The following is a 115,343-nucleotide window of genomic DNA, read 5'->3' on the forward strand; positions in this document are numbered from 1 at the left end:
CGCGAGGTCTTCCAGCTCGGGGAGGGCGGCCTGGATCAACTCTTCCATCGGCTCGGCGATGTGCCGGACCTCGGTCTCGGTCAGCGTCTGCGGCGGCCCGCGCCGGGCCGGATCGAGCTTGTGGTTGACCAGGCAGCGCCGCCAGGATGCGGCAATCCGCGACTCCGTCTCGACGCCGGCCAAATGATTGGCCACCGACAACACACGGGCGACGTGATGAGAGGCCGCGAGATTGGCCATCCAGAGGTCTCCACCCTGTATTTTTGCCGAAGTCTGGCACCGTGCGCCCGAATGTCAATTGGCCGGCGGGGTCGCAGGAGGGGGACCTTTGGGTTGGGGAGTGGCTCTCCCCGTCATTCCGGGGCTCGCGAAGCGAGAACCCGGAATCCATTGATCCGCAGAGCCTGCGGTCCGATGGATTCCGGGCTCGTGCTTTGCACGCCCCGGAATGACGAGGGTAAGTGGCGGCGCTACTTCGCCTCGCCGGCCGTGAACAGCAGTAACGAGCGGCCAGTCACCTTGTAGGCACTACCGAAGTCGAACTGCCCGCCGGCCGGTTCCTCCGGCGCATTGGTATCCAGCAGCAGCGACCAGCGCGGGCCGGCCGTCGTCTGCGGCAGCTTAAAATCGACCTCGCCCTCATAGGAGTTGAGGACGACCAGGACGGTGTCGTCCTCGCCTTGGCGTGCAATGGCGGTCTTGCGGGCGCGGCCGTCCAGCAGCACGCCAAAACATTTGATCCAGCCGGTGGTCCAGTCGGACTGCGTCATCTCCACGCCTGAGGCGTTGATCCAGACCACATCGCGGATATCGAGCTGCGGGTCGCTGTTACCGCTGAGGAAGCGGCTGCGGCGCAGGATCGGATAGTCGCGCCGCAGCTTGATCATGCGCTTGGTGAAGGCGAGCTGCCTCTCGGCGTCTGCACGAAAATTCCAGTCGAACCAGGAGATGGCGTTGTCCTGGCAATAGGCGTTGTTGTTGCCAAGCTGGGTGCGGCCGAACTCGTCGCCGCCGAGCAGCATCGGCGTGCCTTGCGAGGCCAGCAATGTCGCCAGCATGTTGCGCTTCTGGCGTTCGCGCAACGCGACGATGTCGGGATTGTCGGTCGGGCCCTCGGCGCCGCAATTCCAGGAATGGTTGTCCGACGAGCCGTCGTTGTTGTTCTCGCCGTTGGCCTCGTTGTGCTTGGCGTTGTAGCTCGCCCAGTCGTTCAGCGTGAACCCGTCATGCGCGGTGATGAAGTTGACGCTGGCCCAGGTGCGGCGGCCTTCGCGGTTGAACACGTCGTGCGACCCGAGCAGCCGCGGCGCAATCGCCGCCGGCGCGGCCTCGCCGCGCCAGAAATTGCGCATCGTGTCGCGAAACTTGTCGTTCCACTCCGCCCAGCCCGGTGGAAAGCCGCCGACCTGGTAGCCGCCGGGCCCGCAATCCCAGGGCTCGGCGATCAGCTTGACGGTCGCGAGCAGCGGGTCCTGGTCCATCGCCTTCAGGAAGCCCGACTGCTCGTCGAAGCCATAGACCTCGCGCGCCAGGATGGTGCCGAGGTCGAACCGGAAGCCGTCGACATGCATGTGGCCAGTCCAGTAGCGCAGGCTGTCCATCACCATCTGGATGACGCGAGGATGCGACAGATTGACGGTGTTGCCGGTGCCGGTGTCGTTGATGTAGTAGCGCCGTTTGTCGGGCAGCAGCCGGTAGTAGCTCGCATTGTCGATGCCCTTGAACGATAGCGTCGGGCCGCGTTCATTGCCTTCGGCGGTGTGATTGTAGACCACGTCGAGGATCACTTCGAGGCCGGCGCCATGCAGCCGCGACACCATCTCCTTGAATTCGCGCAGGCTGTTGGCGACATCGGCGGCGTAGCGCGGATCCGGTGCGAAGAAGCCGATCGTGTTGTAGCCCCAGTAATTGACGAGGTGCTTGTCCAGCAAATTGCTGTCGTTGATGAAGGAATGCACCGGCAGCAGCTCGACCGAGGTGATGCCGAGCGCCTTCAGATAGTCGGTCGCCGCGTTCGACCCGAAGCCGGCATAGGTGCCGCGCAAATTCTCTGCGATGCCGGGGTGTTGTTTGGTAAAGCCCTTGACGTGGGTTTCGTAGACCACGGTCTCGTCCCAATGGACGTTCTGCCGCTGCGCCTCCTCCGCCCAGTCGAAGCCGGGATCGACCACCACGCATTTCGGCATGAATGGCGCGCTGTCGCGCTCGTCGAAGGTCAGATCGTCGCCGGTCTCCATCTTGTAGCCGAACACCGCCGGATTCCAGGTCAGGCTACCTGCATGGGCGCGGGCATAGGGATCGAGCAGTAGCTTGTTCGGGTTGAAGCGGTGGCCGCCGTCCGGCTGGTACGGCCCGTAGACGCGGTAGCCATAAAATGCGCCGGGCTGCACGCCTTTGATGAAGCCGTGAAACACCTGGTCGGTGTATTCCGGCAGCTCGATGCGATTGACCTCGCGATCGCCGTCGAACAGGCAGACCTCGACCTTGGTGGCGTTGGCGGAAAACACCGCGAAATTGGTGCCGTTGCCGCTCCAATGGGCACCCAGCGGGTAGGGCAGGCCCTCTTCAATGACGAAATCGGACATCACAACCCCCAAGCCATAAAGCAACCTGCAACAAACGCCGCAGCGCGGCAAACGTTGCATTGGTCAATTTAAGGGCATTGACGCGTGGCTCGTATGACGCGGAAGGCAGCGTGCTGCGCCACCTCCGTCGTCATTCCGGGGCGTGCGAAGCACGAGCCCGGAATCCATTAGGCCGCATAACTCGTGGTGAAATGGATTCTCAGATGCGCAATTGTGCATCATAGCCCTTGCTCCGCGAGCCCCGGAATGACGAGGGAGAGGGGGGGCGCCCACCCTGCGCCCTCTATTCAGAAAGAGGGCAAACGAAATGCAAAGCTCGGACAAATCATGTTGGGAGGATGCGGAAGTATGACTCACAAGCCGCGCCACAAACTCAGCGTCGTCCCCGGGCTTGACCCGGGACCCATAACCACAAATGGCAATTGTTGCGCGACGCTGGGACCACAGCTTACTTCAACGACACAATCCTGTGGTTATGGGTCCCTGCTTTCGCAGGGACGACAGCGGAGTCTCACATCAGCCGCATCCCCTTCAGACTGGCGTGTCCGTTCTTGCCGACGATGATGTGGTCATGCACGGCGATCCCGAGCGGCTTGGCGATCTCGACGATGGCCTTCGTCATCTGGATGTCGGCTTGCGACGGCGTCGGGTCGCCGGAGGGGTGATTGTGCACCAGGATCAGCGCGGTCGCCGACAGTTCCAGCGCACGCTTGATCACCTCGCGCGGGTAAACCGGGGTGTGATCGATGGTGCCGGTCTGCTGCACCTCGTCGGCGATCAGCTGGTTGCGCTTGTCGAGGAAGAGCAGGCGAAACTGCTCCTTGTCGGCGAAGGCCATGCTGGAGCGGCAATAGTCGATCACCTCGTTCCAGGACGACAGCGCGACGCTGCGTTTGATCTCGCCCTTGGCGATCCGGCCTGCGGCTGCGGCCAGCAGCTTGAGCTGGTTGATCGAGGCGTCCTTGATGCCGTCGACCTCGCGCAGCCGCGCCACCGGCGCATGCACGACCTCGGCGAACGAACCGAACTTCTTCAGCAGCGCCTTTGCCAACGGCTTGGTGTCGCGGCGCGGGATCGCGGCGAACAGCGCCATCTCCAGCAGCTCATAGTCGCTCAGCGCCTCGGGGCCGGCGGCGTAAAAGCGCTCGCGCAGCCGCTCGCGATGGCCGTGGTAATGCGGCGTCTCGTCGGGCTCGTCCTCGCTGTGACCGGGCTTGGCAGGCATCGGCCACAACCATGCCGTGCCCGCCGGGTTTTGCAAGGGCCGATGCTGCAGCGACGAGCCGGATCGGTTTACCGGGCAGCGCTTCGGCCATTCCACCGCACGCCGGAACGGTCCCCGTCCACCTCCATAACGCACCCCGTTCCTGTCTCAGCTCTCCTTGGCGCGATGAAGCGCAACACCGACAATCACGAGACCGATGCCGAAGAGTTCGGCGATCGTCGGGATCTGCCGCAGAACGAGGAAGCCGATGGCGGTGGCGGTCGCGGGCAAGATGCAAAGCAGGATGGCGAAGGTGGCGCGCGGAAGTCGCGCCATTGCAAGTTGGTCAGCGACATAGGGAATGACCGACGAGGAAACCCCGACGCCGATGCCGGCCGCGAGCAGGCGAATGTCGAAGAAGGCCGGCGCGGCTTCTCTGATCCCGATCGGGAACGCGGCAACCATGGCGATCAGCATGGAAAGGCCGAGCCGGTCGATGCCACCGCGGCCGGAGATGCGATGGCCAAGGACGATGTAAAGGGCGAACAGCGCGCAATTGGCGAAGGCGTAGACGTAGCCAAGGGGCGCGCCTTCAATGCGCACGTCGGTCAATACGGCGACGCCGCCGATGGCGACGGCGAGGGCGGCGAAATTTCGGATCGACCTGACGCCGGCGGCGGCAAGACCAATAGGCCCTAGGAATTCGATGGCGCCCACCGTGCCGAGGGGGAGTTGATGGATGGCGAGATAGAACAGCGAGTTCATGGCGGCCAGCACCACGCCAAGACCGACCACCGTCCATCGCTCCGCCAGGCTCAGCGTTCGAAAATAGCGCCATGGCCGTCGCCAGATCGCGAACACGATTGCGGCGCTCGCGATACGGAGCCACGCGACGCCGAGCGGCTCGATTTTTACGAACAGCATGACCGCAAAGGCCGGGCCCAAATAGTGGAAGACGGCGCTGACGAGGAAATAGGCGTGCGGCGGCACTCGATCCGCCAAGCCAGGCTTCGGGGTGGGAGGTGTCGTGCGGGCGCCGTGATCCATAAATTACTATCGGCGGGAATTGTTAGGTGGTCTATGTTGCTTTGAAGGGTAGGGGGCGTCCGTTCCTTCAAATGTAAGGAGATCTGTGTGACCAACCTTCAGCGGTCGCCTCTGCTTTCAGACCCGACCAATGTGCAGATTCTGAAAGCGCTGGCCGCTAACCCGCGTATGCCGAACGCGGAACTCGCGCGCGCGGTGGGTATGTCAGGCCCTGCCGTCCGCGAGCGTGTGCAACGCCTTGAGGATGTCGGGCTGATTCGCGGAATCAGGCTCGATCTCGATCCGGCGCTTCTCGGCTATCCAGTCGCGGTGCAGGTCCGGATCAGGCCCATGCCGGGTCAGATTCAAAAGATCATCGAACTGGCGCGGAACACGCCTCGTGTGGTCGAGTGCCATCGGGTTACGGGCGAGGATTGCTTTGTCATGCGCCTTCATCTGGAAAGCATTGATGTGCTCGATAGCGTGTTGGACACCTTCCTGTTCTACGGGCAGACCACCACCTCGATCATTCAGTCTTCGCCGGTTCCGCCAAGAGCGCTACCGCTTTCGGATGACGGATCGTGATCACTTCACCGGCGGCGAAAGGTGTCCGCGTGACCTCGTTCAAAGTAATCCGGGCCCGCGCCGAGAAGCGCAAGGGCGGGGCGAAGGCGCTGGAAAAAGTGTTGCGGCCGGTCGCGAGCGCAAAGGTTCTCGCAAAACTCGGCGACGACCGCGTGCTGGCCGAGATGACCAGGCGCGTGTTCTCCGCGGGCTTCGCATGGAGCGTGATCGAGGCGAAATGGGAGGGCTTCGAGGCGGCGTTCCTGGGATTTGCGCCGGCCAAGCTCGCATTCAAGCCCGACGAATATTGGGAGACGTTGACCAGCGACACCAGGATCGTGCGCAACGGCGCCAAGATCATGTCGGTGCGCGATAACGGCCGTTTCGTGCAGGAGATCGCGCGCGAGCACGGCGGCTTCGGCAAATTCCTCGCGACGTGGCCGTCGTCGGATCAGATCGGGTTGCTGGACTTGCTGGCCAGACGCGGCAGCCGGCTCGGCGGCCAGACCGGGCAGATGCTGCTGCGCTTTCTCGGCTGGGATGGCTTCGTCACCTCGCGCGACGTCGTCGCCTGCCTGCGCGACGCCGGCCTCGATATCGCCGAGGAGGTCAAATCCAAGCGCGATCTCGCCAGGGTTCAGGCGCAGTTCAATGCCTGGGCCGAGGAGACCGGTTTACCCTACGGGCACATCTCGCACATCTGCGCGATGTCGATCGGAGAGAACCGCACCGCGGAGGAGATCGTCGCACGCACCCGGAGCGACCACTGATTGCGCCGCACAAATTCGTGACTTGATTTCGGGATCGATTGTTTCCTAAATGAGCAAATGAAAGCGATGGCAAAGTCGACACAAGAGGCCGGACGCCCGCGCGGGCGGCCGCGCGAGTTCGACGTCGACGAGGCGCTCGACAAGGCCATCAGGGTATTTTGCGAACAGGGTTACAACGCCACCTCGATCGGTGACCTAGCCGAGGCCATGGGGCTGGCGTCGGGCAGCATCTACAAGGCCTTCAGGGACAAGCGGGCGGTATTCCTGGCGGCGCTCGATCGTTACAAGCTCCTGCGCAACGAGCAGCTTGCATCGGTTGCCCGCACAGGGTCGGCGCGCGATCGGCTGCGTGCGGTGCTCGGCTTCTATATCGATTCATCGAAGGGCGTCGAAGGTCGGCGCGGCTGTATGTTCGTCGGTAGCGCGGTGGAGCTTGCGATCGTCGATCGGGAGGTCGCGGCGCGCGTCGGCGCCAGCCTCTCGCGGAATGAGGCGTTTCTCGCGGATTTGATTCGGCAGGGACAGGTCGACGGATCGGTTTCCGGGAAAATCAACCCCGAGGACACGGCGCGCATCATGGTCTGCCTCACGCAAGGCCTGCGGGTGGTCGGAAAATCCGGGCGCGCCCCGTCTGACACGTCAGCCGCAGTCGATATCGCAATGAAACTGCTGGCCTGATCTTTTGGTTATTTAGGAAACAATCGTTCCCAAAATATGGAGACTCCATGACGACGATCGCATCCGACACCCGGCCGGAGCCGGACTCGGTGTCCACCTGGCTCACCTTCCTGCTGGCGCTGTCCTGCGGCCTGATTGCCGCCAACATCTACTATGCCCAGCCGCTCGCGGGGCCGATCGCGGCCGAGCTCGGCCTGCGGCCGCAATCCGCCGGCCTGATCGTGACCATGACCCAGATCGGTTACGGCGTAGGCCTGCTGCTGATCGTTCCGCTCGGCGATCTCATCGAGAACCGCCGGTTGATCACGTCCGTGATCGCGCTCGCCGCAGTCGCGCTGGTCGCTGCGGCGCTATCGACACATCCGCTGCCGTTCCTCGCCGCCGCGCTATCGGTTGGCTTCGGATCCGTCGCAGTGCAGATCCTGCTGCCCTATGCGGGTCATTTGGCACCCGAGCGTATCAGGGGCCAGGTCGTCGGCAACGTCGCGAGCGGCTTGCTACTCGGGATCATGCTGGCCCGCCCGGTGTCGAGCTTCGTCGCGTCGGTGTCGTCCTGGCATGCGGTCTACTGGATGTCGTCCGCGATCATGGCGGCACTGGCCATCCTGCTGCGCTGGACGTTGCCGCCACGGATTCCGCAGGGTCGTCTTGGCTATGGCGAGCTGATGCGCTCCATGGTGCATCTTGCCCGCACCACGCCAATCCTGTGGCGGCGCGCGCTCTATCAGGCCAGTCTGTTCGCGGGCTTCAGCCTGTTCTGGACCACCGTGCCGCTGGTGCTGGCCGGGCCCGCCTTCCGGCTGTCGCAGTCCGGAATCGCGGTGTTCGCGCTGCTCGGTGTTGCAGGTGCCATCTCTGCACCGATCGCGGGACGCCTCGCGGATCGGGGTTGGACGCGCCCCGCGACCGCCGCATCGATGGTGCTGACCAGTGCCGGATTTGCGCTCACACTTGTCGTCGCGCCGGGCTCGATGCTTTCACTGGTGCTGTTTGTCGTGGCCGCAATAGCGATCGATTTCGGCGTGCAGGCCAATGTCGTGCTCGGCTTCCGCACGCTGTTCGTGCTCGGCGCGGACTCGCGAAGCCGGCTCAACGGGCTCTACATGGCGACGTTCTTCCTGGCCGGCGCGCTCGGTTCGGCGGTCGGCGGCTGGGCCTACGTCTCAGGAGGCTGGCTGCTTGCGGCCGTCATCGGCGGCGTGCTGCCGCTGCTTGCGCTCGTCTATCTCGCGACGGAGAAAAAGTAGATGCGGGCCGACGCAGTCTTAGACTGTAACCCACGGCTTCTCGCCGTGGAGCTCCGACAGCGTGAAGATCTCGACGCCGTTGGCGGTGACGCCGACGGAGTGTTCGAACTGCGCCGAAAGCGAGCGATCGCGGGTCACCGCGGTCCAGCCGTCGGACAGGATCTTCACATGCGGCTTGCCGAGATTGATCATCGGCTCGATGGTGAAGAACATGCCGGGCCGCAGCGGCACGCCTTCGCCGGGCCGGCCGATATGGATGATGTTCGGCTCGTCGTGGAACAGGCGGCCGAGGCCGTGGCCGCAGAAATCGCGCACCACGCTCATGCCCTGCGGCTCGACGTAGCTCTGGATGGCGTGGCCGATATCGCCGGTGGTGGCGCCGGGCTTCACCGCGGCGATGCCGCGCATCATCGCTTCATAGGTCACTTCGATCAGCCGCTCGGCCTTGCGCGCGATCGGACCGATCGCATACATCCGGCTGGAATCGCCGTACCAGCCGTCGACGATGAAGGTGACGTCGACATTGACGATGTCGCCTTCCTTCAGCGGGCGGTCGCCGGGCATGCCGTGGCAGACCACGTGATTGATCGAGGTGCAGGTCGAGTAGCGATAGCCGCGATACATTAGCGTCGCCGGATAGGCGCCGTGGCTGAAAGCGAAGTCGCGGACGAACTCGTCGATGACCGAGGTCGCGACGCCCGGCTTGACGATGTCGGTGAGTGCGTCGAGGCATTTCGAGACCAGCGCGCCCGCCTTGCGCATGCCGGCGAAGCCGCTCTCGCCGTGCAGCTTGATCTGACCGGTCTTGCGGAGGGAGGTGGTGTCGGTGGTTTCGATATAGCTCATGGGCGGATCGCTTCAGGGGCAAAAGGGCTGATTTGAGGGTCTAATTTAATGATCGGGGCGGCAGGTGCAAGCCAAGGTTGGGCATGGGGACAATGCGCAAACGGCCCAATTCTAGAGCATGATCCGGACCCGAAGGGCCGCGTTAGCGCAAAGTGGAGGCCGGTTTTCCGAAATGATCATGCTCAAAAGCTAAGTGGAAACCTCCACCACGCTCTCCACCGGGAGCGCGCCACCGCGGACCCGGAGTTCCCGCACCGGATAGGGCACCTTGATGCCATTGCCCTTGAAGCCGTCCCACAGCGCCAGCATCACGTCGCTTTTCACCCTGTCCATGCCGTCGGGGTCGGCGATCCAGAAGGTCAGCGAGAACTTCATGCCGAACTCGGCGAATTCGGTCAGGACGCAGGATGGCGGCTTGCCCTTTGTTGCGCGCTCATGGGCGGCGGCGGTGTCGGTCGCGAGCTTGCAGACCAGCCGGGGATCGGCGTCGTAATTGGCGGCGAAGGCGATCTTCACCAGCGTGTTCTTGTCGGTATAGGTCCAATTGGTGACCTTCTGCGTCACCAGATCCTCGTTCGGGATCAGGAATTCGCGGCCGTCGCCGGCGGCGACCGAGATGTAGCGGGTCTTCATCGCGCTGATCTTGCCCTGGCTCTCGCCGATGGTGACGAGATCGCCGGGCTTCACCGATTTGTCGACCAGGAGGATCAGCCCGCTGATGAAATTGGCGACGATCTTCTGCAGACCAAGACCGATACCGACGCCGGCTGCACCTGTGAACACCGCCAGCGCGGAGAGGTTGATGCCGACCGCGTCGAGCGCGATCGCGATCGCCACCACCATCAAGCCGATCCGGATGATCTTGACCAGCAGCACCTGGATCGACGGCGTCAGGTCGGTGGCGCTGTTGATGCGGCTCTCGGCGAAATTGCTGGCGATGTTGGTCAGCCACAGCGCCACGATCAACAGCGCGCCGGCCTTGATCAGCAACAGCGGCGTCAGCCGCAGGCCCCCGACCAAGATCCCGAACGAATCCAGCGTGTCGGCGGCCCAGTCGAGCTGGCCGATGATGCTCAGCGCCGCGACCAGCCACGCCGCGATCGATACCAGCTTGACGATAAAGGCGTTGTCGATCACCGACGTCACGAGGCGGATCACCAGCCAGGCCAGCGCCAGCTTGGCGGAGACCGCAATCAGATAGCTGCGGCTCGGCCAGGTCATGTGCCACATGACGATGCGCGAGACGACCATCAGGACCGCGAACACGGCGGTTGAGGCGCTCTTCACCATCACGCGCGCGAAGTGCCGCAGCGGCAGCGGCCAGCGGATCGCCAGCGACGACATCTCGACCCGCGCGTGGATCGCGGTGTCGGCCGCGTACGCAAACCCCGCGGCCGCGAGGATGATGCCGAATTGCAGGTAGAACCACGGCGAGGTGATCTCGGCGCCGACCGAACTCGCCGCCATTTTGATCGATTCCAGGAGGTCGTCCAGGCCCATGTCCATCGGCTAAATCTCAATCTGCGCGCGGGTCAGGCGAATGTGATTCGAATGCCCGGTAGAATCCCACAAAGGCGCCTGTGCGACCATCGATACAACACGGTGCCGAGGCGACGTCGGGCTGCAAATGCGGGCACATTGCCGCTGATGTCATAAAATGGGTTGGCGTCCAAGTGTGGCGACGATAAGGATGCAATTGCAAGTATTTCACACATCTGAAGGCGCAAGCTCTAAAGGTTCATGGCTTCCCTCGACTCGGTCAGCATAGCGATCCTGCTCGGCGCGGCTCTGGTGATGGCCGGCATCCTGTCGAGCCTGCTGGCATTGCGGTTCGGCGCCCCCCTGCTGCTGGTGTTCTTGCTGGTCGGCATGCTGGCCGGCGATTCCGGGCCGGGCCGGCTGCAGTTCGACGACGTCCGCACCACCTATCTGGTCGGCTCGGTGGCGCTGGCGCTGATTCTGTTCGACGGCGGATTGAAGACGCGATTTACCAGCATTCGCACCGTGCTGGCGCCCTCGATGATGCTGGCAACCGTCGGCGTGCTCTTGACCGCGCTGATCACGGCGCCGGTCGCCCGTTATGTGCTCGATCTCAACTGGACCGAGTCGTTCCTGGTCGGCGCCGTCGTCGCCTCGACCGACGCCGCGGCGGTGTTCCTGCTGGTGCACACGCAGGGCCTGCGGCTGCGCCCGCGCGTCGGCGCGACGCTGGAGGCGGAATCCGGCACCAACGATCCGTTTGCGGTCTTCCTCACCCTGATGCTGGTCGAGTTCATCTCGGTCGGCCAAAGCTCGGCGTTGCACATCGCGATGGAGTTCATCCAGGAAGCGGTGCTCGGCGCCATCATCGGTGTGATCGGCGGGCGGCTGGTGGTGGTGGCGCTGAACCGTGTGGCACTGCCGCAGGGCCTGCACGCGCCGTTCGTCACGACCGCCGCGCTGGTGATCTTCGGCGGCTCGCAGATGGTGCATGCCTCGGGCTTTCTTGCCGTCTACCTCGCCGGCATCGTCATCGCCAACCGGCCGACCCGCGCGCACAATTCCGTGGTGACGTTCCTCGACGCCGCGACCTGGCTGGCGCAGATCGTGATGTTCGTGCTGCTCGGCCTCCTGGTGTCGCCGCATCGCCTGCTCTCGAGCGCCGGCGGCGCGGTGGCGGTGGCATTTGCGCTGATGCTGGTGGCGCGGCCGCTGGCGGTGCTGATTTGTCTCGCGCCGTTCAAGTTCAACTGGCGGGAGAAGATCTTCATCGCCTGGACCGGCCTGCGCGGCGCGGTCGCGATCTTCCTGGCGTCGATCCCGATGCTGGTCGGCCTGTCGAAGGCCTATCTGTATTTCGACGTCGCGTTCGTCGTCGTCATCATCTCGCTGTTGCTGCAGGGCTGGACGCTGGCGCCGGCGGCGCGGCGGCTGCATGTTGCGCTGCCGCGCGCCGAACGCGGCCCGCGCCGTGTCGAACTGGACCTGCCGGGCCAGCTCGAGCAGCAGCTGGTCGGCTATCCGGTGCGGCCGAAGAGCCTGTATTTCCGGCGCGGGCTGATCCCGTCCTGGTCGAAGCCGACCTTGGTGATCCGCAATCAGCAGATCCTGACCCCCGTAGAGGCCGACCCGGTCGCACCCGGCGACTATATCTATCTGCTGGCGCCGCCGGAGCGGGCCGACGCGCTCGACCGCTTCTTTGTCGACATGGCGCCATCGAGCACGCCCGATCCGCATCTGCTTGGCGACTTCATGGTGTCGGGCGAGCACACGCTGGGCGAGCTTGCCGAGATCTATGGCGTCAAGGTCGACGAACAGCAGGCCAAGCTGACGCTCGCGGACTATTTCGACGTCAACCTCGACCGCGCGCCGAAGCAAGGCGCCGAACTCGCGCTCGATTCGATCGTGCTGGTGGCGCGCAATATCGGTGGCGGTCGCGTCAATGTGGTCGGCCTCCGCCTGCCGGAGGAAGAGGAGGAGGCCGTGCCGCAGACGCGCATGCAGGCGGTCCGGCGCAAGCTCGCCGACATCTGGGCATCGGTGGCGGGCGTCTGAACCTTCAGGCCGCGGCTCACTGCTTGCGCAGGAAGCTCGAATCCGGCGCGAATTTCTTGATCATCTCCGACAGGTCATCGTCGACCGGCGCGCTCGGCAGATCCTTGGCCGGATCTTTGGCGGCAGAGGCGGGTGTGGCCGGATCGGCGGGGCCGGAGGCCTTCTCGCCGGAGATCTCGGCAAGCGCCGCGAGCAATGATTCATCCAGATCGTCGGCCGGCGTGCTTGCCGGCGGGACCGGCGGCGGAACGGGCTTCTGCTCCTTCGGCGCAGTGCGGACATCCGGCTCGGGCTTCGTCGGCAGAGGAGGGGGCTCCGGCGATGGAGCAGGCTTCGGCGGATCGATCCGCCTGGCGGAGGCTTCCGCGACGGCGGCGATCAGTGACGCTTCGAGGTCGGCAGGTGCGCTTGCCGGCAACGGCACCGGCGGCGGCGATTGGCCGAGCTTCGGATCGCTGGGCGCGCTGCGGAAAGCCGGCTCCCGCCGCGTCACCGGCGATGGCCGGACCTCTGCCGCCCTGGCTGGCGGTGGCGGATCTGGCCGCTCGGCGGGGGACTTGGCGGATGCCTCTTCGAAGGCCGCGATCAGGGACGCCTCGAGGTCTGCGGCCGGGTCGGCCGGTACGGGTGGCGGCCGCGGTCCCGGTGGCGGAGCTGCCGGCGGGGGCGGCCGGCTGCCGCGGGCGCGTGCGATGATCCCGTCAACGATCGCGCCGAGCCGGCTCTTGTCGGGCGCGGCGAGATAGCTGATCGCCAGCTCGTCGACATATTGCGGGCCGTAATCGGCGAGAACATTGGCCAGCTGCGCGATATCGGGATCGCGCTCGACCAGCTGGCGCCACGCCTCCTTGTCGTAGGGCGCGCCGTTGCTCTTGGACGGCCACGCGACCCGGCGGGGCTGACGTGGCGGCGCGGTGTCACGAGAGACGACAGGCTCGAATTTCGGTGGCTGCAGCCCGGGTCCCGTCAGGGCAAGGTTGAGGCCCGCCGGAACCGCCATCGCGACATCGGTCCGGCGCCGGCTCCGCTCGGCGACCTGGAGCGAGATCAGCCCGACGCCCATCAGCAGGAATCCAAGCGCAGCCCATGCGACCGTGGCGCACATGAGCATTCCGATCAGCAACGTTATCCAGCCAGCAAATCGCAAAACGTATCTTCTCCATGTGTCCGACCCGACGTTCCAACGTGGGCCTAACGGATAAGCTTGGCTATCTTATGCCGACTTTCGTGGAAACAGAATGCTACTGCGGGCCTGTCAGCACCTTGACACCGCCGAAGGCGGTCACCTGGCCGCGGCGCAGCATCACGATCTGGGTGGCCAGCTGGCGAAGCTCGGCTGCGTCGTGGCTGACATAGACCATGGGAATACCGGCCTCGTCGCGCAGCCGCGCCAGATAGGGCAGGATCTCCAGCTTGCGGCCCTCGTCGAGCGCGCCCAGGGGCTCGTCCAGCAGCAACAGCCGCGGTTTGGACAACAGCGCCCGGCCCAGCGCGACGCGCTGGCGCTCGCCGCCCGAAAGCTTCCCGGGGCGCCGGTCAAGCAGGGCGCCGATGTCGAGCAGCTCGACCACGCGCTTGCGCTGCACCGGATCGTCGGCGAGACCGTTCATGCGGCGGCCATAGTCGAGATTTTGCCTGATATCGAGATGCGGAAACAGCCGCGCATCCTGGAACACGTAGCCGATGCGGCGGCGATAGGCCGGGACGTGGATACCGGCGGCGGTATCGTCGACGGTTTCGCCGTCGATCACGATGGTGCCGCGGTCGGGGCGCAACAGCCCCGCAATGGTATTGATCAGCGAGGTCTTGCCGGAGCCGGAGGCTCCGAACAGGCCGATGACGCGGCCCTCGCTGGTGAACGAGGCCGCGAGCGTGAATTCTCCAAGCTGCTTGGTGATGTCGACGCGCAGCATCGTCATTGTCCGTGCAAGCGTGCGGTGGCGCGGCGTGCGAACCATTCCGCGGCAATCAGCGCACCCATCGCGATCGCGACCGAAATGATCACGAGCCGTCCTGCGGCGGCGTCGCCGTCCGGCGTCTGGATCAGCGAATAGATTGCCGACGAAATGGTCTGGGTTTCGCCGGGGATGTTGGAGACGAAGGTGATGGTCGCACCGAACTCGCCGATCGCCTTGGCGAAGCCGAGCACCATGCCGGCCAGCACCCCCGGCAAAGCGAGCGGCAGCGTCACCGTCGCGAACACCCACCATGGCGCCGCGCCGAGCGTTTCGGCCGCCTGCTCGAGCCGCCGGTCGACCGCCTCGATCGAGAGGCGGATCGGCCGCACCAGCAGCGGAAACGACATCACCCCGCAAGCCAGCGCCGCGCCGGTCCAGCGGAATGCGAAGACGATGCCGAGATGGTCGGCAAGCCACGCGCCGACCAGACCGCGCTTGCCGAATGTCAGCAGCAACAGATAGCCCGTGACGACGGGCGGCAGCACCAGCGGCAGATGCACGGCGGCGTCGAGGATGGATTTGCCCCAGAAATCGCGCCGCGCCAGCAGCCACGCGAGCGCGATCCCGAACGGGGTCGCGACCAGCGTTGCGATGACGGCGACCCGCAATGAAAGCAGGATCGCCGTCCATTCGGTCGGCGAGATCTCGAACACGTCGGTTACGTCGTCGGGCTGATCAGGAACTTGAAGCCGTATTTCTCGAGGATCGTCTTCGCCGCCGAGGAGCGCAGGAAGGCGAGATAGTCAGCGGTGTCCGGCTTCGCGGTCGTGGTCGCCGCGACCGGATAGATGATGGCGGGATGGGTGTCGGCCGGGAAGGTGCCGACGATCTTGACGCCTGGCTCGACCTTGGCGTCGGTCGAATAGACGATGCCGAGCACGGCTTCGCCGCGCGCCACCAGCGTCAACGCCGCGCGCACGCTTTCGGCCATCGCGAATTTAGGCTCCGCCGCCTGCCACGCGCCGAGCTTCTCCAGCGCCGCCTTGGCGTATTTGCCGACCGGCACCGCCTTGACGTCGCCGGTCGCGATCTTGCCGTCGCCGGCGAGCTTGGCGAGGTCGAAGCCAGGTCCGATATCGACAGTGTCGATCTTGGAGTCCTTCGGCGCGATCAGCACGATCGAGTTGCCGAGCAAATCGACTCGGGTCGGCTCGTTGATGGTCTTCTGCTTGATCGCGTAGTCCATCCAGTCGGTGTCGGCGGAAACGAACACGTCGGCCGGCGCGCCCTGCTCGATCTGCTTTGCCAATGCCGAACTCGCGGCATAGCTGGCATTGATCTTGACGCCGGTCTTGGCGGTATAGGCTGCGTCGATGTCGTCGAGCGCATTCTTCATCGAGGCCGCGGCAAAGACGGTGAGCGTCTTGTCGTCGGCGCTGGCGGGCGAATGCATCGCGCCGAGCAGGATGACGAAGGCAGTGAGAAGTCCGGCAATACGTGACATGGAAGGCGCTCCGTGCGAGCTCGCGCGCGAACGGGCACGCGCAATCAGGCGTTGGCTTGAGGTCTGGGCCGCGACGGGCGGAAGCGCTGTTCCGCTGATCCCGCAAGGACTTACGGTCCGAAAGGATGTCGCACTGCAACCATAGCAGGCTGCGGCTTAGGGTAAAGGCGACCCTTTGTCTAACCCCTACTCGGAGGGCAGGATCGTGATCGAGATCGCGTTCTCCCTGGCGCCGCTGACCTGCAGGACGAGGGGGCTCGCGGCGAGCTCAACCTTGATGGTCTTGCGGATCCCGTCGCAATCGGTCGCGCCGCTGAATGCCTTCGGCTTGAGCAAATGGCCGTCCTGCACCACGTCAACCCAGGCACCGGCCGACAGGCTGATGGTGTAGAGCCCGGCCTTCGGTGCCGTCTTGATGCTGGTGAAGCCGGCGAAGGTGCCGTCCTTCGGCGCGCGCTCCGGCGGGGAGGGAAGTTTGGCATCCGCCGGGGTGACCAGCGCCAGCGTGATGCCGGTCGACGGCAACGCCGCCTGCTCGCTCCCGGACGCAAGCTTGACGCGATCGGGTGCGGTGAGCGCAGCGCGCTCGCGGTCGATCGGCCATTTGAACTTGTCGCAGCCGCTCGGCTCCTCCGCTGCGAAAGCGGGGGTTGAGACGAGCAACAGCAATACGGCGAAGAGCGATTTGCGCATGTCCAGTCCACTGCAATGATGACGGATGGAATAGATCAGCGGCCCCGATCCATCGCTCGAACGCGCTTACGGCGCGACGACACAAGATCATAACGCATTTCGAGGCGGCCGGGATAGCGGCCTGACGAAGATGTTATTGCTTTGCATCCGGCGCGTTCAGCACAGTTTTACAGGCCGCCGGCAGCTGTGCCAGCGTCATGGGCGGGCGCGGTTTCGCCGGCTCCGGCGACGGCTTAGGATGCAGCACGGAATCCTTGAACCAGTAGGCGAGGTCGGATGGCTTGCAGCCCTCGTCCTCGGATTGCGACTTCTGTCCCTCGCATTCGGGACTGCCGGGCGGACATTTGATGCGGATGTGGAAGTGATAGTCGTGGCCCCACCACGGCCTGATCTTGGACAGCCAGCTGCGGTCGCCCTTGGCCTCGCGGCACAGCGCTTTCTTGATCGCGGGGTTGACGAAGATGCGTTGCACGGCCGGCTCCTGCGCCGCGTCGCGGATGACGAGCAGATGACCCGGCGTGAAGACGCGCGTGTCGACGTCGAGCCGGTCGTCGCGCACCATCATCACCGCGGACATGTCCTCGCGATCTTCGCGCGACAATTTACGATCCGGCATCGGCGTCAGCCAAATGTCGGCGTCGAGCCCGATCTGATGGCTGGCGTGCCCGCTCAGCGCGGGGCCGCCGCGCGGCTGGCCGATGTCTCCCACCAGGATCCCCGGCCAGCCGGCGTCCTTGTGGGCCTTGGCCGACAGCCGCTTCAACAGTGCGATCATGTCGGGATGACCCCAGTAGCGGTTGCGCGACAGCCGCATCACCTGCCAGGTGTCACCGTTGAGCGGCATCTGCTCGGCGCCGGCGAGACAGCCCTTCACGTAGGAGCCGATCGCCTGCGTCGGCATCGCAGCCGGCAGCACCTTGCGCGCGAACAATTCCCTGGCCCCGATCTTCGGATCGTTCGGGTTGGCGAGCGGCGGCAGCGGTTTTAGATTGACGGAGCCCTTGTCCTGCGCCCATGCGGAGATGGTGCAGGCAACGAGGGCGGATAGCAGGAGCGGGATCAGAAGCAGGCGGGGTGTCATCGGATCACTCTAGTCTGCGCGAAGCTAACATGGATTTGACGCTCGCGGATCGCGCTTTCATCCCAATTGCTTGATCGCCCACAGCCTCGATTAAGATTACCCGCGGCTTCTTCCGCCTGCGTGTGATGGTCGGACTTTACAACAGGCGGCAGCCGGCGACATCATGCGGTCAATTCATAAGCGGTCAAATTAATTCAGGGCGGGCGTTATTATGACAAGCGTATTTGGCGTACGGCTGGTCTTTGCAGCCGCGATTGCTGTTTTGACATCGGCGCTCTCTCCGGCGCATGCCGACGTCGTCGTCCACATCGACAAATCGTCGCAGCGCATGGCCGTCAGTGTTGATGGCGCGATGCGCTACGACTGGCCGGTGTCGACCGGGCGTAGCGGCTATGGCACGCCGAATGGCGTTTTCCATCCGCAATTGATGGCGCGCCGCTGGTATTCCCGGAAGTACTACAATTCGCCGATGCCGCATTCGATCTTCTTCCATGGCGGCTTTGCGATCCACGGCACCAACGATCTTGCCCGTCTCGGCGGGCCGGCCTCGCATGGTTGCATCCGGCTGCATCCGTCACATGCCGCGGTTCTCTATGGGCTCGTCGAGCGTACCGGCCGCGGCAGCACGCGCATCGAGATCGCGAACTAGTCGCGATCGAGATCACGAACTAGTCGCGATCGAGATCACGAACTAACCGTCCGCAGTGCGAAGGATGAGCTGAACCGCATGGCGTCTTAACCCCGCGATAACCCTGCTATTCGCTGACAAATATTGATGCGATCGGCAGGACTTCAGCGCGTTCATTGTGCAATCGCGTTTCCGTTTACGCATTCCTCACCATGGACAGGTGCTTCCGCCTGCGAATTTGATGTGCTTGCCGCTTTCACGGCGTCGCGCACTCGTGCTGCATGCAACCCGCCTCTAAAGCAGGCAGGCCGCGGGATTCCGTCCGGCACGGCTACCCGCCAATAGATACCAATTTTTCAGATACTTATCGCAGAAATACCGCCGAGCTGGACGACGCGTGGGGCGTGCGATACCGATGATGCGGCCGAAGAAAATCAAGAAACCGAAACAAGCCAGAGTGTCCCGTCTCCGGGGCCATCAGGCCAAAGCCTTGCCGAAACTGTCGGGCGGTTCGCGTCGCGCGGCCGCCGAAATCGGCGAGCTGGTGCGCCAGCGCGCGCAGGCCGAGGCGGCGATTGCGGATGCGCGCAAGTCGAACGAGCTGCTGCGCGAGGCGATCGATATCCTGCCGCAGGGCATCGTGTTTCTCGACCCCGAGGGCCGCTACACCCTCTGGAACAAAAAATATTCGGAAATCTACAAGCGCAGCTCGGATCTCTTCGAGTACGGCGCGCGGCTGGAAGATACCATTCGCATCGGCGTCGAACGCGGCGACTATCCCGAGTCCAAGGGCCGCGAGGAGGAGTGGATCGCCGAGCGGGTCAGCAGGATGTATCAGCCGGGCGAGCGGCACGAGCAGGTGCTGGCCGATGGCCGTGTCGTCCTGATCGAAGAGCGGCTGACCTCGGATGGCGGCATCGTCGGCCTGCGCGTCGACATCACCGAGTTGAAGCAGCGCGAGGCGTCATTCCGCCTGCTGTTCGATGGCAATCCGGTGCCGATGATCGTGTGCGCGCTCGATGGCGAGCGTATCCTCAGCGTCAACGACGCGGCGATCGCCCATTACGGCTACGCGCGCACCGAGTTCGAGAAGCTGACGATCAAGAGCCTGCAGGCGTTCGATACCGAATTGCCCTGGGCCGCCGGGCGCAGCAGCGACGAGCAGGCGGCGCGAACCTGGAAGCACGTGCGCGCCGACGGCACGCTGATCGATCTTGCGATCTATTCGCGCCAGCTGATGCACGGCGACCAGCCGGCGATGCTGCTCGCGCTGATGGACATCACCGAGCGCAAGCGCGCCGAGGCGCGGCTTGCCTTCATGGCGCAGCATGACGGCCTGACCGGCCTGCCGAACCGCAATTTGCTGCGCCAGAAGATGGACGAGATGCTGCTGCACACCCGCCGCAGCTCGGACAAGGTCGCGGTGCTGATGCTCGGGCTCGACAATTTCAAGGCGGTCAACGACACGCTCGGCCATGGCATCGGCGACAAGCTGCTGCGCGGTGTGGCCAAGCGGCTGCGCTCGACCTTGCGCGACGAGGACGCGCTGGCCCGTCTCAACTCCGATGAGTTCACCATCGTGCAGAACGGCGTGGTGCGGCCCGAGGACGCAGTGCTGCTCGCCAAGCGTATCCTGGATGCGATCGGCGAGCCCTATCTGCTCGAGGGACATTCGGTGGTGATCGGCGCCAGCATCGGCATCGCGATGTCACCCGGCGACGGCGAAGATTCGGAAAAGCTTTTGAAGAGCGCCGACATGGCGCTGTCGCGCGCCAAGAGCGAATTCCGCGGCACCTTCTCCTTCTTCGAGGCGGAGATGGATGCCCGCGCCCGGAGCCGTCGCAAGATCGAGACCGATCTGCGTGATGCGATCCAGAACGAAGGCCTGCGACCCTACTACCAGCCGCTGATCGATCTCGCGAGCGGGCGCATCACCGGCTTCGAGGCGCTGGTGCGCTGGCCGCATCCGGAGCGCGGCATGATCTCGCCCGGCGAGTTCATTCCGGTGGCCGAGGAGACCGGCCTGATCAATGCGCTGGGCGGGCTGATGCTGCATCGCGCCTGCATGGACGCGGCGCAGTGGCCGGATGACGTCCGCGTCGCGGTCAATTTGTCGCCGCTGCAATTCCGCACCGGCAACCTGTTGCCGCTGGTCACCGACGCGCTGAAGCGATCCGGTCTGCCGGCGCGGCGACTCGAGCTCGAGATCACCGAGACGCTGCTGCTCGAGAAGAGCAGCCAGGTGCTGGCCACGCTGCACGCGCTCCGCTCCCTCGGGGTGCGCATCTCGATGGATGATTTCGGCACCGGCTATTCGAGCCTGAGTTATTTGCGCAGCTTCCCGTTCGACAAGATCAAGATCGACCAGTCCTTCGTGCGTGATCTCGGCTCCAACCGCGACGCACAGGCGATCGTGCGTTCGATCATCAGCCTCGGCATGGGGCTCGGCGTTACCATCACGGCGGAGGGCGTCGAGACCGAATCGGAGCTGAGCTGCCTGCGCGCCGAAGGCTGCCACGAGGGCCAGGGCTTCCTGTTCAGCCGCGCCCGGCCGAATGCCGAGATCGTCAGCCTGCTGACGGCCCAGCGCGGCGCGGAGATGGAATCAGCGCTGGTGGCGTAGGGGAGGGACGCCTACGTCGCCTTCTTGTTCAGATGATAGGTCAGCGCGAGCGCCACGCAGTGGCGCAGCGCAGCCTCCGGCAGCTTGTCGGCGACGTCGAGCAGGATCGCGCGATTGCCGCTGTAGCTGAGTTCGGGATAGAGCTCGCGGAACGTCTCGACCAGATTGGTCTGGCAATGGAAGTAGATCGCGACCTGGTCCGCGGCCGGCTTCACCTGATCGATCCGGACGGTGCTGCCGCTTCCGGTTTCCGCCGTCAGGTAGCTCGGCTGTCCCCATTTCAGCGTCTCTTCGAGCGCGCCGACGCCCTTGGTCGCCTTGGCGGTATCGAAGATCAGGCGCCTGAGCGCCAGCAATCGGGTCTTGACCGGTGCGGGATACGCGCCGAACAGCGCGTCTGCGGAATCCGGGTTGCCCCGGCGCGGCTTCGTTGTCACATTGGCGGTCGATTTTTTCACCGGTCTGGTCATGGCGGCTCCGCAGGCATTCCGTCCCCGGAAACTAGGCCACCCAGCGATCCGGCGGAAGCCCATGGTTGAACCTCTGTCGTCGCCGTCTCGTCTTAAGCGTAAGCGGGACGCAAGAGCGGGATGAGCCCGATGAGTGTTGGTACCACCGTTCCACCGGTCGCGGCGTCGTCGCCGCTCTACGCGCGGTTCTCGCGCCGCTTTCGCGGCATCTTCATCGACTGGGCCATCACGCTCATTGTGATCTTCGGCGCGTTGCTGGTGGCCTCCACAGTGGCGACCGACACGCTGTCGCGTGCGCTCGGGATCGTGGTGATTGCGGTGCTGTTGCTTTACGAACCGATCCTGGTGTCGTTTACCGGAGGCACCGTTGGACATCATCTCACCAACCTCCGCGTCGTCGATGACGCGACCGGAGGCAATGTCGGGTTCCCAAAGGCGTGTGCCCGGCTTCTGCTCAAGAGCCTGCTCGGCTGGTATTCGTTCGTCATTCTCGCGGCGACGCGCCGCAATCAGGCCATCCACGATCTGGTGACGCGATCGACGGTGCAGATCCGCGATCCCGCCAAGGCGCGACCGGGCCAATTTGTTACCGAGCGAGCCGAGCCCGCGGCAGCGCGGATGCCGGCGCGCTGGGAGCGCGTATTGACGATCTGCGTCTATCTCGTGCTGCTGTTCCTCGCCTCTGCCGGCGCCGCCGTGATCCTGGAGTCGGGGCCGTGCCTCGACGGCAGCCATTGCTCCGGCGCGGACAGGATCTTCGAACTTGCCCTCGACACTGCAGTTCTGCTGCTGATGGCGGTGATCATCGCAGCGGGTTGGCGAGGCAAGTTGTTTGGCGCGCGGGCACGCCGGGCGTCACGATGAGAGCGCCTTGGCTGTCATATAGACCGCATCTAAGTCGCGATGACGGGGCAACTTGATCTCATCGCGCATTAGGCCGCGTTGCGCAGCCCGGCGAGGAACGTGTCGACACTGTGCGACAGCGCGGAGGCGTGATCGCCGAGCTGGCTCGAGGCGTCAAGCACGTTGCCCGTGAGGGCGCGGGACTGGCCGGCGGCCTTACTCGCGCCCGCGACGTTGGTGGAGACCTCACCGGTGCCGGCGGACGCCTGCTGCACGCTGCGGGCGATCTCCCGTGTGGCTGAGTCCTGTTGCTCGACGGCGGCCGCAATCGCGGTGGCGATGCCCGAGATCTCGCGGATGGTGCCGCTGATGTCGCCGATGGCGCTGACGCAGTTGCCGGTCGCCGATTGGATCGCGCTGACCTGGCCGGCGATCTCCTCGGTGGCCTTGGCGGTCTGGCTCGCCAGTCCCTTCACCTCGGCGGCGACCACGGCAAAGCCGCGGCCGGCCTCGCCGGCGCGCGCCGCCTCGATGGTGGCGTTGAGCGCCAGCAAATTGGTCTGGCTGGCAATCGCGCTGATCAGGCGCAGCACGTCGCCGATCTTCTCGGCGGATACAGCAAGGCTCGTCACCATGTCGGTGGTCTCCCTGGCCTTGACCACGGCATGTTCAGCGACGCGGCTGGAGTGGGTGACTTGACGGCCGATCTCGGTGATCGAGGACGCCAGCTCTTCGGTCGCCGCTGCGACCGCATTGACACTGGCCGAAGCCTCTTCCGAGGCGGCGGCTGCGGCCGAGGTCCGCTCGGAGGTGCCGCTGACGCTGGTCGTGATCTCGCGGGCGACACGCTGCATGTCGTCGGTCGCCCGGGCGACGGCGGCGACCACGCCCTTGACGTCGGATTCGAAGCGGTCGGCCATCTGACGCTGCAACGCCCGCTTCTCCAGTTCTCCCTTGGCCTTGTCGGCCTCCTGCGCCTCGCGCAGCGACGAGGTTTCGATCATGCCGCGGCGGAACACGTCGACCGCCTTCGCCATCGTGCCGAGCTCGTCGCGCCGGTCGCTGCCGGGAATCGTGACGCCGGTATCGCCGCTGGACAAGCGATTCATCACCGCCGTGATCGCAGTCAGCGGTCGTGACAGGCCGCGGCCGAGCAGGAAGGCGAGCAGCACGGCCGCGACCAGGATCGCGACGGTGCCAAGGATCAGACTGCGCTGTGCGCTCGCTGCAGCGGCTTCGTAGTCCGTGGTGTCCTTGACGATCTCGAGCACGGCGACCGGCTGACCGGCATAGTTCCTGATCTGCCCGAGGTACAGCTCGACCGCATGGCCGTCGAGCGTCGCGTCACGCAGCAACGCTGTCCCGTTCATCACGCCCCTGAGCTCGTCCTGGGTCGCGACCACGGTTTCGCCGAAGGTCGAGGACAGCCGCTTGAAGCTCCCTCCGTCGAAGGAATGCACGGCGAGGTCGATGCCAAAGCGCTTCTTGGCGCGGTCGACGAACTCCTTGCCGAAGGCAACGCCGACGTCGACATTGGCCAGCGTCTTGCCATCGCGCATGATCGGGGTCATGCCGAAGATCGAAAGCGCCTCGCGGCTGGGCTCGACGCCGACGATCGGATTGCCGGTCTTGATTGACTCCACCACCGTCGCGCGCCGCGCGGAGGCGTCGTCGCCGAAAAGCTTTGGCGTATGGACGCGGTAGAAGCTGACCGCCGGGGCCTGCCAGAACGAGATCAGCGGGATGCCTTGCGCCTTCAGCGCCACCCAGGGGTCGCCGAGCAGCTTTCCGAGGCCGTCGCGGTCGCCCTTGGCGATGGCGTCGCCGACCGGCGGCAATGCGGCGATGACTGCTGAGACCGCCAGCGCCGCGCGCCCCTCATAGTCGATCGCTGCAATCACGCTGTCATATTGCAGCTTGAGCTGCTGATCGAGCGCCAGCCGGGTCAGCGCGCGCTGCTGGCTGATCGAGAAGCCGCCGAGGATGGCGCAGGCGATCGCGACGGTCAGTGAGATCGCCAGGATCAGGCGGGCGGCAATCGATCGAAGCTTGAACATGGGACCGGCGGAACTCCAGGCATTAGCGCCGTCCGCAAACTCTCAGAAAAAGCTTAACAACTGCGCGTCGTCGCGGCCCGTATTTCGACCACGGCAACAGCAGCTAATGCTACTTTCGTACCGGCTAGCGGGTGGTCGGCGCCGCGGTCAAATTGCCGGAAAGAATCGCCTTGCCGGCGTCCTCATACTGGGTGTCGCGGGCCTGGATCTGCTGCGCGATCGCGTGCATGTCGCGGAAGCGCCGCTCGAACGGATTTTTCGCAAACACCGCCGTCGCGCCCGACATGTGATAGGCGGTGTCGACCACCGCGGCCGATTGGTGGATGGTCCAGGTCGAGGCGATGCGGATCGCGATGCGATGCGCTTCGCTGATCGGACCGCCCTGCGACAGGTCCTGCCAGACGTCGTTCGCCGTCGCATAGAGATAGGCGCGGGCCGCGCGCAGGCTCGCCTCGGTGCGGCCGATCAGGCCCTGCACGGCATTGTTGTCGCGCATCGCCTTCAATCCTTGCGGCGTCTTGCCGCGCGCCAGCTCGGTCGCCGCGTCCAGCATGGCGCGGGCGACGCCGAGCGAGGTGGCGGCAAAGCCCATGCTGAACACCATGTTGGTCGACAGCTTGTAGAGCGGTCCCTGCTCGCGCAGCGCGGTTGGATCGTCGCGCAGTGCTGCAAACTTTTCGGGGATGAAGAGATTGTCGACCGAATAGGAATCGGTGCCGGTGCCCTTCAGCCCGATCACGTCCCAGACGTCGTACATCGTGGCCGACGCCATCGGAAACAGGAGGGTGCGGATTTCGGGCGAGCCGTCCGGCTTCTTGCGCTGCGAGCCGTCGGCCTCGATGACGCGGACGTGGGCGCCGAGCCAGCTCGCCTGCCGCGAGCCGGAGGCGAAGTCCCAGCGCGCGCTGGCGCGGTAACCGCCCGGCTCGGCGCGAACCTCGTGGCCGATCGCGCCCCAGGCCAGGATGCCGGGCGCGGTGTTGAAGATCTCGTTGGCAGCGTCGGGCGCGAGATAGGCCGCGGTCATCGCGCAGACGCTGCACTGGCCGAGGCACCAGGCGGTCGACGCGTCGGCCTTGGCGATCTCCTCCTGCATCTGCATGAACACGTCGAGCGGCGCCTCGGCGCCACCAAGGCTACGCGGCAGCAGCGCGCGGTAGAGTCCATTCTCGACGAGAGCGGTGGTGACGGAAGGCGTCAGCCGCCGGGTCCGTTCGATCTCATCGGCTTCGCTTGAGATCAGCGGCGCCAGTGCGCGCGCCCGCTCGACGAGGTCGAATCCCTGCGGCCTGTTCATGCGTTCCTCTGCCTCTTTTCGCATTCTTGTTGGGCGGGTTACGCAATGGTGGCGCATTCGGCGGGAGACGGCAAGGTGGGATGACACCGTTGCAGATCAGCCATCTTGCGTCGACGTGGTCGCGCTTGTGCGTCTACCCGCAATTCCAGGCGCGGCCAATCGGCGTCCAGGTCCAGCACGGACCGTAGCTGCCGCCATTGTAGCGGCCTCCGCCGTGGAATCCGGGCCGGCCGAAATAATATTGATCGCCGCCATACCAGTAGCGCGGCGAATAGTCCGGGTAGCCACGGGCGGCGCCCCGCGGCCCGAGCACCGGAATGGTTTCGTTGGGCGGCTGGCGGTAGCCGGGCAGGAAGCCATAGCCATGCCAGCGGGCGGACTGGGGCTTCTGCGCGGGCGCGCCCCACGTTACGGCGGGCTGCAGTGACAGGAGAATGACGATTGAGAGGGACAAGATGCGCGACATGGATCGCAGCATAATCGGCTCGCCGTTCAATGGCGATTCAAATCAAAGTGCGTTTCACGTTGAGACACGAATAGACATCGAAGAGCGGCAGCAGCGTTCGCCTCAGCTATCCACCTTCAGCGCGGCAATGAAAGCTTCCTGCGGGATGTCGACCTTGCCGAACTGCCGCATCTTCTTCTTGCCTTCCTTCTGCTTCTCCAGAAGTTTGCGTTTGCGCGTGATGTCGCCGCCGTAGCATTTCGCGGTGACGTCCTTGCGCAGCGCGCGGACGGTTTCGCGCGCGATCACCTTGCCGCCGATCGCCGCCTGGATCGGGATCTGGAACATGTGCGGCGGGATCAGTTCCTTCATCTTCTCGACCATGGCGCGGCCGCGGCCTTCGGCGCGGGTCCGATGCACCAGCATCGACAGCGCATCGACCGGCTCGTTGTTGACCAGGATCTGCATCTTGACGAGATCGGCCACCTTGTAGTCAGTCAGATGATAGTCGAACGAGGCGTAGCCCTTGGAGACCGATTTCAGGCGGTCGTAGAAGTCGAACACGACTTCGTTGAGCGGCAGGTCGTATTTCACCATCGCGCGGGAGCCGACGTAAGTCAGCTCCTTCTGCGATCCGCGACGGTCCTGGCACAGCTTCAGCACGCTGCCGAGATATTCGTCGGGGGTCAGGATCGTGGCCTCGATCCACGGCTCCTCGATATCGGCGATCTTGACCACGTCGGGCATGTCGACCGGATTGTGGATCGAGATCTCCTGGCCGTCGGTCAGGTGCATCTTGTAGATCACGCTCGGCGCGGTCGCGATCAAATTGAGATCGAACTCGCGCGACAGCCGCTCCTGGATGATCTCCAGGTGCAACAGCCCGAGGAAGCCGCAGCGGAAGCCGAAGCCGAGCGCGGCCGAGGTTTCCATCTCGTAGGAGAAGCTCGCGTCGTTCAGCCGCAGCTTGCCCATCGCGGCGCGCAGCGTTTCGAAATCGTCGGCATCGGCCGGGAACAGGCCGCAGAACACCACGGGAATCGCCGGCTTGAAGCCCGGCAGCATTTCGGTCACGGGCTTGCGGTCGTCGGTGATGGTGTCACCGACGCGGGTGTCGGCGACTTCCTTGATCGCCGCGGTGATGAAACCGATTTCGCCGGGGCCGAGTTCGTCGACCTGCGTCATCTTCGGAGTGAAGAAGCCGACGCGCTCGACGTCATAGGCCGCATTGGTGCCCATCATGCGGATGCGGCCGCCCTTCTTCATCACGCCGTCGACCACCCGGATCAGCACGACGACGCCGAGATAGACGTCGTACCAGCTGTCGACCAGCAGCGCCTTCAGGGTCGCATCGCGGTCGCCTTTCGGCGGCGGCAGCCGGGTGACGATCGCCTCCAGCACGTCGGCGACGCCAAGGCCGGTCTTGGCCGAGATCATCACGGCGTTGGAGGCGTCGATGCCGATCACGTCCTCGATCTGTTGCTTGATCTGGTCGGGTTCGGCTGCCGGCAGATCGATCTTGTTGAGCACCGGCACGATCTCGTGACCGGCGTCGAGCGCGTGGTAGACATTGGCCAAGGTCTGCGCCTCGACGCCCTGGCTGGCGTCGACCACCAGCAGGGAACCCTCGCAAGCCGCCAGCGACCGCGAGACTTCGTAGGCGAAGTCGACATGGCCGGGCGTGTCCATCAGGTTGAAGATGTAATCCTTGCCGTCCTTGGCGTGGTAGTTGAGCCGGACGGTCTGTGCCTTGATGGTGATGCCGCGCTCGCGCTCGATGTCCATCGAATCGAGCACCTGCTCCTTGCCCGCCATTTCGCGATCCGTCAGCCCGCCCGTCATCTGGATCAGGCGGTCGGCCAGGGTCGATTTGCCATGGTCGATATGGGCGACGATGGAGAAGTTGCGGATGTTCGAAATCGGGGCAGTTGTCATGGGGCGCGGGATAGCATCCGCACCCCCGAGCGGCAACCATATTGCGGTATTTTGCAGCGATGTGACGGCGAATCACCGGGGTTTTGCCGCGAGCCTGCCGTGATCGATTTTCGGGCATGGTTCGGCATGGTCTGACGTTCACGCCAAGCTGATTCCACGGATGCGAAAAACGCGCTACGCACTGGCCATGTCGACTGCCTCATATCTCCCCACCGCATCACGCGCGAAGCGCAAATTGTCGCTCCGGCGGGCCGCCGCATGGCTCGTCTCGCGCGCGACCGATCCCAAGGCCGGCCTCTGGCTCGTGATCGGCTTCGCGCTGGTCCATGCGATGCTCTGGACGTTGATCCTGGTCAGGCTCAAGGCCGCGCAGGACGTCCATATGGACGTCGCGGAGGCCTATGCCTGGGGCCAGCGCTTCCTGCTCGGCTATGGCAAGCATCCGCCGCTGTCGGGCTGGATCGCGGGCGTCTGGTTCAGGATCTTTCCAGTCACCAACTGGTCGACTTACGCGCTCGCGATGGCGACCGTCAGCTTCGCGCTGGTGGTCTGCTGGCTGATCGCGCTACGCGTCGTCGACCGCCGCCGCGCGTTCTTCATGGTTGTGGTGCTCGCGCTCTACCCGATCTTCAATTTCAAGGGCTTCAAGTACAATGCCGACCTGGCGCAGCTGGTGCCGCTGCCATTGCTGGTGCTGGCCTATCTGAACGCGTTCGAGAAGCGCAGTGTGAAATCCGGCCTGTGGCTCGGCTTCGCCGCGGCGCTGGCACTGATGGCCAAATACTGGGTGCTGACGATGATCGGCGCCATCGGGCTTGCCGCGCTGATCCATCCGCAGCGAATGCAATTCCTGCGCTCGCCGGCGCCATGGGTCGCGATCGGCACGATGGTCGTGGCGATGATTCCGCATCTGGTGTGGCTGGAGGAGGTGGACTTCGCGCCGCTCACCTATGCCGGCGACGTCTATGCGCTGTCGAGCCGCGCGCTCAACGTCCAGCTCGTGATCGGCTATCTCGGGCACAATCTCGGGCTGCTTGCCGCGCCAGTTTTGCTCGGCCTGCTGGGGCTGTCACTGAGTTCGCTGTCGTGGCGGCCGGCGCGGATCTGGTGGCGTGGGCCAAATCCAGGCATCAATCTGCCGCAGGCGCTCAACATCTGGATCGTGCAGTCCATCGTCGCGATCGGGCCGCTACTCGGCGCGCTGGCGTTCACGGTCTATATCAAGACCGATTGGGGCATCCCGCTGTTCTTCCTGGTGCCGCTGGCGCTGATCGCGATTCCCTCGCTGCGGGTGCCGCGCATGGCGCTGTTCACGATCACGGCGATCTGGTTCGTGGTCACCATCGCCACGCTGGTCGGCGCGCCCTGGATCGCCAGACAGGAGATGGCGTCCAGCCACGCCGGTGCCTCGACCTATGCCGCGCGCTCCGAGCTGGCGCGCGAGCTGACCGAAACCTGGCAGGCCAGATTCCATTCGCGCTGGGCGGTCGTCGCCGCGCGCTCCGACATCAGCGAGCCGATCACGTTCTACAGCACGGATCATCCGGCAGCGATCACGCCGGGCGAAGTGTCGTCCGGACTGACCTCGCTCGATGAAGCCAGGCGTTACGGCTTCATCGGCATCTGCGACACGACAGATCCGGACTATTTGAAGCCGTGCGAGGCCTGGATGGCGGAGCACGCCAAGGATGCCGAGCCGCTGGTGATGACCACGCAGCGCTTCTTCCAGGGCCATCCCGGCCCCTCGACGATCTGGAAAGTCTATCTGGTGCCGCCGGCGAATTAATTTCTCTCTCCCCCCAAGTGCGGGGCGAGGGAGTGCACTGACGTCGCGAATAGATCGCGCGCGCTTACGTGCCTTCTTCGTTGAACTTGCCAGCGACGAGCTCGGCAATCGCGTCCAGCGCGGCCTGCGCTTCGGGGCCGGTCGCGGAGACCGTGACCGTGGTGCCGGGGCCGGCAGCGAGCATCATCAGGCCCATGATCGAGGTGCCGCCGACGGTCTCGCCGCCGCGGGTGACCCAGATCTCGGCGTTGAAGCGCTCGACCATCTGGACGAATTTGGCCGACGCCCGCGCGTGCAGGCCACGCTTGTTGACGATCAGGAGTTCGCGGGAGATGGCGCCGGAAGGCACGCTCGGGCCGACGTCGTTCGCGCCCGAGGCCTCGTCGCTCATTTGCCTGCGAGAACGCGGCTGGCGATGGTGACGTATTTGCGGCCGGCTTCCTGGGCCATCGAGATCGCGTCCGGTAGTGAGCGCTCCTCGCGAACCTTGGCGAGCTTGACCAGCATCGGAAGATTGATGCCTGCGAGCACTTCCACCTTCGGGCGGCTCATACAGGAGATCGCAAGGTTGGACGGCGTCCCACCGAACATGTCGGTGAGGATCGCAACCCCGTCGCCACTATCGACGCGATTCACCGCTTCGATGATGTCGCTTCGACAGAGATCGGAGTCGTCCTCGGCTCCGATCGTAATTGCTTCAATTTGTTTCTGCGGACCCATTACGTGTTCAAGCGCTGCCCTGAACTCGTCGGCAAGGCGCCCATGGGTCACCAGCACTAGACCAATCATCGGAAACTCCTCGCGGGCGCTTTTGGTGCACCGCACGAACGCGCCACTTTGACCATCCAGAGGCCCCGCGCAAGGGGGCATCTTGGCTAGTCTCCCTGTTCCTGGCGATAGAGAGGGGAGGCTGCGCCGACCAAATCGGACGCGATAGTGGAACTGATATGGTTACCAATTCCCTTCCCACAATCGGCGGCAAGGTTACGGGAACATGAACTTTCAGTTGTCGTCAGCGCGGCGACAACCAGCGGCAGGGGTTGGAAACTGGTTGCCACGGCAATTCTCGGTAATATAACACCATTAAGGCTGGTTTTGAGCGCTTCTGGCGGCGGCAGCCGTTCCGCGTCATCGGCGGCAAGGTCGACGACCAATCCCACCACAGCCTCCGCGACGAAGGCGCAATGGCGGATTCCGAGGCCGCGAATCTCGATCAAGCCGGCCAATTCGCGCGCCGGGCGAACCCACAATTGTTCGCCGGCTGTGTCGAGATGGACACGGTCGTCGCCGACCAAAATGGCCGGAGGGAGCTGTCCGGCGCGGCCGGCGAGAATCAGATCGAACGCCAGGCGCGACTTGCCGGCACCCGACGGCCCCCGGATCAGCACGGCATGGCTGCCGACCAGAACGGCTGACGCGTGCACGCTTGCCTTGCCGCTCATAGCGCCGGCAACCGGACCACGAAGCGCGCGCCGGCGACCGTGGGATTGCCGTCCTCGTCCGCCGGGCCCGGACGGTTTTCCGCCCATATCCGCCCGCCATGCGCCTCGATGATCTGCTTGGAGATCGACAGCCCGAGACCCGAATTCTGGCCAAAGCCCTGGTGCGGCCGGTCGGTGTAGAAGCGCTCGAAGATCCGTTCCAGCGCATCGACGCCGATGCCGGGTCCATCATCGTCGACGATGATCTCGATCTCGCCGCGGACGCGGCGGCAGATGATGCGGACCTTGTCGCCGGGCTTGGAAAACGACTGCGCGTTCGACAGCAAATTCGAGATCACCTGGCCGAGCCGTGAATCATGGCCGGGCAGCGAGAACGCGTCGTTCGGTCCGCGGCCCTCGAGGCGGATTTCAGCGGCGACGTCGTGACCGAGCCGCGTCTCGTTGGCAACGGTGGTCAGCGTCGTCAGCAGCCGCCGCAGATCGACCGGCGCCATGTCCTGCCGCTGCAACTCGGCGTCGAGGCGGCTGGCGTCCGAGATGTCGGAGATCAGCCGGTCGAGCCGCTTGACGTCGTGCTCGATCACGGCGAGCAGCCGCGCACGGCTGTTCTCGTTGCGCGCCAGCGGCAGGGTCTCGACCGCCGAGCGCAGCGAGGTCAGTGGATTCTTGAGCTCGTGCGCGACGTCGGCGGCGAACATCTCGATCGCCTCGATGCGGCTGTAAAGCGCGTTCGTCATGTCGCGCAGCGTTCCCGAGAGATGGCCGATCTCGTCGCGGCGTCCGGTGAAATCGGGGATTTCGACGCGGGTCTGGATGCGGCGGCGAACGCGCTCGGCGCCGTCGGCGAGCCGCCGCACCGGGCCTGCGATGGTGCTCGCAAGCAGCAGCGACAGCACGATCATGACGACGGAGGCGACGCCGCCGATCTTGAGGATGGCGAGGCGTTCGGACGTCACCATGTGGTCGATGTCGTCGCCCTGGGTGGTCAGCATCAGCGCGCCGCGTACGGCGCGGAAATGCTGCACCGGAACCGCGACCGAAACCACCACCGCACCGCGTTCGGTGACCCGCACCTTGCTGCCGTTCGTACCCTCGAGCGACTCCGCGACTTCGGGATAGCCCTTGCCGCCTTCCGGCCCGAGCTCGCGGTAGATCGGCAGGTCGCCGCGGTTGAACCAGGTCTTGATCGCGGTCTTGGTCTTCTCGAACAAAGACGGCTTTTCCGATGGCGGCGGCAGCTCGAAGCGCAGCACGTCGCCGCGCGCGAACAGATTGCGGCTGTCGAGGATCAGCCCGCCGTCGCGGTCGAAGATGCGGGCCCGCGTCTTGGTCGGTGCGATCAGGCGGCGCAGGATCGGCGCGACGCGCTCGGGATTGATCGGGAAGTCCGCCGATTCATCCGGCTGGCCAAAACTCTCGCCGGGCTTGAGGTCGAGCAGCCGGTCAGGATCGATGGTGACGGTATTGCCTTCGACGGTCGCCGAGGCCGCGATCGCCTCCGAGATGATCTCGGCATAGACCATCAGGCTCTGGGTCCGCGCCTCGATCAGTCCGGCGCGGAACTGCGAGAGATAGAGGATGCTCGCGACCAGCGCGACGAGGCCGGCGAGGTTGAGCGAGACGATGCGGCGCGTCAGGCTCGAGAACGACAGCGCGAAAAAAAACTGCCCGGCGCGGCGCAGCCAGCCGAGCGGACGGCGCCAGCCTCGGTCCCCCGGCTCATGTGCCACGACGTCCTGATCGATGGACTGCGACGTGTCCTCGCTGTTCAGGCCCTGGTGAGGCTGCGTTCGATCAAGCACAGGCAAAACTGCCGGTTGGTTTGGATGTCGTCCCGCGAAGCATATAATTGCCCGCGCGAGCTTACTGCAATCGCGCGGGCCGTGTCAGTCAGCAAACTGTCCGAAAAGCGCAGATCAGGCTTCCTTGAAACGATAGCCGACGCCGTACAGCGTCTCGATCATCTCGAAATCGTCGTCGACCACCTTGAACTTCTTGCGCAGCCGCTTGATGTGGCTGTCGATGGTGCGGTCGTCGACATAGACCTGGTCGTCATAGGCCGCGTCCATCAGCGCGTTGCGGCTCTTCACCACGCCGGGGCGGGTGGCCAGCGCCTGCAGGATCAGGAACTCGGTCACCGTCAGCGTCACCGGCTCGTTCTTCCAGGTGCAGGTATGGCGCTCCGGGTCCATCCGCAGCAGGCCGCGATCGAGCGCGCGGGCATCCGGCTCCTTCGCCGGCGCGGCCGGGTCCTTGGGCTGGCCGCGGCGGAGCACCGCCTTGACGCGTTCGACCAGGAGGCGCTGGGAGAACGGCTTGCGGATGAAATCGTCGGCGCCCATTTTCAGGCCGAACAATTCGTCGATCTCTTCATCCTTGGAGGTGAGGAAAATCACCGGCAGGTCGGACTTCTGGCGCAGCCGCCGCAACGTCTCCATGCCGTCCATGCGCGGCATCTTGATGTCGAGGATCGCGAGATCGGGCGGCGAGGTGCGAAACCCATCCAGCGCCGACGCTCCGTCCGTATAGGTCATGATCCGATAGCCTTCGGCTTCGAGCGCGATCGAGACGGAAGTGAGGATGTTGCGGTCGTCGTCGACCAAGGCGATTGTGGGCATGGGCTGCTTTCACAATGAGAGTGGTTTAAACGGCGGGCATTCCAGCAACGCGCCGTGTAAATGGGCTTCGAAGGCGGTCAACGAGCAATGCAAGCTGGGCTGAAGTGTGACCGAGTTCCGCAAAAACTCTTCTGCGGTCGAGGCGTTCCATTCCCATATAGCACCCTGCCGCCGGGAGAAAAGGTCCTTTTTGCAGCAAAAAAGAGCCCTTTCTGCAACAGGATAGCGTGACAGAGCCATGCAACCGACCGCCGATTTCGACCCCGCCCGCCTTGCCCGCTCGCTGCTGCGCCGCAGCCGCCAGGGGGCGCTTGCCACGCTGATGCCTGATAGCGGCGACCCCTATTGTTCCCTGGTCAATCTGGCCAGCCACCCCGACGGCTCGCCGATCCTGCTGATTTCGCGGCTGGCGCTGCATACCAAGAACATCCTGGCCGACAGCAGGGTGTCGCTGATGCTCGACGAGCGCGCCGAAGGCGATCCGCTGGAGGGCGCGCGGATCATGCTGGCGGGGCGGGCGGAAGAGGCTGCGGAGGGCGAGCTGGAACTCGTCCGCCGGCGCTATCTGGCTGCCCATCCCTCGGCGGAAGTCTTTGTAGAATTTACGGATTTCGCGTTCTTCCGGATTCGGCCGGCCGGCGCCCATCTGGTCGCCGGGTTCGGCCGCATCGTCGACCTCAGGCCCGAGCAGTTTTTGACCGATCTGGGCGATGCCGCGGCCCTGCTGGAGGCCGAGGCGGGCGCGGTGGCACATATGAATGAGGACCACCGCGAGGCGATGAACCTCTACGCCACGCGCCTGCTCGGCGCGGAGAGCGCAGATTGGATCTGCACCGGCTGCGACCCTGGTGGCATCGACACGCAGGCCGATCGCAGGACGTTGCGGCTCGATTTCCCTGACAGGGTCACCAACGGCACGGAGCTGCGCAAGATGCTGGTCCGGCTCGCCGGCGAGGCCCGCGCCAAAGGTTAATTTGACGGGATAATCCCGCGGCCTTGAACGGGCGTCGCAGCTGGCGCGACCCATGGCAGCGCTGCGAGGCATGATGTCGCACGGCCCTGGCCTCTCGCGCGATCATTGAAGCGGCAGAGCGAGACGTCCATGAGGTTACGCAATGATCTGGTCGTCGCGCTGTGGCTGGCGCTTGCCGCGAGCACCAGCCTGGCAGCGCCGTCATTCGCGCAGGCCGGCGACACCGCTGCGCTCAGCGCGAAGATCAACGCGCTCAGCCGCGCCGGCAAATATGCCGAAGCGATCCCGCTCGCGCAGGGCCAGCTCGACAGCCTCGAAAAGAAGTATGGGCCCGATAACCGCGACGTTGCGGCAGCGCTGAACAATCTCGCGCAGCTCTATGGCAGCCAGGGCCGCGACGCCGAAGCGGAGCCGCTGCTGAAGCGTGCCATCGCGGTTCTCGACAAGGTGTCGGGCCTGAACTCCGCCGACGCCGCACCCGAGTTGAACAATCTCGCCGCGCTCTATCAGCGGCAGGAGCGTTTTGCCGATGCCGAACCGCTGTTCAAGCGCGCGCTGGCGATCCGCGAAAAGTCGCTGGGCCCCAATCATCCCGATCTCGGGCAATCGCTCAACAATCTCGCGACGCTGTACGAGAAGCTCGGTCGTCACGACGACTCCGAGCCGCTGTTCAAGCGTGCGCTCGCGATCTACGAGAAGGCCGCCGGCCCCGAGCATCCCGCGGTCGCGACCTTGCTCAACAATATCGGCCAGGTCGACAAGGTGCAGGGGCGCTATGCGGACGCCGAACCGCTGATCAAGCGCTCGCTTGCGATCCGCGAGAAAGTGCTCGGGCGCGAGCATCCCGACGTTGCGCGCTCGCTCAACAATCTCGCCGACCTCTACGAGCGGCAGGGCCGTTACGCCGATGCCGAGCCGCTCTATCGGCGCGCGGTCGCGATCCGGCAAAGCGCGCTCGGACCCGACCATCCCGATCTTGCGATCTCGCTCAACAATCTCGCTTCGCTCTACCAGGCGGAAGGCCGCACCGCCGACGCACTGCCGATCGTGGAGACAACGATCGCAAACGGTCGCACGCAGTTGCGTGTGGCGCTGCCGGTGCTGCTCGCGGCACAGGCGCAGCAGATATTGCCTCGTGACAAGGCGCTCGACGCTGCGCTCAACGTGGTCCAGCGCGGCACCCAATCGTCGGCGGCATCGGCGGTGAACAAGCTCGCGGTGCGGCTCGCCGCCGGCACCGATCGTCTCGCCGAACTGGTGCGCCGCGATCAGGATCTTGCGGCTGAGTCCGATGTGCTGGACAAATCGCAGCTCGCGGCGGTGTCGAGGGATCGTGCGAAGCGCGATGCCGCGGCCGAGCAGCGCAGCCGCGCGCGGCTCGCCGCGATCGCAGCCGAGCGCGCCGGCCTGCAAAAGACCTTTGCCATCGAATTCCCCGATTATGCCGCGCTGTCGAATCCGTTGCCGATGACGGCCAGCGAAATCCAGTCGCTGCTCTCCGCCGACGAGGCGATGGTGCTGTTCGCGGTCGCCGAAAAGGAAAGCTTTGTGTTTGCGATCACCCGTGATCGCATCGACTGGAAACCCGTTCCGTTCGGCGCCGATGCGCTGTCCGCCAAGGTCGCGGCGTTCCGTCGCGGCCTCGATGTCGGCAAGGCGCGCGATGCGACCGGCAAGACCGGCCTGTTCGATCTCGCGCGGGCCAATGAACTCTACGTGACGTTGCTTGGTCCGGTCGACGCGCTGATCAGGGACAAGCGCAGCCTCCTGGTTGCGCCGACCGGCGCGTTGACAGCGCTACCATTCCATCTGCTGGTGACAGAGCCGCCCGCGGCCGCGATCCCCGAGACATTTGCCGGTTATCGCGATGCGGCATGGCTGTTGAAGCGGCAGGCGGTGTCGGTGTTACCGGCCGCGTCGAGCCTGAAGGCGTCGCGTGTGTTCGCGCGCAAGGAGGAGGCAACCAGGCCGATGATCGGCTTTGGCGACCCCTTGTTCAATCCGTCGCAGGATGAGGCTGGCGGTCGCCCGGCGACGAGGCAGGCGTCGCGCGCGCTCGTCACGTCGGCGTACACCGATTTCTGGCAGGGTGCCGGCGTCGACCGCGCGCGGCTCGCGACAGCGCTGCCGCAACTGCCGGATACCGCCGACGAGTTGAATGCGGTCGCGAAAGATCTCGGCGTTGCCGCATCCGACATTCATTTGGGCCGCGACGCCAGCGAAACCGCGGTAAAACGTGCAATGTTGGCCGATTACGGCATCGTTTATTTCGCGACCCACGGCCTTGTCGCAGGCGACGTGAAGGGTGTTGCGGAACCTTCGCTGGTGTTGAGTATTCCAAGACAGCCAACCGAGTTCGACGACGGTCTCTTGACCTCGAGCGAAGTCGCGCAGTTGAAGCTCAATGCCGATTGGGTGGTGCTATCCGCGTGCAACACGATAGCCGGCGACAAGCCGGGCGCCGAAGCGCTCTCCGGTCTCGCGCGATCCTTCTTCTATGCCGGCGCAAGGGCGCTCCTGGTGTCGCATTGGTCGGTGGATTCGGAAGCGGCCACGCGGCTGACGACATCGACATTCGATCGCCTGAAGGCCGATCCGAAGCTCGGCCGCGCCGAGGCGCTGCGCCAGGCCATGCTGGCCTATCTCAACGATGCCTCGTCGCCACGAAATGCATACCCGGCATTCTGGGCGCCGTTCGCCCTGATCGGCGAGGGGGCGGTGCGTTAGCTGGCACTATTTGTGCATCGCAATCTCCTGTTCTCGGGGAGAACAGCGACCGAAAGTCGCGCGACTCCTTTGAAAACAACAGGAAAGCGAAAGCAAAACGAAACAGTGCCGCATTGCGGTATTCGCATCAGACGATGTGCCTGCCTTGGAATAAACCAAAACCCGGTCGAGTAGCTTGGCAAGCCCGGCGATCCCCACTATTAGGTCGCCGGACCGAGGCCGGAAGGCTATATTTCACAGGCGGTCACCGCGTCGGGGCGCGTTTAGCGACATTCGCGCGAACAAGGATACGCGGGTTCGAGGAGGTTCTTCGTGCAAGAGACGGGCGTGCATAACGGTGCCTTCGGTGCCGATAAATTCGGCTTAAAAAATCTCAAGGGCGTGCACTGGAACTACGGTGCGCCGCAGCTCTACGAGCATTCGCTGCGATCAGGCGAAGCGGTGCTGTCGGCCGATGGCGCGCTTTGCGCCGATACCGGTGAATTCACCGGCCGCAGCCCGAAAGACAAGTTCACGGTTCGCGACGGCCTCACCGACAAGTCGATGTGGTGGGCCGGCAACCAGTCGATCACCTCGGAGCAGTTCGCCACGCTCTATGCCGACTTCATCAACCATGCCGAAGGCATGACGCTGTTCGCGCAGGATCTCTACGGCGGCGCCGATCCGACCCACCGCATCAAGACCCGCGTCTTCACCGAGTTGGCCTGGCATTCGCTGTTCATCCGCACGCTGCTGATTCGTCCCGAAGCGTCGGAACTCGCGAGCTTCGTGCCGGAACTCACCATCATCGACCTGCCGAGCTTCCGCGCCGATCCGAAACGCCATGGCTGCAAGTCGGAGAACGTCGTCGCCATCGATTTCGCCCGCAAGATCGTCCTGATCGGTGGTTCCTATTATGCCGGCGAGATGAAGAAGAGCGTGTTCACCACGCTGAACTTCTATTTGCCCGAGAAGGGCGTGATGCCGATGCACTGCTCGGCCAATGTCGGCCCCGACGGTGACACCGCGATCTTCTTCGGCCTCTCCGGCACCGGCAAGACCACGCTCTCGGCCGATCCCAAGCGCACGCTGATCGGCGATGACGAGCATGGCTGGAGCGAGGACGGCGTCTTCAATTTCGAAGGCGGCTGCTACGCCAAATGCATCAAGCTGTCAGGCGAAGCCGAACCGGAAATCTATGCCGCCAGCAAGCGCTTCGGCGCCGTGCTGGAAAACGTCGTGCTCGACGCCAACACCCGCGCGCCCGATTTCGACGACGGCTCCAAGACCGAGAACACCCGCTCGGCCTATCCGCTGGATTTCATTCCGAACGCCTCGCGCACCGGCTGCGCGCCGCATCCGAAGAACGTGGTGATGCTGGCCGCCGACGCGTTTGGCGTGATGCCGCCGATCGCCAAGCTGACGCCGGCGCAGGCGATGTATCACTTCCTGTCCGGCTACACCGCGAAGGTCGCAGGCACCGAGCGCGGCTTGGGCAACGAGCCGCAGCCGGAATTCTCGACCTGCTTCGGCTCGCCATTCCTGCCGCGCGATCCGTCGGTCTATGGCAATCTGCTGCGCGAGCTGATCGCCAAGCACAATGTCGATTGCTGGCTGGTCAACACCGGCTGGACCGGCGGCAAATACGGCACCGGCCGCCGCATGCCGATCAAGGTGACACGCGCGCTGCTCACCGCCGCGCTGAACGGTAGCTTGCGCAACGCCGATTTCCGCACCGACAAGTATTTCGGCTTCGCGGTGCCGACCTCGCTGCCGGGCGTCGAGCCGCATATCCTCGACCCGATCAAGACCTGGGCCGACAAGGCCGAGTTCGACAAGACCGCGCGTGCGCTGGTCGGCATGTTCCAGAAGAACTTTGCCAAGTTCGAAGCCCAAGTCGACGCCGACGTCCGCGCCGCCGCACCGGAAGTGAAGCTCGCGGCGGAGTAGGCCTGATCGTCATTCCGGGGCTCGCGTAAGCGAGAGCCCGGAATCCATCGGGCCGCAGCCTTTGAGGTTGAATGGATTCCGGGCTCGACGCGGAGCCTGTCATCGGGCCGCGCTTTGCGCGGACCCGTTGGCGTCGCCCCGGAATGACAGCTGAACTACTCCCCCATCTCCGGCAGCACCGCGTTGCTCGGCGTCTGGCGGTCGGTGATCTGCAGGCCGAACAGGCTGCCGATCAGTTCGACCGCAACCCGCGCGGTGCGGCCGCGTTCATCGAGGAAGGGATTGAGCTCGACGATATCGAGCGAGCGCACCAGCCCGGAATCGTGCAGCAGCTCCATAATGAGATGGGCTTCCCGATAAGTCGCACCGCCAGGCACCGTGGTGCCGACACCGGGCGCCACCGAAGGATCGAGGAAGTCGACGTCGAACGAGACATGCAGCACACCGTTCTTCGCCTTGACGCGGTCGATCACGCGGCGGATCAGCACGGCGACACCGAACTCGTCGATCTGGCGCATGTCCGATATCGAGACGTTGCGCTGCCGCAGCAATTTGCGCTCCAGCGGATCGATCGAGCGCGCGCCGATCACATCGAGCTGGTCGGGCGGGATGGAGGTGCGCGGCAGCCCGCCGAGCAGGTCGTCGAACCCGTCTTCGCCGCACAGGAAAGCCGCCGACATGCCGTGCATGTTGCCGGTGAGGGTGGTGGCCGGCGTGTTGTAGTCGGCATGCGCGTCAACCCACAGCGCGAACAGCGGCCGGCCCTTCTCCTGCCAGTAGCGTGCGACGCCATTGATCGACCCCATCGACAATGAGTGATCACCACCCATGAAAATTGGAATCGCGCCGGTATGCGCCAGCCAGTAGGCGCGTTCGGAGAGCGCGCGGATCCAGGTTTTCACCTCATCGTAGAATCTCGTGTTTGCCGGCACTGGGCCATCGGCGACGACGGCCGGGATCGCAAGGTTGCCGTGGTCGTCAACGTGAAAACCCAGCTGCTCAAGGAGCCGCGCGATCCCCGCGGTGCGCAACGCGTCCGGTCCCATCAGCGGGCCGGCCTGCGATGCGCCAATCTCGATGGGAACGCCAAGCAGCGCGATGCGCTGGGAGTTTGGTAGGGCTTCGGACATATGTCACGGCCTCGTAGGGAGTGAAGACGGCGCGACTGCGCCGTTGCCTACCCTACGCTTTCCCGCTCAGGCCTTGAAATAGGCGATTTGCGTCGTGGTGGCGAGCAGGCGGCCGGCCGGCGACCACAATTCGCCATGCTGGTCGCCGTAACTCTTGTGGAAAATCCGGGCGTCGGCGACGGCAAGCAAGCGCGTGGTGTCCTCCGCCTCCAGGTCGGCCGCGTCGACGTGGAAATAGGTCGTCAGCGAGACCGTGCCGAACGGCACCAGTTCGCGACGCGCATGGAACACGCGGCCGAAGAAGGCGTCGGACATCGACATCAGCGACAGCGCGTCGACCTTGCGCGGCACGCGGTCGGCAATCCACATCTTCGAATAGGCGCTCAACGGGGCCTTCGCCGCGCCGCTGCCAAGCTTCGGGTCACCCTCGATGAAACGGAAGTCGTATTGGTTGGCCCAGGTCATCGCGAGTTTTGGATAGGGCAGGGTCTGCTCGAACGGCGTCGCGCCGGGAAAGCTGGCCGGCTGGTGCGACCATGACGGGCGACGTTCCGCGAACACGGCCGTCGCCAGTGTCGCGACCTCGCCGCGGCCCTGCGTCATCTCGACCGACCAGTGCTGGCTCGACCGGTTGGCCTTCACCAAACGGAGATCGAGATCGAAGGTGCCCTCGGCGATCGGCGCGCAATAATTGACGGTCAGCGCCAGCGGATCGCCGGCGCGTTGCGGATGCTGCATCAAGGCGCGCAGGATCGTCGCGGCGGTGCAGCCGCCGAACGGGCCGACAAAGGCCCAGTAATCCGGGCTGGTCCGCCCCTGCCAGCGGCTGTCGCCGGCCGTGATCGCGGTGGCTTCGTCGAACAAATGCGGGGTCTTGGTGAGCATCAAATCCTCAAATGCAATTCGTGCCGCCGTCATTGCGAGGAGCGAAGCGACGAAGCAATCCATCGGTCCGCATATGTGAGGCGATGGATTGCTTCGCTGCGCTCGCAATGACGCTCAACAAGCAATATCGCGGGCAACCACGCCGAATTCAATGACGTCAGACGTAATCGATTTCCGTGCCCCGGGATGACCGCTTGTTACCCCTTCGCCTCGCGCTGGGTGCTGAGCACCGGCGGCGCGCTCGGATGCACCGGCACGTGCCAGACATCCTCGGCATATTCGCGGATGGTACGGTCGGAGGAGAACCACGGCATCCGCGCCACGTTGAGGATCGAGGCGCGGGTCCAGGCCGGGATCACCTGCCAGCGCGCGTCGATGCCACGCTGCGCCCCGTAGTAGGACTCGAAGTCGGCCGAGACCATGTAGTGGTCGAGATAACGCAGCGCATGCCCGATCGTGGCGAAGCGGGCGGGATCGCCGGGCGAGAACTCACCGCTCTCGATGGCGCGGATCGCGCGCTCCAGCCGCGGCGAGTTGCGGATCGCGTCGCTGGCATCCAGTCCCTGCTTGCGGCGGACCATGACGTCGCCGGCCTCCAGGCCAAAGATCGCGATGTTTTCCTCGCCGACATTGTCGCGGATCTCGATGTTGGCGCCGTCGAGCGTGCCGATCGTCAGCGCACCGTTGAGCGCGAGCTTCATGTTGCCGGTGCCGGAGGCCTCCATGCCGGCGGTGGAGATCTGCTCGGAAAGGTCGGCGGCCGGGATGATCACCTCGGCGAGGCTGACATTGTAGTCGGCGAGGAAGACGACTTTCAGCTTGCCGGCGAGCGCCGGGTCGTTGTTCACGACCTCGCCGACGTCGTTGATCAGCTTGATGATCAGTTTTGCATAACGGTAGCTTGCCGCCGCTTTGCCCGCGAAAATCTTCACCCGCGGCACCCAGTTGGCCTGCGGATCATCCTTCATCGCGTGGTAGAGCGCGATCGTCTCGAGGATGTTGAGCAGCTGCCGCTTGTATTCATGGATGCGCTTGATCTGTACGTCGAACAGCGCCGACGGATCGACCTTGATGTTGTTGCGTTCGCCGATCAGCCGCGCCAGCGCCAGCTTGTTGTGGTGCTTGACGTCGCGGAAGCGCTGCTGAAATCCAATATCGCTGCTGTGGGTCTCGAGCCGTTCCAGCAGCGAAAAGTCGTCGAGCACGGCCTCGCTGCAGGTCTCGCGCAACAGCGCGGTCAGCCTCGGATTGGCCAGCATTAGCCAGCGGCGGAAGGTGATGCCGTTGGTCTTGTTGGTGATGCGCTGGGGATAGAGATGATGGAGGTCGTGGAACACGGTCTCCTTCATCAGGTCGGAATGCATCGCCGAGACGCCGTTGATGCGGTGCGAGCCGACGAAGGCGAGCTGGCCCATCCGCACGCGGCGACCACTCCGTTCGTCGATCAGCGACACCGAGGCGCGATACTCGATGTCGCCGGGGCAGCGTTCCTCGGCGAGCGCGAGATGCTGCACGTTGATCCGGTAGATGATCTCGAGATGCCGCGGCAGCAGCCGCTCGAACAATTCGACCGGCCAGGTCTCCAGCGCCTCCGGCAGCAGCGTATGGTTGGTGTAGGACAGCGTCGCGACCGTGATCTTCCAGGCCTCGTCCCAGCGGAAATTGTGCAGGTCGACCAGGATGCGCATCAGCTCGGTGACCGCGAGGCTCGGATGGGTATCGTTGAGCTGCACGGCCGCCTTCTGCGCCAGGCTGCGCAACTGGCCGTCGGCGGACAGATGCCGGTTGATCAGGTCCTGCAGCGAGGCCGAGACGAAGAAATATTCCTGGCGCAGCCGCAGCTCGCGGCCCGCCGCACTCTCGTCGTTCGGATAGAGGAATTTGCAGATCGCTTCGGCGCGCGCCTGCTCGGCGCTGGCCGAGACGTAGTCGCCAGAGTTGAAGACGTCGAGCCGGAGCGGATCCGGCGCATGCGCCGACCACAAACGTAGCGCGTTGACGTGCTGGCCGCGCCAGCCGACGATCGGTGTGTCGTAGGCCATCGCTTCGACGGTTTCCGTCGGCTGCCAGGTGGCGCGATCGCGGCCGCGGTCGTCGACATGGTCGACATGACCGCCGAAATGGATGTTGTAGACCACCTCGGGCCGCTGGAATTCCCAGGGGTTGCCGAATGCGAGCCATTCGTCGGGATATTCCTGCTGCCAGCCCTGGTTCATGATCTGGCGGAACAGGCCGAAATCGTAGCGGATGCCGTAGCCGATCGCGGGGATCGCAAGCGTTGCCATGCTTTCCATGAAGCAGGCGGCGAGGCGCCCGAGGCCGCCATTGCCGAGCGCCGCGTCGGGCTCGCATTTGCGCAAATCGGCGAGGTCGACGCCGAGATCGCCGAGGGCGGCCTCGAACACCGGCAGCAATCCCATATTGTTCAGCGCGTCGGTGAACAGGCGGCCGATCAGGAATTCGAGCGAGAGATAATAGACGCGCTTGGAGCCGGCGTCGTAGCTCCGCTTCTCGGCGGTCAGCCAGCGATGCACGATACGGTCGCGCAGCGCCAGCGCAGCCGCCTTGTACCAGTCGCGCCGGGTCGCCATGCCGGCGTCCTTGCCGATCGCAAGCCGGAGTTTGGCCAGGATCGCGCTCTTGATTTCGCCCAGCGCCAGCTCGTCGACCGGCTGGTTCAGTGCCGGGTAGTTTACTTTTTCCTGCAACGCGCCAATCCCCGCCATTCAAACTCTACACAACCATACCCGCGTTGCACTGCAATCGAAACCGTCTGAAACGTTGCCGTGCACAGCGCTGGCGTATTTTTATGCAAGGACCGGGCCGGTTTAGGGCATTCGGCCTTGCCATCGCCGGTGCTACACTCGGCTCCGAAAGCCGAGATTTTGCGACAATTTAGCGGAGGATGCGTGATGAGACTGTTGATCGAGATCGCAGCAGCGATCGAGATCGCAGCCGCAGCATTGCTCGTGATCTGCATCACCGCCAGCAGCGCGGCGTACGCAGCAGATAAATTGGGCCGCAGCGCCGACGGCCTGAGCTGCAGCTTCAGCGCTGCGCCGAACGCCACCCCTGCCGCCCGCTGCGCCGCCATCAAGCGGCAATGCGGCGGCAAGTTCTACGCGAACGCGTGCGGCGACAAATTGCTGTCGGCGAACTGACCTGCGCCGAAGCACGGTTGTGCGGCCTCAGCGCGCCGAACCCTTGTTGCAGCCGGCGTATTTTTGCTCGCAATCCGCCTTGCATTGCGCGAGCGCCGGGCCGGCAAGCTGGCCCGACTTGGCGAACTGGTCGCAGTGCGTCTTGCAGGTGCAGTTTCCGCTGGAGATCTTTCCCGAGCCCTGCGCGTCGTAGGCGAACGCCGCGCTCGCATTCAGGACAAGCGCGGCAGACAAGATCCAAGCGACAATCCTCATTGTGTTTCCCCCAAAGCCTTGTCGGCATTCGATTGCCAAAGCGCAAACATGCGAGGTAATCGCCCGGTCGGGAACACCGGGGTGATACGGATTTCCAGCTCTTGACCACTGCGCTACGACAGCGCTGCCGAGCGTGGGGCAGGGCAATTTCATTCCGAATTTATTAGCATGGCGGGGCCGCTGACATCGTCAGCGGCCCGTATTGCTTTTGCGGGGCCTGGTTTTAGTTGGCCAGGGCGATATCCACATCGTCGTCCTGGCGAAAGCCAGGACCCATTACCCCGACTGTCAAAGAAGGTCCGAGCGGTCATTCCAATCCGGATTCTCTGCTTCAATCAGCTTGATCTTCAAGTCGCGCTTCCAGAACTTCAACTGCTTCTCGCGCGCGATGGCTTCCTGCGCGGTGGAGAATTCCTCCACGTGAACGAGGCGGAAGACTTTGTACTTCTGCACGAACCTGGAGCCGCGCCCGGAACGGTGCAGTTCAAGCCGGGCGCCAATATTGTTTGTGATGCCGATGTAGAGCGTTCCGTGATGGCGGCTCGCCAGGATGTAGACGTAGTAGGTGCCTGTACTGCTCATGGAGCGGCCCGAACTCGCTAAACAATGATCCGTCGGGGTAATGGGTCCTGGCTTTCGCCAGGACGACGCCATTGGATTAACGCTGTTATCCACATCGGAACAAATTAAGAACACTTTAGCAAGTCTTTGATATATCATTGTGATTCGGCGCAGTCGTCACACAACATCTATGGTCTATCAGTCTCCGCGAGGCCTATATGTCCACCATCGCCTTTGATCAGTTCGCTCTCACCCGGATCGCCGATTTCGCGCGCTCGCTGTCGCGGCTGCATCAGGCCTCGCGGCGGCAGCCGATCGATGACGACCAGATCGACCGCGAGTTCAATGCGGTCTGCATGTCGATCTGGGGCTACACAACGGACGATTTCAGCGATGAGCTGTTGTCCGGCGAGGATCACGCCTGGCTCGATTCGCTCGACGAAGCCCATGCGCGGATCTTTGCAGGCGAGCATGGCTACGACCTCGTCGACGATCACGGCATGCTGACCGACTGGTGGGGCTATTGCTGGATGATCCTCGCCGAGAAGCGCGGCCTGCTCAACCCGGAGAACCGCGCCGCGGCACGCGCGGATATCGAGGACAAGTATCTGGCGGCGCCGAACGTGATCGGCGTGATCGTCGGGCGCTAATTAATTCGCGTCCGCCCGCTTGGCGGGCTTGGGCGCGGTGGTCTTCGGCACCACCGAGACCGGGGTCGCGGGTGCAACGTCACGGCTGGTTTCTGGCAGCGGTGCGTCGCCCGCCAGTTCGGCGCTGACCGGCGCCACCTTCATCTCGCCAAGCCGCGCGCGGATCTCGGCCGTCAAGCCTGGATAGGAGGCGACCGGCGCGAAGTCGAACGACTGGTCGTTGCCGACGCGGATGCCGGTATAGGCGACGAGACCGTCGGTGGTGGCGACCACGTCGCCGGCCCGCAGCGAGGTGTCGAGCGTGAGGTCGATCGGCGCGAGGCCTGCCGGATCGCGGCCGTTGCAGGTGCAGTCGGCGCGCAGCGCCTTGCGATAGGCGAAGGCGTTTTCGCTGTCGGCGTAGCGCTCGCCGGTGTTCGAGGCGGCGCCGTCGATATTGCTGCCGTAGAAGATCTTGGTCGGGCTCGCCGGACAGAACGCCTGGCAGATCTGGACCGGCGTGGCGTTGCCGCGCATGGTCAGCGGAAAATATTTGCCGTCGCAGCTGCGCACGCAGAATGCCGGACCGGATCCAGCCACGCGCGCGGGCGCCGGGGCCGACGGTCGTTCAGGCTGCTGGTTGAGGCCGAACGGATCGGCGAAGAAATTGGCTTGCGGCGGGGCCTGGCGTGCCTGCTGTTTCTGCGCGCCGCCGAAGAAGAGGTCGAACAGCCCTTCGGCCGAGACCGGGGCGGGGACGCAGATCATCGAGCCCGCAAGCGTTGCGGCGACAAGCATCACGCGACGCCGCACGCGCCGATCATTGAACTCTGTACGCAACGCGAACTCCACCCGACGCAACACACCGCGGCGACGATTGCCCCGGCGCGATTCACCATAGTGCGGGATGGTAAACGAGCGATTGATTAGAGGTGGGAACCGACGGAAAGAAGCCGCGCGTCCAGACTTCTTTTCACCTCGCCCCGCTTGCGGGGAGAGGTCGGATCGCATGTAGCGAAGCGGAATGCGATCCGGGTGAGGGGGTACAGGTCCCACCACAGACATCGTTCGCGGAGAGAGCCCCTCACCCCAACCCTTTCCCGCATCCGCCTTCGCCCGAAGGCGGGCTTCGGCGGACAAGAGAGCGGGGCGAGGGGGAGGAAAGAGCCTCAGCTCTTCAAGAACTCGCTGGCCTTGTACAGCGAACGGAACGCCAGTCCGGCTTCCGCGAACGTTTCGGTTGCACCTTCCTCGCGGTCGACCATGGTGAAGACCAGCGCGATCTCGCCGCCGGCCTCGCGCACGGCTTCGGCCGCCTTCAGCGCCGAGCCGCCGGTCGTGGTGACGTCCTCGACGATCACGATGCGCTTGCCCACGAGCGTCTCGCCCTTGGCGAGCCCTTCGACCGCGAGCCGCGCGCCGTGCTCCTTCGGTTTCTTGCGCACGAAGAAGGCTGCGATCGGGTGGCCCTTCAGCCAGGACAATTGCGCGATCGCGCCGGCCAGCGGCACCGCGCCCATCTCCAGGCCGCCGACGAAATCGAGATTGTCGTCCTTCAGCGCGTCATAGGTGAGCTCGGCGAGCAGGGCCGCGCCCTCGGGGTCGAGCATCGTCGGCTTCAGGTTAAAATAGAAGTCGCTCTTGCGGCCCGATGCCAGCGTGATCTCGCCGCGCCCGAACGAACGCTTGCGGATGATCTCGGCGAGGCGGGCGCGGGAGGCTGATCTGGACAAGGCGTCTTCTCTTCGGGTTCGAGGCGGCGGCAATCTATCGGCGCCGGCCGGCACATTCCAGCGTGGATATGACGCCGTCAACAGCGCCCGCGCCGCGATTTCCGGCTGACACGCCTGCGGAAAGCGCGGGTTGTCGCTTCGCCGGGTTCCCCGTAAGCAAGGGCCAAATATCTGGAAGGGAAGCGGAAATGACCATCGAGCTGCACACCTGGAACACGCCGAACGGCCGCAAGATCTCGGTGGCGCTGGAGGAAATGGGGCTGCCCTACACGGTGATCCCGGTGAATATCAGCAAGGGCGAGCAGATGGCGGCCGCCTTCCTCGAGATCAGCCCGAACAACAAGATCCCGGCGATCGTCGATCCGGACGGACCTGACGGCAAGCGTGTCAGCATCTTCGAGTCAGGCGCGATCCTGCTCTATCTCGGCGAGAAAACCGGCAAATTCCTGCCGAAATCGCTGACTGAGCGGATTCCCGTCTATGAGTGGCTGATGTGGCAGATGGGCGGTTTCGGCCCGATGCCGGGCCAGGTGCATCATTTCATCGCGCTGGAGAACGAGCAGGACCGGGCCTATGGCCTGAAGCGCTACATGGCCGAGACGCGCCGCCTTTATGGTGTGCTGGACCGCCGGCTCGCCGGTCGCGACTATGTCGCCAATGATCTCTCGGTCGCCGATTTCGCCATTCTCGGCTGGGCCTGGCGTCATCCGCGCCACAAGGTCGATCTGGCTGATTTCACTAACGTCAAGCGCTGGTACGACGCGCTGATGGCCCGCCCCGCCACCAAGCGGGGCATGGACGCGAAGCTGGATTGATTCCGACTGAGAAGGCTCCGTCTTCCCTTCTCCCCTTGTGGGAGAAGGTGGCGCGAAGCGCCGGATGAGGGGTATGCCTCAGCAGAGGAATTCGCGGAGAGATACCCCTCACCCGGCTTCGCTTTGCGAAGCCACCCTCTCCCACAAGGGGAGAGGGTACTAACTAGGCCCGTCTCGCCTCGAGCGCCATCTTCACCGCGAGGCCCGTGAGCACGGTGCCCATCAGCCAGCGCTGCACCAAGAGCCAGGTCGGGCGCGTTCCCAAAAACACCGCGATCGAGCCGGCGGCGAGTGCGATCATCGCATTCACGCTGATGCTGATCGCGATCTGGATCGAGCCGAGCGCCAGCGACTGCGTCAGCACGCTGCCACCTGCGGGATCGATGAACTGCGGCAGCAGCGCGAGATAGAGCATCGCGATCTTCGGATTGAGCAGGTTGGTCACAAAACCCATCGCGAACAGTTTGTGCGGGCCGTCGACCTTGAGCGTCCTGACCTGGAACGGCGAGCGCCCGCCGGGCTTCAGCGCCTGCCATGCGAGCCACAGCAGATAGGCGGCGCCGGCAAAGCGCAGCGCGTCATAGGCGTAGGGAATCGCGAACAGCAGCGCGGTGATGCCGAACGCGGCGCACAGCATGTAGAACACGAAGCCGAGCGCCACGCCGCCGAGCGAGACGATGCCGGCCGCCGGCCCTTGCGTGATCGAGCGCGAGATCAGATACATCATGTTCGGTCCCGGCGTCAGCACCATGCCGAAGCAGACCAGCGCAAAGCCAAGCAAAGCGGAGATGTGGGGCATGAAAAGGACTCGCGGAGGGATACGCATGTCTAGCGTGTCATCCGCCGAGGAGCGATGCTTGTATTGCTCTCGGAGCAATATGACCGCAGCGGCGGTGCGCTCCCTCGCCCCGCTCTTGCGGGGAGAGGGGTGGGGTGAGGGGCTCTCTCCGCAATGACGGTGAGACTTGGATTCGCGGAGGCTCCCCCTCACCCGGAAAGCATCTGGCGATGCGTTCCGACCTCTCCCCGCAAGCGGGGCGAGGTGACTTTCAATGCGCCTCGTCCCAGTTATTCGCGGCGCGCGCATCGACCTGCAGCGGCAGCGACAGCGCGACGGCCGGGAACGGCGCGTCCTGCATCACCTTCTGCACCACCGGCAGGGTCGCTGCGACCTCGCTGTCGGGCACCTCGAAGATCAGCTCGTCATGCACCTGCAGCAGCATCTGCGCCGAGAGCTTCTTCTCGGCGAGCGCGTCTTCCATCCGGATCATGGCGCGGCGGATGATGTCGGCGGCCGAGCCTTGCAGCCGTGCGTTGATCGCGGCGCGCTCGTTGAAGGCGCGGTGCGAGGCGTTCGACGCCTTGATCTCGGGGTAGTACATCTTCCGGCCGAACAGCGTGGTGACGTAGCCGTTGCTGCGGCAGAACTCCTTGGTGTCGTCCATGTAGGCGCGGATACCCGGGAAGCGCTCGAAATATTTCTTGATGTAGGCCGAGGCTTCCTCGCGCGCGATGCCGAGCTGGTTGGCGAGGCCGAATGCCGAGATGCCGTAGATGATGCCGAAATTGATCGCCTTGGCGCGGCGGCGCACCTCGCTCGGCATGTCCTTGATCGGCACGCCGAACATTTCCGACGCAGTCATCGCGTGAATGTCGAGCCCGTCGCGGAACGCGTCGCGCAGCACCGGCACGTCGGCGATCTCCGCGAGCAGCCGCAATTCGATCTGGGAATAGTCGGCGGACACCAGCTTGTGACCCGGGGTCGCAATGAACGCGCGGCGGATTTTTCTGCCGTCCTCGGTGCGCACCGGAATGTTCTGCAGGTTCGGCTCGTTCGACGACAGCCGGCCCGTCGTGGTCGCAGCCAGCGCGTAGGTGGTGTGGACGCGATGGCTCTGCGGATTGACGTAGGTCGGCAGCGCGTCGGTATAGGTCGATTTCAGCTTCGAGACCTGCCGCCACTCCAGGATCTTGCTGGGCAGCGTGTGGCCCTGTTCGGCGAGGTCGTCGAGCACCTGCGCGGTGGTCGACCACGCCCCGGTCTTGGTCTTGGTGCCGCCCGAGAGCCCCATCCTGCCGAACAGGATGTCGCCAATTTGCTTGGGACTGCCGACATTGACCGGCTCGCCGGCGATCTCCTGGATCTCGGCCTCGACCCGTGCCGCGGTCTGGGCGAAATCGCCCGACAGCCGCGACAGCACCTGGCGGTCGATCGAAATGCCGCGCCGCTCCATCCGCGCCAGCACCGAGACCAGCGGCCGCTCCAGCGTCTCATAGACGGTCGCCATGCGGTCGGCGACCAGGCGCGGCTTGAGGATGCGCCACAACCGCAGGGTCGCGTCCGCGCTCTCCGCCGAATATTCGGTCGCCTTGTCGATCGGGACCTGATCGAAGGTGAGCTTGCCCTTGCCGCTGCCGATCAAACTGCCATAGGCGACCATGGCATGACCGAACGAACGCTCGGCAAGCTGTTCCAGCGCATGCGAGCCGCGGCCGGCGTCGAGCGCATAGGACATCAGCTGGGCGTCGTCGGTGTTGCGGAGCGTGATGCCGTGCTGTGCCAGCAGCACCGCTGAAAACTTGACGTTGAAGCCGACCTTGAGGATGCCGGCGGATTCCAGCAGCGGCTTCAGCGCGGCGAGCGCGTCTTGAGCCTTGATCTGATCGGGTGCGAGCCCGGCATCGAACAGGCCCGCGCCGCCGCCGGATTGCTTGTGGCCGAGCGGGATGTAGCAGGCATCGCCGGGCGCCAGCGCCAGCGCAATGCCTGAGATCTCCGCCTGCATCGGGTCGATTGAGTCGCTCAGCACCTCGATCGCGAAGTGGCCAACATCGCCGATGCGGGCGAGCCACGCCGTCAGCGCGTCGAGACTGCCGATCGCAGGGTATTTGCTGCGGTCGAACGGCAGTTTTCGCATCGCCTCCGTGCGCGCCTCGGTCAGCGCGACCGGTGTGCCCTTTGGGCTGAAGGATTTGTCTTCCCTGTTGCCGCTCTTCGCCGGCGCCGCGGGGCTTGCGAAGAGGTCGCCGGAGCGGATGGGGTTGTCGGCTGCCGGTTTCGCGACGGCTGCGCTCTTGTTGCCGGTATCGGCGTCGACATTGGCGGGATCGATCTGCGAATACTCGGCGACGCGGCGGGTGAGGGTGGAGAACTCCATCGCCTTGAGGAACGCGACCAGCTTGCGCGCGTCGGGCTCGTGCACCGCAAGGTCGTCGAGCGGGACATCGAGCGCAACCTTGTCGTCGAGCAAAACCAATTGCCGTGAGATGCGCGCCTTCTCGGCATTCTCGAGCAGCGACTCGCGCCGCTTCGGCTGCTTGATCTCGCCGGCGCGGAACAGCAGCTGTTCGAGGTCGCCATATTCGATGATCAGTTGCGCCGCGGTCTTGATGCCGATGCCGGGCACGCCGGGCACATTGTCGGTGGAGTCGCCGGCCAGCGCCTGCACCTCGACCACCTTCTCCGGCGGCACGCCGAACTTCTCGATCACCTCGGGGATGCCGATGCGGCGGTCCTTCATGGTGTCGTACATCACGACCTTGTCGGTGACGAGCTGCATCAGGTCCTTGTCGGATGACACGATCGTCGTGGTGGCGCCGCGTTCGCCGGCCTGCCTTGCATAGGTCGCGATCAAATCGTCGGCTTCGAAGCCGCCCTGCTCCAGACATGGCAAATCGAATGCGCGCACCGCCTCGCGGATCAGCCCGAATTGCGGGATCAGGTCGTCCGGCGCCGGCGGCCGGTGCGCCTTGTAGTCGGGATAAAGCTTGTTGCGGAAGGTGATTTCCGACTTGTCGAAGATGATCGCCAGGTGCGTCGGCCGGTTGTCCGCGGGCATGTCGCGCAACAGCTTCCACAGCATGTTGCAGAAGCCGAGCACGGCATTGACCTGCAGCCCGTCGGACTTGCGGTTCATCGGCGGCAGCGCGTGATAGGCGCGGAAGATGTAGCCCGAACCATCGACCAGGAAGACATGGTCGCCCTTTGCCAGAGCCTTGGCGGCAACGGGCGTGGCGGTGTTCGGAACTGATTTGGCGGGGGCATCGGAGGCTGTTTTCGGCATGGCCGAAACTTAGGGATTTTTGCGCGGATTGACAGCCTTTGCAGGGTGGATTCTGGGCTTGCCACACAGCGATTTTGTCGTCCCGGCGAAGGCCGGGACGACACTCAGGCCTTATCGCCGGTCGGCGAGAACAGATAGCCGCCGCCCCTGATGGTGCGGATCACGGCCGGCTTGGTCGGGTCGATCTCGATCTTGCGGCGGATGCGCATGATGCGCAGGTCGACGGCACGGTCGAAGGCTTCGGCGTCGCGCGCATTGGCGAGTTCCAGCAGCCGCTCGCGCGACAGCACCCGCTTCGGGTTGGCCGCGAACACCTTCAGCAGGCCGAATTCGGAGGCGGTCAGCGGATGCTCATTGCCCTCGTCGTCGCGCAGCGCCTGGGCCTCGAGATCGAGCCATTTGGTGCCGAACCGCACCAATTGCTCCTTTTCGGCCTTTGCACCCGCCGGTTCCGGCGTCGCGGTCCGGGCAGGCGCGCTACGCCGCAGCACCGAGCGGATGCGGGCCATCAGTTCGCGCAACTCGCAGGGCTTTGCGACATAATCGTCGGCGCCGAGCTCGAGCCCGACCACGCGGTCGATCGGGCTGGCAGTAGCTGTCAGCATGATGACGGGAACGTTGATCTTGCTTTTGAGGTCGCGGATGATCGACAGCCCGTCTTCCTCGGGCATGTTCAGGTCGAGCACCACGAGATCGGGCACGCTGGTCTCGATCTCCTTGCGCAGGCTCTTGCCGCCATCGCACAGCGTCACGCCAAAGCCGTGCATCTTGAGGTAATCGCCGACCATTTCGCGGGCCGGCGCCTCGTCGTCGACAATGAAGATATGCGGGGTCTGGCTCATGATGTCTCTGTTGCGGGCAATGTAACCGTAAAGGTCGACCCCTGTCCGGGGCCGGGGCTCTGCGCGGTCACATGGCCGCCATGCATGTCGATGATGCGCTTGACGATCGAAAGCCCGAGGCCCGTTGAGCTCTCGCCCGCGGTCGGCTTGGCCGACAGCCGCTGGAACCGGCCGAACAGCCGCCCGAGATCCTCCGGGCTGAGGCCAGGGCCCTGGTCGGCGATGCGGATCACGGTGTTCTCGCCCTCGTGGCTGACCGCAACATTGATCTTGCCGCCGATCGGCGAATATTTGATGGCGTTGCTGATGAGGTTGTCGATCGCCTCGCGGATCCGGTCGGTGTCGCACATCGTGACGAAATGCTGCGGCCCCGAGACCGAGATGCTCTGCTGCTTGTTGATGGCCGAGGGCAGGTTCGAGTCGGTGACCTCCTTGACGAGGCCTGCGATGTCGACCGGCTCGCGGCGGATGGTGATGTCGAACGCGTCGGCCATCGCGTCCGAGATCAAATGGTCAACCATCGAGGTCAGCCGCTTGGTCGCGTCCCTGATGTGCTCGACCTGCGCGGTGACGTTCTCCTTGGGCGAGCCGGCGCCGATCAGCTCGGTCAGCATTTCGGTGCGGCCGAGGATCACCCCCAGCGGATTCTTCAGGTCATGGGCGACGGTGCCGAGGATCTCGTTCTTGAAGCCGTTGGCGCGCTGCAGCCGCAGCCACTGCGCCGACAGCCGCCGGTTGGCCTGCATCAGCGCGCGGGTGCGCTGCGCGACGCGGTCTTCGAGCTGGGTGTTGGCCTCGTGGAGCTGCTGGTAGAGGATCACGTTGTCGAACGCGATCGACAATCGGCTGGAGAAAATCTCGACCAGCGCACGGTCGGTGTCGGACAATTGGCGTTCGGCCTGCAGCAGCACCACGACCTCGCGGCCGCTGCCAGTGCGCAAATAGAGCACGCTGCGGTGGTCGGCGAACTCGTTCTTGCGGCGGTGGAAGGCGGCTTCCACCATCGATCGCAAATCGGCATCGAGCGCCTTCGAGGACGTCGTGCCGATGAAGCGGCTGTAGCAGCCGGAGCAGGCCAGCACCGAAAAGTCGGGGGCGGCGTTGGCGTCGTCGCGCAGCACCAGGATGCCGGCGCAGTCGACATTGAGCAGCGAGGCGAGCTGGGTCAGCACGCCCTCGGCCAGCCGCTGCATCGACTTGAAATCGTACAGTGTCGAGGCCGCGTCGATGATGATCTCGAGCCCGCGCCTGGTCTGCACCATGCGCTCGAGCTGCTGGTAGCTGCGCAGGGCTGCGGTCAGCGACGTGAACAGCTTGTCGGCGGTGAGCTCGGTCTTCGCCTTGTAGTCGTTGATGTCGTACTGGACGATGACCCGCCGTTCCGGCGCCTGGCCGGGCTGCCCGGTGCGCAGGATGATGCGGACGGTCTCGTTCTTGATCTCGTTGCGGATATATTCAACGAGCTCGAGGCCGGCGACATCGGTCTCCATGATGACGTCGAGCAGGACGGCCGCGATATCGGGGTTATCCCGCATCAGCGTGCGGCCTTCGGCCGCGGAATAGGCCGATACGATCTCCAGCGTCGCGCCGTTCAGATTGTAGTCGCTCAACGCGAAGCGGGTGCCCTCATGGACCGCGTGATCGTCGTCGATGACGGCGATCTTCCACTTGCGTACCGGCGAATCCTCCAGAGGAGCCTCGGTATCGTCGATCAGTTGGAGGACATCGTCCTGTTCGGCCATTGACTGGTTCCGTCGGCTGCTGCGTCAGTGATCGTGGGCTGCCCTTTGGCGATCCTGGGCATGATAATGCGAAAAGTGGTGCCTTGTCCTACCCTTGACTCCAGCATCATGCGTCCGCCGAGCTGCTGGGTGACCAGGTTATAGACGATATGCAGGCCGAGACCCGTACCACCTTCGTTGCGGCGCGTCGTGAAGAACGGGTCGAACGCCTGCCGCTGCACGTCCGGCGTCATGCCGGCGCCGTCATCGGCGAAGATGATCTCGACATCGTCGGCACCGCGCGCCCGGGCCGTGATCGTGATCGTGCCTGAGCGGCCGTCGGCGAAGGCATGATTGACGGCGTTGAGGAAAAGATTGGTTAAGATTTGCCCATAGGCGCCGGGGTAGCCGTCGATCAGCAGGCCCTCGGGCACGTCGACCGATAGCGCGGTGGCGGCTTTCTTCAGCACCGGACGCAGGCTCGACACGATCTGGTCGGTCGCTTCACCCAGATTGAACTGGCGCCGTTCGGCATGCGAGCGGTCGACGGCGACCTGCTTGAAGGACTGGATCAGCTCGCCGGCGCGCTGCAGATTGGCGACGAGCTGCTGCGACGCGTCGCGCGAGGTGCGAACGAACTCGTCGAGCTTCGAGCGGCGCAACGGCTCGGTCTTCAGGTCGTTCTCGAACATTTCCGCGCGCCGGGCGAAGCTCGAGGCGACCGTCAGGCTGATGCCGATCGGATTGTTGACCTCATGGGCGACGCCGGCGACGAGGCCGCCCAGCGCCGCGAGGCGCTCGGCATCGATCAGGTTCTGCTGCGTGGTGTTGAGCTCGATCAGCGCGGTCTCGGCCTTCTCCTTGGCGGTTCGCAGCTCATCCTCGGTCTTGCTCTTGGCGATCGCGTTCTCCCGGAACACCTCGACGGCGCGTGCCATGGCACCGACCTCGTCCTTGGCCGATGTGCCCTGCACCGGGCGGTCGTAGTCACCCGACGTGATGGCGCGCATCGAGGCCATGATCTGGGCCAGCGGCAGCCGGATCGACAGCGCGATCAGGACGCCGGCGGACATGATGATGCCGAGAAAAAGCACCGCGATCGACAGCACCCGGCGCGAGATCGCGGCCAGCGTCCGGTCGAATGTCTCCTGCGCCTTCTGCTCGCGCTGGCGCATCTTGGCCGAGAGGTCGTCGATCGCGCCGATCGCGTCGGCCTGGCTGGCGTCGATGGTGTTGCGCAACAATTCGGTGCGGTTGGTGAGCTGTTCGCTGAGCTTAGTGAGGCCGTCGCGCAGTTCCTCGGTCTTGACCTTGAGCCGTGCCAGCGCCATGCGCTGCAGGTCGTTCTCGGCAAGATCGGTCATGACCGGGATCGTGTTCTCGATCGTATCGGTGTTGCGGCGGGCCTCGTCGGCCGACGCGGAGTCGAGCGACAAATAGTAGGCGTTGGCGGCGACCAGGAGCGAGGTGAATGCCTCGCGAGACTTGCCAAGCGAGGGCCAGATCAGCGCGTCGCGATGACCTGTCGCGCCCTCGATGATCGAATAGAGCCCGGCCATGTCCCTGGTCGGCGCAAGCACCTGCTCGTTGTAGGTTTTGCCGATGGCCGACTGGACGGTGCGCAATTCGCCGAAGCCGTCGAGGAAGCGGCTGGTGACGCGTTCGAGCTGCTCCACCGAGCCTGACAGCATCGGGTCGGTCGAGGCGCGGTTCGTCAGCGTGCCGAGCACGGCCTCGCGCAGCAGCAGGATTTCGGCGAACAGGTCCGGGCTCGGCTGGTTGATGTAACGGTGGATCAGGTTCTGCAGCCTGGAGGTCTCGCTTTCGAGCCGGGCCAGGATCTTGTCGGATTCGCGCACCTGGCGGACGTCGTCCCAGGCCGAGCCGAGCACCTTGGAGCCATTCCAGATCAGCACGGCGAGCACGATCACGACGGCGGAATTGAGCAGCGCGATCGACAGGATGCGCCAGCGGATCGGAACCGCGCGCAGCAGCTGGACGATGCGGAAGCGGCTCTGCACCGTGAAGCCCGGCGGCCGTCGCACAGTCCTGTCCTGCTGGGGTGCGGCCAAGATCAGCTCACTCCACCTTGCGGATGCGTTCGATCAGCGCGGACATCGCGGGATCGCGCTCGGCCTTGGCATAGATGCCGGCCATCGCGGCCTCGAACGGCTTGCGGTCGATATCGGTCACGATCTTGACGCCGGCCTGTTCTGCCTGTTTGCGCGAGCGTTCCTCAAGCTCGTTCCATTTCTCCCGCATGTAGGTACTGGAGCGCTGGGCCGCCTCGCGAAAGATTTTCTGGTCGTCCGGCGACAGGCTGGCCCAGGCCTTTTGCGACATCACCAGCACTTCCGGACTGACGGTATGCCGGGTCAGCGAGTAGTAGCCGGCATACTTGTAGTGACCGGTGGTGACAAAGGATGGCCAGTTGTTCTCGGCGCCGTCGATCAGTCCGTTGGCGAGCCCGGTCAGCACCTGGCCGTAGGCCATTTCGACCGGCTCGGCGCCAAGTGCGCGGATCATGTCGGACATCTGTTCCGATTGCTGGACACGCAACCGCAATCCCCTGAGATCGTCGAGCGACCGCACCGGGCGGACGCGGTTATAGATCGAGCGGGCGCCGGAATCGTAGAACGCTAGCCCGACGAAACCATGGGCTTCGAAACTGTTCAGGATGTCGGTGCCAATCGGCCCGTCCAGCACCTTCTGCAGGTGGTCGAGCGATCGAAACAGGAACGGCATCGCCAGCACCCTCACGGCGGGCACCATGGTTCCGATCAGAGCGACGTTGGTCCGGTTGAGGTCGATCGCACCGACCCGGGTCTGCTCCAGCGTCTCCTTTTCCTCGCCGAGCTGGCGCGAATGGAACACCGTCACCTGATGCCGGCCGCTGGTCCGCTCGGCGATCAGGCGGCCCATATAGCGCAATGCAAGGACGGTCGGATAATCCTCGTTCTGGGTATCGGCAGCGCGGAATTCGCGCGCGAACGCACTCGCCGAAACCGCCGCACACAACAGCGCGACGACAAGCGTCATGGTCCGCGAAAGGCCGGCGCGGCGATACACAGCCAACAATTCCCCTTGTGGATTGAGTCCAGGGCGGGAGGAAAAGGTTCAACGCATTTTTAGCAGAAGGCAGATGGTTCGCCCATCGGCCAATTCGTTAATTCCGCGCTGCAACCAGAGGGATAGATTGAAACTACGGTTCTAGCACCTTATGACGGCATGACCTGACATGGGAATGGCTCATTGTGAAGTTGGTCTGGAAATTCCTGCTGCTCGCCGTCGCCGCGGCCATTCTGCTTGTATCGCCCGCGCGGGCTGCGACCGACATCATGTGGTGGCATGCGATGTCGGGCGAACTCGGCAAGCAGGTCGACAAGCTCGCCGCCGATTTCAATGCCTCGCAATCCGATTACCGGATCGTGCCCGCCTACAAGGGCAACTACACCGAGACCGTCACCGCGGCGATCTTCGCTTTCCGCTCGCGCAGCCAGCCGGCGATCGTGCAGGTCAACGAGATCGCCACCGCGACCATGATGGCGGCGCGTGGCGCGATTTATCCGGTGTTCGAGTTGATGCGCGATCAGTCGGAGGGGTTCACGCCGTCGGCCTATCTGCCGGCGGTGGCCGGCTATTACGCCGATGTCGACGGCAACATGCTGTCGTTTCCGTTCAATGCGTCGACGCCGATCCTCTACTACAACAAGGACATGTTCCGCTCGGCCGGGCTCGATCCGGACGTGGCGCCGAAGACCTGGCCCGAGGTCGGCGCAGCGGCGAAGCGGCTGCGCGCGGCAGGTGCGATGTGCGGCGTGACCACGTCGTGGCCGTCCTGGATCAATGTCGAGAATTTTTCCGCGTTTCACAATCTGCCGATCGCAACCCGGGCCAATGGTTTCGGAGGATTGGATGCGCAACTGATCTTCAACAATCCGATCGTGGTGCGTCACATCGCAATGCTGGCGCAGTGGCAGGCCGACAAGACCTTCGACTATAGCGGCCGCGGGCAGACCGCCGAGCCGCGCTTCCAGAAGGGCGAATGCGGCATCTTCATCGGTTCGTCCGGCACGCGCGCCGACATCAAGGCCAACTCGAATTTCGAGATCGGCTACGGCATGATGCCGTATTATCCGGATGTCCAGGGCGCGCCGCAGAACTCGATCATCGGCGGCGCCACGCTGTGGGTGCTGCGCGACCGGCCGCGCGCCGAATATGCCGGGGTGGCGAAGCTCTTCGCCTTTCTGTCGCGGCCCGAGGTGCAGGCGGCCTGGCACCAGAACACCGGCTACCTGCCGATCACCCGCGCCGCGTTCGATCTCACCCGCGCGCAGGGCTTCTACGACCGCAATCCGGGCGCCTCCATGTCGATCGAAGAAGTCACGCTGAAGCCGCCGACCGACAATTCGAAGGGCATCCGCCTCGGCTCGTTCGTGTTGATCCGCGACGCGATCGAGGACGAGCTCGAGCAGGTGTTCGCCGGCAAGCGCACCGCGCAGGCCGCGATGGACAACGCGGTGGAACGCGGCAACCGCCTGCTGCGCCAGTTCGAGCGTGCCAATCCGGATAGGTGAGGGGAGGCTCGCAAGCCTCTCCACGCCGTCGTCCCTGCTTTCGCAGGGACGACAGTTGAACAAGCTGTTTGATAGGTGCATCAGATCACTCGCAATGACGCTTCTCCCACCCATCACCGACTACGACACCTATCGCGCCTGGCGCAGCGACACGTCGCGCTGGTTGCCGGTCGCGCTTGATATCGCTGATGGCCACGGGCTCTCGTGCGCCGCGCCGCATGTGTTTGCGACCGGCACCAACCTCGTCGTCGGGCTCGGGGACGATTTGATCCTGAAACTCTTCCCGCCGTTTCTGGCTCGGCAATTCGTCTCCGAACGCGGTGCGCTGGCGGAGCTGCGCGGGCGGCTCGGCATTCCGATTCCGGACGTCGTCGCGGCCGGCGAGCGTGACGGCTGGCCCTATCTCGTCATCACCCGCCTTTCCGGTGTCGTCGGATCGGAGGTGTGGCCGTCGCTGGAGGAGGCTGAAAAGGAGCGCGTGCTCGCCGAGATCGGCGCCGTGATCGCGGAGGTGCAGCGCGTGCCGCCGGGCGCCCTGCTCGCGATCGAGCCGCGCTGGGACGCTTACATGCGCCAGCAAATTGCGCAGTGCCGGGCGCGCCACGAACGGCTCGGACTGCCGCAGAAATTCCTCGCCGGGCTCGACGATCTCCTGCGTGACGCCGCCGCGCTGATCCCGATGGATGCGCCGCCGGTGATCCTGGTCGGCGAATACATCCCCGAAAATTTCCTGCTGGCGCGCAGCAGTGACGGATGGCATGTCGCCGGACTGTTCGACTTCGGCGATGTGCAGACCGGATGGAGCGAGTACGATCTGCTCGGTCCCAGCGCCTTCATGGCCGCCGGCCATCCGCGCCGAGTGCGCAGCCTGTTCGAAGGCTTCGGCATTTCGCGCGCCGACGTGACGTTTGCGTTGAAGCGGCGGCTGATGGCGCTGATGCTGCTGCATCGAGCCAGCGATCCGCTCAGGCATATCTGCATCGAGGGCTGGCCGGACAAAGTCGACGACCTTGTGCAGCTGCAGGAGCTGATCTGGCCGGATGGGTGATCGGCGTGAATTTCGTCGCGCACCAAAAGCGAGCATCGCTTAATTCGTGCATATTGATTGAGCAAATAGCCGCTCTTTGTATGCAATGGGTCGGCTCACGGCTAGGCCGGATCAAAATACCGGACAGTTTTTCTCTCGCTATTCCATGCATTTAGCGTGAGTTAGCGGTCCATTAAGGATTGGCACAAACCTTGCGATCCCTGTTCCAAAGCCATTTTCCAAAAGGCATTTGGAGCATCCCATGAAGCGTCGCGATTTCCTCAAATCGGTGTCCGGGCTGGCAGCGGGGACGCTGGCGCCGACCGCCCCCGCGATCTGGTCGCCGGCCAAGGCCGATGCCCGCTCCGAGACGCTGCTGATCGTGTCCGAGGGCGGCCCCAACAATCTCGACATCCAGGGCATCGGCACCAACGTGCCCGGCTACGAGGTGTCGTGGAATTGCTACGACCGGCTGATCAGCCACGAGATGAAGAGCGGTCCGGGCGGCGTGCCCTATTACGACCGCGACAAGATCAAGCCCGAGCTTGCCGAGGACATGATCGTCGGTGACATGTCGGTCACCTTCAAGCTGCGGAAGAACGCCAAATTCCATGACGGCGCGCCGGTCACGGCGAAGGACGTCAAATGGTCGCTCGATCGCGCGGTGACGGTCGGCGGCTTCCCGACCTTCCAGATGAGCGCGGGCTCGCTGACCAAGCCGGAGCAGTTCGTCGTCGTCGACGACAATACCGTGCGCGTCGACTTCCTGAAAAAGGATCGGCTGACGATCCCCGATCTCGCCGTGATCGTGCCCTGCGTCATTAACTCTGAACTCGTGAAGAAGAACGCGAACGAAAAGGACCCTTGGGGTCTCGAGTTCACAAAACAGCAGACCGCGGGCTCCGGCGCCTACAAGGTGACGAAGTGGACGGCCGGCACCGAGGTCGTCATGGAGCGCAACGACGATTGGGCCTGCGGTCCGATGCCGAAGATCAGGCGCGTGATCTGGCGGATGGTGCCGCAGGCCGGCAACCGCCGCGCACTGCTCGAGCGTGGCGATGCCGACATCTCCTATGAGCTGCCATTCAAGGATTTCCAGGAAATGAAGGCGAGCGGCAAGCTCAACGTGGTCTCGCTGCCGTTCTCCAACGGCATCCAGTATATCGGCATGAATGTGACCAAGCCGCCGTTCGACAATCCCAAGGTACGTCAGGCGATCGCCTATGCGATACCGTATCAGAAGATCATGGATGCGGTGATGTTCGGGCTCGCCAATCCGATGTTCGGCGCGCCCAAGGACAAGCCGACCGAAGTCGCCTGGCCGCAGCCGACCAAATACAACACCGACATGGAGAAGGCGAAGGCGCTGCTCGCAGAGGCCGGTTACGCCAACGGCTTCGAGACCACGATCTCGTTCGATCTCAATTTTGCCGGCGTCAACGAGCCGCTCTGCGTGCTGGTGCAGGAGAGCCTCGCCCAGCTCGGCATCAAGACCACGATCAACAAGGTGCCCGGCGCCAACTGGCGCACCGAGTTGAACAAGAAGGAAATGCCGCTGTTCACCAACGTGTTCTCGGGCTGGCTCGATTACCCCGAATACTTCTTCTACTGGTGCTATCACGGCAACAATTCCGTCTTCAACACCATGAGCTACAAGTCGGGCGAGATGGACAAGCTCATCGACGGCGCGCGCAACGCCGCGGCCAACGGCGACACCGCGGCCTATGACGCCGACGTGAAAGGCTTCGTCGATCTCGCCTTCAGCGACATTCCGCGCATCCCGCTCTACCAGCCGTTCGTCAACGTCGCGATGCAGAAGAACATCTCGGGCTACGAATACTGGTTCCACCGCCGCCTCGACTACCGCGCGATGGCGAAGGGGTGATGCATGGTGCGCGACATGGCCATGACGCTGGCTGAGTTTCCGAGTGAGGTGGGCACTGCTCTCTCATTCCCTCTCCCCTTGTGGGAGAGGGGCAGGGTGAGGGGTAGCCACGAACTCCGATCTCGCTTGGGGCTACCCCTCACCTTGCCCCTCTCCCATCGCAAGTCGGGCCTGCCCGACTTGCGCAAATTTACGATGCGCAACCGGGGTGGACCCCGGTTGCGTGGGAGAGGGAGCCCTTCCAATCCCGTCGCGGCGCAACGAAGGAGCGGGCCATGCTGACCCTGATCGGCAAGCGGCTGCTGTTCGCGATCCCCAGCCTGATCGGCGTCGTGATCGTCACCTTCCTGCTGACGCGCGCGTTGCCGGGCGATCCGGCCGCATATTTCGCCGGTCCCGCCGCCGGCAAGGAAGCTGTCGAGCAGATCAGGAAGAAGCTCGGGCTCGACAAGCCGCTGATCGAGCAGTTCTTCCACTACACCAACGATCTCGCCCATGGCGATTTCGGCACCTCGCTGACCACAGGCCAGCCGGTCGCGGCCGAATTGCGCAATCGTCTGCCGGCCTCTGCCGAGCTCACGCTGCTCGGTCTCGTCGTCTCGATCGTGATCGCGATCCCGCTCGGCGTGCTGGCGGCGACGCGGCCGGGATCATGGATCGACCATCTCTGTCGGGTCACGACCACGGCCGGCGTGTCGCTGCCGGTGTTCTTCACCGGCCTCGTGCTGGTCTATGTGTTCTACTTCCGGCTCGGCTGGTCGCCGGCGCCGCTCGGGCGCCTCGACGTCTTCGCCAGCGCGCCGCCGACCATCACCGGCTTCTATCTGATCGACACCTTGATCGCACGTGACTTCGAGGCATTCCGGTCCGCGTTCAGCCAGTTGATCCTGCCGGCAGTGACGCTCGCGATCTTCTCGCTCGCGCCGATCGCGCGCATGACCCGGGCCTCGATGCTGGCGGTGCTGTCGTCGGATTTCGTCCGCACCGCGCGCGCCAGCGGGTTGTCGCCCGGCAAGGTGATCGTCACCTACGCCTTTCGCAACGCCATGCTGCCGGTCATCACCACGCTCAGCATGGTGTTTTCCTTCCTGCTCGGCGCCAATGTGCTGGTCGAGAAGGTTTTCGCCTGGCCCGGCATCGGCTCCTACGCCGTTGAAGCTTTGATCGCATCCGACTTCGCGCCGGTGCAGGGCTTCGTGTTGACCATGGCGGTGATGTACGTGCTGCTCAATCTCATCATCGACATTCTCTATGGCGTGATCGATCCACGCGTCAGGCTGGAGGGCTAGAGCATGATCCGGAAAAGTGGGAACCGGTTTTCCGAAAGAGATCATGCTCCAAGGAGAAAGCAATGAGCACCGTTGCGCCGACAGTCGAACCCGCCGGTCCCGCGCGCACCTCGGGCTTGGCCGCGATCATCGAGCAAACGCGCTATGTGCTTGGCGAGAACAAGGTCACCGGCTTCGCCTTCGGGCTGTTAGTCCTGATTGTGTTCACAGCGCTGTTCGGTCCCTACATTGTGCCCTACGATCCGCTCGCCTCCGACACCGCAGCCGCGCTGAAGGCGCCGTCGGTGGCGCACTGGTTCGGCACCGATCAGCTCGGCCGCGACATCTTCAGCCGCGTCATGGTCGCGACCCGGCTCGACACCTTCATCGCGGTCGCCTCCGTCGTGCTGGTGTTTTTGATGGGCGGGCTTGCCGGCATCGCCGCCGGTTATTTCGGCGGCTGGACCGATCGCATCGTCGGCCGCATCGCCGACACCATCATGGCGTTCCCGCTGTTCGTGCTGGCGATGGGTATCGTCGCTGCGCTCGGCAACACCGTGCAGAACATCATCATCGCGACTGCGATCGTGAACTTCCCGCTCTATGCCCGCGTCGCCCGCGCCGAGGCCAATGTCCGCCGCAACGCCGGCTTCGTGCAGGCGGCGCGGCTGTCCGGCAACGGGGAATTCCGTATCCTGCTGGTGCATATCCTGCCCAACATCATGCCGATCATGATCGTGCAGATGTCGTTGACCATGGGCTACGCGATCCTCAACGCGGCAGGCCTCTCCTTCATCGGCCTTGGCGTGCGGCCGCCGACCGCGGAATGGGGCATCATGGTCGCCGAGGGCGCCGGCTTCATGGTGTCGGGCGAGTGGTGGATCGCGCTGTTTCCCGGCCTTGCGCTGATGATTGCGGTGTTCTGCTTCAATTTGCTCGGCGACGGCCTGCGCGACATCGTCGACCCGCAGCGGAGGACGTGATGACTGTCTCGGCACGGTGTCTTGTTACCTCTGCGCTACTTTGCATGGGGTTGTTTTGCGGATTTTTCGATGACGCCTCGCATCAGGGGAGGCGCGCATGACCGCCCAGCCGCTGCTCGACGTCTCAGACCTGACCGTCGAATTCAACACCCGCCGCGGCATCGTGAAGGCCGTGCAGCATGTCAATATCTCCGTCGCCAAGGGCGAGACCGTCGGCATCGTCGGCGAATCCGGTTCGGGCAAATCGGTGACGTCATATGCCGTGATGCGCATCCTCGACCGCGCCGGGCGGATCGCCGAGGGTTCGGTGATGTTCTCCGGCATCGACGTCAAGGCGGCGACCGAGAGCCAGATGCGCGACCTGCGCGGCCGCGAAATCTCGATGGTGTTCCAGAATCCGCGCGCCGCGCTCAATCCGATCCGCAAGGTCGGCGACCAGATCGAGGACGTGCTGCGCCAGCATGTCCAGCAGGCCACCGTTGCCGATCGCGGCGAGAAGGCGATCGAGGCGCTGGAGGCGGTCAAGATCGCCCGTCCGCGCGAGCGCTACCACGCCTATCCGTTCGAGCTCTCGGGGGGCATGTGCCAGCGTGTCGTGATCGCGCTCGCGCTGGCCTGCAATCCGCAGCTCCTGATCGCCGACGAGCCGACCACTGGACTGGATGTCACCACGCAGAAGGCGGTGATGGATCTGATCGTCGAACTCACAAAACGCCGATCGATGTCGACCATCCTGATCACGCACGATCTCGGCCTCGCCGCCGCTTATTGCGACCGCGTCGTCGTGATGGAAAAGGGCCGCGTGGTCGAGACCGCGAAATCAGCCGATATCTTCGCCGCGCCCCAGCACGCCTACACCAAGAAGCTGATGCGCGCGACGCCGCGGATCGGCGTGTCGCTGCGCGATCTGTTGCCGGAGGAGGAGGCTCTTGCCTCTCCTCGCCCTGCGCCCGCGGAAGCGGCCCCTCTCCCCGCGAAGAGCGGGGAGAGGGGGCAGACGCAACCCCTTCTCCTCGTCGAAAAGCTGGTCAAGGAATACGCCCGCCAGGGCGCCGGCGCCGTGCTGTCAAAGCTGTTCGGCCGCAAGCCGCCGGTGGAGGAGGAGATATTCCGCGCCGTCGACGGCATCAGCTTCCATGTCGGTTATGGCGAGAGCGTCGGCCTGGTCGGCGAATCCGGCTGCGGCAAGTCAACAACGTCGATGATGGTGATGCGGCTGCTGGACCAGACCTCCGGCCGCATCATGTTCGACGGCGGAGACATCGGCGCCATCCTGCCGCAGTCGTTCGCGCGGCTGCCGCAGCGCAGCCAGATCCAGATGGTGTTCCAGGATCCGACCGACAGCCTCAATCCGCGCTTCACCGCGGCGCGCGCGATCGCGGACCCGATCATGCAGCTCAGCGACATCAAGGGCCGCGACGCGCTGCGCGATCGTTGCGAGGAGCTGGCGCGCCTGGTCGGCCTGCCGCTCAATCTGCTCGATCGCTTCCCGCACCAGCTCTCCGGCGGCCAGAAGGCGCGCGTCGGCATCGCGCGGGCGATCGCGCTGCATCCGAAACTCGTCATCCTCGACGAGCCGACCGCGGCGCTCGACGTCTCGGTGCAGGCGGTCGTGCTCAATCTGCTGCAGGACCTCAAGCAGTCGATGGGCATGAGCTATCTGTTCGTCTCCCACGATCTCAATGTGGTGCGGCTGCTATGCGACCGCGTCATCGTGATGCGCTCAGGCCGCATCGTGGAGCAGGGCTCGTCCGAACAGGTCTTGGGCAATCCGCAGGATGCCTATACAAGGGAGCTGCTGACGGCGATCCCGCATCCGCCGTTGCCGGTTTCTTGAGAACCTAACGGGAGCGAAATGGCCGATCATCTCGACGACTATATCAATGCCGTCGCCGGCGCGATGGCGTTGCCGGTGGAGGACGCCTGGCGTCCCGCGGTGCGTGCGAACCTCGAGGTCTCGCTGAGGCTGGCGCGGCTGGTCGACGAATTCCCGCTGCCGGACGAGACCGAGTCCGCCGCGATCTATTCGGCCTGAGATCGCGATGCCGGAAAAATCTGCCCTTATGTCAGCCGCCGACATTGCGCAGGCCGTGTCAGGCCGGAAGATCACTGCGCTCGACGCGACCGAGGCCGCGCTGTCGCGGATCGCTGTTCATGATAAGGTCCTCAATTCCTTCACCGACGTCACCGCCGACCGCGCCCGCGCCAAGGCAAAAGCGATCGATGCTGCGATCGCGGCCGGCCAACCGGTCGGCCCACTTGCAGGCGTACCGTTTGCGGTGAAGAACCTGTTCGACGTGCAGGGGCTCTCCACCCGCGCCGGCTCGAAGATCAACCGCGACCTGCCGCCGTCACCGCGCGACGCCACGCTGATCGAGCGGATGGAAGCGGCCGGCGCCGTGTTGGTCGGCGCGCTCAACATGGGCGAATACGCCTACGACTTCACCGGCGAAAACGTCCATGACGGCCCGTCGCGCAATCCGCACGATCCGACGCGGATGGCCGGCGGCTCCTCGGGCGGCTCCGGCAGCGCCGTCGGCGGCGCGCTGGTGCCGATCGCGCTCGGCTCCGACACCAACGGCTCGATCCGGGTGCCGTCGTCGTTCTGCGGCATTTTTGGCCTGAAGCCGACCTACGGCCGCCTCTCGCGGGCGCGGTCCTTTCCGTTCGTCGCGAGCCTAGATCATCTCGGCCCGTTCGCGCGCAACGTGAAAGACCTCGCGCTCGCCTATGATGCGATGCAGGGGCCGGATGCCGATGACGCCGGTTGTGCCGGCCGATCGCTCGAGCCGACATTGCCTTTGCTGACCCATGATATCGGCGGTTTGCGCATCGCGATCGCCGGCGGCTATTTTCAAAAGAACGTGTTTCCCGAAGCGGTCGAGGCTGTCGCGCGTGTGGCGAAGGCACTCGGCGCCACGAAGACAATCGAATTGCCTGAAGTCGCGCGCGCCCGCGCCGCCGCCTACATCATCACGACGACCGAGGGCGCCTCGCTGCATCTCGATCGCCTGCGCAAGCGTGCCAATGATTTCGATCCCGCGGTGCGCGACCGCTTGATCGCGGGCGCAATGGTTCCGGCGCCCTATGTCGACAAAGCGCAGAAATTCCGCCGCTGGTATCGTGCAAAAGTGCTGGAGCTGTTCAAGTCGGTCGATGTGATCCTGGCGCCCGCGACGCCCTGCACCGCGCCAAAACTCGGACAGGTCAACTTCGTGCTTGATGGCGCCGAACTGCCGGTACGCGCCAATATCGGCATTCACACCCAGCCGATCTCGTTCATCGGTCTTCCCGTCGTCGCCGTGCCGGTGCCGCTGGAGCCGATGCCGATCGGCGTGCAGCTCATCGCCGCGCCCTGGCGCGAGGACATCGCGCTGCGGGTCGCTTACGCGCTGGAACAGATGGGCGTCGCGGCAGCGCCGCCGCCGAGGGGACTCTAAACCATGGATATCGATCTACCCGACGTGCTCGCCGAGGTTACGGCGCAGTTCGAACGCTATGAAAGGGCGCTGATCTCCAACGACGTGGCGGTGCTCGACGAGCTGTTCCGCAACGACAAGCGCACGCTCCGCTATGGCATCGGTGAAAACCTCTATGGCTATGACGAGATCATGGCGTTCCGCGCCGGGCGCTCGCCGGTCGGGCTGATGCGCAGCATCGACCGCACCGTGATCACGGCCTATGGCCGCGACACCGCGATCGCCTCGACGCTGTTCCATCGCGAGTCCGTGCCGGGCAGAGTGGGACGCCAGATGCAGACCTGGATTCGCTTCCCCGAGGGCTGGAGAATCGTCGCGGCCCATGTCAGCATCATCGACCAACCAAAGAGTGCTTGAGGCATGAGCCTGGACGATCTTCCAACACGCGCACCGCAACCGCAGGGCACCGAGCCCGAGGTAACGGTGCGCCGCGTCGATCGCCCGGCCTCGTCGCTGGACAAGGTGACCCGCGCCGAGGAACTCCGGCTGCAACTCGCCGACGAGATCGTGCGCGGTACGCTGGCGCCGGGCGCCGCCCTCGACGAGACCGAGATCGCGCGCCGCTTCAACGTCTCGCGCACCCCGGTGCGCGAAGCGCTGCGGCAGCTTGCGGCCTCTGGCCTGATCGATGCCCGCGCGCATCGTGGCGCGGTGGTGGCGCGGCCTTCGCTTGAACGGCTGACCGGCATGTTCGAGGCGATGGCCGAACTGGAGGCGATGTGCGCCGGCCTTGCCGCCGAGCGCATGACGCCGGCGGAGCGCAACACGCTGGAGACGATCCACGAGGAATTGCGGGTGCTGAGCTACACCGGCAATCCCGACCGTTTCCACGAGGTCAATGAGCGCTTCCACAACGCGATCTATGCCGGATCGCAGAACGCCTATATCGCCGAGATGACGCTGGCCACCCGCGTGCGCGTGCAGCCGTTCCGCCGCGCCCAGTTCCGCAATCTCGGGCGATTGGCAAAGTCCCACGCCGAGCACGACCGCGTCGTCGTCGCCATCATGCGCGGCGACAAGGCCGGCGCGGCGGCCGCGATGCGCGCCCATATCGAACTGGTGCGCGGGGAGTATGAGATTTACGCGGTGTCGGTGTAGGTTCGCGCAACGCATCAAGCGCGTCATTCCGGGGCGCCGCAAAGCGGCGAGCCCGGAATCCATTCATCCGCATAAGATGTCGCTGGTTGGTCGGCGGGCTTTCCCTGAGACCGTCGCCTTGGTGGGATGGATTCCGGGCTCGCGCTTCGCGCGCCCCGGAATGACGACTAGGAGGCCTTCTCCGCCATGAACGCGCGCCAGCCGCCATGCGCGGAGATATCCCTGGCGCCGTTGATTGCGGCGGGCTCAACGAGAAAGCCCTTCACCTCGCGCCCATCCGCAAGCCGGACCGTGCCGATCGACATCGGCGGCGGGATTGCGGCGACGAATGTTCCAAATGCGGCCGGTGACATCGCCCAGAGTTCGAGCTTGATCGCGGTGCCCGTGCCGGCCTCGACGCGCAGCATGCCGGGCTTCGGCGGCGTGGTGTCGAGCGCATAGAGCTTGTAATCCGGCGCAGTGACGGCCTCTTCGACTAGCTGCGCGTCGAGCGCGGTCAATTCGCCGTTCAGCGCCATGCCGGAGAGATGAGCGCCGACCACCGCGATCGGAATCTCATCAGGCATCGCCACCGGTATCGCGGCGAGTGGCGGCTGCGGCAGCGACTTGGCTCCGATCGGCAGCTTCGTGTCGGCGTGGAAGGCGCGGCCGATGCTGGCAAGATCGGCGTCGCGGCCGGCCGGCGCCAGCAGCGTAATGCCGAACGGCGCGCCGTCGGGCCGCATCGCTGACGGCAGCGCCAGCCCGCAGAGATCGAGCAGATTGACGAAATTGGTGTAGGTGCCGAGCCGCGAATTGAGCTCGACCGGATTGGCCAGCACCTGCGCGGTCGAATAGATCGTCGGCGCCGTCGGCAGCACGACCGCGTCGAGCTGCGCGAAGGCGCGTGCGGTGCTGGCGCGGAGCGCCTGCAGGCGGTACAGCGCGGAAAACGTGTCCGCCGCTGACAGCCGCGCGCCGGCCGCGGTGATCTCGCGGGTCACGGGATGAATGGCGTCGGGCGATGACGCCAGCAGGTTACGGATCACCAGATAACGTTCGGCGACCCACGGGCCTTCGTAGAGCAGCCGCGCGGTCTCGTAGAACGGCTCGAGGTCGAATTCGACCAGCGTTGCGCCGAGCGCTTCCCATCGCTTCAGCGCCTCGCCATAGGCCTTCTCCGACGCGCGGTCGCCGAAGAAGATCAGCTGGCCGTTACGGGGAATGCCGAGCTTCGGTTGCGTTGGAAACGCCGCGAGGTCGCCCAGCGGCCGGTTGCGCGAGAACGGATCGGCACCGTCGGGGCCCGCCATCACGGCAAGCGCGGCCATCGCATCATCGACCGTGAGCGAGAACACCGAGATGCAGTCGAGCGTGCGGCACGCCGGCACCAGGCCCGCGGTCGAGATCAGCCCGAGGCTCGGCTTCAGGCCGACGATGTTGTTGAGCATCGCCGGCACGCGGCCGCTGCCGGCGGTATCGGTGCCGAGCGCGAGCGGCACCAGGCCGGCGGAGACCGCGACCGCCGAGCCCGAACTCGAGCCGCCCGGAATGAGATCGCCGCGCAGCGGATTTTTGGGAATGCCGTAGGGCGAGCGCACGCCGACCAGCCCGGTGGCGAACTGGTCGAGATTGGTCTTGCCGATGATGATGGCGCCGGCCTCGCGCAGTTTCGCAACCGCCGTGGAATCGTGCACCGGCAGATAGGAGAAGGCCGGGCAGGCGGCGGTGGTCGGCAGGCCCTTGACGTCGATATTGTCCTTCACCGCGACCGGCACGCCATGGAGCGGCAGTTGCACCGGGTCTTTCGTCGCGAGCCGCTCGGCCTCGGCGATGGCGTCGTTTTCGTCGCGCAGGCTGATGAAGATGGCGGGATCGTTGTGCTCGCGGATGCGCTGGTAGCTGCGCGCCACGGTTTGTGCCGGCGTCATGGTGCCGGCGCGGTGCGCAGCGACGATTGCAGCGACGGTTTCAGTCACGTGAGTTGGTCCCGTCCATTGAGCGGCAAGGCGGGCGGCGCCCTGCGCGAAGGAATTGCAGCCTGATCGAAGCAAGCGATGTGCCATTGTGTACATTTGGCCACCGGGTGCCACCAAGCAGATTGTCGCACGATGTCAGTTGTTTAAGACAACCATACGCAAGCCGCACGGGTCGGTCGGGCAGATCCGTCGTGGCTTGTTTGCCTATTTCATGAGCAGTGTCATCCGAGCCCGGCGAACCGGCGCATCGCCTTGCCGCTAATCCGCTCCCGCGCTGCGCGCACGGACCAGTCGGCTCAGCATCTGCAGGAACTGCCGGCCATCCTTGTTGCCGAGCGGCGCCAGGGTCAATCGGTTGAACTCCTGAGCGAGCGCCCAGGCGCGCGCGGCCGCCTGCGTGCCGCGGGCCGTCAGCACCAGTTCGACGGCGCGCTTGTCGCGATCCGACCGCTTTCGCTTGATGAGGTCCTTGCCTTCCAGCTTCGCCAGTATCTTCACGAGATTGGGCAACTGGATGCGCAGCGCGTTCGCGACCTCGCTCTGGGTGACGGAGGGATTGTCGCGGACCGTGATCATGACCGAATGTTCGGCGGGCGAGAAGCCGGTCTCTGCGAAGTGCGGAAAGAACTCCTCGAAGATCTGGATCTGCAGCATGCGGATCATGAAGCCCGGCGTCTGCTGCAGCGCCGTCATATCGAGCGGCCGTTTCGAGTGTCCGTTCGCGACGTCGTCAGCAAGCGACTTGTTCGCGGGAGGGCTCGTTCGCTTGTGCATGGGCGCGTGATTCCCGAACCGAATTGACATCGCCAAAAATGCTTATATTATATAAGTAATTTCGGCAGCATGAAGATTGCCGATCGGGTTGTAACGCTAGGAGGTCCGGATGGGCCATGTTTTTTCGCGATGCGCGATACGGCCACTGCTCGCCGTGGCCGGCTTGTTGCTCGCATCCGGCGCAGAGGCGCAGGACAAGGTCCGCATCGGTGTCCTGAACGATCAGTCCGGCGTGTTCTCGACCTATCAGGGCATCGGCTCGGTGATCGCCGCGCAGATGGCGGTCGAGGATTTTGGCGGCAAGGCCGCCGGCAAGCCGGTCGAGGTTGTTGCCGCCGATCACCAGAACAAGCCCGATATCGGTGTCGGTATCGCGCGGCGCTGGTACGAAAACGAAAATGTCGATGCGATCTTCGACCTGCCGAACTCGGCGATCGCGCTCGCGGTTGCCGCCATGAGCGAGCAGAAGAACAAGGTGTTCGTCGGTTCGGGCGCCGGCACGGCGCTGCTGACCGGCGAAAAATGCACACCGAACACCGTGCACTGGACCTACGACACCTATGCTTATGGCCGCGGCCTCGGCCGCGCCGTGGTCGCGCAAGGCGGCAAGAAATGGTTCTTCCTCACGGCCGATTATGCGTTCGGCCACGACCTCGAAAAGCAGGCGATGGAAGCGGTCAAGGCCGCCGGCGGCGAGGTGGTCGGCGCGGTCCGCCATCCGCTCGGAACCGCCGACTACGCATCCTTCCTGCTGCAGGCCCAGGCGTCCGGCGCCGACGTCATCGGCATCGCCAATGCCGGCGACGACACCATCACCTCGATGAAGCAGGCGGCCGAATTCGGCCTGACCGCGAAGCAGAAGCTGGTCGGCCTGATCCTCGGCATGAATGGGCTGCCGGCCCTGACGCTGAAGGCGGCGCAGGGCGCGCAGATCATGAACCCGTTCTACTGGGATCTGAACGAAGGTACGCGCAGCTTCGCCAAGCGCTTTGCCGCGCGCCACCCGCAGAACAATTATCCGAACGACATGCAGGCCGGCGTCTATGCGTCGGTCATTCACTACCTCAAGGCCGTCGACAAGGTCGGCGGCGCCGGTGACGGTCGTGCCGTGGTCGCGGCGATGAAGGCGCTCCCGACCGACGACCCGCTGTTCGGAAAAGGTTACATCCGCGCCGACGGCCGCAAGATCCATCCGCTCTATTTGCTCGAGGTCAAGAAGCCCGAGGAATCGCAGTCGAAATGGGACCTGCTGAAAGTCGTGGCCACGGTGTCCGGCGAGGACGCGTTCCGGCCCGAAAAGGATGGCGGCTGTCCGTTGCTGAAATAGGCAGCGTGTGCTGCAGTCCGATCGGAGGCTCCGTCATGCCAGACCCCGCGGTGGTACAGCCGGCCCTCGAGCTCAGCTTTCTCGATGCCGATGTCAGTGTCGAGCGGCGTCCCGACGGCGCCCTTGTGCTTCGCACCGAGGTGCCGTTCGCGCCGACGGATGCGCTGCTGCACAATTATCTCCGCGAATGGGCGGAGGCGCGCCCGGACCAGACCTTTCTCGCGGAACGAACCGCAGATGGCAGCGCCTGGCGGACCATCAGCTATGGCGAAGCCCATCAGGCGGCAACGCGGCTCGCGACAGCCTTTGCGGCGCGAGAGCTGGGGCCGTCCCGTCCGATCCTGATCCTCTCCGGCAACAGCATTGCGCACCAGCTGGTCGCGCTCGGCGCAATGATGGCCGGCATTCCCTATGCGCCGCTGTCGGTCGCCTATTCCACCATGAGCGGCGATTTCGGCAAGCTCCGTGCGATCCTGCGGAGTCTCGATCCCGGAATGGTCTTTGCAGCCGAGGCGGCGCCGTTCGCGCGCGCATTGGCAATCGACGAGATGAAGGGCCGCGCGATCGTGCTGGGCGAGGGACACGCGGAGGTCGCCGGCGCGCTGGCGCTGCAGTCGCTGCTGGTCGATCCGGCCGATGTGGCGGTGTCGCATCGCGCCCGCGAGCTGCCATCGCAAACGGTTGCAAAAATTCTCTTCACCTCGGGCTCGACCGGCATGCCCAAGGGCGTACCGACCACGCACCGGATGATGTGCACGTCGCAATCGCAGATCGCCGTGATGTGGCCGTTCCTGCGCGATCACACGCCTGTCATCCTCGATTGGCTGCCCTGGAGCCATGTGTTCGGCGGCTCGTTCAGCTTCAACACCGTGCTCCGCTATGGCGGCACGCTCTACATCGACGACGGCAAGCCGATACCCGGCGAGTTTGCGCGGACGATCCGCAATCTCCGCGAGGTCAGGCCGACACTGTACTGGAATGTTCCGAGAGGCTACGAGCTGCTGCTTGCGGTGCTCGAGAGCGATGCCGAGGTTCGGCAAAGCTTCTTCGGCGATCTCGCGCTGATGTTCTACGCCGGCGCCAGCCTGCCGGCGCCGCTGTGGCGGGATCTGGTGACGATCGGACAGCGCGCCAGCGGCCGCGTCATTCCGATGACCACGAGCTGGGGGCTCACCGAAACCGCGCCGTCGATCACCATGATCAACCGCGCCGTGCTGGCGCCGGGCAATATCGGGATTCCGATGCCGGGACTCGCGCTGAAACTGGTGCCGCACCAGGGCAAGCTCGAGGCGCGCGTGCGCGGACCGAACGTGATGAACGGTTACTGGAACGCGCCCGAGGCCACCGCGGCGGCGTTCGACGAGGAGGGATATTTCCGCACCGGCGACGCCGTCATCCTCGCCGATCCCGACGATGCCACGCAGGGTGTGATGTTCGATGGGCGGACGACGGAAGATTTCAAGCTTTTGACCGGAACCTGGGTCGATGCCGCCGCGATCCGGCTGCGCGCGCACGCCGCGATGGCGGGCCTGATCAATGACGTCGTGGTGACCGGCGCCGATCGCGACGACGTCGGGTTGTTGCTGTTATGCGCCGCCGGCCACGATCCCGACGACCCCGCCTATCGCGGCAGACTAGCCGCGGCGCTGCTTCGTCTTAACCAGGGCGTGACCGGCGCGTCGCAATGCGTCGCGCGCGCCATCATCATGCGACAGCCGCCGAGTTTCGATTCCGGGGAAATCACCGAGAAGGGGTCGTTGAATGCGCGGCTGATCCGCGAGCGCCGCGCCGAGCTCGTCGAGGCGCTGCATCGCGGCAGCCATCCTGACATGATCGGCGGCTGAGCGCGACCGTCGCCGCAGCCGTCAGCCGTTTTATTTGTTGCTAAGGCAACTAATTTATGCGAGCGTTTTTGGAAAGTGAAGGGATGAGCCGGCCAACGGCTCGCCTGTCGGGAGGAACAATGGATTGCTGCGCAATGCGAGCAACGCGGATGGGCGCCGGCGCCGGGGCGCTGCCGTCAGCTCGTGCTTTGCCCGGTCACGGCGCCGAGATTCTCGTGCAGCCGGCGCAGCAGGTCGATCAGCACCTCGCGCTCGTCCTTTTTCAGGCAGGACAGCAGCCGCCGCTCGCGCTCCAGCGCGGCGACAATGACCCTGTCGTGGACGGCGCGGCCGCGCGCGGTCAGCGTGATCGAATGGGTGCGGCCGTCGTCGGGTGCAGTGCGGATCGCCAGCAGGCCGCGCTTTTGCAGCGCCGCGAGGTTGCGGCTGACCGGCCCCTTGTCGAAGCCGATGACGTGGCAGATCCGCGAGGCCGGAATGCCGGGCTCGATCGCGAGCTGCGATATGATCCGCCATTCGGTGACGTTGACGCCGAAATTCTTCTGGTAAAAGGCGGTGGCGCTGTTCGACAGCTTGTTGCCGATGAAGGTGATGAACGCCGGCACATAGCGATCGAGGTCGAGCAGCAGGCCGCTGGCGGCATCTGCGGGATCGGCCGGTCTGGGCCGGCGTGGCTTTCGGGGGAGGGGCGTACTCATCTCTCAAATCATCGCTGTGAAATGGCTCGGGAGCAATAGATATGCGGCCCGTCTTGACAAGATCAAACCTCGGGAGGTCTCGATGACAGTATCCGGCACGTCCGTCCCGCATCTCGACGTCGACCCCTTTGCGATGGATTTCTTTGCCGACCCGTTCCCGACCCATGAGCGGCTACGCGAAGCCGGTCCCGTGGTCTATCTCGACAAATGGAACGTCTACGGTGTGGCCCGCTACGCCGAGGTCCATGCGGTGCTGAACGATCCCGCGACCTTCTGCTCCAGCCGCGGCGTCGGATTGAGCGACTTCGCCAAGGAGACGCCGTGGCGGCCGCCGAGCCTGATCCTGGAGGCCGACCCGCCCGCCCATGGCCGCACCCGCGCGGTGCTGAGTACCGTCCTGTCGGCGACCGTGCTGAAGCAGCTGCGCGGGCGCTTTGCCGTCGCCGCCGAGGCGCGCGTCGATGCTCTGCTCGAGAAGCGCAGTTTCGACGCGATCGAGGAGCTCGCCGAGGCCTATCCGCTGTCGATCTTTCCGGATGCGCTGGGCCTGAGGCCGGAGGGCCGCGAGCATCTGCTGCCTTACGCGAGCCTGGTGTTCAACGCCTTCGGCCCGCCGAACCAGCTCCGCAAGGAGGCGATCGAGCGTTCGGCGCCGCACCAAGCCTATATTGCAGAGCAGTGTCAGCGCGACAATCTCACCCCTGATGGCATCGGCGCCTGCATCCACGCCCACGTCGATACCGGCGCCATCACCGCGACCGAGGCGCCGCTGCTGGTGCGCTCGCTGCTGTCGGCGGGTCTCGATACCACCGTCAACGGGATCGGCGCCGCCGTCTATTGCCTGGCGCGCTTCCCCGACCAATTCCAGAAGCTGCGCGGTGACCCGACGCTGGCGCGCAACGCCTTCGAGGAAGCCGTGCGGTTCGAAAGCCCGGTCCAGACCTTCTTCCGCACCACCACAAGCGACGTCGAACTCGGCGGCGTCACGATCCCCGAAGGCGAGAAAGTCTTGATGTTCCTCGCCGCCGCCAACCGCGATCCGCGCCGTTGGGACCAGCCCGATACTTACGACATCACCCGCCGCACCTCCGGCCATGTCGGCTACGGCTCGGGCATCCACATGTGTGTCGGCCAACTCGTTGCACGCCTCGAAGGCGAGGTGATGATGGCGGCGCTGGCGCGGCGCGTCGCCAAGATCGAAATCACCGGCGAGCCAAGGCGCCTCTTCAACAATACGCTGCGCGGGCTCAGCAGCCTGCCAATCGAGATCACGCCGGCCTGACCAACAAACCTGATGCCGGCAACAGGCTGGCCGAGAGACAACACAAGAGAGGGGATACGATGAGGGGCTTTGGGGTTGGTCTTGTATTGGCACTGTCCTGCGCGGCCGGCGTGGCGCATGCGCAGATATCCGGCGAGGTGGTGCGGGTCGGCGTGCTCAACGACATCTCCGGCATCTTCCAGGACACCAACGGCCTGGGCTCGGTCGAGGCCGCACGGATGGCCGCGGAGGATTTCAACGGCGGCGGCAAAGGCATCAAGGTCGAGATCGTTTATGCCGATCACCAGAACAAGGCCGACGTCGGCTCCGCGATCGCGCGCAAATGGCTCGATGTCGACGGCGTCGATGCCATCGTCGACGTGCCGAACTCGGCCGTCGGGCTCGCCATCAACTCCCTCCTGCGCGATTCCAGGATGACGTTCCTGGCGTCCTCGACCGCAAGCTCCGATCTCACCGGCAAGGCCTGCTCGCCGAACACCATCCAGTGGGTCAACGACGCCTGGGCGACCGGCAACACCACGGCGGCGGCGATGATGCAGCGCGGCGGCAAGGACTGGTATTTGGTTACGGTGGACTACGCGCTCGGCAAGGGCATCGAGGCTGAAGCGACCAACTACATCGAGAAGCACGGCGGCAAGGTGCTTGGCTCCAGCAAGCATCCGCTCGGCACCTCCGACTTCGCTTCTTTCCTGCTGCAGGCGCAGAACTCGAAAGCAAAAGTGATCGGGCTCGCCAACGCCGGCGGCGACACCATCAACACGGTGAAGCAGGCCACCGAGTTCGGCATCCAGCAGGGCGGCCAGACCCTGGTGGCGTTCCTGCTGTTCGTCAACGACGTCCACGGCATGGGCCTGAAGGTCGCGCAGGGCCTGCAACTGCTCGAGGCGTTCTACTGGGACATGAACGACGACACGCGTGCGTTTGCCAAGCGCTTCGCCGCGCGACCCGGCATGAACGGCAAGATGCCGAGCGGCAACCAGGCCGGCGTCTATGCTTCCACGCTAGCCTATCTCAACGCTGTCGCCGCCACCGGCAGCGACGATGCCAAGGTCGTGGTGCCGCAGCTGAAGACCTTCAAGGGGGCCGACAAACTGTTCGGCGACGTCACCATCCGCCAGGACGGCCGCGTCATCCATCCGATGTATCTGTTCGAGGTGAAAAAGCCGGAGGAGTCGAAGTACCCGTACGACTATTACAAACTGATCGCGACCATCCCGGCGGATCAGGCGTTCCGCCCGCTCGCGGATGGCGGATGCTCGCTGGTGAAGTGAGTCTATAGCTGCGCATGTCGCTGCGCCCCCTCTCCCCTTGTGGGAGAGGGCTGGGGTGAGGGGTATCTCTCCATACGGCGTCGTGCTTGGATAGACCGCAATCCCTCACCCGGATCGCATTCCGCTTCGCGTCATGCCATCCGGCCTCTCCCACAAGGGGAGAGGCGGAACACCGTGTGTCGGTTGCACTGAGGTTAGAGCAATCCAGTCCGCGCTCGGCGAGGAACGGGAGTCAGTTGCCAATACCTCGGCGGTCATTCAGCGCTTTCGTACGACCTTGAGTCGGGCTGATACTAGGAGTTTACAACCTTATCCCTGTCCCGCTTGTATTGGAGCAACTGCGACACCGCATCGTAGGAATGATACCTTGCATAGACGCTCTTTGCATTCCTCTCGCGCAAATCAGCTAAAGCGTCGGCCCAGTAGGCTACCATGGCGCGGCGAACTCCGTCGCGCGAAAAGAAGCGTTCCGCTCTTGCAAAGTCCTCATCGAAGCTAACGCTCACTGCTCTTTCGGCGGCTTTGTAGTCGGCATCGCGAACGTCTCCGCCATGTTGGCCGAGCCACATGATTGTTTTTGGGTACTCCAGAATTAGACGGTCGAGCACGAGGTAATGCGAGAACTTCCCGTCGATTGGTGCTCGAGTACTAAACGCAACTTCATGAGATCCAATGTTCAGCGTGAACCAGCGTCCTCCGTTTGTCTGTGGGAGAACGCTTAAGGTCCATGCTCCCTGGATATCGAGGTTGCCGTACAGTCCCGAGAGCTGAAAGAGACGGAAGAGAAATAATCTGACGTCGGGATTGTTAAAGAGCTGATCCGTTCTCTCTGGGTCGACGCGGAGTGGCTGACTGATCGAACGCAGTCGCTCTCTGGCTTCGTGCGGAGCCACACTAGACAGCTCCCGTGTTCCTTCAACTTCCACGTTGCGGGTGCGAAAATGCCGATGAAGCGCGCTCTCCACGGCTGTGCAGTCTGTCACATGGACGAAGTCGGACAATTCCCAAGGGCCGTGAGGGGCGTATGCCTCACCTCCATTTATCCCTCGGAGGCGTTCACTGATAGGCCGCTCGGTGCGGCCAATCTTTATGTAATCGCTATTTGGTGAAACTAGTACATAGACAAACCCTTGCGGCATGCTCTCCCCAATCCGATCCAGACACCGTCGGTGTCATGTCGCTACAGACGTCACCGAAATCTTACTCCTCACGGCCAGAATTTGTATCTGTAGAATTTGAAGGACGACGCATTGGATGAATGGTGGGCACGGCGCTATCGAGCTCTTGCCCGCCCTCTGATCTGCTCGGAGAGACCGCAACCCCTCACCCGGATCGCATTCCGCTTCGCTTCATGCGATCCGGCCTCTCCCACAAGGGGAGAGGCGGACCGAGGTCGTGGCGACTACTCGCGCTCAAGGCGCGCAAGTGAAACTCGCCGCGCCTGTCACCGGTCCCGCCTTGTAATGCGGCCAGGCCGGCCAGCGGCACAGCGGCAGTGCGCGCAGCGGGGCGAAGTCCGGCGCCGCGACTTTCTGCTCGACGACTTCGAGATCGCCGGGCGCCTTGCCGTTCTCGACCCAGTCGACCAGCACCGCGAGCATGTCGACATTGGCCGGCGCGCCGGAGCCGACATGGTCGACGCCGGGCGCGGTGTAGAGCCGCGCGAACTCTGCCGTCTTGTCCTTGCCGAGCGTCTTCTCGACGTTTTCGAAATAGCGGATGCCGGCATAGGGGCTTTGCGCGTAGTCGGCCATGTGTTCGAGGATCACCAGCTTGCCGCCGTGGGCACGGAAGCGGCTGAGGTCCGGATCGGTCGAATCCATCAGCTGCGACACCTGCAGCACGCGTTCCTTGTGGTCCTCCGGCTTGTAGGTCGTGACATCGAGCTTTGGATCACGCGCGAACACATACTGAATCCCGCCGGCGCCATAGATCCAGGCGATGCCATTGGTCGGAGCCGGCGGCTGCGCCGGTGCCGAGGTGCCGAGCCACCACGCGAGCCAGCCGCCGGTCGGGCCGAAGGCCGGCGTGTTCTCCCCGGAGACGCCCCAGCCCGGATAGTCGTCGAGCCCGTTGGCCATCGTGAAGGAGAACTTGTAGGGCGAATGCAGCGTATTGATCGCCGCGATTTGCTTGTCGGTCAGGCAGTCATCGCCGCTCTGGCCCGCGGCGCAGCGCAGCGTCTCCGGTTTGAACTGCGCTTTGCAGCCGACCGGATTCTGCACCAGGGCGTCGTCGGAGCCGTCATCCTTGTCGCAGGCCTTCAGCACCGCATCGGCGACAAGCTTCACCTGCGCGGGGCGGATCCAGCCGTCGCCGATCGTTGCGACGCCCGACCGGGTGCCGGCATGCTGCAGGCCGACCCAATTGATCACGGGCACGCGCGCCAAAATGCCGTCGAAATCCTGGGGGTAACGTTGCGCCATGGTCAGCGCCTCGCGGCCGCCTTCCGACGATCCCATGAAATACATCTTGGCCGGCGGATTGCCGTAGGCGCGCACCATCAGCGCGCGCGCCGCATCGCGGACCTTCTTGTAGGCCTTGTGCGAAAAATTCTCGAACGCCTCGTCGTTGAGCGCGAACAGTTGCGGCGGCTCGCCGGGCTTGGACTCATGGCCGGAGTCCGTCCCGTAGGTCGTAAAGCCGAGCGCCAGCGGCGCGGCCTTGCCGAACGGATAGGCCGGCGGCAGCGAGAGGCCGGTGATCAGCACGCCGTTGAATCCGCCGCCGCCATATTGCAGCGAGCGGCCGTTCCACTCGACCGGCAAATTGACCTCGAACTTGATCGGCGGCGCTGCGGAATCGGTCGCGGCGATATGCCCGAGCACCTTGCAGAAGGCGGGATTGGCCGGGACGATGCGTCCCGCCGGCGTCGCCGACTTCTCCGTCACAGTGAGCGGCGTTGGCGCCTGTGATGTAGCGCTATCGATTGTGACGGCGCCGTCGGCCGGGCCGGCCAGGCCGCTGCAGGTCGCCGCGGGATCGCCGACCATTTCCGATGCCACGGCATCGCCAGAGAATGACATCAGCGTGACAAGCGAAGCCGCCAGCGCGATGGCGCGCGTGTCGATCTGCATTGTTCCCTCCCAGGGAAGATTGTTGCTAGGGCAAGTATTTCACGCGAAGCGGCGGTACACAATGGTGGGTGGTCGAGATTGAGTTACAACCTATCCCGTCATTGCGAGCGAAGCGAAGCAATCCATCGTGCCGCATACGCGGAGGATGGATTGCTTCGTCGCTATCGCTCCTCGCAATGACGCAGACTGAATTCCCGTATCGCCGTCGGCGCCTCTACTTGTCCACCTTGCTGCTGCCTTGCGTGATCAGCCGGGCGGCGCGCTGGTTGCGGGCGTGGATCCACATCCAGCTCAGCGCGACGCTGAGGCGGTTGCGCAGGCCGATCAGGAAGTAGATGTGGGCGATGCCCCAGATCCACCAGGCGATGGTGCCGCGCAGCTTGAACTTGCCGAAGTCGATCACCGCGAGCCGCTTGCCGATCTGCGCGAGGCTGCCGGCATGCTTGTAGCGGAATGGCGGCAGGGTTTCGCCCTTGAGCCGCGCCTTGATCTGGGCTGCCACATAACGTCCCTCCTGCTTCGCCGCCGGCGCGATGCCAGGCACCGGATTGCCGTCGGAATCCTTGATCGTGACGGTGTCGCCGACTGCGAAGATATCGGGATGGCCGGGCACGGTGAGATCGGGCTCGACCTGCAGCCGCTGGGCGCGATCGGCCGGCGCGTTCAGCCATTCGGCCGCGCGCGAGGCCTGGACGCCGGCGGCCCAGACGATGGTGCGAGCCTCCAACCGCTTGCCGCCATAGACCACGCCGTCGGCCGAGCATTCGGTGACGGGCTCGCCCAGCATCACCTCGATACCGAGGCTTTGCAGCGAGCGCTGCGCATAGGCGGAGAGATCGTCGGGAAAGCCGGCGAGCACGCGCGGGCCGGCCTCGATCAGCACGACGCGCGCCTTGCGGGTGTCGATGTGGCGGAAGTCGCGCGGCAGCGTGTCATTGGCGAGGTCGGCGATGGTGCCGGCCATCTCGACGCCGGTTGGGCCGGCGCCGATTACGACGAAGGTCAACAGTGCCGCGCGGATCTCCGGATCGGTCTCGCGCTCGGCGCGCTCGAAGGCGACGAGGATGCGCCGGCGCAATGTGGTGGCGTCCTCCAGCGTCTTCAGCCCGGGTGCGAACGGCTCCCATTCGTCATGACCGAAATAGGCATGGCGTGCGCCGGTGGCGAGGATCAGCGTGTCATAGGGAATGCTGTCGCCGTCATCGACCAGCACGTGCTTGCCGGCTGCATCGACGCCGCAGGCATTGGCAAACAAGGTGGTCACATCGGGGCGGTCGCGCAGGAGGTAGCGGATCGGCCAGGCGATCTCGCTGGTCGCGAGCGACGCGGTCGCGACCTGGTAGAGCAGAGGCTGAAACAGATGGTGGTTGCGACGGTCGATCAGGGTGATCTCGACCGGCGCGCCTGACAGCCCGAATGCGGCCTCGAGCCCGCCGAAGCCGGCGCCGACGATCACCACGCGATGGGGTTTGGCCGGTGCTTGCGTCATGCGATGTCGCCCTCGGTTTCGAATGGCTTCGTCGCCTGATTATGTAGTCATTCGCGCGTCCATTCCAAGACGAATATTCCAAGACGAATTACCCGATCGGACGATAGCAAAGCGCTATCGTCACGCATCCTGCGGCACGGTTGCAACGGCCGCGCGGCGTCGCGTCGGCAAGAACAATCCCGCGATCGCGCCTGCGAACGATAGTATCGCCGCAAGGCTCATCGCCGCGGCAAATCCGCTGGTGAAATGAATGGCGGAGTCGGCCGCGCCATTGGCCGAGAAGCTCGCCACCAGCGCCGCGACACCGAACATCCCGCCAAGGAAGCGGCCCATGTTGAAGATGCCCGACGCCTTGCCCATTTCGGTGACCGGCACTGAACCGAGGACGGCATTCTGCGCCGCCGGCATCGCCATCGACACGCCGACCCCGGCGAGCACCAGCGGCACGACCAACGCGGAGTAGGGCACCGAGGGACTCACGATCTCGGCGATCCAGCCGAGCCCGATCGCCTGCATCAGCAGGCCGGTCACGACCAGCGTCCGTTCGCCGAACCGGTTGACGACGGCGCCGGCGATCGGTGCGGTGACGAACAGTGTCGCGGTCCAGGGCAACAGCCGAAGTCCGGCACCGAGCGCGTCGAAGCCGAGCGTGATCTGCAGGAACTGCGGCAGCAGGAACAGCACACCATACATCGCGGCATAGAACAGCACGCTCGCGGCCATGCCGGACGCAAATGGCCTCGACGCGAACAGCCGCAGCGGCACCATTGGTGCTGCGGCGCGCAGCTCCCACGGCACGAAGCCGGCCGCGAAGGCGACGCCGGCGATCAGCGTGCCGATCACTTCTGCGCTCGCCCATCCGACGGCGTTGCCGCGCAACAGGCTCCAGACCAGCGCCAGCGCGGCGAGGGCGACGAGCAACAACCCGGTGATATCGAGCGGTGCGGCCGGGCCGAAGCTTTCGCGCAAGCGCGCCCGCACCAGCGCGATCGCGACCAGGCCGATCGGCAGGTTGATCCAGAAGATCCAGCGCCAGCCGAGATGCTCGGTGATGAAGCCGCCGATCGCGGGGCCGATGATCAGCGCGCATCCGGTGATGCCGCTGAAAATGCCGAGTGCGCGGGCGCGCTCCTCGCGGCCGAAGGCGCTGCTCAGGATCGCCATCGCCAGCGGCATCACCAGCGCCGCGCCGGCGCCCTGCAACGCGCGGGCGGCGATCAGCGCTGCGGCGTTGCCGGCCAGTGCGCAGGCCGCGGAAGCCATCACGAACAGGGCGATCCCGGCCGCGAACATGCTGCGGCGCCCGAAGCGGTCGCCGAGCGCCGCGCCGGTCAGCAGCAGCACGGCAAAAGTCAGGTTGAAGGCGTTGACGGTCCATTGCAGCGTTTGCAGCGAGCTACTGAGCTCGGCGCGGATGGTCGCGAATGCCGTCGTGATGATCATGGTGTCCAGCGCCATCATGAAGGATGCAAGTGCGGTGATGCCGAGCACCCAGCGCTGTTCGGCGCGATTGTCGGGGGTCTGCATGGTTGGTCTCCCTTGTCGCGCCACCCTGTTGCGGCGCGCTTTGCCGGCAAGACGAGGCGGGAGAGCCAGAGGATGCGGCCGCGAAAATATCTTTGTCGGGCCGCATCCTTTGGCGGCCGGCAAACGTCCTTGGGGGGACGACAACCTTTTGTTCCCAAGGAGAGACCCATGCGACGGACCCTGATCAGGTATAAAACCCGGCCGGAGATCGCGGACCGGAATGCCGAGCTTGTGGCGGCGGTGTTTGCCGAGCTGAACGCGGCAAAGCCGGACGGCGTGCGTTACCTGACGCTGCGCCTGGAAGATGATACGTTCCTGCACTTCGTCGAGGCTGCGACCGAGGACGGCTCGAGCCCGATCCCGAAGCTCAAGGCGTTTCAGGTGTTCCAGGACGGCATTCGCGACCGTTGCGTCGAGCCGCCGCTGGTCCGGGCGGTCGGTATCGTCGGCAATTATCGGATGCTGGATGAGGCCTGAACAGACCGGGCGAGGAACGATGACATCACCTCCTGATCCGCCGGCGGCGACCGATATCGACGCATTGCTGGCAGCGACGCGGCCAAGACTGCATCGCTACTGTGCGCGCATGGTCGGCTCGGTCATCGACGGCGAGGACGTGCTGCAGGATGCGCTGATCAAGGCAGTGGAAGCATTCGCTTCCGCTGTGCCGATCCAGAACCCGCAAGCCTGGCTGTTCCGCATCGCGCACAATACCGCGCTTGATTTCCTGCGTCGCCGCAACCGGCTGGAGGCGCTGCGTTCGGCTGAGGAGGTGGAGATGATTGCCGACCGGCTCGACGACGTGGAAAGCCGCCAGATCGCCGCGACCAGCCTGCGCACCTTCATGCGCCTGCCGGTGGCGCAGCGCTCCAGCGTGATCCTGATGGACGTGTTGGGCTGCTCGCTTGCGGAAGTCTGCGGCATCATGGATTTCAGCCTGCCCGCGGTGAAGGCCGCGTTGCATCGCGGGCGTACGCAGCTGCGCGAATTCGCACGCGAGCCTGACGATGCGCCGCGGCCCGGGCTGTCGGACGCGGATCGTCTCAGGTTGAATGCCTATGTCAGCCATTTCAACGCCCGCGACTTCGACGCGATCAGGGCGATGATCGCCGACGACATCAGGCTCGAACTCGTCAACCGCACCAGGCTGAACGGCAAGGCTGAAGTGTCGACCTATTTCGGCAATTATTCGAAGATCGATGACTGGCGCCTGGTGGCCGGGCAGGTCGACGGACGTCCCGCGATCCTGGTGTTCGATCCGAATGAGCCGGACCGGCCGAAATATTTCATGCTGCTGAACTGGTCCGCCGACAAGGTCGCAACGATCAGGGACTTTCGCCACGCGGCTTATGTCATCGATGGCGCGGAGTGCGTGGTGGATGGAGGGTCTGTTTGAAGTTGGAACGCGAAACCAACCCCACGTCGTCCCGGGCTTGACCCGGGACCCATAACCACAAATGCGAATTGTTGTGCGACGCTGTGGCTCCAGCCTTCGCGAAATCAGCAACGGTGGTTATGGGTCCCGGCCTTCGCCGGGACGACAGTTGTGAGTGGAACGCTACCGCGTCCGGCCGCCGAATTCGCCGTTGCTGACGCGCGCGATGCGATTGGCGGCTGGAGCCGGCGCGTCGCTCTTGCGCCAGGCGCCATCGGTTGTCCCGCTACGGCCGCGCGGCTGCGCCGGCGCGTCTTCGGAATACCCGCCCGGCCAGAAGAACAAAGCGAGCGTCAGCCCGGTATTGACGAGCGCGCCGACCACCGTGCCGGTGTGCTGATAGGTCAGCGCATATTCCGGGAATTTGCCGGCGACGACGTAGTCGATCACGACCAGGGCGACCCATCCCACCATCACGCAGACCGGATCCCAGCCGATGTCGCGGATGCGCATCGACTGCAGCATGAAGTTGATGGCGAGCAGGGCAAAGAAGGCAATGACGACTTGCGGACTGTTCGCGGCCTGGGCCAGCAGCACATCATGGTTTCGTGGCAAGCTGCCGATGATCGCCGCGAGGATCAGCGCGAAGCCGATGCCGAGCCCGAAGGTGCCGACTACGAAGGTCAGCCGGCCAATCCGGGCGTTGAAGCCGAACAGGTAACTCAACATGTCACGCTTCCCTTTCGGCAAAGCTTCGCCCGTCAGTGCTTTCGAGACCATGAAGCGTTGGCCGGCGTGTGGGCGCGTGGTTTCCGGTTGCTTTACCGAATGCGTAAATCCTGCTGCGGTGCGCCGAGGGGGTTTGGGTTGGGGTTTTGGGATTTGGGTTTTTCGGGGAGACGCCTGCGACAATAGTTGCCCTCGCAACCGGCATTATATTTCTTGCCACGGCCGGTTTCGACGAATTATGGTGCAAGGTGCTGGGGTATGCGCCGAAGGTTCTAAAGCCGGGGCGTCGGTTCATGCTTGCTGCAGACTTGCGATATCGCGCACAAAACACGTCACTGAGAACGGCGCGCGCAAAGCGCGGAGCCAGGCCGGGTTCGCGGGCTGGCGGGACTTTGCTGAGGAGGGGAGTGACTATGAAAAAGGCATTTTGGCTGGCAAGCGCCATGGCCGTGGTTTCGGCTCTGGCGCTGGCGCAGCCCGCGACGGCGGCTGACAGCATCAAGATCGGGTTTGTCTCGACCTTCAGCGGCCCGACTGCCGTGATCGGCAACGACATGCGCAATTCCTTCGAGCTCGCCCTCGACCATCTGGGCCGCAAGATCGACGGCAAGCCGGTCGAGGTGATCTACGAGGACGACCAGCAGAAGCCCGACGTTGGCAAGCAGAAGACCGAGAAGCTGGTGCAGTCCGACAAGGTCGACTTCATCGTCGGCTATATCTGGTCGAACGTGCTGCTGGCGTCGCTGAAGACCGCGGCCGACTCGAAGACCTTCCTGATCTCGGCCAACGCCGGTCCGTCGCAGCTCGCCGGCGAGCTGTGCTCGCCCTACACCTTCTCGACTTCCTGGCAGAACGACCAGACGCCCGCCGCGATGGGCCTTTACATGAACCAGAAGGGCGTCAAGTCGGTGTTCCTGATCGGCCCGAACTACGCGGCCGGTAAGGACATGCTCGCCGGGTTGAAGAGCACCTTCAAGGGTGAGGTGGTCGGCGAGGAATACACGGTGTGGCCGAGCCAGCTCGACTTCTCCGCCGAGCTGTCGAAAGCGCGCAACTCCAAGGCCGAGTCGATCTTCGTGTTCTATCCGGGCGCGGCGGGCGTCCAGTTCCTGAACCAGTATGCCCAGGCTGGCATCAAGGCGCAGATCCCGCTCTACACGGCGTTCACCGTCGACGAATTGTCGCTGCCGCTGCAGAAGGACAACGCGATCGGCATCCCCGGCGCGCAGGAATGGGTCAACGATTTGCCGAACGCCGAGAACAAGAAGTTCGTCGAGGACTACCGCAAGAAGTACACTGGCCTGCGCCCGACCTATTACGGCGCCCAGGCTTATGACGCCGCCCAGCTCATCAACAGCGCCGTCGTCGCGGTGAAGGGCGATCTCACCAAGAAGGACGAGATGAAGGCCGAGATGGAGAAGGCCAACTTCAAGTCGCTGCGTGGTCCCTTCAAGTACGGCAGCAACCACATCCCGATCCAGAACTTCTATTTGCAGGACGTGGTCAAGGACGCCGACGGTGCGCTCTCGCTGAAGACGGTCGCGACCATCGTCAAGGACGACCAGGACCGCTTCCACGACAAGTGTTCGATGAAGTGATTTTTGGGCGCCCTTTGGCGTGCGGCTTGCTTTGTTCACCTCGCCCCGCTCTTGCGGGGAGAGGTCAATCGCGAAGCGATTGGGTGAGGGGCTCTATCCGCGAGCTGAACTCGTGGAGACAGCCCGTCACCCCAACCCTCTCAGGGCGAGCTATGCTCGTCCCGGCCCCGCAAGAGCGGGGCGAGGGAGAATAATCAACAAGCCGTAAATGCGGCGGCGCAGATGCCGCTGTTTTGTTTCAGCCTGATATGAAGGGTCCATGTATCTCGTCGTCGAACAACTCCTGAACGGCCTGCAGTTCGGCCTGCTGCTGTTCCTGCTCGCAGCCGGCCTGACGCTGGTGTTCGGCATCATGGATTTCGTCAATCTGGCGCATGGCTCGCTCTACATGATGGGCGCCTATTTCGCGGCAACCTTCGTGGCGTGGACCGGCAGCTTCGTGCTCGGCGCGCTGTTGGCGCTCGGCGCCACGCTGCTGCTCGGCATCGCGCTGGAATATGTCGCGCTCCGGCATCTCTATGGCCGCGATCATCTCGACCAGGTGCTGGCGACCTTCGGCCTGATCCTGTTCTTCAACGATGCTGTCAGGCTGATCTGGGGCCCGGCCGGCCTCGCGCTGCCGCTGCCGGTCTGGCTGACCGTGCCGGTCGAGATCATCCCCGGCGTGTTCTACCCGGCCTATCGGCTCATGATCATCGCGGTCGCGCTGGCGGTCGCCGCGCTGCTCTATCTGGTCGTGATGCGCACCCGCGTCGGCATGCTGATCCGCGCCGGCGCCTCCAACCGCGAGATGATCGGTGCGCTCGGCATCAACATCAAGCTGCTGTTCACCCTGGTGTTCGGTCTCGGCGCCGCGCTCGCCGGCCTTGCCGGACTAATGCAGGCGCCGATCCTCACCGTGCAGATCGGCATGGGCGAGAACATCCTGATCCTCGCCTTTGTCATCATCGTGATCGGCGGCATCGGCTCGATCCGCGGCGCGTTCATGGCCGCGATCTTCGTCGGCGTCATCGATACGATGGGCCGTGCCTTCCTGCCGGATCTGCTGCGCAAGGTGCTGAGTGGGGCTGCGGCCTCGACCGCCGCACCCGCGCTGTCCTCGATGCTGATCTACCTTTTGATGGCGATCATCCTCGTGGTCCGGCCGGAGGGGCTGTTTCCGGCCGCCAAGCGATGATGCCCAAGCTCAACGTCTCCAATTCAGTCGCGGCGCTACTCTGCGCCGCCCTGGTCCTGCTGCCGGTCTATTCGGCTGTCACAGGCAATATCTTCATTCTCACGCTGTTCACCCGCATCGTGATCTACGCACTGGCCGCCGCGAGCCTGAACCTGATCATGGGCTATGGCGGCATGATGAGTTTTGGTCACGCCGCCTATCTCGGCGTTGGCGGCTATGCGGTCGGCATCCTCGCCGCCGAGGGCATCGGCTCCGGCTTCATCCAGTGGCCGGTGGCGCTCGCGGTTTCCGCGCTGTTCGCCCTGGTCATTGGCGCGCTCAGTCTGCGCACCCGCGGCGTCTACTTCATCATGATCACGCTGGCCTTTGCGCAGATGGCCTATTACGTCACCTCCGGCCTGTCGCGTTACGGCGGTGACGACGGCCTCACCGTCTACAAGCGCAGCGATTTTGCCGGGCTGATCAACCTCTCGAACCGCTCGCAATTCTATTACCTCTGCCTCGCCTGCCTGTTCGGCGGGCTCTATCTGATCTGGCGCATCGTCAATTCGCGCTTCGGCCTGGTGGTGCAGGGCGTCCGCTCCAACGAGCAGCGCATGCAGGCGATCGGCTTCCACGCCAACCGCTACCGGCTGGTCTGCTTCGTCATTGCCGGCACCATCTGCGGCCTCGCCGGCGCACTGCTCGCCAACAACACCGATTTCGTCAGCCCTGCCGTGATGTACTGGACCCGCTCCGGCGATCTGATGGTGATGGTGATCCTCGGCGGCATGGGTTCGCTGTTTGGCCCTGTGATCGGCGCGATCGTCTATCTCCTGCTCGAGGAACTGCTGTCGCAGGTCACCGAATATTCGGGGCTGATCCTGGGTCCGGTGCTGCTGCTGATCGTGGTGTTCGCGCGCGGCGGCATCATGGGCCTGCTCGGGAGGATGAGTCGTGCCTGATTCCTTGGCTGATCCCTTGCTGCGTGTCGACAATCTGGTCCGCCGCTTCGGCGGCATCACCGCGACCGACAACCTCTCGCTGGAGGTCGTGCCGGGCGAGCTGCACGCCATCATCGGCCCCAATGGCGCCGGCAAGACCACGCTGATCAGCCAGCTCACCGGACAGTTGATGCCAAATTCCGGCACCATCCATTTCGGCGGCCGCGACGTCACCGGGTTGCCGGCCTACAGGCGCAGCCGGCTCGGGCTGGCGCGCTCGTTCCAGATCACGTCCCTGCTGAAGGACTTTTCGGCGATCGACAATGTCGCGCTGGCCGCCCAGGCGCATGACGGCCACTCCTTCCGCTTCTGGGGCAGCGCGCGCAAGGAGAAACACCTGCGCGATACCGCGCGTGCGGCGCTGGCGCGCGTCGGCCTCGGCCAGCGCGCCGATATCGTGGTGTCGCAACTGAGCCATGGCGAACAGCGCGAACTCGAGCTTGCGGTCGCGCTTGCCACCAAGCCGCGGCTGCTGCTGCTCGACGAGCCGATGGCGGGCCTTGGTGTCACGGAATCCGCGCGGATGGTCGGGCTTCTCAAGGAGCTGCGCAAGGAAGTGACGATCGTGCTGGTCGAGCACGACATGGAGGCGGTGTTCGCGCTCGCCGACCGCATCACGGTGTTGGTCTATGGCCGCGTCATCGCCTGCGATGTGCCCGACGCGATCCGCAAGCACGACGAGGTCAAGCGCGCCTATCTTGGCGATCAGCATGTGGTGGTCGCCCATGTCTGAAACAAAAGTGGCTGATGGCGAGAACCTGCTTGAAGTCGATGCGATCGAGACCTGCTATGGCCTCAGCCAGGTGCTGTTCGGCCTGTCGTTGCAGATCAAGGCAGGCGAGATGGTCGCGCTGATGGGCCGCAACGGCATGGGCAAGACCACGACGGTCCGCTCGATCATGGGCCTGACGCCCGCCCGCGCCGGCGCCATCCGCTTCGCCGGGGAGCAGGTGCGTGGGCTGCCGTCCTACAGAATCGCAAAACTCGGTATCGGGCTTGTCCCAGAGGGACGCCAAATCTTTCCGAACCTGACGGTGCGGGAAAATCTTGTCGCCGCGTCAGGCAATCGCCTCGGCAGCCGTGATCCCTGGACGCTGGAAAAAATCCACGCGCTGTTTCCGCGGCTCGCCGAGCGCGGCAGCAACATGGGCGTCACGCTGTCCGGTGGCGAGCAGCAGATGCTCGCGATCGGCCGCGCGCTGATGACCAATCCGAAATTGCTGATCCTCGACGAGGCCACCGAAGGCCTCGCGCCGCTGATCCGCGACGAGATCTGGAGCTGTCTGTCGATGCTCAAGGCACAGGGGCAGTCGGTGCTCGTGATCGACAAGAACGTCGGAAACCTCTCCCGCATCGCCGACCGCCACTACATCATCGAGCGCGGCCGGACGGTGTGGAGCGGCACCAGCGAGCAGCTGATCGCAGAGCCGGATTTGCAGCATCGCTATTTGGGAATTTGAACGAGGCTCGTTGTTCTATTCTGCAGGGCTTTCAATCACCTCTGTTCGGCCGACTTTATCCCGGGCGAGGATCATCAGCAGCGCGACGATGATGGCCTCGATGATCGCAAAGGCGGCGAAGGCGCCGGTGAACGAACCGCCGGAGGCGTTGATGATGGCTCCCATCAACCACGGCGCCACAAACGCCGAGAATATCCCGAACACTTCGGCATAGCCGATCGCGGCCGGGGCGAGCGCGTCGGAATATTTCTCGCTCAGCAGCGCGAAAATCGCTCCGCCACCCAGCAGGGCGATCCCGCTGATTGCGGCCAGCAGCACCAGTGCTGCGAACGGCAGCGGCGTGACGACGCTCCAGAGAAACATCAGCGCGGTCAGGAACGCCAGCAAGGCGGTAAGCTTGATCATGAAGAGCTTCCCGAGCCGATCGGACATGTAGCCGCCGATCACGAGGAAGACCACTTGGGACAGGCCCATCACGGTGCCGATCACGGCTCCGGCTTCCGGAGGCATATGCTGGACGGTGATGAAGGCGGGGACTACCCAGGTGGCGGTGCCCGCGATCGCGAAGGTGCAGGCGACGATGCCGAAGCCGCCGACGGCGATCCATTTCGAGCGGAAGATTTCGCCGAGCGGCAGCGTCTCGCGCGCCGTTTCGTTGCCCCAGCTGAAATTGGCGATGCCGAGTTCGCGCGGACCGTTGCGCACCACAAGGGCGTCGATGACAGCGACGATCAGCGTGCCGATCGCGAGCACGGCGAAGAAGGTGCGCCAGCTGGTGGCGAGTGTCAGCGGAATGCCGAGTGCGAAATCCATGGTGATGGCAAGGCTGTAGGCTGCCAGGATCAGGCCGACGACGGAGCCGCGCCGGCTCTGCGGGAACCAGCCGAAGATCAGCTTCATGTTGCCGATGAAGATGCCGGCATCGAAGAAGCCGATCACGAGCCGCAGCACGACGAGCTGGAGGTAGCTCTGCACGAACACCTGCAACACCATGCCGAGCCCGGTGCCTGCGAGCCCGATCAGCAGCATGTTGCGTGCGGACATCGAGCGGCTGACCGGAGACCAGACCACCATGCCGACGCCATAGGTGAGCGCGAAGATGCCCTGGGCGAGGCCGGCCTCGGCAGGATTGAGCTTGAGCGTCTCGGATACGAAGGGAAGCACGGCGGCGAACGCGTACCAGTCCGCGGCGAGAAAGATCTCGCACAGGATCGCGAGCATCAGCATCCCTTTTTGCCAGCGTGCAATGCTCTGGCGATCGGTCTCGGCAATGGTGGTCCAGCTCATGATTGCTCCTCTTGGGGATCGAGATCAGGTGAAGGTGAACGCGACATCAGGCGGGAGGCGGCAGGAAATTGACCTCGTGCTCGGCGGCGATGCGCACCACCTGCTGCGGGTCCGGAACATTGTGGATGCGCTCGAACAACGTCTTCAGCGAGCGCGTCGGCGCCACCCAGAACAGGCTGGTCGCGGTCTCGCCCGATCGGTTGAAGATTCCGTGCGGCAATCCCTTGGGCATGCGGACCAGGTCGCCGGCCCTGGCGACGAAATCCTTGCCGTCGAGCCACAAATCGTAGCGGCCGCTCAGGACGTAGACGAGTTCGTCCTGGGTCGGATGCACGTGCGGGGGCACGAAGGTGCCATCCGGAAATACGGCGTGCCAGGCCATCGAGGCTTCGGATTGCTGCTTGAGGGTGTAGGTCTGACCCAGGATGTTCCAGACGATGTCGTCAAAGCCTTCGCTGCTTGCCGTGACGCCGGGAGGCATGTCGGTCATGGTGGTGTCCTCTGTTGTTGCGGGATTGCGATCGGCCGGTTCAGCCGGCGAGAAAATCGGTGACGTGACGCGCGGCTGCCGGCGTTTCCTCGAAGACGAGGTGCCCGGTCGCCGGCACGAGAACGAGACGTCCGTCCGCAAGGCCGGCCATCCAGGCGTGCGCCTGGGCGGTCGGACGCAGGCGATCCTCGGCGCCCCACAGAACCAGGGTCGGTGCGCCGATCCGATGCAGCCAATGCGCGAGCTTCGGGTTGCCCTGCGGGTCGTTGCGGATCAGCTTGGCGAAACCTGTGACCTCGCGCCCAAGCCGCGCGTCGAATGCAGGATCGGGGGCTTGCGGGAAATAGCGCAGTGCCACCGCTGGATCGTGCGCGAGGTAGGACGGCAGCTCGTGCGGCGCGATCTCGAACAGCCCTGGTGCCGGCGCGTTGGCGACGACCAGCCCGGCGGGTGCGACCAGCACGAGCCGGCGCACCCGCTGCGGTTGGCGGATTGCGAATTCAGCGGCAAGCCAGCCGCCGAGGGAAAACCCGGCGAGGTCGAACCCGTCGAGACCGATCCGGTCGAACAGGTCCATATAGTGCAGGACATGGTCTTCGGCGGTGTCGATCGCATCTGCATCGCCGGAATCGCCAAAGCCGATATGATAGGGGATGATCACGGTGTGCCGCGTGGCCCATTCGCGCGCCATGTCGAAACCGGTGAAGGTGCCGGTGCCGTGCAGGAACACCAATGCCGGTCCGCTTCCGATGGTGTGGACGACCGTCCGCGCGCCGTTGATATCGTATTCCGAACGGGTGAAGCCGGTCAGGTCAGGCAAAGCCTTGGCGGCAGCATCAGGCATGGTCGAAGTCTCCGGTTGAAGGCGGCAAGGCCGGGCATTGGGTGTCGAGATTATTCATGCGGCGTCGGCGCGACGGCCCCTCAAGAGAGCGGCTAACTGTTCGGCTGCGTTGGCGATTCGTGCGGTGATCATCGGGGCCAGCGCTTCGCCGGGCGCGAGCTCGCCGCGGCTGGCGTAGATTGCGGTCGACACCGTGCAGGCTTCGAAGAAGCCGAACAGCGGGCGCAGCTGATGCTCCACCACCAGGGAGTGGCGCAGCCCGCCGCCGACGGCCGTCAGCACCACGGGACGATTGCGCAGGGTGCTGGGCTCGATCAGGTCGAATACGTGCTTGAACAAGCCTGGATAGGAGCCCTGGAAGACGGGACAGCCGATCACAAGGCCATCGGCGCGCTCGATCGCTTCGATCACAGTGCGAGCGTTGTCATCGAGCGTAGTGCGGCTGAATGCGGCGATGCCGGGACCGGCATCGACCAGATCAAGAACGTCGAAGGTGAGGGGATGCCGTGCGCTCAACTCCGCGCCGACAGCTTCCACCAGCGCGCGCGCCTTGGACGGCCGCGAGGTGTTGCCGCAGAAGCCGACGATGCGGGGCTTCGTCACGTGGTCATCCTCATGTCTCGATGACCGGCTCAGCCCGTGACCCCGAACACGGTCCATTGCGATCCCGGCGCGGGAAGGCCGAGCAAAGCGCGCCCGCATTCCTCGACGATCTGGTCGGCCATCAGGATGTGCTGCGTCCCCGAGTGGATGTCGCGATAGAAGCGCTGCATCGGCGTGTTGTGCAGCGAGGCGCCACGCGCGGCGCGGTGTGCGAAGGTGCCGACGTCGGAAATCACGTCATGAACGTGGCGCAGCGACAGCTTGATCATCGTCATCTGGTCGAGCGTCGGGGCTTCGCCGCGCGCGCAGCTCTCCGACACCTCGCGCCAGGTCTCGTGCACCAGCGCCCGCGCGGCGCGAAAGCGCGCCTCGACCTGGGCGAACTGGAACTTGAAGCTCGCGCTCTCGCTCGACTTGCCGAAAGCATCCTGGCGCTGCACGATGACCTTCACGAGTTCGTCGAGCATGCGACGCCCGACGCCGACCGCCCAGCCGGAATGAGCCCAGGCACTGTAGCCGGCAAGGCCGAGCGCGCCCTGCACGCCGCCGCGGCGGGGTGCGCCGATGTCGAAGTCGTAGGTCATGTGGGTCGGCACAAACAGCTCGGTGCCTTCGCTGATCGTGTAGTCGAAGCTGCCGGTGGCGCGCAGGCCGAGCACATCCCAATTGCCCATCAGCCTGATGGTCGCGCGCGGATGGTGGGTGACGACGATCTTGGGCTGGCCGTTGGGGCCGATCACCATGTCCTTGCCAGTCGGATCGGTGACGAAGCAGCCGGAATGCACCCATTCAGCGTGCTGGATGCCGCTGCCATAGGCCCAATTGCCGCGGATCATGTAGCCACCCTCGACCGGTCGGGCAAAGCCGCGCGGCACGCCGTTTCCGGCGATGGTGATGTCGGGGCCGTTAGCGAAGACCGTCTTGATACCTTCGTCCTCGACATAGATGGCGAGGGTGGTGCCTTCCATGTTGTTGCCGATTACGCACCAGCCGGCCGAAGCGTGGGCATAGGACAGACGTTCGATCACCGTCATCGCATCGAATGGCAGCAATTCCGCGCCGCCGACCTGTTTCGGAAACAGTATGGTATAGATGCCGGCCTTGCGCAGCGCGGCGACCACGTCGTCGGTGAGATAGCCCTGGGCCTCGGCGTCGCCTGCCCTGGATTCCACCAGGGGCAACAGCGCGTCGAGACGGGCGTGAAACTCGGCGGCTGTCGTGGTGCCGAAGGGTTTGGTGGCGCGCTGAGCAGACACGTTCATGGTCGATATCTCCACGTCAGGATCGATCCCGTCGCGTTCACCGATCGGTGGCGCGGAGCGGGTGGTTGAAACCGGATGGCAGGAGCCCACCGATCCCGGGCACGACTCTGCCTTCGCCCGCCAGGCATTGGGCGGGCGGGCGAGAAAGTGCACCTGCGATCGATGTCGGCGTGTCCCGCCGGATCGCGCGATCACGAGACGGCGGTCGGAGCCGGCACTCGGGCGTCGCGCGATTGCGATGTCAGGATCGTAGGAGACGGCTCGGCAACCCGGCAATCCCCCGGCATGGGGGGTATTCGCGGCCGTGGCCTGCGGCAGGGCCGAGAAGAAGCGCTGCTGCCGCTTCTTTTCGCTTGACCAATCGTAAGGCAGCGCAGAAATTTTAAGCCTATAAGATCCGTCAACGGCGCACATGTCCTGGGGCAGATTCCTGGAGGCCGGTGCAGCGCGAGCGCGCAAGGAGTGGCGGTGCCAGCGGGACGAATGCAGTTGGATCATCTGCGCGAGCGCCGGCTCGCCGATGGACTCATGTCCATCGCGGAGAGCCGGTCGGTGCGCGGTTTAGGCGTCGCCTGCTGCTCGGCGATCAGCAGCCTGACTGGATCTCCGACTGTCGGCCTCTATCTGCTCGACGGCGCCGAGCCGGAACTGGTCTACAGCCGCCATGTCGCGGAAGGCCTGCTCGACAATTACAAAGCGGGTTTCTGGAAGCGTGATCCCGTGCTCGACTGCATTCTGACCCGAAGCCGCGTCGTCGATGGCGCATCGCTGCTTGGTTCGGAGCATTGGCCGCGCAGCGCGTCGTTCGAGATGTTGAGAGAATGGGGCTTCAGCTACAACATGGGCGGGCCCCTGCGGTGCGGCCACAAGATCATTGGCGTGCTGTTCACCGCGACGATGGATGCCGAAGCTCCGTATACCCCGCTGCTGCGGCAGCGGATGGACATGCTGTGCCGGGCAGGCTCGCTGGCCGTGACGAATATGATGAATTCAGGTGAGCTCGAGCAGAGCCGCGACGCCATCATGCTGCCCGAGCGCGCGGTGTCGCCGTCGCCGGCCATGCTCTCGCTGCGGCTCCCGCCACGTTCCGCGGATGTCGCGGTCCGGATTTGCCGCGGCCAGACCAACAAGGAAATAGCGCGCGAGATGGGCATCTCGGATCAAACCGTCAAGGAACACGTCGCCAATCTCTGTCGGCGGTTTGGCGCGCATAACCGCACGGAATTGGCCGCGTGCCTGTTGCGCGATAGCTCGCGCCACTGAGCATTTCGAGCAAAGGCCCGGCCCGGACTTGATCCGCGGGACCAATCGGATGTTGCACTCATTCTGAGCAGTGGCGGCAAAGACGATGCTGTGATGCCTTTGTCAACACCGCTTTGCCTAATCATTCTCCACACGCCCATTTGCCTGCGCGCTACTCGCCCGTCGCGAAAATTGAAATACGTGCTTTGCCGACGGGGGATGGGGTAAACGCCGAATAACACATTCCCCGCGAGCGCCCGACACTGTCTTGAACTTCCAGCGGGGGCTAAGCAAAATGGCGGTCAAGGACAAAAGTGACGCGGGCAAATCCACCAAGGGCGTCAGCCGGCGGTCATTGCTGAAGGCAGGTGCCGCGGTCGCCGGCGCGGCGATCGGAACCGATGCCGTGACCGGATTTCCCACGATCTGGGCGCAGGAGATCAAGGACATCGAGTTGCGCCATGTCGGCGTGTCGTACTCCGTCGTGAAGGCGATCGGCGATCAGGCAGCCAAGGATCTCGGTTTCAAGGTCACGATGCAGAACCTTGACACATCGGCGGCCATCAATCGCTTCATCACTCAGCCCAACAGCGTCGACATCGCGGATCTCGAGGGCTGGCAGGCCAAGCTTGCCGCCAAGCGCGGCGTGATCCAGGGCATCTCGGCCAAGAAGATCAAGGAGTTCGATAACTTCCTTCCAATCTTCACAAAGGGCGAACTCGATGGTCACAAGATTCCGCGCCAGGGAATTTCGCCCTATGAGGCGCTCTATATCGAGAAGCCCGACTCCACCGACCTGCATGACGGCGTCACCGAATGGTTGACCAACGTCCCGCAGGTTTATAACGCGGATTCGATCGGCTATCGGCCGGATCTCGTCGGCCACACCGTGACTCAATGGAAGGATCTGATCGATCCGAAATTCAAGGGCAAGGCCGCCATTCTTGACGTCCCCGCGATCGGCATCATGGATGCCGCGCTGTGCTTTGAAAGCGCCGGGCTGATCAAGTACGGCAACAAGGGAAACATGACGAAGAAGGAGATCGACTTCACTTGCGACAAGCTGATCGAACTGAAGAAGGCCGGCCAGTTTCGCGCAACCTGGACCACGTTCGACCAATCGGTTCAGTTGATGGCGGCCGGAGAAGTCGTGATCCAGTCGATGTGGTCGCCGGCCGTCGCGGCCGTTCGGGTCAAGCAGGTTCCCTGCGTTTATGCGCCTGTCAATTTCAAGGACGGCAAGGAAGGCTACCGTGGCTGGTGCAACGGCATGGGGCTAATGAAGCATCTCACCGGCAAAAAGCTCGATGCCGCCTACGAATACATGAATTGGTACATGTCGGGCTGGCAGGGCGCATTCGTCAGCCGCTACGGCTACTACAGCCCGGTGCCTTCGACCGCGAAGAAATTCATGACGCCGGCGGAATACACATTCTGGTACGAGGGAAAACCGGCTCCCGAGCCCGTGACCGACCCGTATGGTGTCCCGATGGAGGCGGCCGGTACGGTTCGCGACGGCGGTTCGTTCGTTGAACGCGTCACCAACATCTCGTGCTGGAACACGCTGATGGACGAGTCGGCGTACATGAACAAGCGCTGGAACGATTTCAAGGTCGCCTGACCAGGACCGTCATCGTCGGGGCAGTCGGCCGCAAGTCGGCTGGCGAGGTGAGTCGATTTTCCAGAGAAGTTTCATGAGAGTATCTCGATCGACCATTAGCTGGCTGTATGTGTCGCCACTGATGTTCGTGCTGATCCCGTTCTTTGTCCTGCCCATTCTGGTGGTGCTGGTCGCCAGCGTGTTCGAGACCGACGGCTTCGGCGGCTTGATCCCGACCTTCACCTTGGCCAACTACGCCACGGTGCTGACCTCGGGTCTCACCTTCAATCTCTATCTCGCGACGGTGAAATTCACCGTCCTCACCTGGTTCTTCACGCTGCTGCTCGGCTTCTTCGTCGCCTACTTCCTGGTCTTCCATGTCCGCAATCCGCTGCTCGCGATCGGCCTCTTCCTGATCTGCACGGTGCCGTTCTGGACGTCGAACATCATCAGAATGATTTCCTGGATTCCGCTGCTGGGCAAGGAAGGCCTGATCAATTCCGCGCTGCTGCGGATCGGCCTGATCCGTGAGCCGCTCGAATTCCTGCTTTACTCCGGATTTGCGGTCGTCGTCGCCTATGTGCATCAGCTCACGATCTTCATGATCGTGCCGATCTTCAATTCGATGGCCCGCATCGACAAGCGCGTCGTCGAGGCCGCGATCGACGCGGGGGCCAGCCGCTTCGATATCATGCGCTTGATCATCGTGCCTCTGTCCAAGAGCGGGATCGCCTTGGGTTCCATCTTCGTGGCATCGATTGTCATGGGTGATTTCTTCGTCACCAAGGTGATGTCCGGCGGCGGCTCCGCATCGGTGGTGAGCGCGTTCTACGAGGACATTTCGGTGCTGCAATATCCGGGAGCGGCGGCGAGCGCGATCGTCTTGACGGTCGTGTTGCTGGCGATGGTTGCCCTGATCCTGCGCACCGTCGATATAAGAAAAGAAATCACCCGATGAGTACGGCGCCGCAGGCGGTCACGATGGCTGACGAGCGTATGACGAAGCGGGCGATCGCACCCAGCCGTGGCGGACGGCCGTGGACCTTCTACCTGCTGGCGACGCTGTTCACGTGCTACGTCGTCGCGCTCTACGGTCCGATGATCTGCATTTACATCCTGTCGTTCCAGGACGTGCGCGGCGGCCTGGTATTCCCGATGAAGGGGCTGTCACTGCACTGGTTCGTCGATCTGTTCACGCAGGTGAGAACCGGCGACGTCAAGGGCGCGTTCGATCGCTCCATCAAGCTCGCGATCGTGGTGACTGTTATCACGGTGGTAGTTTCATTCATGGCGGCGATGGCTTTCCGCCGGCGCTTCCCGGGCGACAATATCGTGTTCGCGTTGATGATCGGCAGCCTGGTGGCGCCGGGCCTGGTGTTGGGCATCGGTGTCGGACTGCTGTTCAACGCGATCGGCATCGAAACGTCCCCCTATGCGTCGGCTCTCGGTGCGCAACTCTCCTGGACGCTGCCGTTCGGCGTGCTGGTGATGTTCGCCGTGATGTCGCGTTTCAATCCGGCCTGGGAGGAGGCGGCGCGCGATCTCGGTGCTACGGCGTGGCAAACGATTCGCCTTGTGATCATTCCCGTTCTGGCGCCTGGTCTGGTGGCCGTCGCATTGTTCGGCTTCACGCTGTCCTACGACGAGTTTGCGCGAACGCTTCAGACCGCCGGTCCCCAAAACACCCTGCCACTTGAGATATGGAGCATGACGCTCAACGTCACGTCACCGTCTCTCTATGCGCTCGGCACCGTGACCACGATCATCTCGTTCTTGATCATTGGTGCGGCACTGGGAACTATCGTATTCATTCAAAGACGTCGGGGCGCTCGCGCGTCCTGATCGGAGACCAAGCCATGGCGGTTCTGCGCGGTGACATCGAACTCGCCGGCCTGACAAAGAGTTATGACGGCGTACACACGGTTGTGCAGGGCATCAACCTGAAGATTCCCGATGGTGCCTATTGCTGCTTTCTCGGCCCATCCGGCTGCGGCAAGACCACGATTCTGCGCATGATCGCCGGACACGAAGATCCGACCGACGGCGAGATTCTGATCGGCGGCGAAAACGTGGTGGGATTGCCGCCGGTCACGCGCGGTACGGCGATGATGTTTCAATCCTACGCGCTGTTCCCGCATCTGAGCGTGCGGGACAACGTCGCGTTTGCGCTGCGCATCCGCGGCCTGTCGAAGGCGGATCGTTACCGGAAAACCGATGCGATGCTCGAGAAGGTTCGGCTTTCGGAGCTGGCCGACCGGCTGCCGGCCCAACTCTCCGGCGGCCAGCAACAGCGTGTCGCGCTGGCGCGTGCCGCCATCACCGAGCCCCGGGTGCTGCTGCTGGACGAGCCGCTTTCCGCGCTCGACGAGCAGTTGCGGGTGCGGATGCGGCTTGAGCTGCAGCGAATGCAGCGCGACCTCGGCATCACCTTCGTGCACGTCACCCATTCGCAGCTCGAGGCTATCGCACTGGCCGATATGGTCGTCGTGATGGACCGCGGAGAGATCAAGCAGGCCGGCCCGGCGCGAGACGTCTATGCGGCGCCGCGAGATCGCTATGTGGCCGAGTTCCTGGGTGGGCAGAACGTGTTCTCCGGCCGTGTCGATGCCATCAAGGACAATCTCGTCAGCTTCGCAGCGCCGCAGATGAAGCATGTCGCCGTCCCAGCGGGTTCGTCGCGTGTCGGCAAGGGCGACATCATCGACGTCGCGGTCCGTCGGGATGATGTCGATCTGATCCGGCCGGGCATTGATCTGGCGCCTGACACCTCGTCGTTGGCGAGCCGGGTGCTGGCGGTCGAATATCAGGGCAACTTCGTCAAGGTCATGCTGGACGCGACCGGTGAAGACGAGTTCGTCGCCTATGTTCCCGAACGGGTGTTCTTCCGCGATCCCTATACGATCGGCGATGTCGTTCAGGCGACGTGGCCGTGTCACCTCGCGCGGCTGCTTGCCAAAACGACTTCACCAACTGCGTAAACTCAAAACCAGAGAGGGACTTCCATGGCTGACTATGAGGTGTTCGAGCTTGGCGACGTGACGCTGCAATGCGGGCAGATCCTGCGCGGCGCCAAGATGGCGTACAAGACCTATGGCAAGCTCAACGCGGCCAAGGACAACGTCATCGTTTATCCCTGCTGGTATTCCGGAACTCATCTGGAAAACGAGTGGCTGATCGGGCCAACGATGGCGCTGGATCCGGAAAAATACTTCATCATCGTGCCGAACATGTTCGGTAACGGCCTTTCGACCTCGGCAAGCAACACGCCGGCGCCGTTCAATGGGTCCCGTTTCCCGAAGATCACCGCTTACGACAATGTCGTGCAACAGCATCGGCTGGTCACGGAGAAGTTCGGAATCAGCAAGGTCAAGCTGGTGACCGGCTGGTCGATGGGCGCGCTGCAGACGTTCCATTGGGGCGCGATCTTCCCTGATATGGTCGAGCGCATCCTGCCATTTCAGGGCTCGGCCAAATGCTCGCGCCATAACTTCGTCTTCCTCGAAGGCGTCAAGGCGGCACTTCAGGCCGACGCCGCCTTCATGAACGGCTTCTACAAGGAGCAGCCGCAGAAGGGCCTCCGCGCCGCGTCGCGCGTCTATGCGGGCTGGGGTTTTTCGCAGACGTTCTACCGCGTCGAAGCCGATCTGAAGAAGATGGGCTACGCCTCGCTGGAGGATTTCCTGGTGGGCTTCTGGGAAGGCTGGTTGCTTTCCAAGGATGCCAACAATCTCTTGACCATGCTGTGGACCTGGCAGAACGGCGATATCTCCAACAACCCGATCTACAACGGCGACTACAAGAAGGCGCTGGCCGGGATCAAGGCGAAGGCCATTGTCATGCCGGCCTCGACCGACCTGTATTTCCCTCCGGAAGACAGCGCCATCGAGGTCGAGCACATGCCGAACGCCGAGCTGCGCGTCGTCGAAACCTATTGGGGGCATTTCGCCGGCGGACCGGGCACCAGCCCCGACGACATCAAGGTCATCGACGCAGCCCTGAAGGAACTGCTTGCGCGCTGACGTCGCGTTCAGGGAGGACGGCGGTCTGCTCCGGCAGACTGCGGTCGCCTAAAACATCTCGAAATATTCGCGATGTTCCCAGTCGGAGACTTCGGCCTGAAACCGCTCGATCTCCGCATTCTTGATGTGGACGTAATAGTCCACGAACTCCGCACCCAACGCCTGGCGGAAGAACGGGTCCTCGTTCAGCGCGAACACTGCCTCGCGCAACGACTTCGGCAGCAGCGCGGCCTTGGTCTCGTAGGGCGTATCCGCCGACGGGCCGGGATCGAGCTTGCGGTCGACGCCGTCGAGGCCAGAGAGGATTTGCGAGGCCATGTAGAGGTAGGGGTTGGCCGCCGGCTCGCCGATCCGGTTCTCCAGCCTTGTTGCCGGATCACCGGCGCCGCCGAGCACGCGGATCATGACGCCGCGGTTGTCGCGGCCCCAGATCGCGCGGTCCGGCGCCAGCGAATAGGTGCGATAGCGCTTGTAGCCATTGATGGTCGGCGTCGTGAACACGGTGGACGCCCGCGCGTGCTCGATCAGGCCGGCGAGCCAGCCGCGGCCGAACTGGCTTAGGGGTTCGCTGCCCTCCTTCGCCATGAAGGCGTTCTCGCCGCTTGCGCGCGACACCACCGACTGATGCAGGTGCCAGCCGCTCGCGAACACGTTCGGCAGTTTCGGCCGGCACATGAAGGTGGCGTGATAGCCGTGGCGGCGCGCGATCTGCTTCACTGCGGACCGGAACAACACCATGGTATCGGCCGGCGCGAGGCCTGTCGTCGGCGCGAAAGTGAATTCGCACTGGCTCGGGCCGTACTCGACCTCGACCGAGCGCAAGGGCAGGCCGAGCGCGAGGATGTCGCGACGGAAGATTTCGAGCGCCGGCTCCATCTGGTCGTAGCGCTGCTCGGTCAGGTACTGGTAGCCGTGCGACAGCAGGCTGACCGACGGCGGCCTTCCCGGCTGGCCCGAGTCTTCGGGCGCCATGTGAGCGTCATCGAGCTTGAACAAATGGAATTCGACCTCGAGTCCGGCGACGAAATCGTAGCCGCGGCTGCCGAGTTGATCGAGCACCTTGCGATAGAGATGGCGGGTCGCGAACGGCACCGGCCGTCCGTCGCTGAAATAGAGGTCGCAGAGCAGCCAACCGGTGTTGGGCACCCAGGGCAGCACCCGGAACGTGGTGGGATCGGCGACCATCAACGCGTCGGCGGCGCCCTCCATCTCCTTCATGCCAAAACCGCCGCCGGCGGCGAATACCGGGAACACGGTCTTGTGCGCGGTGTCCTTGGCGAGCATTGACGTCGCGATCGAGCAGCCGCCCTCCAGCGAGCGCGCCGCTTCGCCGGCGATCAGCGTCTTGCCGCGCAGGATGCCGTGCTGGTCGGGAAAAGCCAGCCGGATGACTTCGAGGTTCTTCTCCTCGACGATGCGGCGAAGGCGGTGTGCCGCCTCCTTCTGCTCGTCCGACCACAGGCCGTGACGCTCGACAAAACTCACGGCGTTACTCCCACGTTGTTCGTCGTTCCGGGATGGTCCGAAGGACCAGACCCGGAACCTCGAGATTCCGGGTTCGGTGCTGCGCACCGCCCCGGAATGACGATGCCACAACCATCACTCCGCCGCCGTCAGATGATGCACCTTGCCGGCGATCTCGCGCGGCACTGGTGCGGCCCAGGGCGCCCCGTGGCGGCGCTTGACGTCGACTTCCATCCAGTAGAGTTCCCAGCCTTGGGTCGGCCCTATGCCGTCCATCGTCGCCGGCCCCTGGATGCTGCGCGCGGTGGCGTCGTCGAGGAACAGCATCGGCTTTTCGCCGCCGGCGACCTTCTCGATCTCCTGCCGCAGCAGCCGGCGATATTGCACGATCGCCTTGTCGCTCTGGCCGAGATGCTCATTGGTGCGGTCCTGGATCGGGCCCATCGATTCCACCGCCCATTGGTCGTGGACGTTGATGTCGGCGCCCATGCCGGTGTAGGTCTCGGTCGCCTGCTCGTGCGGATCGAAGCCGTAATCGTTGCTCTTGTTCTTGCGCGACTTGTAGTCCGGCAGCTCATAGAGCTCGAGCCGCTGCTCGCGCATCTTCTTTTTGTCCACCGGCGCGGCGAAGCTGGTGAAGATCGCGTACCAGTAGCAGTTCTCGTCATCGACGGGCACGTGCCACTGCGTGATCGTCATCTCGGTCGACATCGGCAGGACGAAGCCGTGCGGGAATAGCTGGTTGGTGACCCGCACATGGGTGCGCTCCTCGTCGATCTGGCGCAACGTGATCAGGCGGAGGCCATATTCGGTGTGCTCCACATTGATGATGGGCCGATCGAACTCGCGCATGATCCTGGTCATCGGCATGTCGGTGCCGGCAGAGGCGCCGCGGAACTGTTTGCCGTAGGCGGTCGACGTGTCCTCGTCTTCGAAGAAGCGATGCAGAAAGGAGGCGTGCGACGGGTCGATGCCGACCTCGAGCGCCTGCAGCCAGTTGCAGCCCCAATGCCCCTTGAACGCAAAGGTGTGGCTGTCGGGTGCCACAAAACAGTCGAGCTCCGGAAAGGCCGGCGGCTCGCCTTCGCCGAGGTAAGCCCAGAGGATGCCGCTCTTCTCGATCACCGGATAGGAGCGCTGCCGGATGCCCTTGCAGAGCTGCGAGCCGGCGGGCTCGGCCGGCGTCTCGATGCATTGGCCGCTCGCGTCGAACAGCCAGCCATGGAAGGCGCAGCGCAGGCCGCCATTCTCGAGCCGGCCGAAGGCGAGGTCGGCGCCGCGATGGGCGCAGTGGCGATCGATCAGCCCGTAGCGGCCGTCCTCGCCGCGAAATAGCACCAGGTTCTCGCCGAGCAGTTTCACCGGCCGCACCGGGCGTGCGCCTTGCAACTCATCGACCAGCGCCGCCGGCTGCCAGTACATCCGCATCAGCTTCCCGCAACTGTCCTTAGCCCCGGTGCGGGTGATCAGGTCATTCGCTTCCTGGCTCATCATGGCGGCGTCTCCATTTGGATTTGTTCGCCTATTGAACGTATGTGCGAATTATGCCATGTCTTGATAGGACAGCAAGTCCAAATTTTGAACCGTTCAAAGCCGCACCCCAATGCCCAAGCTGAAGCGGACCGATCAGGACGAGCGCGCGACCGATTTCGTCGAGAGCCTCGATCGCGGCCTGCGCCTGTTGCAGGTGTTCGGCACGATCAGCGGCCCGGCGACGTTGAGCGACCTCGCTCGCGCCGCCGACCTGCCGCGCGCCACCGCGAGGCGCATCCTGTTCACGCTCGCGCATGGTGGCTTCGTCGCGACCGACGGCAAGCTGTTCACCCTGACGCCGCATGTGCTGACACTATCGGGCTCCTATCTGCGATCGAACCAGGTGGTGACGGTGCTGCAGCCAGTGCTCGACCGTATCGCCACTGCAGCACAGGAGATCAGTTCGCTGGCGCTGCTCGACGGTGACGACGTCGTGTTCGTGGCGCGCTCGAGCCCGACGCGAATGTTCTCAGCCGGCCTCGACATCGGCTATCGGCTTCCTTCCTTCTGCACCTCGGTTGGCCGCGCCATGCTCGGCCGGCTCGATGACGCTGAACTTGCGGCACGGCTGAAGGCGATGCCGCGCGAGGCCGTGACGCCGCAGACCGTGACCGATCCGAAAAAACTGCTGGCCGCCATCATTGCCGATCGCGCGCAAGGCTTTTCGCTGGTCGACCGCGAGGCCGAGCCGCATTTCCGTTCGATCTCGGTTCCGGTGCGCCGCTACGACGGCACCATCGTCGCCGCCATCAACATGGGCGCGCATGTCGATCGCGTGCCGAAGCAGGAGCTGATCGAGCGCTTCCTGCCGCTGCTGCGCGATGGCGCTGACAATGTGAAGAACAGGCTTCTGTGATCTCAGCACAGTTCGTCCTGCATGGCCGACCGTGAACGCAATGGTTCGTCGCCGCGACAGACGGGTGTCCAAAATACCCTGAGTGTCCACGTGACAGAGCCGAGCTTCACCATCCGCATCGTCGACGTCCCGCCCGGCGAAGCGCCGCATTGGGTGCGCGAGAAATGGGTCGGGCTGGAGCTACCGGTCGACCGCTATGCGCACCGTCGCCGGTTCTTCGGCTTCGGCGTGCTGTCATTGCCGCGGTCGTGGTGGAAGCAATGGCTGTTCGTGTTGCTCGGTCGCGCCGAAGTCGTCGATGGCTATGCGGTGGACGCTGCAATTGCGATCGAGAAGTTGGCCGGAGCCAGCCCGGAGGCCGCCGCATGGTGGCGTGCCAATGCGTCAGAGGTGGTCGGCCCGGGACGCTATCTGCTCTTTCATGGACACGTCTGCCAGGTCGTGTGACATCAATTACAGCGCCACGCTGCGCAGGCCAAAACTGCGCGCCTCGTTCTGCAGCACCGGCCGCACGGAGTCGATCAGTCGCGCAGCAGCGGCGTCGACCGATAGCCCGGCGGTGTCGACCACGGCGGACGCCCGCGCGTAGAGCGGCTCGCGGCTGACCAGGATGTTGCGCAGCTCCGCCATCGCGGAACGGTCGTCGGCCATCGGGCGCAGATCGCCCTGGCGGCGGACGCGGGCCATGTGCTCTTCGGGCTCGGCCTTCAGCCAGATCGTGTAGAACGACGACAGGATCAAATCGAAAGTGAGCGGTTCGGAAACGATGCCGCCGCCGGTCGCGAGCACCATCAATTCCTTGCGCGCCAGAAGCTGCGTCAGCGCAGCCTGCTCCATGCGGCGGAAACCCTCCTGGCCGTAGAGCGCGATGATCTCGGCGACCGACAAGCCGTTCTGCGCCTCGATCTCCTTGTTGAGCTCGACAAAGCTCCAGCCGATCTTCTTCGCCAGCATCCTGCCGAGCGTCGTTTTCCCGGCGCCGCGCAGGCCGATCAGCGCGATGCCGGAGAACGAGGCGCGGCGCGGCGCCGATGCGCTGCCGCCGGCCAGGATGTCCTTGGCCTGCGCGATCTGGCTCTGTGACGCTTTGCGCAGGAGATCGCGGATCACGGCCCAGTCGGGGATCGGCTCGCTCGAGGGGATCAGGTCTTCGAGATGCGCTCCCATCGCGCCTGCAACGCGGCGCAGCAGCACGATCGAGACATTGCCTTTGCCGCTCTCGAGCTGGGCGATGTAGCGTTCGGAAATGCCAGAGACCTTGGCGAGCACCTTGCGCGACATGCCGCGCAGGGCGCGCATCGTGCGCACGCGCTGGCCAAGCTGCTCGAGGAAGCCGGTTTCGGGATCGTTATCCTGGGTCATTATCCCTGTGCGACTCGCGGGTTCCGAAGCGTTTTCGAGCGAAGTGGCCGCCGGTTCGCGTGAAGAAAACGCGTCAAACAAGAATCTAGCGATTCGGTTCTGATTCGATCAGGCCCGAACCGCTAGGAAACATAATGCCGATGAGGATTGACAGCAAGCCAATGTAGTGGCTTTGTATGAATTATAATTCTTAAAAGGGCAGGAGAGGCCGCGTGACGCGTTCGGGTCCGAGGAGCGGGGCATGATTTACAATGCGGTGACCTGGCTGCTCGACCGCAATGTCGACGAAGGCCGCGGCGGCAAGATCGCCTTCGACGATACGGTGTCCAAACTCACCTATGGCGAGTTGCAGCAGCAGACGCGCCGGCTCGGCAATATGCTGCGCCGGCTCGGCGTCCGCCGCGAAGAGCGGGTCGCGATGATCATGCTGGATACGGTCGATTTCCCGGTCGTGTTTTTGGGTGCGATCCGCGCCGGCGTGGTGCCGGTGCCGCTGAATACGCTGCTGACGTCGGAGCAATACGCCTATGTGCTGGCGGATTGCCGCGCGCGCGTGCTGTTCGTCTCCGAGGCGCTGCTGCCTGTCGTGAAGGACATCATCGGACGCCTGCCGGATCTCGAGCATGTCGTGGTCTCCGGCAAGGACGCGCATGGCCACTCCAGGCTCGCCGACGAGATCGCGCGTGAGGACGATGTTTTCGCCACCGCCGCGACGCATCCCGACGAGCCGGCGTTCTGGCTCTATTCGTCGGGCTCGACCGGCATGCCGAAGGGCGTGCGCCATCTGCATTCCAATCTGGCCGCCACAGCGGAGACCTATGCCAGCCAGGTGCTCGGCATTCGCGAGGACGATGTCGGCCTGTCTGCGGCAAAGCTATTCTTTGCCTATGGCCTCGGCAACGCGCTGACCTTCCCGATGTCGGTCGGCGCCACCACGGTGCTGAATTCGGAGCGTCCGACGCCGGCCGTGATGTTCGCGCTGATGAACAAATATCGTCCCAGCATCTTCTTCGGCGTGCCGACCTTGTTCGCGGCGATGCTGAACGATGAGGCGATGAAGGCGCAGGGTGGCGGCGATCGGTTGCGGATCTGCACCTCGGCCGGCGAGGCGCTGCCGGAATCGGTCGGCAATGCGTGGCGCGCGCGTTTCGGCGTCGACATCCTCGACGGCGTCGGCTCGACCGAACTGCTGCACATCTTCCTGTCGAACGTACCTGGCGACATCAAGTACGGCACTTCGGGCCGTCCGGTGCCCGGCTACAAGGTGCGGCTGGTCAACGAGACGGGTGTCGAGGTGGCCGACGGCGAAGTCGGCGAATTGCTGGTCGATGCGCCCTCGGCCGGCGAGTGCTACTGGAACCAGCGCGGCAAGAGCCGCGCGACCTTCGAGGGCGCGTGGACCCGCACCGGCGACAAATATGTCCGCGACGCCGAGGGCCGCTATACCTTCTGCGGCCGCTCGGACGACATGTTCAAGGTCTCCGGCATCTGGGTGTCGCCGTTCGAGGTCGAGAGCGCGCTGATCACCCATCCGGCAGTGCTGGAAGCGGCTGTGGTGCCGGAAGCCGATCCGGAAGGGCTGTTGAAGCCGAAGGCGTTCGTGGTGCTGCGGCCTGGGGGAAAGACCGATGGGCTGCACGAGGCGTTGAAAGAGCACGTCAAGCAGAAGATCGGCCCATGGAAATATCCGCGCTGGATCGATGTCGTGGATTCACTGCCGAAGACGGCAACGGGAAAAATCCAGCGGTTCAAGTTGCGCGATGGCGCGCAATAGCCCCTCCACGCGTCGTCCCGGCGAAGGCCGGGACCCATAACCACAGGCTTTAGTTGTTGCGCAAAAGCCGTTGAACAGCATCTCTCAAAACAAAAGCCGCGGCGTATGGGTCCCGGCCTTCGCCGGGACGACGAGTGAGGAAGGCCCAAGCGTGCAAACCTTAAATCCATCAGGCTTCCTCACCATCGACGGCGCCGATCTCGAATACCGCATGATCGGTCCGTCACCCGATGCCGCACCGACCATCGTGATGCTGCATGAAGGCCTCGGCTCAGTCGGGCTATGGGGCGACTTCCCCGAGAAGCTGCAGGCTGCGACCGGCGCCGGCGTATTCGTCTATTCGCGCGCAGGCTATGGCGCCTCGACGCCAGCACAGTTGCCGCGCCTGGTCGACTACATGCATATCGAGGCACTCGATGTGCTGCCGAAACTGCTTGATAGCATCGGCTTCCGCCGCGGCTTGCTGGTCGGCCATTCCGACGGCGCGTCGATCGCGGCGATCTATGCCGGCGCGCATCAGGATCATCGCCTGCAGGGCATCGCGCTGATCGCGCCGCATTTCATCGTCGAGGACATCTCGGTGACATCGATCGCCGAGATCAGGACGGCGTATGAGACCACCGACCTCCGCGACAAGCTCGCGCGCTGGCACAAGGATGTCGACAACGCCTTCCGCGGCTGGAACGGCGCCTGGCTCGATCCAAAATTCCGCGACTGGGATATCTCCGAATATCTCGCCTATGTCCGCGTGCCCGTGCTGATCGTGCAGGGCGTCGACGATCAATACGGCACGATGCGCCAGGTCGAGATCGCCCGGGACGAGTGCTACTGCCCGGTCGACGTCGCCGTCATCGCCGGTGCCGGCCATTCGCCGCACCGTGAGGCGCCCGCGGTGACGCTGGAGGCGGTCACCGAATTCGCTCTCGTGGCGCTCCGCGACGACCAGACGTTGGCCGCCTGACATTTATCTCCGGCCGTAGGCCATTGGCCGAACGGGCAATTTGGCCAACATGAAACAAAATGCATGTTTTTGCGTTTCGACCTAGACTAGATCGAAAACATGCACTATTGTGCATGAAGTAAATCCAACGAAGCGCAACCAATAAACTTGAAGGGTGGCCCAATGGCTGGCGACGATCGTGTCCTTGCAGGCGGGGCGAAATACATCGATTTCCAGACCGAGCCGTCGCGCTACCGGCACTGGAAGCTGGACGTGCAGGGCGATGTCGCGACGCTGACCATGGACGTCGACGAGAATGCCGGCCTGTTCGAGGGCTATCAGCTCAAGCTCAATTCCTACGACCTCGGCGTCGACATCGAACTTGCCGACGCCGTGCAGCGGCTGCGCTTCGAGCATCCCGAGGTGAAGGTCGTGGTGATGCGCTCGGGCAAGAACCGGGTGTTCTGCGCCGGTGCCAACATCCGCATGCTCGCGGGCTCGACCCATGCGCACAAGGTCAATTTCTGCAAATTCACCAACGAGACCCGCAACGGCCTGGAAGATTCCTCGGAGAATTCCGGCCAGAGCTTCATCACCGTGATCAACGGCACCGCGGCCGGCGGCGGCTATGAACTCGCGCTCGCAACCGACCACATCATGATGGCCGATGACGGCGCCGCCGCCGTTGCGCTGCCGGAAGTGCCGCTGCTGGCGGTGCTGCCGGGCACCGGCGGGCTGACGCGTGTCGTCGATAAGCGCAAGGTGCGCCGCGACCATGCTGATTTCTTCTGCACCATCGAGGAAGGCATCAAGGGCAAGCGCGCCGTGCAGTGGCGGCTGGTCGACGAGATCGCGCCGAACTCCAAGCTCGAAGGCAAGCTCGCCGAGCGGGTCAAGGAATTTTCCGCGAAGTCGAGCCGCAACGGCTCCGGCAAGGGTCTTGCGCTGACGCCGCTGAAGCGGACCATCGACGACAGCGCGATCCGCTACGGTTTTGTCAGCGTCGATATCAACCGCGCCGCGCGGATAGCGACGATCTCGATCAAGGCGCCGGAAACGACCGCGCCGGCGAGCATCGACGGCATGATCGCGCAAGGCGCGGCGTTCTGGCCGCTGCAGGTCGCGCGCGAGCTCGATGACGCAATCCTGCATCTGCGCATCAATGAACTCGGAACTGCCATGCTGGTGTTCAAGAGCCACGGCGACCGCGCCAATGTCGTCGCCTATGATGCGTTCCTCGAGGCCAACAAGGCGCACTGGCTGGTCAACGAGATCAGGCATTACTGGAAGCGCGTGCTCAAACGCATCGACGTCACCTCGCGCACGCTGGTGACGCTGGTCGAGCCCGGCTCCTGCTTCGTCGGCACGCTGGCCGAACTCGTGTTCGCCGCCGACCGCTCCTACATGCTGATCGGCCAGAAGCAGGGCGACAACCGCGCCCCGCCGACCATCGAACTGACCGCGATGAATTTCGAGCCCTATCCGATGAGCCACGGCCTGACCCGGCTGCAGTCGCGCTTCCAGGCCGATCCGTCGGATGTCGAGCGCGCGCAGGCGTCGATCGGCAAGGCGCTCGATGCCGAGGAGGCCGAAGAGCTCGGTCTCGTCACTTTCGCGCTCGACGATATCGATTGGGATGACGAGGTGCGGGTGTTCCTCGAGGAACGCACCTCGTTCTCGCCCGACAGCCTAACCGGCATGGAAGCCAATCTGCGCTTCGCCGGCCCGGAGACCATGGAATCGAAGATCTTCTCGCGCCTCACCGCGTGGCAGAACTGGATCTTCCAGCGGCCCAACGCGGTCGGTGAAGAGGGCGCCCTGCGCCGCTACGGCACCGGCCAGAAGGCGCAGTTCGATATGACGAGAGTGTGAGGGGCGAATGGTGAGTAGCGAATAGCGAATAGGGATTTTCCATTCGCTACTCGCCATTCGCTATTCGCCAAGGCAGCGTTCCAAAGTCAGCTTTTCGCGCAAGTAAGTCCCCAACGGGAGTGTCCCAATGAACATCATGAACGTCGACTACTCGACCAAGATTCCCAACAACGTGAATCTGGCCGAGGACCGCCAGGTGCTCAAGGCTCTGGAGGGCTGGCATCCCGGCTATATGGACTGGTGGAGCGACATGGGGCCGGAGGGTTTCCAGGAATCGCTGGTCTATCTGCGCACCGCCTATTCCGTCGACCCGCGCGGCTGGGCCAAGTTCGACTACGTGCGGATGCCCGACTATCGTTGGGGCATCCTGCTTGCGCCGCAGGAAGAGAACCGCGTCATCCCGTTCGGCGAGGATTTTGGCAAGCCGGCCTGGCAGGAAGTGCCCGGCGAGCATCGCGCGATGCTGCGCCGTCTGATCGTGATCCAGGGCGATACTGAGCCTGCGTCGGTCGAACAGCAGCGCCATCTCGGCAAGACCGCGCCGTCGCTCTACGACATGCGCAATCTGTTCCAGGTCAATGTCGAGGAAGGCCGCCATCTCTGGGCAATGGTCTATCTGCTGCAGAAATATTTCGGCCGCGACGGCCGCGAGGAAGCCGATGATTTGTTGCGCCGCCGCTCGGGTGACGCGGATTCGCCGCGCATGCTCGGCGCCTTCAACGAGGCGACGCCGGACTGGCTGTCGTTCTTTATGTTCACCTACTTCACCGACCGCGACGGCAAGATGCAGCTGCATTCGCTGGCGCAGTCGGGCTTCGATCCGCTGTCGCGCACCTGCCGCTTCATGCTGACCGAGGAAGCCCATCACATGTTCGTCGGCGAGACCGGCATCACCCGGGTCGTGCAGCGCACCTGCGATGCGATGCGGGAAGCCGGCATCACCGATCCGACCGATATTGCAAAAGTCCGCGCGCTCGGCGTCATCGACCTGCCGACCATCCAGAAGAAGCTGAACCTGCATTATTCGCTGTCGCTCGATCTGTTCGGCTCCGAGGTTTCGACCAATGCGGCGAACGCCTTCAACACCGGCGTCAAGGGCCGCTACAAGGAAACCACGATCGAGGACGACCACCAGCTCAAGAACTCGACCTATCCGGTGCTCAAGCTCGTCAATGGCGAGATCAAGCGGGTCGACGAGCCGGCGCTGACCGCGCTCAACATGCGGCTGCGCGACGACTACTCGCAGGATTGCATCAAGGGCATGCTGCGCTGGAATAAGGTGATCTCGTCGTCGGGCTACGGCTTCAAGCTGGAACTGCCGAACGTCGCCTTCCATCGCCAGATCGGCGAGTTCAGGGATGTCCACGCGACGCCCGACGGTCTGCTGATCGACGATGGTATTTGGGGCAAGCGCAAGAACGAGTGGCTGCCGTCGACCGCGGACGGCGACTTCATCGCGTCGCTGATGAAGCCGGTGACCGAGGCCGGCGAATTCGCCTCCTGGATCTCGCCGCCGAAGGTCGGCATCGACAACAAGCCGGGCGACTTCGAGTATGTGAGGATCGAGACCTGAGATAGAGGCAAATAGCGACTGGTGAATGGCGAATGAGGGAACTGCCATTCGCCATTCGCTACTCACCATTCGCGTTGAGCCAGTTGGGAATTCGGTGGTGCCGTCATGAGTGAAGAGACTTTTCCAGGCCCGGGCCTGCGTCCGCTGCGGCTTCAGATTGGCGGGCAGACGATCTCAGGCTTCGAAAGCCCAGGCAGCGGCCGCCCGATCCTGCTGATCCACGGCAATTCATCGTCATCCCGGATCTGGCAGAAGCAACTCGAGGGGCCGCTCGGCGCCAAATATCGGCTGATTGCGATCGATCTTCCCGGCCATGGCGAATCGTCGCCGGCGTCCAATCCGGAGCAGGACTATTCAGGTCCGGGTTATGCGGGGTGCATCGCTGCCGTCGCGCGCGAACTCGATCTGAAGGACGCTGTGGTGGTCGGCTGGAGCCTTGGCGGACACGCCGTGCTCAATGCGGCGCCTTCACTGCCGCCGGCGGCTGGGCTGATGATTTTCGGCACGCCGCCGCTCGGCAAGACGCCTGACGGATTT

100 protein-coding genes (2 of these 100 only partly in view) are annotated in these 115,343 nt (G+C 64.3%); 49 read left to right on the forward strand and 51 right to left on the reverse strand.

Features of this window, described 5'->3' with window-relative positions; translation table 11 throughout:
- The 4 genes from UP09_RS25250 to UP09_RS25265 all read right to left on the reverse strand — a co-directional run.
- A protein-coding gene (locus UP09_RS25250) for a sigma-54-dependent Fis family transcriptional regulator (RefSeq protein WP_044540990.1) crosses the window boundary here: on the reverse strand, positions 1-240 show its 5' end (the start). 1,629 nt of this gene lie to the left of the window's left edge; the window shows 240 of its 1,869 coding nt (coding positions 1-240); it begins with the start codon at positions 238-240; its stop codon lies beyond the left edge, outside the window.
- A 230-nt stretch (positions 241-470) separates the two neighbouring features.
- Positions 471-2,585, reverse strand: a complete 2,115-nt coding sequence (gene glgX, locus UP09_RS25255) for a glycogen debranching protein GlgX (protein WP_044540991.1) — start codon at positions 2,583-2,585, stop codon at positions 471-473.
- Positions 2,586-3,096: 511 nt separating this feature from the next.
- Complete coding sequence (radC, locus tag UP09_RS25260; protein WP_044540992.1) at positions 3,097-3,810, reverse strand: RadC family protein; 714 nt, start codon at positions 3,808-3,810, stop codon at positions 3,097-3,099.
- A 147-nt stretch (positions 3,811-3,957) separates the two neighbouring features.
- Positions 3,958-4,791 (reverse strand): EamA family transporter, encoded by an 834-nt coding sequence (locus UP09_RS25265; protein ID WP_245302190.1) that lies wholly within the window; start codon positions 4,789-4,791, stop codon positions 3,958-3,960.
- A gap of 132 nt (positions 4,792-4,923) precedes the next feature.
- Between UP09_RS25265 and UP09_RS25270 the strand changes: the two genes are divergently transcribed.
- The 4 genes from UP09_RS25270 (at position 4,924) to UP09_RS25285 (ending at position 8,074) form a co-directional block, all read left to right on the forward strand.
- On the forward strand, positions 4,924-5,400 hold the full coding sequence (locus tag UP09_RS25270; RefSeq protein WP_044540994.1) for an Lrp/AsnC family transcriptional regulator: 477 nt from the start codon (positions 4,924-4,926) through the stop codon (positions 5,398-5,400).
- Positions 5,401-5,429: 29 nt separating this feature from the next.
- Positions 5,430-6,149 (forward strand): DNA-3-methyladenine glycosylase I, encoded by a 720-nt coding sequence (locus UP09_RS25275; protein WP_044541215.1) that lies wholly within the window; start codon positions 5,430-5,432, stop codon positions 6,147-6,149.
- Positions 6,150-6,215: 66 nt separating this feature from the next.
- Positions 6,216-6,827, forward strand: a complete 612-nt coding sequence (locus tag UP09_RS25280) for a TetR/AcrR family transcriptional regulator (protein WP_349643930.1) — start codon at positions 6,216-6,218, stop codon at positions 6,825-6,827.
- A 47-nt stretch (positions 6,828-6,874) separates the two neighbouring features.
- On the forward strand, positions 6,875-8,074 hold the full coding sequence (locus UP09_RS25285; RefSeq protein ID WP_044540996.1) for an MFS transporter: 1,200 nt from the start codon (positions 6,875-6,877) through the stop codon (positions 8,072-8,074).
- Between the two features lie 18 nt (positions 8,075-8,092).
- Here the strand turns inward: UP09_RS25285 and map are convergent, their stop codons facing one another.
- A complete protein-coding gene (map, locus tag UP09_RS25290; protein ID WP_044540997.1) occupies positions 8,093-8,920 on the reverse strand; it encodes a type I methionyl aminopeptidase in 828 nt (275 codons plus the stop codon).
- 189 nt (positions 8,921-9,109) lie between these two features.
- A complete protein-coding gene (locus UP09_RS25295) occupies positions 9,110-10,426 on the reverse strand; it encodes a mechanosensitive ion channel family protein (protein WP_044540998.1) in 1,317 nt (438 codons plus the stop codon).
- Positions 10,427-10,660: 234 nt separating this feature from the next.
- Between UP09_RS25295 and UP09_RS25300 the strand changes: the two genes are divergently transcribed.
- Positions 10,661-12,454: a potassium/proton antiporter gene (locus tag UP09_RS25300; protein ID WP_044540999.1), complete on the forward strand. Its 1,794-nt coding sequence runs from the start codon at positions 10,661-10,663 to the stop codon at positions 12,452-12,454.
- Positions 12,455-12,470: 16 nt separating this feature from the next.
- Here UP09_RS25300 and UP09_RS25305 read toward each other — a convergent pair whose 3' ends face one another.
- The 6 genes from UP09_RS25305 to mepA form a co-directional block, all read right to left on the reverse strand.
- Positions 12,471-13,559 (reverse strand): hypothetical protein, encoded by a 1,089-nt coding sequence (locus UP09_RS25305; protein ID WP_156164762.1) that lies wholly within the window; start codon positions 13,557-13,559, stop codon positions 12,471-12,473.
- Between the two features lie 136 nt (positions 13,560-13,695).
- Positions 13,696-14,367, reverse strand: a complete 672-nt coding sequence (gene modC, locus UP09_RS25310; protein ID WP_044541001.1) for a molybdenum ABC transporter ATP-binding protein — start codon at positions 14,365-14,367, stop codon at positions 13,696-13,698.
- A 2-nt stretch (positions 14,368-14,369) separates the two neighbouring features.
- Entirely contained in the window at positions 14,370-15,065 is a 696-nt protein-coding gene (gene modB / locus UP09_RS25315; protein ID WP_044541002.1) for a molybdate ABC transporter permease subunit, read from the reverse strand.
- Between the two features lie 5 nt (positions 15,066-15,070).
- Complete coding sequence (gene modA / locus UP09_RS25320; protein WP_044541003.1) at positions 15,071-15,856, reverse strand: molybdate ABC transporter substrate-binding protein; 786 nt, start codon at positions 15,854-15,856, stop codon at positions 15,071-15,073.
- A gap of 186 nt (positions 15,857-16,042) precedes the next feature.
- Positions 16,043-16,549: a hypothetical protein gene (locus UP09_RS25325; protein WP_044541004.1), complete on the reverse strand. Its 507-nt coding sequence runs from the start codon at positions 16,547-16,549 to the stop codon at positions 16,043-16,045.
- A gap of 133 nt (positions 16,550-16,682) precedes the next feature.
- Positions 16,683-17,630 (reverse strand): penicillin-insensitive murein endopeptidase, encoded by a 948-nt coding sequence (gene mepA / locus UP09_RS25330; RefSeq protein ID WP_044541005.1) that lies wholly within the window; start codon positions 17,628-17,630, stop codon positions 16,683-16,685.
- A gap of 211 nt (positions 17,631-17,841) precedes the next feature.
- On the opposite strand from mepA, the gene UP09_RS25335 reads away from it, so the two are divergent.
- A complete protein-coding gene (locus UP09_RS25335) occupies positions 17,842-18,279 on the forward strand; it encodes a L,D-transpeptidase (protein WP_044541006.1) in 438 nt (145 codons plus the stop codon).
- A gap of 397 nt (positions 18,280-18,676) precedes the next feature.
- A complete protein-coding gene (locus tag UP09_RS25340) occupies positions 18,677-20,881 on the forward strand; it encodes a putative bifunctional diguanylate cyclase/phosphodiesterase (RefSeq protein WP_082070291.1) in 2,205 nt (734 codons plus the stop codon).
- Between the two features lie 11 nt (positions 20,882-20,892).
- Here the strand turns inward: UP09_RS25340 and UP09_RS25345 are convergent, their stop codons facing one another.
- Positions 20,893-21,351: a DUF1801 domain-containing protein gene (locus tag UP09_RS25345; RefSeq protein ID WP_044541007.1), complete on the reverse strand. Its 459-nt coding sequence runs from the start codon at positions 21,349-21,351 to the stop codon at positions 20,893-20,895.
- Between the two features lie 129 nt (positions 21,352-21,480).
- Between UP09_RS25345 and UP09_RS25350 the strand changes: the two genes are divergently transcribed.
- The gene (locus UP09_RS25350) at positions 21,481-22,215 is read left to right on the forward strand and encodes an RDD family protein (RefSeq protein ID WP_044541009.1); all 735 of its coding nucleotides are present in this window, start codon (positions 21,481-21,483) and stop codon (positions 22,213-22,215) included.
- A 68-nt stretch (positions 22,216-22,283) separates the two neighbouring features.
- On the opposite strand, the gene UP09_RS25355 is transcribed toward UP09_RS25350, so the two are convergent.
- The 4 genes from UP09_RS25355 to lepA all read right to left on the reverse strand — a co-directional run bounded on the left by UP09_RS25355 (position 22,284) and on the right by lepA (position 27,928).
- On the reverse strand, positions 22,284-24,251 hold the full coding sequence (locus UP09_RS25355) for a methyl-accepting chemotaxis protein (RefSeq protein ID WP_044541010.1): 1,968 nt from the start codon (positions 24,249-24,251) through the stop codon (positions 22,284-22,286).
- 124 nt (positions 24,252-24,375) lie between these two features.
- Positions 24,376-25,548 carry an acyl-CoA dehydrogenase family protein gene (locus tag UP09_RS25360; RefSeq protein ID WP_044541011.1) on the reverse strand — a complete coding sequence of 391 codons (1,173 nt, stop codon included), beginning with the start codon at positions 25,546-25,548 and terminating at the stop codon, positions 24,376-24,378.
- A 133-nt stretch (positions 25,549-25,681) separates the two neighbouring features.
- Positions 25,682-26,014: a hypothetical protein gene (locus UP09_RS25365; protein WP_044541217.1), complete on the reverse strand. Its 333-nt coding sequence runs from the start codon at positions 26,012-26,014 to the stop codon at positions 25,682-25,684.
- 102 nt (positions 26,015-26,116) lie between these two features.
- Complete coding sequence (gene lepA, locus UP09_RS25370) at positions 26,117-27,928, reverse strand: translation elongation factor 4 (RefSeq protein WP_044541012.1); 1,812 nt, start codon at positions 27,926-27,928, stop codon at positions 26,117-26,119.
- A 187-nt stretch (positions 27,929-28,115) separates the two neighbouring features.
- Between lepA and UP09_RS25375 the strand changes: the two genes are divergently transcribed.
- Entirely contained in the window at positions 28,116-29,714 is a 1,599-nt protein-coding gene (locus UP09_RS25375; RefSeq protein ID WP_044541013.1) for a glycosyltransferase family 39 protein, read from the forward strand.
- Positions 29,715-29,778: 64 nt separating this feature from the next.
- Here UP09_RS25375 and UP09_RS25380 read toward each other — a convergent pair whose 3' ends face one another.
- The 5 genes from UP09_RS25380 to UP09_RS25400 form a co-directional block, all read right to left on the reverse strand.
- Complete coding sequence (locus UP09_RS25380) at positions 29,779-30,105, reverse strand: HPr family phosphocarrier protein (protein ID WP_044541014.1); 327 nt, start codon at positions 30,103-30,105, stop codon at positions 29,779-29,781.
- Complete coding sequence (locus UP09_RS25385) at positions 30,102-30,503, reverse strand: PTS sugar transporter subunit IIA (protein ID WP_044541218.1); 402 nt, start codon at positions 30,501-30,503, stop codon at positions 30,102-30,104. The genes UP09_RS25380 and UP09_RS25385 overlap by 4 nt, the downstream gene beginning before the upstream one ends.
- A gap of 86 nt (positions 30,504-30,589) precedes the next feature.
- Positions 30,590-31,156, reverse strand: a complete 567-nt coding sequence (locus UP09_RS37120) for an HPr kinase/phosphorylase (RefSeq protein ID WP_082070272.1) — start codon at positions 31,154-31,156, stop codon at positions 30,590-30,592.
- On the reverse strand, positions 31,153-32,958 hold the full coding sequence (locus tag UP09_RS25395) for a sensor histidine kinase (RefSeq protein ID WP_044541016.1): 1,806 nt from the start codon (positions 32,956-32,958) through the stop codon (positions 31,153-31,155). Before UP09_RS25395 ends, UP09_RS37120 begins: the two co-directional genes overlap by 4 nt.
- Before the next feature lie 114 nt (positions 32,959-33,072).
- Positions 33,073-33,774 carry a response regulator transcription factor gene (locus UP09_RS25400; protein ID WP_044541017.1) on the reverse strand — a complete coding sequence of 234 codons (702 nt, stop codon included), beginning with the start codon at positions 33,772-33,774 and terminating at the stop codon, positions 33,073-33,075.
- 238 nt (positions 33,775-34,012) lie between these two features.
- On the opposite strand from UP09_RS25400, the gene UP09_RS25405 reads away from it, so the two are divergent.
- From UP09_RS25405 to UP09_RS25415, 3 genes are all read left to right on the forward strand, one after another.
- On the forward strand, positions 34,013-34,747 hold the full coding sequence (locus tag UP09_RS25405; protein ID WP_044541018.1) for a HugZ family pyridoxamine 5'-phosphate oxidase: 735 nt from the start codon (positions 34,013-34,015) through the stop codon (positions 34,745-34,747).
- Positions 34,748-34,876: 129 nt separating this feature from the next.
- The gene (locus tag UP09_RS25410; protein WP_044541019.1) at positions 34,877-37,474 is read left to right on the forward strand and encodes a CHAT domain-containing tetratricopeptide repeat protein; all 2,598 of its coding nucleotides are present in this window, start codon (positions 34,877-34,879) and stop codon (positions 37,472-37,474) included.
- Positions 37,475-37,786: 312 nt separating this feature from the next.
- The gene (locus UP09_RS25415) at positions 37,787-39,403 is read left to right on the forward strand and encodes a phosphoenolpyruvate carboxykinase (protein WP_044541020.1); all 1,617 of its coding nucleotides are present in this window, start codon (positions 37,787-37,789) and stop codon (positions 39,401-39,403) included.
- A 155-nt stretch (positions 39,404-39,558) separates the two neighbouring features.
- Here UP09_RS25415 and rocF read toward each other — a convergent pair whose 3' ends face one another.
- From rocF to UP09_RS25430, 3 genes are all read right to left on the reverse strand, one after another.
- Positions 39,559-40,533, reverse strand: coding sequence for an arginase (gene rocF / locus UP09_RS25420; RefSeq protein ID WP_044541021.1), 975 nt, complete (start codon positions 40,531-40,533; stop codon positions 39,559-39,561).
- 66 nt (positions 40,534-40,599) lie between these two features.
- A complete protein-coding gene (locus tag UP09_RS25425; RefSeq protein ID WP_044541219.1) occupies positions 40,600-41,418 on the reverse strand; it encodes an acyl-CoA thioesterase in 819 nt (272 codons plus the stop codon).
- A 197-nt stretch (positions 41,419-41,615) separates the two neighbouring features.
- Positions 41,616-44,144, reverse strand: coding sequence for a glycogen/starch/alpha-glucan phosphorylase (locus tag UP09_RS25430; protein ID WP_197082736.1), 2,529 nt, complete (start codon positions 44,142-44,144; stop codon positions 41,616-41,618).
- 186 nt (positions 44,145-44,330) lie between these two features.
- On the opposite strand from UP09_RS25430, the gene UP09_RS25435 reads away from it, so the two are divergent.
- Positions 44,331-44,579 (forward strand): hypothetical protein, encoded by a 249-nt coding sequence (locus UP09_RS25435; protein ID WP_044541022.1) that lies wholly within the window; start codon positions 44,331-44,333, stop codon positions 44,577-44,579.
- Between the two features lie 27 nt (positions 44,580-44,606).
- Here UP09_RS25435 and UP09_RS25440 read toward each other — a convergent pair whose 3' ends face one another.
- Both UP09_RS25440 and UP09_RS25445 read right to left on the reverse strand, forming a co-directional pair.
- Positions 44,607-44,834, reverse strand: coding sequence for a hypothetical protein (locus UP09_RS25440; protein ID WP_044541023.1), 228 nt, complete (start codon positions 44,832-44,834; stop codon positions 44,607-44,609).
- 288 nt (positions 44,835-45,122) lie between these two features.
- On the reverse strand, positions 45,123-45,416 hold the full coding sequence (locus tag UP09_RS25445; protein WP_044541024.1) for a GIY-YIG nuclease family protein: 294 nt from the start codon (positions 45,414-45,416) through the stop codon (positions 45,123-45,125).
- Positions 45,417-45,613: 197 nt separating this feature from the next.
- Between UP09_RS25445 and UP09_RS25450 the strand changes: the two genes are divergently transcribed.
- Positions 45,614-46,045 (forward strand): hypothetical protein, encoded by a 432-nt coding sequence (locus UP09_RS25450; protein WP_044541025.1) that lies wholly within the window; start codon positions 45,614-45,616, stop codon positions 46,043-46,045.
- Here UP09_RS25450 and UP09_RS25455 read toward each other — a convergent pair whose 3' ends face one another.
- On the reverse strand, positions 46,046-46,822 hold the full coding sequence (locus tag UP09_RS25455; RefSeq protein ID WP_197082742.1) for a DUF2865 domain-containing protein: 777 nt from the start codon (positions 46,820-46,822) through the stop codon (positions 46,046-46,048).
- A 371-nt stretch (positions 46,823-47,193) separates the two neighbouring features.
- Positions 47,194-47,757 (reverse strand): orotate phosphoribosyltransferase, encoded by a 564-nt coding sequence (pyrE, locus tag UP09_RS25460; protein WP_044541026.1) that lies wholly within the window; start codon positions 47,755-47,757, stop codon positions 47,194-47,196.
- 188 nt (positions 47,758-47,945) lie between these two features.
- Between pyrE and UP09_RS25465 the strand changes: the two genes are divergently transcribed.
- On the forward strand, positions 47,946-48,572 hold the full coding sequence (locus UP09_RS25465; protein ID WP_044541027.1) for a glutathione S-transferase family protein: 627 nt from the start codon (positions 47,946-47,948) through the stop codon (positions 48,570-48,572).
- A gap of 163 nt (positions 48,573-48,735) precedes the next feature.
- Here the strand turns inward: UP09_RS25465 and UP09_RS25470 are convergent, their stop codons facing one another.
- The 6 genes from UP09_RS25470 to UP09_RS25495 all read right to left on the reverse strand — a co-directional run bounded on the left by UP09_RS25470 (position 48,736) and on the right by UP09_RS25495 (position 58,274).
- Positions 48,736-49,371: a LysE family translocator gene (locus tag UP09_RS25470; protein WP_044541028.1), complete on the reverse strand. Its 636-nt coding sequence runs from the start codon at positions 49,369-49,371 to the stop codon at positions 48,736-48,738.
- 250 nt (positions 49,372-49,621) lie between these two features.
- Positions 49,622-52,636 (reverse strand): DNA polymerase I, encoded by a 3,015-nt coding sequence (gene polA, locus UP09_RS25475; RefSeq protein ID WP_044541029.1) that lies wholly within the window; start codon positions 52,634-52,636, stop codon positions 49,622-49,624.
- A 104-nt stretch (positions 52,637-52,740) separates the two neighbouring features.
- Positions 52,741-53,478 carry a response regulator gene (locus tag UP09_RS25480; protein WP_044541030.1) on the reverse strand — a complete coding sequence of 246 codons (738 nt, stop codon included), beginning with the start codon at positions 53,476-53,478 and terminating at the stop codon, positions 52,741-52,743.
- Positions 53,475-55,220, reverse strand: coding sequence for an ATP-binding response regulator (locus UP09_RS25485; RefSeq protein ID WP_044541031.1), 1,746 nt, complete (start codon positions 55,218-55,220; stop codon positions 53,475-53,477). The genes UP09_RS25480 and UP09_RS25485 overlap by 4 nt, the downstream gene beginning before the upstream one ends.
- A complete protein-coding gene (locus UP09_RS25490; protein WP_502689083.1) occupies positions 55,190-57,175 on the reverse strand; it encodes a sensor histidine kinase in 1,986 nt (661 codons plus the stop codon). The genes UP09_RS25485 and UP09_RS25490 overlap by 31 nt, the downstream gene beginning before the upstream one ends.
- Before the next feature lie 103 nt (positions 57,176-57,278).
- A complete protein-coding gene (locus UP09_RS25495) occupies positions 57,279-58,274 on the reverse strand; it encodes a TRAP transporter substrate-binding protein (RefSeq protein ID WP_044541033.1) in 996 nt (331 codons plus the stop codon).
- 185 nt (positions 58,275-58,459) lie between these two features.
- On the opposite strand from UP09_RS25495, the gene ugpB reads away from it, so the two are divergent.
- From ugpB to UP09_RS25545, 10 genes are all read left to right on the forward strand, one after another.
- Entirely contained in the window at positions 58,460-59,776 is a 1,317-nt protein-coding gene (ugpB, locus tag UP09_RS25500) for a sn-glycerol-3-phosphate ABC transporter substrate-binding protein UgpB (RefSeq protein WP_502689084.1), read from the forward strand.
- Between the two features lie 94 nt (positions 59,777-59,870).
- On the forward strand, positions 59,871-60,824 hold the full coding sequence (locus UP09_RS25505; protein WP_044541035.1) for an aminoglycoside phosphotransferase family protein: 954 nt from the start codon (positions 59,871-59,873) through the stop codon (positions 60,822-60,824).
- Positions 60,825-61,065: 241 nt separating this feature from the next.
- Positions 61,066-62,688 (forward strand): ABC transporter substrate-binding protein, encoded by a 1,623-nt coding sequence (locus UP09_RS25510; protein ID WP_044541036.1) that lies wholly within the window; start codon positions 61,066-61,068, stop codon positions 62,686-62,688.
- A gap of 275 nt (positions 62,689-62,963) precedes the next feature.
- On the forward strand, positions 62,964-63,977 hold the full coding sequence (locus tag UP09_RS25515) for an ABC transporter permease (protein ID WP_044541037.1): 1,014 nt from the start codon (positions 62,964-62,966) through the stop codon (positions 63,975-63,977).
- 62 nt (positions 63,978-64,039) lie between these two features.
- The gene (locus UP09_RS25520; protein WP_044541038.1) at positions 64,040-64,939 is read left to right on the forward strand and encodes an ABC transporter permease; all 900 of its coding nucleotides are present in this window, start codon (positions 64,040-64,042) and stop codon (positions 64,937-64,939) included.
- Positions 64,940-65,036: 97 nt separating this feature from the next.
- Positions 65,037-66,776, forward strand: coding sequence for a dipeptide ABC transporter ATP-binding protein (locus tag UP09_RS25525; RefSeq protein ID WP_044541039.1), 1,740 nt, complete (start codon positions 65,037-65,039; stop codon positions 66,774-66,776).
- 18 nt (positions 66,777-66,794) lie between these two features.
- Positions 66,795-66,974, forward strand: coding sequence for a DUF4089 domain-containing protein (locus UP09_RS25530; RefSeq protein ID WP_044541040.1), 180 nt, complete (start codon positions 66,795-66,797; stop codon positions 66,972-66,974).
- A gap of 7 nt (positions 66,975-66,981) precedes the next feature.
- On the forward strand, positions 66,982-68,379 hold the full coding sequence (locus tag UP09_RS25535) for an AtzE family amidohydrolase (RefSeq protein ID WP_044541041.1): 1,398 nt from the start codon (positions 66,982-66,984) through the stop codon (positions 68,377-68,379).
- Between the two features lie 3 nt (positions 68,380-68,382).
- Complete coding sequence (hpxZ, locus tag UP09_RS25540) at positions 68,383-68,775, forward strand: oxalurate catabolism protein HpxZ (protein ID WP_044541042.1); 393 nt, start codon at positions 68,383-68,385, stop codon at positions 68,773-68,775.
- Between the two features lie 3 nt (positions 68,776-68,778).
- Positions 68,779-69,516: a GntR family transcriptional regulator gene (locus tag UP09_RS25545; protein ID WP_044541043.1), complete on the forward strand. Its 738-nt coding sequence runs from the start codon at positions 68,779-68,781 to the stop codon at positions 69,514-69,516.
- Between the two features lie 167 nt (positions 69,517-69,683).
- Here UP09_RS25545 and atzF read toward each other — a convergent pair whose 3' ends face one another.
- Both atzF and UP09_RS25555 read right to left on the reverse strand, forming a co-directional pair.
- Entirely contained in the window at positions 69,684-71,474 is a 1,791-nt protein-coding gene (atzF, locus tag UP09_RS25550; RefSeq protein WP_044541044.1) for an allophanate hydrolase, read from the reverse strand.
- Positions 71,475-71,732: 258 nt separating this feature from the next.
- Positions 71,733-72,248, reverse strand: coding sequence for a MarR family winged helix-turn-helix transcriptional regulator (locus tag UP09_RS25555; protein WP_052833205.1), 516 nt, complete (start codon positions 72,246-72,248; stop codon positions 71,733-71,735).
- A 109-nt stretch (positions 72,249-72,357) separates the two neighbouring features.
- Between UP09_RS25555 and UP09_RS25560 the strand changes: the two genes are divergently transcribed.
- Positions 72,358-73,575, forward strand: coding sequence for an ABC transporter substrate-binding protein (locus UP09_RS25560; RefSeq protein WP_044541045.1), 1,218 nt, complete (start codon positions 72,358-72,360; stop codon positions 73,573-73,575).
- A 35-nt stretch (positions 73,576-73,610) separates the two neighbouring features.
- Positions 73,611-75,419 (forward strand): feruloyl-CoA synthase, encoded by a 1,809-nt coding sequence (locus UP09_RS25565; RefSeq protein ID WP_052833206.1) that lies wholly within the window; start codon positions 73,611-73,613, stop codon positions 75,417-75,419.
- A 176-nt stretch (positions 75,420-75,595) separates the two neighbouring features.
- Here the strand turns inward: UP09_RS25565 and UP09_RS25570 are convergent, their stop codons facing one another.
- Positions 75,596-76,117: a MarR family winged helix-turn-helix transcriptional regulator gene (locus tag UP09_RS25570; RefSeq protein ID WP_044541046.1), complete on the reverse strand. Its 522-nt coding sequence runs from the start codon at positions 76,115-76,117 to the stop codon at positions 75,596-75,598.
- Between the two features lie 82 nt (positions 76,118-76,199).
- Between UP09_RS25570 and UP09_RS25575 the strand changes: the two genes are divergently transcribed.
- Both UP09_RS25575 and UP09_RS25580 read left to right on the forward strand, forming a co-directional pair.
- Positions 76,200-77,399: a cytochrome P450 gene (locus UP09_RS25575; protein ID WP_044541047.1), complete on the forward strand. Its 1,200-nt coding sequence runs from the start codon at positions 76,200-76,202 to the stop codon at positions 77,397-77,399.
- A 59-nt stretch (positions 77,400-77,458) separates the two neighbouring features.
- Positions 77,459-78,670: an ABC transporter substrate-binding protein gene (locus UP09_RS25580; protein WP_044541048.1), complete on the forward strand. Its 1,212-nt coding sequence runs from the start codon at positions 77,459-77,461 to the stop codon at positions 78,668-78,670.
- 293 nt (positions 78,671-78,963) lie between these two features.
- On the opposite strand, the gene UP09_RS25585 is transcribed toward UP09_RS25580, so the two are convergent.
- The 4 genes from UP09_RS25585 to UP09_RS25600 form a co-directional block, all read right to left on the reverse strand.
- Positions 78,964-79,809 (reverse strand): GIY-YIG nuclease family protein, encoded by an 846-nt coding sequence (locus tag UP09_RS25585; protein ID WP_082070276.1) that lies wholly within the window; start codon positions 79,807-79,809, stop codon positions 78,964-78,966.
- Positions 79,810-80,082: 273 nt separating this feature from the next.
- Positions 80,083-81,696 carry a tannase/feruloyl esterase family alpha/beta hydrolase gene (locus tag UP09_RS25590; RefSeq protein ID WP_044541227.1) on the reverse strand — a complete coding sequence of 538 codons (1,614 nt, stop codon included), beginning with the start codon at positions 81,694-81,696 and terminating at the stop codon, positions 80,083-80,085.
- Positions 81,697-81,961: 265 nt separating this feature from the next.
- The gene (locus UP09_RS25595) at positions 81,962-83,236 is read right to left on the reverse strand and encodes an NAD(P)/FAD-dependent oxidoreductase (protein WP_044541049.1); all 1,275 of its coding nucleotides are present in this window, start codon (positions 83,234-83,236) and stop codon (positions 81,962-81,964) included.
- A 120-nt stretch (positions 83,237-83,356) separates the two neighbouring features.
- Positions 83,357-84,763, reverse strand: a complete 1,407-nt coding sequence (locus UP09_RS25600; RefSeq protein ID WP_044541050.1) for a DHA2 family efflux MFS transporter permease subunit — start codon at positions 84,761-84,763, stop codon at positions 83,357-83,359.
- 168 nt (positions 84,764-84,931) lie between these two features.
- Here UP09_RS25600 and UP09_RS25605 point away from each other — a divergent pair, with 168 nt between their 5' ends.
- Together UP09_RS25605 and UP09_RS25610 are read left to right on the forward strand one after the other, a co-directional pair.
- Complete coding sequence (locus UP09_RS25605) at positions 84,932-85,240, forward strand: hypothetical protein (RefSeq protein ID WP_044541051.1); 309 nt, start codon at positions 84,932-84,934, stop codon at positions 85,238-85,240.
- A gap of 19 nt (positions 85,241-85,259) precedes the next feature.
- Entirely contained in the window at positions 85,260-86,159 is a 900-nt protein-coding gene (locus UP09_RS25610; RefSeq protein WP_044541052.1) for a sigma-70 family RNA polymerase sigma factor, read from the forward strand.
- 162 nt (positions 86,160-86,321) lie between these two features.
- On the opposite strand, the gene UP09_RS25615 is transcribed toward UP09_RS25610, so the two are convergent.
- Positions 86,322-86,867: a hypothetical protein gene (locus tag UP09_RS25615; protein WP_044541228.1), complete on the reverse strand. Its 546-nt coding sequence runs from the start codon at positions 86,865-86,867 to the stop codon at positions 86,322-86,324.
- Positions 86,868-87,280: 413 nt separating this feature from the next.
- Here UP09_RS25615 and UP09_RS25620 point away from each other — a divergent pair, with 413 nt between their 5' ends.
- The 5 genes from UP09_RS25620 (at position 87,281) to UP09_RS25640 (ending at position 92,085) form a co-directional block, all read left to right on the forward strand.
- Positions 87,281-88,465 (forward strand): ABC transporter substrate-binding protein, encoded by a 1,185-nt coding sequence (locus UP09_RS25620; RefSeq protein ID WP_044541053.1) that lies wholly within the window; start codon positions 87,281-87,283, stop codon positions 88,463-88,465.
- A gap of 259 nt (positions 88,466-88,724) precedes the next feature.
- On the forward strand, positions 88,725-89,642 hold the full coding sequence (locus tag UP09_RS25625; RefSeq protein ID WP_044541054.1) for a branched-chain amino acid ABC transporter permease: 918 nt from the start codon (positions 88,725-88,727) through the stop codon (positions 89,640-89,642).
- Positions 89,639-90,586 carry a branched-chain amino acid ABC transporter permease gene (locus UP09_RS25630; protein WP_197082737.1) on the forward strand — a complete coding sequence of 316 codons (948 nt, stop codon included), beginning with the start codon at positions 89,639-89,641 and terminating at the stop codon, positions 90,584-90,586. Before UP09_RS25625 ends, UP09_RS25630 begins: the two co-directional genes overlap by 4 nt.
- Positions 90,587-90,590: 4 nt before the next feature.
- Positions 90,591-91,358, forward strand: coding sequence for an ABC transporter ATP-binding protein (locus tag UP09_RS25635; RefSeq protein WP_044541230.1), 768 nt, complete (start codon positions 90,591-90,593; stop codon positions 91,356-91,358).
- Entirely contained in the window at positions 91,351-92,085 is a 735-nt protein-coding gene (locus UP09_RS25640) for an ABC transporter ATP-binding protein (protein ID WP_044541055.1), read from the forward strand. The genes UP09_RS25635 and UP09_RS25640 overlap by 8 nt, the downstream gene beginning before the upstream one ends.
- A gap of 15 nt (positions 92,086-92,100) precedes the next feature.
- Here UP09_RS25640 and UP09_RS25645 read toward each other — a convergent pair whose 3' ends face one another.
- Genes UP09_RS25645 through UP09_RS25665 form a run of 5 tightly spaced genes read right to left on the reverse strand, consistent with a single transcriptional unit; the run spans position 92,101 to position 96,571 of the window.
- A complete protein-coding gene (locus tag UP09_RS25645; RefSeq protein WP_044541056.1) occupies positions 92,101-93,372 on the reverse strand; it encodes an MFS transporter in 1,272 nt (423 codons plus the stop codon).
- A gap of 46 nt (positions 93,373-93,418) precedes the next feature.
- Entirely contained in the window at positions 93,419-93,862 is a 444-nt protein-coding gene (locus UP09_RS25650) for a cupin domain-containing protein (RefSeq protein ID WP_044541057.1), read from the reverse strand.
- Between the two features lie 40 nt (positions 93,863-93,902).
- Positions 93,903-94,706 (reverse strand): alpha/beta fold hydrolase, encoded by an 804-nt coding sequence (locus tag UP09_RS25655; protein WP_044541058.1) that lies wholly within the window; start codon positions 94,704-94,706, stop codon positions 93,903-93,905.
- A 54-nt stretch (positions 94,707-94,760) separates the two neighbouring features.
- Positions 94,761-95,309, reverse strand: a complete 549-nt coding sequence (locus tag UP09_RS25660; protein WP_044541059.1) for an NAD(P)H-dependent oxidoreductase — start codon at positions 95,307-95,309, stop codon at positions 94,761-94,763.
- Positions 95,310-95,338: 29 nt separating this feature from the next.
- Positions 95,339-96,571 (reverse strand): acyl-CoA dehydrogenase family protein, encoded by a 1,233-nt coding sequence (locus UP09_RS25665; protein WP_044541231.1) that lies wholly within the window; start codon positions 96,569-96,571, stop codon positions 95,339-95,341.
- 528 nt (positions 96,572-97,099) lie between these two features.
- On the opposite strand from UP09_RS25665, the gene UP09_RS38625 reads away from it, so the two are divergent.
- The 6 genes from UP09_RS38625 to UP09_RS25695 all read left to right on the forward strand — a co-directional run bounded on the left by UP09_RS38625 (position 97,100) and on the right by UP09_RS25695 (position 103,432).
- The gene (locus tag UP09_RS38625) at positions 97,100-97,834 is read left to right on the forward strand and encodes a response regulator transcription factor (protein WP_245302192.1); all 735 of its coding nucleotides are present in this window, start codon (positions 97,100-97,102) and stop codon (positions 97,832-97,834) included.
- Positions 97,835-98,108: 274 nt separating this feature from the next.
- Positions 98,109-99,434 carry an ABC transporter substrate-binding protein gene (locus tag UP09_RS25675; RefSeq protein WP_044541061.1) on the forward strand — a complete coding sequence of 442 codons (1,326 nt, stop codon included), beginning with the start codon at positions 98,109-98,111 and terminating at the stop codon, positions 99,432-99,434.
- Positions 99,435-99,507: 73 nt separating this feature from the next.
- Positions 99,508-100,371, forward strand: coding sequence for an ABC transporter permease (locus tag UP09_RS25680; RefSeq protein WP_044541062.1), 864 nt, complete (start codon positions 99,508-99,510; stop codon positions 100,369-100,371).
- Entirely contained in the window at positions 100,368-101,255 is an 888-nt protein-coding gene (locus UP09_RS25685) for an ABC transporter permease (protein WP_044541063.1), read from the forward strand. Before UP09_RS25680 ends, UP09_RS25685 begins: the two co-directional genes overlap by 4 nt.
- Before the next feature lie 14 nt (positions 101,256-101,269).
- Positions 101,270-102,391, forward strand: a complete 1,122-nt coding sequence (locus UP09_RS25690; RefSeq protein WP_044541064.1) for an ABC transporter ATP-binding protein — start codon at positions 101,270-101,272, stop codon at positions 102,389-102,391.
- 24 nt (positions 102,392-102,415) lie between these two features.
- The gene (locus UP09_RS25695) at positions 102,416-103,432 is read left to right on the forward strand and encodes an alpha/beta fold hydrolase (RefSeq protein ID WP_044541065.1); all 1,017 of its coding nucleotides are present in this window, start codon (positions 102,416-102,418) and stop codon (positions 103,430-103,432) included.
- Positions 103,433-103,480: 48 nt separating this feature from the next.
- On the opposite strand, the gene UP09_RS25700 is transcribed toward UP09_RS25695, so the two are convergent.
- On the reverse strand, positions 103,481-104,917 hold the full coding sequence (locus UP09_RS25700; RefSeq protein WP_044541066.1) for a glutamine synthetase family protein: 1,437 nt from the start codon (positions 104,915-104,917) through the stop codon (positions 103,481-103,483).
- 114 nt (positions 104,918-105,031) lie between these two features.
- Entirely contained in the window at positions 105,032-106,390 is a 1,359-nt protein-coding gene (locus UP09_RS25705; RefSeq protein ID WP_044541067.1) for an aromatic ring-hydroxylating dioxygenase subunit alpha, read from the reverse strand.
- A 109-nt stretch (positions 106,391-106,499) separates the two neighbouring features.
- Between UP09_RS25705 and UP09_RS25710 the strand changes: the two genes are divergently transcribed.
- A complete protein-coding gene (locus UP09_RS25710; protein ID WP_044541068.1) occupies positions 106,500-107,285 on the forward strand; it encodes an IclR family transcriptional regulator domain-containing protein in 786 nt (261 codons plus the stop codon).
- A gap of 90 nt (positions 107,286-107,375) precedes the next feature.
- Positions 107,376-107,732: a hypothetical protein gene (locus tag UP09_RS25715; RefSeq protein ID WP_156164763.1), complete on the forward strand. Its 357-nt coding sequence runs from the start codon at positions 107,376-107,378 to the stop codon at positions 107,730-107,732.
- A 6-nt stretch (positions 107,733-107,738) separates the two neighbouring features.
- Here the strand turns inward: UP09_RS25715 and UP09_RS25720 are convergent, their stop codons facing one another.
- On the reverse strand, positions 107,739-108,728 hold the full coding sequence (locus UP09_RS25720; protein WP_283806018.1) for a helix-turn-helix transcriptional regulator: 990 nt from the start codon (positions 108,726-108,728) through the stop codon (positions 107,739-107,741).
- Positions 108,729-108,888: 160 nt separating this feature from the next.
- Here UP09_RS25720 and UP09_RS25725 point away from each other — a divergent pair, with 160 nt between their 5' ends.
- From UP09_RS25725 to UP09_RS25745, 5 genes are all read left to right on the forward strand, one after another.
- Complete coding sequence (locus UP09_RS25725) at positions 108,889-110,421, forward strand: benzoate-CoA ligase family protein (RefSeq protein WP_044541071.1); 1,533 nt, start codon at positions 108,889-108,891, stop codon at positions 110,419-110,421.
- A gap of 211 nt (positions 110,422-110,632) precedes the next feature.
- A complete protein-coding gene (locus tag UP09_RS25730; protein ID WP_502689085.1) occupies positions 110,633-111,382 on the forward strand; it encodes an alpha/beta fold hydrolase in 750 nt (249 codons plus the stop codon).
- A 162-nt stretch (positions 111,383-111,544) separates the two neighbouring features.
- Positions 111,545-113,233 carry a 2,3-epoxybenzoyl-CoA dihydrolase gene (gene boxC, locus UP09_RS25735; protein ID WP_044541073.1) on the forward strand — a complete coding sequence of 563 codons (1,689 nt, stop codon included), beginning with the start codon at positions 111,545-111,547 and terminating at the stop codon, positions 113,231-113,233.
- A gap of 136 nt (positions 113,234-113,369) precedes the next feature.
- On the forward strand, positions 113,370-114,806 hold the full coding sequence (gene boxB, locus UP09_RS25740; RefSeq protein WP_044541232.1) for a benzoyl-CoA 2,3-epoxidase subunit BoxB: 1,437 nt from the start codon (positions 113,370-113,372) through the stop codon (positions 114,804-114,806).
- Between the two features lie 105 nt (positions 114,807-114,911).
- A protein-coding gene (locus tag UP09_RS25745; RefSeq protein WP_082070280.1) for an alpha/beta fold hydrolase crosses the window boundary here: on the forward strand, positions 114,912-115,343 show its 5' portion. Its footprint extends 408 nt past the window's final position; the window shows 432 of its 840 coding nt (coding positions 1-432); it begins with the start codon at positions 114,912-114,914; the stop codon falls past the right edge of the window.

The sequence above is a fragment of the Bradyrhizobium sp. LTSP885 genome, assembly GCF_000938305.1.
GTDB lineage: Bacteria > Pseudomonadota > Alphaproteobacteria > Rhizobiales > Xanthobacteraceae > Bradyrhizobium.

Bases quoted from the DNA above. Each gene is read 5' to 3' on its own strand.
- glgX (WP_044540991.1), bottom strand. From the start codon at position 2,585: ATGTCCGATTTCGTCATTGAAGAGGGCCTGCCCTACCCGCTGGGTGCC.
- radC (WP_044540992.1), bottom strand. From the start codon at position 3,810: ATGCCTGCCAAGCCCGGTCACAGCGAGGACGAGCCCGACGAGACGCCG.
- UP09_RS25280 (WP_349643930.1), top strand. From the start codon at position 6,216: ATGGCAAAGTCGACACAAGAGGCCGGACGCCCGCGCGGGCGGCCGCGC.
- UP09_RS25285 (WP_044540996.1), top strand. From the start codon at position 6,875: ATGACGACGATCGCATCCGACACCCGGCCGGAGCCGGACTCGGTGTCC.
- map (WP_044540997.1), bottom strand. From the start codon at position 8,920: ATGAGCTATATCGAAACCACCGACACCACCTCCCTCCGCAAGACCGGT.
- UP09_RS25295 (WP_044540998.1), bottom strand. From the start codon at position 10,426: ATGGACATGGGCCTGGACGACCTCCTGGAATCGATCAAAATGGCGGCG.
- UP09_RS25300 (WP_044540999.1), top strand. From the start codon at position 10,661: ATGGCTTCCCTCGACTCGGTCAGCATAGCGATCCTGCTCGGCGCGGCT.
- UP09_RS25305 (WP_156164762.1), bottom strand. From the start codon at position 13,559: ATGTGCGCCACGGTCGCATGGGCTGCGCTTGGATTCCTGCTGATGGGC.
- modC (WP_044541001.1), bottom strand. From the start codon at position 14,367: ATGCTGCGCGTCGACATCACCAAGCAGCTTGGAGAATTCACGCTCGCG.
- modA (WP_044541003.1), bottom strand. From the start codon at position 15,856: ATGTCACGTATTGCCGGACTTCTCACTGCCTTCGTCATCCTGCTCGGC.
- UP09_RS25325 (WP_044541004.1), bottom strand. From the start codon at position 16,549: ATGCGCAAATCGCTCTTCGCCGTATTGCTGTTGCTCGTCTCAACCCCC.
- mepA (WP_044541005.1), bottom strand. From the start codon at position 17,630: ATGACACCCCGCCTGCTTCTGATCCCGCTCCTGCTATCCGCCCTCGTT.
- UP09_RS25335 (WP_044541006.1), top strand. From the start codon at position 17,842: ATGACAAGCGTATTTGGCGTACGGCTGGTCTTTGCAGCCGCGATTGCT.
- UP09_RS25340 (WP_082070291.1), top strand. From the start codon at position 18,677: ATGCGGCCGAAGAAAATCAAGAAACCGAAACAAGCCAGAGTGTCCCGT.
- UP09_RS25345 (WP_044541007.1), bottom strand. From the start codon at position 21,351: ATGACCAGACCGGTGAAAAAATCGACCGCCAATGTGACAACGAAGCCG.
- UP09_RS25350 (WP_044541009.1), top strand. From the start codon at position 21,481: ATGAGTGTTGGTACCACCGTTCCACCGGTCGCGGCGTCGTCGCCGCTC.
- UP09_RS25355 (WP_044541010.1), bottom strand. From the start codon at position 24,251: ATGTTCAAGCTTCGATCGATTGCCGCCCGCCTGATCCTGGCGATCTCA.
- UP09_RS25360 (WP_044541011.1), bottom strand. From the start codon at position 25,548: ATGAACAGGCCGCAGGGATTCGACCTCGTCGAGCGGGCGCGCGCACTG.
- UP09_RS25365 (WP_044541217.1), bottom strand. From the start codon at position 26,014: ATGTCGCGCATCTTGTCCCTCTCAATCGTCATTCTCCTGTCACTGCAG.
- lepA (WP_044541012.1), bottom strand. From the start codon at position 27,928: ATGACAACTGCCCCGATTTCGAACATCCGCAACTTCTCCATCGTCGCC.
- UP09_RS25375 (WP_044541013.1), top strand. From the start codon at position 28,116: ATGTCGACTGCCTCATATCTCCCCACCGCATCACGCGCGAAGCGCAAA.
- UP09_RS25380 (WP_044541014.1), bottom strand. From the start codon at position 30,105: ATGAGCGACGAGGCCTCGGGCGCGAACGACGTCGGCCCGAGCGTGCCT.
- UP09_RS25385 (WP_044541218.1), bottom strand. From the start codon at position 30,503: ATGATTGGTCTAGTGCTGGTGACCCATGGGCGCCTTGCCGACGAGTTC.
- UP09_RS37120 (WP_082070272.1), bottom strand. From the start codon at position 31,156: ATGAGCGGCAAGGCAAGCGTGCACGCGTCAGCCGTTCTGGTCGGCAGC.
- UP09_RS25400 (WP_044541017.1), bottom strand. From the start codon at position 33,774: ATGCCCACAATCGCCTTGGTCGACGACGACCGCAACATCCTCACTTCC.
- UP09_RS25405 (WP_044541018.1), top strand. From the start codon at position 34,013: ATGCAACCGACCGCCGATTTCGACCCCGCCCGCCTTGCCCGCTCGCTG.
- UP09_RS25410 (WP_044541019.1), top strand. From the start codon at position 34,877: ATGAGGTTACGCAATGATCTGGTCGTCGCGCTGTGGCTGGCGCTTGCC.
- rocF (WP_044541021.1), bottom strand. From the start codon at position 40,533: ATGTCCGAAGCCCTACCAAACTCCCAGCGCATCGCGCTGCTTGGCGTT.
- UP09_RS25425 (WP_044541219.1), bottom strand. From the start codon at position 41,418: ATGCTCACCAAGACCCCGCATTTGTTCGACGAAGCCACCGCGATCACG.
- UP09_RS25430 (WP_197082736.1), bottom strand. From the start codon at position 44,144: ATGGCGGGGATTGGCGCGTTGCAGGAAAAAGTAAACTACCCGGCACTG.
- UP09_RS25435 (WP_044541022.1), top strand. From the start codon at position 44,331: ATGAGACTGTTGATCGAGATCGCAGCAGCGATCGAGATCGCAGCCGCA.
- UP09_RS25440 (WP_044541023.1), bottom strand. From the start codon at position 44,834: ATGAGGATTGTCGCTTGGATCTTGTCTGCCGCGCTTGTCCTGAATGCG.
- UP09_RS25445 (WP_044541024.1), bottom strand. From the start codon at position 45,416: ATGAGCAGTACAGGCACCTACTACGTCTACATCCTGGCGAGCCGCCAT.
- UP09_RS25450 (WP_044541025.1), top strand. From the start codon at position 45,614: ATGTCCACCATCGCCTTTGATCAGTTCGCTCTCACCCGGATCGCCGAT.
- UP09_RS25455 (WP_197082742.1), bottom strand. From the start codon at position 46,822: ATGCTTGTCGCCGCAACGCTTGCGGGCTCGATGATCTGCGTCCCCGCC.
- UP09_RS25465 (WP_044541027.1), top strand. From the start codon at position 47,946: ATGACCATCGAGCTGCACACCTGGAACACGCCGAACGGCCGCAAGATC.
- UP09_RS25470 (WP_044541028.1), bottom strand. From the start codon at position 49,371: ATGCCCCACATCTCCGCTTTGCTTGGCTTTGCGCTGGTCTGCTTCGGC.
- polA (WP_044541029.1), bottom strand. From the start codon at position 52,636: ATGCCGAAAACAGCCTCCGATGCCCCCGCCAAATCAGTTCCGAACACC.
- UP09_RS25480 (WP_044541030.1), bottom strand. From the start codon at position 53,478: ATGAGCCAGACCCCGCATATCTTCATTGTCGACGACGAGGCGCCGGCC.
- UP09_RS25485 (WP_044541031.1), bottom strand. From the start codon at position 55,220: ATGGCCGAACAGGACGATGTCCTCCAACTGATCGACGATACCGAGGCT.
- UP09_RS25505 (WP_044541035.1), top strand. From the start codon at position 59,871: ATGACGCTTCTCCCACCCATCACCGACTACGACACCTATCGCGCCTGG.
- UP09_RS25510 (WP_044541036.1), top strand. From the start codon at position 61,066: ATGAAGCGTCGCGATTTCCTCAAATCGGTGTCCGGGCTGGCAGCGGGG.
- UP09_RS25515 (WP_044541037.1), top strand. From the start codon at position 62,964: ATGCTGACCCTGATCGGCAAGCGGCTGCTGTTCGCGATCCCCAGCCTG.
- UP09_RS25520 (WP_044541038.1), top strand. From the start codon at position 64,040: ATGAGCACCGTTGCGCCGACAGTCGAACCCGCCGGTCCCGCGCGCACC.
- UP09_RS25525 (WP_044541039.1), top strand. From the start codon at position 65,037: ATGACCGCCCAGCCGCTGCTCGACGTCTCAGACCTGACCGTCGAATTC.
- UP09_RS25530 (WP_044541040.1), top strand. From the start codon at position 66,795: ATGGCCGATCATCTCGACGACTATATCAATGCCGTCGCCGGCGCGATG.
- UP09_RS25535 (WP_044541041.1), top strand. From the start codon at position 66,982: ATGCCGGAAAAATCTGCCCTTATGTCAGCCGCCGACATTGCGCAGGCC.
- hpxZ (WP_044541042.1), top strand. From the start codon at position 68,383: ATGGATATCGATCTACCCGACGTGCTCGCCGAGGTTACGGCGCAGTTC.
- UP09_RS25545 (WP_044541043.1), top strand. From the start codon at position 68,779: ATGAGCCTGGACGATCTTCCAACACGCGCACCGCAACCGCAGGGCACC.
- UP09_RS25555 (WP_052833205.1), bottom strand. From the start codon at position 72,248: ATGCACAAGCGAACGAGCCCTCCCGCGAACAAGTCGCTTGCTGACGAC.
- UP09_RS25560 (WP_044541045.1), top strand. From the start codon at position 72,358: ATGGGCCATGTTTTTTCGCGATGCGCGATACGGCCACTGCTCGCCGTG.
- UP09_RS25565 (WP_052833206.1), top strand. From the start codon at position 73,611: ATGCCAGACCCCGCGGTGGTACAGCCGGCCCTCGAGCTCAGCTTTCTC.
- UP09_RS25570 (WP_044541046.1), bottom strand. From the start codon at position 76,117: ATGAGTACGCCCCTCCCCCGAAAGCCACGCCGGCCCAGACCGGCCGAT.
- UP09_RS25575 (WP_044541047.1), top strand. From the start codon at position 76,200: ATGACAGTATCCGGCACGTCCGTCCCGCATCTCGACGTCGACCCCTTT.
- UP09_RS25580 (WP_044541048.1), top strand. From the start codon at position 77,459: ATGAGGGGCTTTGGGGTTGGTCTTGTATTGGCACTGTCCTGCGCGGCC.
- UP09_RS25585 (WP_082070276.1), bottom strand. From the start codon at position 79,809: ATGCCGCAAGGGTTTGTCTATGTACTAGTTTCACCAAATAGCGATTAC.
- UP09_RS25590 (WP_044541227.1), bottom strand. From the start codon at position 81,696: ATGTCATTCTCTGGCGATGCCGTGGCATCGGAAATGGTCGGCGATCCC.
- UP09_RS25595 (WP_044541049.1), bottom strand. From the start codon at position 83,236: ATGACGCAAGCACCGGCCAAACCCCATCGCGTGGTGATCGTCGGCGCC.
- UP09_RS25600 (WP_044541050.1), bottom strand. From the start codon at position 84,763: ATGCAGACCCCCGACAATCGCGCCGAACAGCGCTGGGTGCTCGGCATC.
- UP09_RS25605 (WP_044541051.1), top strand. From the start codon at position 84,932: ATGCGACGGACCCTGATCAGGTATAAAACCCGGCCGGAGATCGCGGAC.
- UP09_RS25610 (WP_044541052.1), top strand. From the start codon at position 85,260: ATGACATCACCTCCTGATCCGCCGGCGGCGACCGATATCGACGCATTG.
- UP09_RS25615 (WP_044541228.1), bottom strand. From the start codon at position 86,867: ATGTTGAGTTACCTGTTCGGCTTCAACGCCCGGATTGGCCGGCTGACC.
- UP09_RS25620 (WP_044541053.1), top strand. From the start codon at position 87,281: ATGAAAAAGGCATTTTGGCTGGCAAGCGCCATGGCCGTGGTTTCGGCT.
- UP09_RS25625 (WP_044541054.1), top strand. From the start codon at position 88,725: ATGTATCTCGTCGTCGAACAACTCCTGAACGGCCTGCAGTTCGGCCTG.
- UP09_RS25630 (WP_197082737.1), top strand. From the start codon at position 89,639: ATGATGCCCAAGCTCAACGTCTCCAATTCAGTCGCGGCGCTACTCTGC.
- UP09_RS25640 (WP_044541055.1), top strand. From the start codon at position 91,351: ATGTCTGAAACAAAAGTGGCTGATGGCGAGAACCTGCTTGAAGTCGAT.
- UP09_RS25645 (WP_044541056.1), bottom strand. From the start codon at position 93,372: ATGAGCTGGACCACCATTGCCGAGACCGATCGCCAGAGCATTGCACGC.
- UP09_RS25650 (WP_044541057.1), bottom strand. From the start codon at position 93,862: ATGACCGACATGCCTCCCGGCGTCACGGCAAGCAGCGAAGGCTTTGAC.
- UP09_RS25655 (WP_044541058.1), bottom strand. From the start codon at position 94,706: ATGCCTGATGCTGCCGCCAAGGCTTTGCCTGACCTGACCGGCTTCACC.
- UP09_RS25665 (WP_044541231.1), bottom strand. From the start codon at position 96,571: ATGAACGTGTCTGCTCAGCGCGCCACCAAACCCTTCGGCACCACGACA.
- UP09_RS38625 (WP_245302192.1), top strand. From the start codon at position 97,100: ATGTCCATCGCGGAGAGCCGGTCGGTGCGCGGTTTAGGCGTCGCCTGC.
- UP09_RS25675 (WP_044541061.1), top strand. From the start codon at position 98,109: ATGGCGGTCAAGGACAAAAGTGACGCGGGCAAATCCACCAAGGGCGTC.
- UP09_RS25680 (WP_044541062.1), top strand. From the start codon at position 99,508: ATGAGAGTATCTCGATCGACCATTAGCTGGCTGTATGTGTCGCCACTG.
- UP09_RS25685 (WP_044541063.1), top strand. From the start codon at position 100,368: ATGAGTACGGCGCCGCAGGCGGTCACGATGGCTGACGAGCGTATGACG.
- UP09_RS25690 (WP_044541064.1), top strand. From the start codon at position 101,270: ATGGCGGTTCTGCGCGGTGACATCGAACTCGCCGGCCTGACAAAGAGT.
- UP09_RS25695 (WP_044541065.1), top strand. From the start codon at position 102,416: ATGGCTGACTATGAGGTGTTCGAGCTTGGCGACGTGACGCTGCAATGC.
- UP09_RS25705 (WP_044541067.1), bottom strand. From the start codon at position 106,390: ATGATGAGCCAGGAAGCGAATGACCTGATCACCCGCACCGGGGCTAAG.
- UP09_RS25710 (WP_044541068.1), top strand. From the start codon at position 106,500: ATGCCCAAGCTGAAGCGGACCGATCAGGACGAGCGCGCGACCGATTTC.
- UP09_RS25725 (WP_044541071.1), top strand. From the start codon at position 108,889: ATGATTTACAATGCGGTGACCTGGCTGCTCGACCGCAATGTCGACGAA.
- UP09_RS25730 (WP_502689085.1), top strand. From the start codon at position 110,633: ATGATCGGTCCGTCACCCGATGCCGCACCGACCATCGTGATGCTGCAT.
- boxC (WP_044541073.1), top strand. From the start codon at position 111,545: ATGGCTGGCGACGATCGTGTCCTTGCAGGCGGGGCGAAATACATCGAT.
- boxB (WP_044541232.1), top strand. From the start codon at position 113,370: ATGAACGTCGACTACTCGACCAAGATTCCCAACAACGTGAATCTGGCC.